This is a genomic window from Streptomyces sp. NPDC030893, from assembly GCF_055571535.1.
This window is the reverse complement of the sequence record NZ_JBVIFC010000011.1, coordinates 169,531-253,406: the sequence shown is the minus strand read 5'-3', so window position 1 is coordinate 253,406 and position 83,876 is coordinate 169,531. Positions and strand designations below refer to the sequence as shown.

The window sequence follows — 83,876 nt, the reverse complement described above, 5'->3', positions numbered from 1 at the left end:
GCGTTGACTTTTGGCACGCTGTTGAGTTCTCAAGGAACGGACGCTTCCTTCGTACTCACCCTCTCGGGCTTTCCTCCGGGCGCTTCCCTTCGGTGGTTCCGACTCTATCAGTGTTTTTCCGACTCTCTGACCACCGTCCTGCAGACATGCAGAAAGTGATCCAAAGATAGGATCTGACGAGTTGGATTGCTGCCGAGTGAGGACACTGATCGCGTCACTCATCCCCGAGCAGGAGTACGACTCTACACGGGGTCGCGGACCGCATGCAAATCGATTAGGGTGGGGTGGTCTAGACCTCTTGTCTGGACCACAGACCTGGAGCTGTCCCCCGGAACCGGTACGTCCTATGACATACGCTGCTGAACAGCACGCCGGAGACACGCAGTGACGGCCCTCGTACAGATCTCCACTCCTTGGGAGGCTTCCCACATGACCACCGTGACGTCCCCGCTCGCAGGGCGGGCCATCGGACTGGCGTCCGTGCCCGATCCGGTCTTCTCCGGGGCCATGGTCGGCCCGGGTACGGCGATCGACCCCGAACGGAAGCCCTCCGAGGCCGTCTCTCCCGTCGACGGTGTGATCATCTCGCTGCACCCGCACGCGTTCGTCGTCGTCGACGAGAGCGGACACGGTGTGCTCACCCACCTCGGTATCGACACCGTTCAGCTCAACGGCGAAGGCTTCGAGCTGCTCGTCAACAAGGGCGACACCGTGACGCGCGGTCAGAGCATCGTGCGCTGGGACCCTGCCGCCGTGGAGGCGGCCGGCAAGTCCCCGGTGTGTCCGGTCGTGGCGCTGGAGGCCACGGCGGACGCTCTCTCGGAGCTTCGTGACAGCGGCGATGTGGAGGCCGGTGACAGTCTCTTCCTCTGGAAGTGACCCGGCGCCGTCCTCCGACGGCCACCAGGACAACCAACGCGGCGGCTGTTCCCGCCGCACTAGCGGAGACGGGTGAGATGGAGACAACGCTGCGAGGCGTCGGTGTCAGTCACGGTGTGGCGATCGGCGAGGTCCGGCACATGGGTACGGCGGTGCTCGAGCCGCCGGCCAAGCAGATTCCCGCACAGGACGCGGAGCGCGAGCAGGGGCGCGCCCGCCAGGCCGTGGAGGCCGTGGCGGCCGATCTGACGGCGCGCGGAAACCTCGCGGGCGGTGAGGCACAGGCGGTGCTCGAGGCGCAGGCCATGATGGCCCAGGACCCCGAGCTGCTCGCCGATGTGGACCGGCGGATCGCCGTCGGCAGCACCGCCGAGCGCGCCGTGTACGACGCGTTCGCCTCGTACCGCGAGCTGCTGGCGAACGCCGGTGAGTACCTGGCGGGCCGGGTGGCCGACCTCGACGACGTGCGGAACCGTATCGTCGCCCGGCTGCTCGGGGTGCCGATGCCCGGCGTGCCGGACAGCGACGAGCCGTATGTCCTGGTGGCCCGTGATCTGGCGCCCGCGGACACGGCGCTGCTGGACCCGACGCTGGTGCTCGGCTTCGTCACCGAGGAGGGCGGGCCCACCAGCCACAGCGCGATCCTGGCCCGGGCCCTCGGTGTCCCGGCCGTCGTCGCGCTGCCCGGTGCCGGCGAACTCGCCGAAGGCACACTGATAGCGGTCGACGGCAGCACCGGCGAGATCTTCCTCGACCCGAGCGACGAGAAGAAGGCGCAGCTCCAGGCCGCGGCGGCCGAGCGCAAGGCGGCGCTTGCCGCGTCGACCGGGCCCGGTGCGACGGCCGACGGTCACAAGGTGCCGCTGCTGGCCAACATCGGCGGCCCGGCCGACGTGGCGGCAGCCGTCGAGGCCGGTGCGGAGGGCGTCGGGCTGTTCCGTACCGAGTTCCTCTTCCTGGACGACAGCAAGAACGCTCCCTCCGAGGAGAAGCAGGTCACGGCGTACCGTCAGGTGCTCGAGGCGTTTCCCGAGGGCCGGGTCGTGGTGCGCGTGCTGGACGCCGGCGCGGACAAGCCCCTGGACTTCCTCACTCCGGCGGACGAGCCGAACCCGGCGCTGGGCGTGCGCGGCCTGCGGACGCTGCTGGACCACCCCGCGGTACTGCGAACCCAGCTGACGGCGCTGGCCAAGGCCGCGGAGGGGCTGCCCGTCCACCTCGAGGTGATGGCCCCGATGGTGGCCGACCGGGCCGACGCCAGGGCTTTCGCGGACGCGTGCCGGGAGGCGGGACTGCGGGCGAAGTTCGGCGCGATGGTCGAGATCCCGTCTGCTGCGCTGCGGGCGCGCTCGGTCCTGCAGGAGGTGGAGTTCCTGTCGCTGGGCACGAACGACCTCGCGCAGTACACGTTCGCCGCCGACCGTCAGGTGGGTGCGGTCTCCCGGCTCCAGGACCCGTGGCAGCCCGCGCTGCTCGACCTGGTGGCGCTGTCCGCGGAGGCGGCGAAGGCCGAGGGCAAGAGCTGTGGTGTCTGTGGCGAGGCGGCCTCCGATCCGCTGCTCGCGTGTGTGCTGACCGGTCTGGGGGTCACCTCTCTCTCCATGGGTGCCGCGTCCATTCCCTATGTCCGCGCGTCGCTGGCGAAGTTCACGCTGGCCCAGTGCGAGCGGGCCGCGGCGGCGGCCCGGGCGGCTGACAGTGCCGAGGATGCCCGTAACGCCGCTCAGGCGGTGCTGTCGGGCGAATAGCCGACGCGACCGGCTTCCGGAGGGGCGCTCCACGCGAAGTGGAGCGCCCCTTAGCGTGTTGCCGGGCTCAGTGGCGGTGGGCCGGGCCGGGGCCGCCCTCCTCGCCGAGGTCGGGCGGCTCGCAGTAGTCGACATTGGACTCCGGGGCGATGAGGTCGCCGGATTCGGCGTCGGTGCAGTAGGCGTCGAAGACCTCCCCGGCGGTGAGGGGTACGAGGCCGTAGGCGCGCATGCGCCAGCCATGGACGCGGTCGGGTGTGCCGGGTTTGCTGATCCGCATGACCAGTCCGCCGGGGCCGGCGGTGGCGAGGCCGACGGCCAGGACGGTGGTGAATTCCAGGGCTTCGGACTCGTCCAGTTCCGCGCGGCCGGCGATGGAGTCGGCGTGCAGGACGGCGACGAGCGTTTCGGGCGGCCCGGAGACGCTGCACACGAGGTGCCGTTCCCCGGGCGGTGCCGTGTCGAGGATCCGCAGGAGGAGGTGCGAGGCGCGGGCGAAGGCCGCTCGGCCCAGGTCCTCGCCGCAGGAGACGCAGGGGCCGAGGCGGGCGAGGAGCGTGGTCGCGTACTCCCAGGTCGCCTGGCGGACGGCCTCGTCGACGAGGGTGGGCAGGAGGTCGGCCAGCGGCCGGCCGTCGTAGGGGACGGTGGGTCCGGTGGAGGCGAGTTCGGCGGTGAACCGGGAGCGGCTGGTGTGGCTGTCCGGGTCGAGGCCCGTGTTCACGCAGAACTCGGCGTAGTCCGCGGGGTCGAAGAGCGTCACGGTGGTGTGGCTGCCCTCCAGCGCGCGCGTCCTGAGGACGGCTTCCAGGTGTTTGAGGTAGGTGGTGTGGTCGTCGAAGGCGAAGCTGTCGTAGCGCCGCATGGCGCGGAAGTCGTGTTCGTCGGTCAGCACGCCGATGGTGCCGACGATTTCGCGGCGCAGGACGCGTCGCAGGGTCCGGTGGTCGGTGTACGCCATGTCTCCCCCTCTGCACGGTCGATCAATGCTCACTCAAAGTAACCGGTGGCACTGACAATGGGCTGGGGGGAGACGGATGGCGTACTCGGAGAGTGACCGGCTCGGGGCTCAGGCGCGCTTGCGGGCGAGTTCCTCGTAGAAGGCGAGCAGGTCGAGGTTGTCGATGGAACCGGGGTTGACGGCTTTCTCCAGGGGGGTGCCCTGGAGGAGGCGCTTGACGGGGACCTCGATGCGCTTGCCGGTGAGGGTGTGCGGGACTCCGGGCACCTCGATGATCTCGTCGGGGACGTGGCGGGGCGAGAGTTGCTCGCGGATGGTCCGCTTGATCCGGTTCAGGAGGTCGTCGTCCAGGGCGGCGCCGGGGGCGAGGTGGACGAAGAGGGGCATCCAGTAGCCGCCGTCGGGCTGTTCGAGGCCGATGACGAGGGATTCCCTGATCTCGGGGAGGCGTTCCACGGCTTCGTAGATGTCGGCGGATCCCATGCGGACGCCCTGGCGGTTGAGCGTGGAGTCGGAGCGGCCGTGGATGACGACCGATCCCCGCGAGGTGATGGTGATCCAGTCGCCGTGGCGCCAGACGCCGGGGTAGGTGTCGAAGTAGCTGTCGTGGTAGCGGCTGCCGTCGGGGTCGTTCCAGAAGTGGATCGGCATGGACGGCATCGGGTTGGTGACGACAAGTTCGCCGACCTCGTCGGTCAGGGGCTTGCCGGCGGCGTCCCAGGACTGCAGGTCGGTGCCCAGGCCGGGTGCCTGGAGCTCGCCGATGTGGACGGGGAGGGTGGGTACGCCGCCGGCGAAGCAGGAGCACACGTCGGTGCCGCCGCTGACGGAGGCGATCCACAGGCCGGCCCCCTGCTCGGCGAACTCGTCGTGCAGCCAGCGGAAGCCGTCGGGCGGCAGGGGGGAGCCGGTGGTGGCGACGCACTTGACCGCGGAGAGGTCGAAGTCGCGCGAGGGGTGCACGCCGGCCTTGCGGCAGGCCATGACGTAGGCGGCGGAGGTGCCGTAGAGGGTGGCGCCGGTGCGTTCGGCGATGCGCCACTGGGCGCCCGTGTCGGGGTAGCCGGGGCTGCCGTCGTACAGCACGATCGTCGTTCCGGTCAGGAGGCCGGAGACGAGGAAGTTCCACATCATCCAGCCGGTCGAGGTGAACCAGAAGAAGCGGTCCTCGGGGCCCAGGTCGCAGTGGAGTCCGAGTTGCTTGAGGTGTTCGACGAGGATGCCGCCCTGGGACTGGACGATCGCCTTGGGCAGTCCGGTGGTGCCGGAGGAGTAGAGCACCCACAGCGGGTGGTCGAAGGGCACTGGTTCGAAGACGGGTTCGGTGTCCGCGGAGGTGAGGGCGGACCAGTCGAGTGCCCCGTCGGGGGCGTCGGTGCCGAGCAGGGGGATGTGCACCACGGCACGGAGGGTCGGCAGTTCCCGGCGCAGTTCGGCGACGACGTCGCGGCGGTCGTGCTCCTTGCCGCCGTAGCGGTAGCCGTCGACCGTGAACAGGACGACGGGTTCGACCTGCTGGAAGCGGTCGAGGACGCTGCGGGCGCCGAAGTCGGGGGCGCAGGAGGTCCAGACGCCGCCCACGGCGGCCGTGGCGAGGAGGGCGACGACCGCCTGCGGAATGTTCGGCAGATAGCCGCTGACGCGGTCGCCGGGACGGACGCCCAGGGTGCGCAGCTCGGCGGCGAGGGAGCCGACCTGGCGGCGCAGCTCTGCCCAGGTGACGGGCGTCGGATCATGTGTCTCGTCGACGTACAGCAGGGCCGGTTCGTCCGCGCGTGACGCGGTCGCGCGCAGGGCGTGCTCGGCGTAGTTCAGCGTTGCCCCGGGGAACCACTGGGCGCCGGGCATGGAGCGGTCGCCCAGCACGCGCGTGTACGGCGTCGAGAAGCGGACGTCGAACCACTCCGTGACCGCTTTCCAGAAGGTGTCCAGTTCGTCCACGGACCACCGGTGGAGCGCCGCGTAGCCGCCTTCGGCGGGTGCGCCGTGGTGTTCGGCGGCCCATGCCTGGAAGGCGGTGATCCGGGCGCCGGCGATTCGTTCCGGATTCGGCTGCCAGAGCGGCTGGGGGTTCACGGTCGACATGGGGCGGCTCCCGGACTGTGCGCGTCGTGTGCGTCCTCCGCGCACGGGCTGGGGTGTGCGCGTGACGCGGCTGACAGGGACGATGCCACGTGATCGACTTCCGCACCAGGGTGTCCCCCACAGAGTCCGTGTCGTGAAGATGTGGTCGGATCACGGATGAACGGGAGTTGAACGACACCCTGGCCGGGCGTGATCGATGACAGGGTGAGCAGCATGGACGGTCGTGACCTGGTGCGTTCGGTGAAATCGGTCGGCTCGTCGGGGGCGGCTCAGGGGTTGCGTACCGTGCGGGCGGCGTGGCGCAGGCGGCGCGCGGACGCCGCCGGGCTGCCGCCGCGGGGGCCGGTGCGGGCGCGGGTGCCCGGGGCCGTGCGGGAGGTGGAGCCGGGGCCCGGTGGTGGGCTGATCAGGTTCAGCCGTTCGGAGCTGCGGATCTTCGTCGCGGTGAACGGGGCCGTCTTCTGGGGCTGGGACGGGGCGGCTCCCGAACCGTCGTACGCGCTGGCGGGCCGCTGCCCCGATCCCGATCCGCGGGCGGCGCTGGAGCCGCACAAGGACGGTGGCTGGCGTGTGGTGGCCGAGCGTGTGACGGTCGTGGTGTCCCGGCTCGGCGCGGTGGAGGTGCTCACCCCCGGAGGAGTGACGCTGCGGCGTGATCTGCCGCCGCGGTGGTGGGAGCCGGTCGGCGGTGGCACCGCGCGGTGGATGCAGCGGTCGGAGGTGCCGGCGGACGCCCGGTTCTTCGGTCTCGGGGGGCGTGTGGCGGGTCCCCGGTTGCGGGACGGCACGTACGGGTTGTGGAACACCGGCCGTGGTCGTGCGCCGGGGCACGGAGGCGGTCCGCGGTCCCTCACCATGCCGACGCAGATGGTGGTGGCCGACGCGGGCACCCATCTGGTGTTCCACGACAGTTCGTGGGACGGCGCGGTGACGTTGCGGGAGGGCGAGGAGGGGGGTGGTTCCGGGCACGACCGGACCGGGACGAGCGAGCTGTGGATGGACGGCGGACCGTTGCGCTGCTGGGTGATGGTGGGTACTCCCGCGCGGGTGCTGCTGGCCTGGGCGTCGCTCACCGGTGCGCCGGCGCTGCCGCCCGCGTGGGCGCTCGGTCACCATCACGCGCTGTGGGGCGGTGGCGGTGAGGAGGAGGTGCGGAGGGTGGTCCAGGGCCACCGGGAGCACGGGCTGCCGCTGGACGCCCTGCACCTCGGCGCCGGCCACTTCGGCTCCCGGCGGGTGTTCACCGTCGACGAGGAGCGCTTCCCGAAGCTGCCGGTCCTCGCGGACGAGCTGCGGCGCGAGGGGATCAGGCTGGTGTCGGTCGTCGCTCCCGCCGTCGGGGTGGCGCCCGGCAGCCGCGTGTACGGCGGCGGGGTGGAGCATGACGCCTATGTCCGGGACGCCTCCGGGGCGGTGGTCCGCGGGGTCTCGTGGTGCGGGGACGCGGTCTTTCCGGACTTCACGCGCGCGCGTGTGCGGGAGTGGTGGGGCGGGCTGTACGCGGAGCGGCTGGCACAGGGGTTCTCGGGTTTCCGGCACACCCTGGACGAGCCGACGTCGTTCGCGGCCTTCGGGGAGCCGACGCTGCCGCGGTCGGCCGGACACGCGCTGGACGGGCGGGGCGGTGATCATCGTGAGGGGCACAACGTGTACGGGCTGTGCATGGCGTGGGCCGCGTACGAGGGGCTGCGGAAGCTGCTGCCCGAGGAGCGGCCGTTCGTGCTGTCGCGCTCCGGGTGGGCCGGCACGCAGCGGTACGGAGGCACGTGGGCGGGCGAGGCGGGAGCGGGCTGGGCCGGGCTGCGCGCCGCGCTGGCGGTGGTGCTGGGGCTGGGGCTGTGCGGGATCCCGTACTCGGGTCCGGACGTGAGCGCCGTCGACGGGGTGCGCTCACCGGAGCTGTATCTGCGCCGGCTCCAGTTGGGGGCGTATCTGCCGTTGTTCCGCACGCGCGGCGGTCCGCGGGCGGGGGGCGGGGAGCCGTGGGAGCTCGGTGCCGGTGTTCTGCGGCACACGCGTGGGGTGCTCGTCGAGCGCCGGCGGCTGCTGCCGTACTTCGTGACGCTGGCGCACCTGGCCCGGCGTACGGGAGCGCCCTATGTGCGCCCGTTGTGGTGGGCGGCGCCGGAGGAGCGCACGTTGCGCGACTGTGAGGACGCGTTCCTGCTCGGTGACTGTCTGCTGGTGGCGCCGGTGCTCGGTCCCGGTGTGGAGCGGCGGGCGGTCCGGCTGCCGCGCGGGCGGTGGTACGACACGGCGACGGGACGGGCGTACGAGGGGCCGGGCCGGGTGGTGGTCGACGCGCCGCTGGAGCGGATCCCGGTGTTCGCGCGCGCGGGCGCGGTTCTTCCGGTGCGGGGTGCGGAGGGTGGTACGGAGCTCGAGGTGTGGGCGCCGGCCCGGGGACGGACCGGGGGCGGGCTGGTCGTGCCGGACGCCGGGGACGGGTGGGAGGAGCCGGAGGCCGAGCGGTACGCGGTGCGGTGGTCGGGCGGGCGGGTCGTCGTCGAGCGGGAGGGTGAGGCGGGTGTCGGCGAGCCTCGCCGGCCGGTGCGCGTTCGCGGGCTGGGACCGGCCGGGGGTCAGCTGTAGCGGCCTTCGAACCAGGCCCGCACGGCCAGTGTGTGCAAGGGGAAGGCGAGTTCCTCGGGGCGGCGCAGCAGGTGCCGGCCCTCGGTCTCGTCGGTGGGGGCGGAGGGCGGCAGGTCCTCCGCGGGGCGTTCGGGCAGGAGCCCGAAGAGCAGCAGGTGTCCGTCGGGTGAGCTCATGGCGTCGGCGAGGCGGACGTCGTGGCTCGCCACCTCGATGCCGGTCTCTTCCCGGAGTTCCCGGACGACGGCCCGGCGCCAGTCCTCCCGGTGGTCGACGTAGCCGCCGGGCAGGGCCGTGCGGCCCCGCGCGGGGGCGATCGCCCGGGTGATGACGACCAGGGCGGTGCCGTGGGTGTCGTGGACGGGCTGAAGGGCCACCGCCACCGGGAGGGGGTTGCGGTAGGTGACGGTGCCACAGGTGGTGCAGGTGCGGGGCCAGCCGGAGACGCCCTCCGGGTAGGGCGCGCCGCAGCTCGAACAGTGGGAGTGCGGCGCGGAGTCGGTCACCTTGGCGGGAGTTCGGGACACGCGCGGGACTGTAGCGGACCACGGCGGGGGTGCCCCCGGCAGGTGGGTCAGTACCGGCCGGTGAGCGATCTGCGGGACACCGGGAAGTCGAAGTAGGTGTCCGGGTGGGATTCGGGGGTGAAGGTGTAGTGCCACCACTCCTCGGCGAGGTTCACGAATCCGACGTCCTCCAGGGTGTTCTTGAGCAGCAGCCGGTTGGCGCGCTGTTCGCCCTTGATGCGCGGGTCGAGCGTGTGGCTCAGGGTGTCGAAGCAGTCGTAGCCGGTGCCCATGTCCACGGAACTGTCGGGGAATCGCTCGTCCTTGGGCGCGAAGCAGGGAACCAGGGGCTGTCCGGGGTGGTGGGGCGGGGCCGGCCGGGCGGGGAGCTTCACGAGGGTGAGGTCCACCGTCGAGCCGCGGCTGTGGCCGGATTTCTCCGCGATGTAGCCGTCGACGAACAGCCTGCTCTTGTCGACGTTCGGGTAGAACTCGGCCTTCGTTCTCTGGTCGTCCAGGTCCTTGGCCCAGCGCACGAAGTGGTCGACGGCGCGTTGCGGCCGGTAGCAGTCGTACACCTTGAGGGAGTATCCCTGGCGCAGCAGTGTGCGCTGTGCGGTGTGCAGTGCCCGGGCCGCGGGGCGGGTGAGGATGCACAGCGGCTGCCGGTAGCCGTCGACGGGCTCGCCGACGAAGTTGTGCGGGGTGACGTAGCGGATCTCCTGGATGATCGTCGGGTCCACGCTCTGCAGCGCCACGAAGTCCCGGGGTGCCTTGGGTTCGGGCTTCGCCTGGGCGGGGGCGGACGGGACGCTCGCGGCGAGCAGGGCGGCGACGGCGGTGGCCAGACCTCGTACCACGGTGGAGAGTCGTGTCATGTCCCCTGCATCTATCAGGACTGGGGGGCCTCCGGGAAGGGACGTGGCCGACAACCGTTGCCGTCGGCGACCTTGACGCTCCCTGAGTGCCGGTGAACACTTCCCGGTGTCGGTCGACATCGTCGTACATCTCGGCGTATTCCGGCACGCCGCTCCGGGGTCCTTCCACGTCGAGGCCCACTCCCCACGGGCGATGTCGACTGCGACGGCACGCTCGTCACGGACGCCGGGCGGGGCGCGGTTCTCCCTGCCTTCGGCCGAAGTCGCCATGGGAAACGCACCCTGCACGTGAGGTCCGGGGCGGATCGTCCCGGGCCGGGGCCTAGGAGCCGCCATGAGCAACGGAGACATATTCGTCGGGGAAGTCATCGGCACCGCGATCCTCATCCTGTTCGGCGCCGGTGTGGTCGCGGCCGTCGTACTGAACTATTCGAAGGCGAAGGACGCCGGCTGGGTCGTCATCGCGCTCGGCTGGGGTTTCGGCGTGATGGCCGGGGCGTACACGGCCGCCCCGCTGTCCGGCGGGCATCTCAACCCGGCGGTCACCCTCGGGATCGCCATCGACACCGGGGACTGGGACAAGGTCCACATCTACGTCGCAGGGCAGATGGTCGGCGCCATGCTGGGCGCCGTGCTGTGCTGGCTCGTCTACTACGCGCAGTTCCGGGCCAACGCCGAGGAGGAGATGGCCCAGCCGACGCTCGGGATCTTCTCCACGTCGCCGGCGATCCGTCATCCCGTCGCGAACCTGATCACGGAGATCATCGCGACCATGGGCCTGGTGCTGCCGATCCTGGCCTTCGGACTCACGAAGGGGCTCGGCGAGTCGGGCACCGCGATCCTCATCGTCTCGTTCCTGGTGGTCGGCATCGGCCTCTCGCTCGGCGGCCCGACCGGCTACGCCATCAACCCGGCCCGCGACCTCGGGCCGCGCATCGTGCACACGCTGCTCCCGATCCCCAACAAGGGCACCTCGGACTGGGGATACGCGTGGGTTCCCGTGGTGGGGCCGCTCATCGGCGCGGCGCTGTCCGGGCTCGTCTTCAAGGCAGCCTTCTGAACCACCCGTCTCCGTACGAACTTCCGCACGAACTTCCGCACGAACCGACGAAGGGGACGTCATGACGGACAAGTTCGTCGCCGCAATCGATCAGGGCACCACCTCCAGCCGCTGCATCGTCTTCGACCGGCACGGCGCGATCGTCGCCGTCGACCAGCGCGAGCACCGCCAGATCTTCCCGAAGCCCGGCTGGGTGGAGCACGACGCCACCGAGATCTGGTCGAAGGTGCAGGCCGTGGTCGCGGGGGCGACGGCCAAGGCCGGGCTCCGCGCGGACCAGCTGAGCGCGCTGGGCATCACCAACCAGCGGGAGACGACGGTCCTGTGGGACCGGGCCACGGGAAAGCCCGTGCACAACGCGATCGTGTGGCAGGACACGCGGACCGCCGCGCTCTGCGCCCGGTTGGGCGGGCCGGACGGGCAGGACCGTTTCCGCGAGCGGACCGGACTGCCGCTGGCCAGCTACTTCTCCGGGCCCAAGGCGGCCTGGCTGCTGGACAACGTACCGGGCCTCAGGACCCGGGCGGAGAACGGTGAGATCGCGTTCGGCACCATCGATTCCTGGCTGATCTGGAACCTCACGGGCGGCACCGACGGCGGTCGGCACGTCACCGACGTGACCAACGCCGGGCGGACCATGCTGATGAACCTGGAGACGCTCCAGTGGGACCCGTCCATCCTCTCCGCGATGAACGTGCCCGAGGCGATGCTGCCGGAGATCAGGTCCTCCTCCGAGGTCTACGGCACGGCCGTGGGCCAGCTCTCCGGCGTGCCCGTCGCCTCGGCGCTGGGCGACCAGCAGGCGGCCGTTTTCGGACAGGCCTGCTACGACACGGGCACGGCGAAGAACACCTACGGCACGGGCAGTTTCCTGCTCCTGAACACCGGCAACCGGCCGGTGCCGTCGAAGAACGGGCTGCTCACGACGATGGGCTACAAGATCGGCGACGAGGCACCCGTCTACTGTCTGGAGGGGTCGATCGCCATAACGGGCGCGCTGGTCCAGTGGTTCCGCGACCAGCTCGGCATCATCCGTACGGCCGACGAGATCGAGCCGCTGGCGGCGAGCGTGGAGGACAACGGCGGCGCCTACATCGTTCCCGCGTTCTCCGGCCTCTTCGCACCCTACTGGCGCTCCGACGCGCGGGGTGTGGTCACGGGACTCACCCGGTACGTGACGAAGGCGCATCTCGCGCGTGCGGTGCTCGAGGCGACGAGCTGGCAGACGCGCGAGGTCGTGGACGCCATGTACCAGGACTCCGGCGTCAAGATCACCACTCTGAAGGTCGACGGCGGCATGACGAGGAACAACCTGCTCATGCAGCATCAGGCGGATGTGCTCGGAGTACCCGTGATCCGGCCCCGCGTCTCGGAGACGACCTGCCTGGGGGCCGCCTACGCGGCGGGGCTCGCCACGGGCGTGTGGAACGGCCTGGAGGAACTGAAGTCGCACTGGCGGAAGGACGCCGAGTGGGCGCCGGCCATGGAGGTGGCCGCGCGGGACCGCGAGTACCGCAACTGGCGCAAGGCGGTGGAGAAGAGCTTCGGCTGGACGGAGGTGGACGACGACTGACCACACACGCGTGGTGCGCCGTCTGCCCGCGTGAGGGCCCGTACTCCGGTCGGCGGGGTACGGGCCGCGTGTCCGGCGTCTCCTCAGGTGGCGACCGCGCGTCGCCGCGAGGCCCGGGCCATGGCGTGCTGGACGACACCGATGAGGGTCTCCTTGACCGACTCCCGGTCCCGCGCGTCGCACATCAGCAGCGGAACGTGGTCGTCGAGGTCGAGCGCCCGGCGGATGTCCGCCTCCGGGTAACGGGCGGCGCCTTCGAAGCAGTTGACTCCGACGACGAACGGGATGGAGCGCCGCTCGAAGTAGTCGACGGCGGCGAAGCAGTCCTCCAGGCGCCGGGTGTCGGCGAGGACGACGGCTCCGAGGGCGCCCTCGGACAGCTCGTCCCACATGAACCAGAACCGCTCCTGGCCGGGTGTGCCGAAGAGGTACAGCACCAGGTCCTCGCGGAGCGTGATCCGCCCGAAGTCCATGGCCACGGTCGTGGTGTTCTTCGCCTCCACACCACTGGTGTCGTCGACCGGGCGGCCGGCCTCGGTGAGGAGTTCCTCGGTGCGCAACGGCCTGATCTCGCTGACCGCGCCGACGAGCGTGGTCTTGCCCACGCCGAAGCCGCCGGCCACCAGGATCTTGAGCGTGACGGGCTCGACCGGGGGCTTGCCGCGCTCAGAACGCCCGAAGATCATCGATCTCTTCTCCTGCTTGATGGGGTTCGGGCGGCGGGCCGTATCCCCCGCCGCCGGGGGTTTCGATGACGAGTACGTCGCCGGTGCCGACCTCCGCCGAGTCGCTGCCGGCCAGTCGGGTGACCGTGCCGTCCGCTCGTTCGACCCGGTTGGCGCCCAGTGCTCCGGGGGCACCGCCCGCCATGCCGTACGCGGGGACCCTGCGGTGCTGGGACAGCGTGGAGACGGTCATGGGCTCCAGGAAGCGGATACGGCGCACGGCTCCGTCCCCGCCGCGCCACCGTCCGGCGCCTCCGCTGCCACGGCGCACCGCGAACTCCTCGAGGCGGACGGGCAGTCGCCACTCCAGGATCTCGGGATCGGTGAGCCGTGAGTTGGTCATATGGGTCTGTACGACGGACGCGCCGGGGAAGCCGTCCCCGGCGCCCGAGCCGGAGGCGACGGTCTCGTAGTACTGGTGGTGCGCGTTGCCGAAGGTGACGTTGTTCATGGTGCCGGAGCCCTCCGCCTGGACGCCGAGCGCCGCGTAGAGGGCGCCGGTGACGGCCTGGGAGGTCTCCACGTTGCCCGCGACGACGGCGGCCGGTGGTTCGGGCGCGAGCATGCAGCCGGGCGGAACGATGATGTCCAGCGGGCGCAGACAGCCGTCGTTGAGCGGGATGTCGTCGGCGACCAGGGTGCGGAAGACGTACAGGACGGCCGCGTTGACGACCGAGAAGGGGGCGTTGAAATTGGTGGGCAGCTGGGCGGAGGTCCCGGTGAAGTCGAGGGTCGCGGTCCGGCGTTCGCGGTCCACGCGGACACGTACCCGGATGACCGAGCCCGCGTCGGTCTCGTAGGCGTACTCACCGTCGTCGAGGACGTCGATGACACGGCGGACGGCTTCTTCGGCGTTGTCCTGGACGTGCTTCATGTAGGCCTGGACGACGTCGAGTCCGAAGTTCTCGATCATGCGGCCCACCTCGTCGACGCCCTTGCGGTTGGCCGCGATCTGGGCGCGCAGGTCGGCGAGGTTGGTCTCGGGATTGCGGGAGGGGTGGGGCGCCTCGGTCAGGAGACGGCGGGTCTCCTCCTCGCGGAAACGGCCGTCCTCGGTGAGCAGCCAGTTGTCGAAGAGGACGCCCTCCTCGTCGATGGTGCGGCTGCCGGCCGGCATGGAGCCGGGTGCGATGCCGCCGATCTCGGCGTGATGGCCGCGTGAGGCGACGTGGAAGAGGACCTCCGGGTCACTCTCCGTGTCCGCTGTGGTCCCGGTGCCGAAGACCGGGGTGATCACGGTGACGTCGGGCAGATGGGTGCCGCCGTGGTACGGGTCGTTGACGGCGTAGGTGTCCCCGGGGCGCATGGACGGGCCGCGCCGCCGGATGACCTCTTTGACGCCGGTGCCCATCGAGCCCAGGTGGACGGGGATGTGCGGGGCGTTGGCCACCAGGTTTCCGTCGGGGTCGAAGAGGGCGCAGGAGAAGTCCAGGCGCTCCTTGATGTTGACGGACTGGGCGGTGGACTCGAGGCGCGCGCCCATCTGTTCGGCGATGGACATGAAGAGGTTGTTGAAGACCTCGAGCAGGACCGGATCGATTTCCGTGTCGATGTCGGAACTCTGCGTGACCGCGACGCGTTCCATGACCAGATGCCCGTCGTCCCGCGCCACGGCCCGCCAGCCGTCGTCGACGACGGTCGTCGCACCGGACTCGGTGATGAGCGCCGGGCCGGTGACGGTTTCGCCGGGAGGAAGGTCCTCGCGGCGGTGGAGGGGTACGTCGCTCCAGGTGCCGCCGGTGTGGAGGCGGACGGTCCGGGGGGCGGCGGTGCGGTGTCCGGGGGTGCCCTCGTAGGGAGCGAGGGCGGAGAGATCGGGAGGTTCTGTGATGCCGGTGGCTTCGACGGAGAGTGCTTCGACGACGATCGGGCGGTCGAGGGTGAAGGAGTACGTGGCGCGATGACGTTCTTCGAAGGTGCGCCGCATCCGCTCCGGCTCGGTCAGTTCGACGGTGAGGGTGGTGTCGGTGCCGTCGTAGCGGAGCTGGGCACGGCGGGTGACCTCGATGCGCTCCTCGGGGACGTCCTCGGCGAGGAGTTCGGCGCGGGCCGCGGTCTCCAGGTCGTCGGCCCGCTGGTGGACTCCGGGCATGGCGGCGGGTTCCAGGGGCGCTTCGACGGACTGTTCCCGCATGGCGGTGGTGTCGGCGAGGCCGATGCCGAGCGCCGACAGGACGCCCGCCATGGGCGGGACGAGGACGGTGCGGATACCGAGGGAGTCGGCGACCATGCACGCGTGCTGTCCGCCCGCCCCTCCGAAGGTGGTGAGGGCGTAGCGGGTGATGTCGTGGCCCTTTTGGACGGAGATCCGCTTCACCGCGCCCGCGATGTGGGCGACGGCGATCTGCAGGTAGCCCTCGGCGACTTGTTCGGCGGTGCGGTCGTCGCCGGTCCGTGCGTGGATCTCGCGGGCGAGGACGGTGAAGCGGTCGCGGACGAGCGCGGCGTCGAGGGGCAGGTTCCCGCCCGGGCCGAACACCGTGGGGAAGTGGTCGGGCTGGATCCGGCCGAGCATGACGTTGGCGTCGGTGACGGCGAGCGGACCGCCGCGCCGGTAGCAGGCGGGGCCCGGGTCCGCGCCCGCCGAGTCCGGTCCCACCCGGTAGCGGGAGCCGTCGAAGTGGAGGACCGAGCCGCCTCCGGCGGCGACGGTGTCGATGTCCAGCATGGGCGCGCGGAGCCGGACTCCGGCGATCTGTGTGGTGAGGACACGTTCGTACTCGCCCGCGAAGTGGGAGACGTCGGTGGAGGTGCCGCCCATGTCGAAGCCGATGACGCGGTCGAAGCCGGCCAGTTGCGACATGCGTGCCATGCCGACGATGCCACCGGCCGGCCCGGACAGGATCGCGTCCTTGCCGCGGAACTGCCCGGCCTCGGTGAGACCGCCGTTGGACTGCATGAACATCAGCCGTACGCCGTGGAGTTCGTCGGCGACATGGCGCACGTAGCGGCGCAGTACGGGCGAGAGGTAGGCGTCGACGACGGCGGTGTCCCCGCGTGGGACGAGCTTCATCAGGGGGCTGACCTCGCTGGACAGGGAGATCTGCGGGAAGCCGATACGGGCGGCGAGGTCACCGATGCGCTGTTCGTGGGCGGGATGGAGGTGGCTGTGCATGCAGACCACGGCGACGGCGCGGATACCGTCGGCGTGGGCCTGCCGCAGCGGACCGGTGAGGGCGTCCAGGTCGGGGGCGCGCAGCACCGTGCCGTCGGCGGCGATGCGTTCGTCGACCTCGACGACCCGTTCGTACAGCAGCTCGGGCAGGTCGATGCGGCGGGCGAAGATGCGGGGGCGGTTCTGGTAGGCGATGCGCAGGGCGTCGCGGAAGCCGCGGGTGACGACCAGCAGGGTTCGTTCGCCCTTGCGTTCGAGGAGGGCGTTGGTGGCGACGGTGGTGCCCATGCGCACGCTGTCGACGGGGTCGCCGGAACCGGCGAGCAGCGCGCGGACGCCTGCGACCGCCGCGTCCGTGCTGTCGGTCCCCCGGCTCGCCTCCGGACGGGAGTGGCTGGGTGCGGGGTTGTCGGACAGCACCTTGTGGGTGAGCAGCCGGCCGTCGGGGCGCCGCGCGACGATGTCGGTGAAGGTGCCGCCTCGGTCCACCCAGAACTGCCAGCCTGTCACGTCAGTACTCCGCTTCCGCGCCGGTCACAGCGCCCGGAGGCCGTTGATCACGTCGCGCAGAATACTCTCGTCCGGCAGCTCGGCCGGAGGTACGGGCCGGTTCACATGGACGAATTCGCAGTCCACGAGGTCTCCGACGAGGACCCGGACCACTCCGATCGGCAGGTCGAGTCCGGCGGCGAGTTCGGCGACCGTCTGCGAGGTGTCGCGACACAGCCGGACGATGTCGACGTGCTCCGGGGAGAGGGTGGGATCGTCCTCCGGATCGTCCGCGTGCGGTTCCGTGACGACCACCGCGATGAGGTCGAGGCGGTGCTGGGCCGCACTGGTGGTGCGGCCCCGCGTCATGGCGTACGGACGGACGACCGGTCCGGCCTCGTCGTCGAACCAGTGGCTTCTACCCTGACCGTCAGCGCTCATGTCATCCCACTACCCGCCCGAGGGCAGATCGGTGCGCGGTGCGGCGCCCAGATGCACACCGACCCGTTTCACGAGCAGCGTCATCTCGTAGGCGACCTGTCCGACGTCGGAGTCGGCGTCCGCGAGGACGGCGAGGCAGCTGCCGTCGCCGGCGGCGGTGACGAACAGGAACGCCTCGTCGAGTTCGACGACGGTCTGGCGCACGTCACCGGCCTCGAAGTGGCGGCCCACGCCCTTGGCGAGGCTGTGGAATCCGGAGGCGACGGCGGCCAGGTGCTCGCTGTCCTCCCGGGTCAGGTCCTTCGACGCGCCCGTGGGCAGGCCGTCGCCGGAGAGCACGATCGCCTTGCGGATGCTGGCGACGCGGTCGACCAGGTCGTCGAGGAGCCAGTTCAGCTCCCCCTTGTCGGTCTCGGTGTGGCCGGTGGCCCTCGGTGCGGTCATCGACCGTCCCCCTTAGTCGTTCGTCGTGGTGCGGTGCCGCTGTCGGCGTCGTCGCCCGCGGCGTTCTCCTCGCGGCCGCGTTGCCAGCCGCGCTGGAGCGAGGCCATGCGGCTGCGTACTTCGTCCGCGTCCCGTTCGGCGGGCCGGGTCCTGCCCTCGTTCCGCGGTTCGGCATCGCGCTTGAGCTGTGGTGCCAGGCTGGCCTGCCGTACCCGCCGGGGCAGCGATCCGCCGTCGGACTGTTCCGCGGTGGTCCCGTCGGGGGCAGGCGAGGAGTCGCCGGGCCCGCTCGTCGCGGTCGCGGGGCGGCGGGCGCGCCGCGGAAGACCGGCCGGCGGCCCGGCTTCCCCGGTGCCGCCGTGTGCCGCGTCGCCGGGCCCGGGGCCCGCGGGGCCGTCGGTCCGTCGGCGCGCGGGCAGCGCCGGCGGTGTCCCGGCGTCCGGTTCCTCGTGGTCGAGGCCGGCGGGAAGCTGTTCGGGGCGGCGGCGGGCGGGCAGCGGGGACAGGGTTTCCGGGTCCGGGCGGCCCGGCCCACGGCGCCCCGGGGTGCTCTGGCCACGGCGCCGGGAGGGCAGCGCGGGTGCCGCTTCCGGTCCGGGGCGGGCGGGCCGGCCGGCCGGCTTCTCCTCCCCGGCCCGCTCGGCGCGGGCGTCCTGGTCGCCGACCGGGCGGCCGTGGGAGCTCACCAGCTTGGGGATGGCCCTGCGGGTGAGCGGAACCGGGGTGCTCGTCCGGTCGTCGGTGTCCTCGGGGGTGCCCGGAGCCGCCCGGTGGGGCTCGTGGCCGTGGCCGGGCCGCTCGTCCTGGACGAGGGAGCGCCGGGGGCGGAAGAGCCCGCCGTGCTCGTCCTCCTCCTCGCCCAGGGCGCCGGGGAAGCCGTTGAGGGCGTCCAGGTCGACGGGGGCCTCGAGTTCGACCGGTCCGTCCAGCACCGAGGCGGGCAGTCCGGGCAGTTGCACGGGGACCTGGGAGAGGGCGGCGCGACGGTTCTCCTGGGGCTCCGGGTCCTTGGCGCGCCGGGGCCGGTCGAGACGGAAGCCGACGCCGTTGGTGTCCGGGATGTCGTCCGTCAGCAGGGCGTCGGGGATGAGGACGACCGCCGTGGTTCCGCCGTAGGGGGAAGGCTGCAGGGAGACCCGGACGTTCTGGCGCTGGGCGAGACGGCTGACGACGAACAGCCCGAGCCGGTCGGTGTCGGAGAGTTCGAACTCAGGGGTCTCGGCGAGCCGGAGATTGGCGTCCAGGAGAGCGTCGGCCGCCATGCCGAGCCCGCGGTCGTGGATCTCCAGCGTGAAGCCGTTGCCCACCCGCTCGCCCACGACCTGCACGGCGGTGTGCGGCGGGGAGAAGACCGTGGCGTTCTCCAGCAGTTCGGCCACGAGGTGGGTGAGGTCGGCGACGGCCGGGCCGGTGACGGCGACCCGCGGCAGCCGGCGGACCTCGATGCGCTCGTAGTCCTCGACCTCGGCGACGGCCGCCCGTACGACGTCCATGAGCTGGACGGGTTTGCGCCACTGTCGGGAGGGCGCGGCGCCGGAGAGGATCACCAGGCCCTCGGCGTGCCGGCGCATGCGGGTGGTCAGGTGGTCCAGGCGGAAGAGGTCGGCGAGCTCCTCGGTGTCCTCGGTCCGGCGCTCCATGGTGTCCAGCAGCGTGAGCTGCTTGTGCAGCAGGACCTGGCTGCGGCGGGCGAGGTTGACGAACACCTCGGAGACTCCGGCGCGCAGTTCGGCCTGTTTGACGGCGGCCTCCACGGCGGCGCGCTGGAGCGTGTTGAGGGCCTGGCCGACCTCCCCCATCTCGTTCTTGTCGTACTCCAGGCGGGGGACCTCGGTCTCGACGTCGACCTGCTCGCCGGCCGAGAGGCGGCGCATCACGCCGGGCAGCCGGACGCCGGACGCCTCGTGCGCCTCCAGGCGCAGCTGCCTGAGGTCGCGGACGAGGCCGCGGCCGACGCGTACGGAGAGGAAGAGGGAGACCAGGAGGGCGACGAGGCCGAGGACGCCGGCGACGACGGCCTGGGCGATGACGCCCATGGCGACGGGACGGACCCGGTCCTGGTAGCGGTCGGTGGCCTCGTCGTTGAGGGTGCCGAGCTCGGCGAGGACGTTGCCGGCGGCGGTGTCCCAGCTCTTGGCGGTGATCCCGCGGGGCGGCCCGGTGCCGGAGGAGACGGCGGCCTCCTCGCCCACGCGCAAGGGGGCGGAGGCGGCGTTCTTCCAGAACGTCTCGTAGCGGTCGCGTTCCGCCGCGGGCAGCTGCGGGAGGCCCGCGTCGTACATCAGCGTGCGCTGGGCGATGAGGTCGGAGATGTCCCGCACTTCGGTGCGGGAGAGCTTGCCGACGATCAGTGCGGAGCCGAGAAGGGCGTCCTCGCGGGAGAGCAGTTCGCGGGCGCGCGCGAGGCCGACCAGCGCGCGGTACTGCTTGTCGAGTTCGACGTCCTCGACCACGTGCAGATTGGCCAGCAGCACGTAGCAGGGGTCGACCAGCCGGTTGTAGAGGTCGAGGGCCTGGGAGCGGTTCACGGTGCCGTCCTCGACGCTGCGGCGGAGGGACTCGATGCCGTTGAACGATTCCAGTACCGCGCTCAGGTCGCCGGAGTCGTCGTGCATGGCCTCGCGCACGTCGGCGTCGGCCGCGCTGCTGCGAACGGCGGCGATGGCCTTGTCGGTGGCGGCGCGGCTGCGCCGCAGTGCGGCGAGTCCGTCGGAGGCGCGGGGGTCGGCGAGGTGGACGAGGGTCTGGCGGCGCTCCTGCTGGAGGACGCGCACCGTGTCCTCGACGGGGTAGCCGACCTCCTCCATCACCGAGGACACGTCGAACAGGTGGCTCGCCTCGCGGCCCGTGAGCACCGTGGTGAAGGCCCAGATCGTCGTCAGGGACACCAGCGGCACGAGAAGCAGCGCCACGATCTTCCGGCGGATGGACTTCCCGCGAAAGCGCATGGCCTCCCCCAGCTCGGCCCCCGGACGACCGGGGGTACACATGTGCGTCAACAAACGGCGCGAGCCTACTACCGCACCGGGGTCAACTCGAAGAGCCGTCCGGAAGCTGTAGTTCCGTACCGGTGGCGGGAGATGGGGAGTTGTCCGGCCATTGCGGGAGATTGTCTCCCGGCAAACGGGGCGTGCTCCGCCGGTCCGCCTCCCGGGCGGGCGGGCGGCGTTGGCCGATTTCTTTCCCGTTCGGGAATCTTCACGACGTGCCGTTCGTCCTTCTCTGTGGGAGATGGGGGCGGAATCGGCCACAGGAGCCGTGTCCCGTACCCGGGCGGCGTAAAACAGCGCAAGCCGGGCAGCCACTGAGGTGTCGGGTCTTCGGACACGGGCGAGCGGTCTGCTGGCGGTGGGGAGTGACACGTTGATGGGCACGGCGGAGCGGCGCGAGGCGCCCGGGGGCGACGCGGCGACACGGAAGGCGTCGCGGTCGGACGCCGGGATGCCGGGCCGCGGCAGTGAGGTGCGGGAGGCCGCGAGGGGCGCGGACGCGTCCGGCGGTGTCCGCGCGCAGGGCCACTACCGGCCGCTGTGGGTCGAGGAGCCGGCTCGCCGGCGCCGGTTGCCCGATCCGGTGCGGACGGCGGCCGTGCGGGCGGTGATCGTCATCTCGGTGACGCTGATTCAGGCCATGGTGGCCTTTCTGTGCACACTGGCCGGGTCCTGGCTGGCGTTCCCGATGGTCATCAGCAGTGTCGTCAGTACGATTCTGGCGACCTGGGCGGTGCTGGACGTGTGGGTGACCCGCCAGGTCTGGAACCAGCGCCACGGTGTGGTGTCCATGCCCAGCAGCACGGCGCGCGCCCTGCGGCGCGAGCGGCGGCGCGTCCGCCGCCAGGAGCGGTCCGCCCAGCGCGCACGGGCACGAATACGCCGGCGTGGCGGAGCCGGGCAGCTCTCCCACTCCTGACCCGGCCGCGGCGTCGCCGATACCGGCCGTACGCCGCCTCTCGGTACTCTGAGGTCTCGTACGGCGCGCTCGCGAGCGTCCTGCGCAACCGCACCCGACAGATGATGAGAGCCGAACCATGACCCGCGCGGGGAACGAGCCCGGGAGGAACGGGAGAGGCGCGACGAGTGCGGTGCAGTCCGTGGACCGCGCCGTGAGCGTGCTGGAGATCCTCGCCCGGAGCGGCGAGGCGGGTGTCACGGAGATCGCCGGCGAGCTGGGTGTGCACAAGTCCACGGCCTTCCGCCTGCTCGGTGTGCTGGAGAACCGTGGTCTGGTGGCCCAGGCCAAGGGGCGCGGCAAGTACCACCTGGGGGCGGGTGTGCTGCGTCTGGCGGGGGCGGCGGCGCTGCGCCTCGACATCTCCCAGGAGGGCGTCCCGGTGTGCCGGGAGCTCGCGGACGAGCTGGGCGAGACCGTGAACATAGCGGTGCCGGACGAGGACGCGGCCGTCAACATCATGCAGGCCCGCGGCACGGCATCGGTCACGGCGCAGAACTGGCTCGGCAGGCGTACCCCGCTGCACGCCACCTCCAGCGGCAAGGTGTTTCTGGCCCATATGCGGCCCGCCCTGCGTGAGGGCCGCCTCACCCGCCCGCTGCACCGGTACACGGACCGTACGATCACCGATCCGCCGGTGCTCCGCGAGGAGCTGGAGAAGGTCTGCGAGCGGGGGTACGCCGTGACGCTGGAGGAGCTGGAGCTGGGACTCGCCGCGGTCGCGGCGCCGGTCCGCTCGCACGACGGCTCGGTGATCGCGGCGATCAGTGTCTCGGGGCCGGTGTACCGGCTCACCGCGGAGCGGCTGCCCCGGTTGGGCAGCCGGACGGCGGCAGCGGCGGCCGAGCTGTCCCGGCGCATGGGCTACGGCTTCTGAGCGCCCGTCGGGGGGCGCGGCCGGTCAGCCGCTCGCCGGGGCGGGCCGCTTGAACATGCGGGTCGCGGTGATCTCGCTGTGCGCCTCCTCGGCCGGGTCCTGCTGGGGGAGCCCCGGCCGGAGGTGCTCCTCCACGCTGATGTACTTCAGCCCGGCCCGCAGGTCGGCGTCGTTGCGCAGCCGGATGACGAGGGGGAACTCGGCGAGCGCCGTCGTGTCGAAGAGGCCGGTGGTGTACAGCAGCTGGACGCCGAGCGCGTCGGCGACCGCCCGCTGGAGCTCCAGCAGGTAGGTGGCGTTGGCGCGGCCGATGGGGTTGTCCAGGAACAGCGTGCCGGCGTGCCGGTGCCTGTCCCGGCCCCGGTCGTTGGAGCGCAGGGCGGCCATCGTGCAGTACAGGGCGATGGCGGCGGTGAGCAGCTGGCCGCCGGAGAACACGTCGCCCATCTGCCCGACGGGGACCCGCTCGGCGCGCAGTACCGCGTCGGGCTTGAGGATCTCGACGGCGACGCCCTTCGGCCGGAGCGCGGCGGCCACCCCGCGCAGCAACAGGGACATGCCGTCGCGGCGCAGGTCGGAGTTCTTCTTGACGGCCGCCCGGGTCGCTTCGTCGATGACCTCGCCGAGGCGCTCGGTGAGCGTGGCCTGGTCGGGCTCCTCGAAGCGGATGCGCAGGAACTCCTGCCCGGACCACTCGCCGAGGCCCTCCGGCAGCCGGGACAGCCGCTGGGCCGAGCGCAGGGTGGCGAGGGCGGACTCCACCAGTCCCCTGAGCCGGTCCACGATCGAGTCGCGGTTGCGCTCCAGCTGCTCCAGTTCGTCGGTGAGGACCCGCAGCCGGGGGGCGAAGGCGTCGGCCCACTTCTGGGCGTGCTCGGGCAGCGCGGAGGCGGGCAGTTCACGGATCTGCTGGCGCGCGGGGGTGCGCACCTGCTCGTAGCGCGTGGAGTTGGCGTGCCGGACGAGGACGTCGCACGCCTCACGCACGGCGGACTCGGCGGCGGACAGGTCGGCGGCACAGCCCCGCAGGGAGCGGCGGGCCTCGGCGGCGGACTGCCGGGCCTCGTCCGGGCTGCCCGGATAGGGCTCGGGCTGCTCCTGCTCCTCCTCGGGAGGGTGCTCGCGCAGCAGGTCGCGGAGCATGGCGGCGATCTCGTCGAAGCCGCCGGCCGCGTCCTCGGCGGCCCGGTGGGCGTCGAGGAGTTCGGCGTGGGCCTCCCGGGCCTGACTCAACGCCTCGCTGCGACTGGCGAGTTCGGTGGTCGCGGTGCGCAGCAGTGCCTGTGCGTGCCCGGCGTCGCCGGGGACCAGTCCGTCCGCGAGGTCGGTGTGCGCCTCGCCGTCCTCGGGCGCGAGCCGCTCGGCGTCGCCGCGCAGCCGCCCGAGCTGCTCGCTCGCCGCGGACATCCGGGTCTCCAGAAGCTGCACCAGTTCCTCGGCGCGGGCCGCGGCGGCCTGCCGGCTGGGGCCGTCGGAGCCATCGGGCGACTGGAGCAGCAGTTCCGCGCGGCTGCGGACCCTGTTGCTGAGCCGGTCCAGCTCCGCGCGGGCGGCGCTCTCGTCGCTCTCCGCGCGGGCCTGTTCGGCGCGCAGATCGGCTCCGACGCCGACCTTCTCGTACACCTGGGACGCGGCCCGGTACGCCTCGCGCAGCGCCGGCAGGGACCCCTGCGGGGCCTGAGTGCCGTCCTCGGGTACGTCGTCGGGGGCGCCCGCGATCTCGGAGCGCTCGGCGCGCAGGGCACGGGCGGTGCGCCGGGCGTCGTCGGCGGCGCGCTGGGCGGCGCGCCGGTCCTCGTCGGCGGCGCGTGCCCGTTCCAGGCAGGTCTGGGCGCGCGCTTCCGCCTCGGTCGCGTCGTCGGCCAGTTCGCGCAGTCTGACCTGCCATCCGGCCCGTTCCCGCAGCCGGAAGGCGAGTCCCGCGAGGGCGTCGGCCGCGCGCCGGGCCTTCTGTGCGGCCTCCTGCCGCTCGTCACGGACCCGGGTGGCCTCGACGGCGGTCTCCTCGGCCTCCGCCCGTACGGTGCGCGCCTCGGCCAGTTCGGCCTCGGCCTCCTCGGCGAAGGCCCGCGCCTCGTGCGCCGCACCGGCGAGCTCCGTGAGCCGTCCGGCCGGGCAGCCGGTGCGCCAGGAGGCCAGGCGGGCGGCCAGTTCCCGGTCCTTGCCCAGCCGGGCGGCCAGAGCGCGGATCTCCTCGTCCCGCTCGGTCGCCCGGGCGCGCAGCGTCTGCCGCTCCTCGTCGGCGGCGTGCTCGTCGTGCATGGCCGGGTTCGGCGGTACGAGGAACACCTCGCCGGTGTCCGCGCCGGGTGCCGGCGTGGGGGCGAGCAGGGCGGCGGCCGTACCGACGGCGACGGCGGAGCGGGGCAGCAGGGCGGCTGCGCCGAGCGCCTCGCGGGCGCGGAGGTGGGAGTCGGGGTCGGTGATGACGACGCCGTCGACCAGTTCGGGGCGGGCGGCGAGGACGCGCGCGTGGTCGGCCGGGTCGACGGCCTGGGCGAGGTAGCGCCATCCCGGGAGGGCGGGGATGCCGTGCTCGCCGAGGAACTCGACCGTGGCCAGCACGTCCGGGCCGGGCGGCAGCAGCCCGCCGTCGCCGAGGGCACCGAGGATCCGGGCGTCGTCCGCGGCGGCGGTGCGCAGGTCGAACAGCTGCCGTTCGGCGGAGGAGACGGCGTCGTCGAGCAGTTCGCGCAACTCGTCGGCGAAGCGGTCTAGTTCCTCAGCGGTCAGGGCGCCGTCGGCGGGCGAAGGCCCGGCGCCGGAGGCGTCCTGGGCGTGGTCACCGTCCGTGCGCGGCCCCGGGACACCGGCCCGCCCCCTGCCGGGCCCTCCCGGCAGGCTCAGCAGTTCCGCCAGCCGTTGCTCGTCCGCCAGCGCTTCGGCCGTGCGGTGCTCGCTGCGGTGGGCGCGTTCGGCCGCCGTGGCCGCGTCGGCCGCGCGGGCGGCGGTGAGTTCCGCGCGGCTCTCGGCCGCGGCCGCCTCCCGCGCGTGCTCGGTGGCCCTGCCGGACGCCTCGCGGGCGGTGTCCCAGGCGGCGACCGCCGACTTCTCGGCGTCGCTGGCCGCGAGGGCGGCACGGGCGGGGTCGGCGTCGGGGGCGCTGTCGTCGAGCCAGCCGGCGCGGACGGCCTCGGCGGTCTCCTGCTCGACCTCGGTGAGCCGCTGCCGCAGATGTCCGATCTCGCTGCGGGCCCGCTGTGCCTCGGTGGCGGCGGCGGTGGAGTCGCGGTGGGCGCCGTCGCCGGCCTCCTGGAGGGCTGCGGAGCGCTCCTCCTCCTCGTTGGCGAGGTTCTCGGCGTCGCGCGCGGCCGCGTGCAGGGCGCGCACCAGGTCGACGGCGGCCTTGGCACGGGCCGCCAGTGCCGGGGCCGCGTCCCGTTCCGCCTCCTGGATCGCGGCGGACACCCTCGCCACGCGGTCGGCGGCGGCACGGTGGCGCAGTACGGCCTCGGCGGCCTGCCAGGCCGCGTACAGGGTGCGGGCGTCGGCGAGTTCGCGTTTCTGGGCGGCGGCGGACTTCTCGGCGGCCGCGAGCGCCAGGGAGGCGTGGCGGTAGGCGAGTTCGGCGGAGATCAGCGCGCTGTGCCCGCGCGCCGACTCCGCGTGGGTGACGGCGTGCGCGGCGGCGGTGACGCGCTCCGCCAGGTCTGCGGCGCGGACGCGTTCCCGGGCGCCGCGTGCGGAGAGCCGGCGGGCCAGGGTGCGGGTGCGGCGTTCGGCGGCGGTGTGGATCTCCCGGGCGCGGGCCCGGCCCGCGGCGGCCTCGACGATCCGGCCGAGCAGGTCGGCGGACCCGGCGGTGAAGTCGCGTTCGGCGATCAGCTCGGCCCGTCGGCCCAGCTTGTTGCCGAAGCCGCTGACCAGGTCGGCGAGTCCGTCGGTGTCGCGGGTGTCGGTGACGGCGCGCAGCAGCAGGTCGGTGAAGTCGGAGTCCTTCTTGACCGCGAAGAGACCGGCGGCCTCGCCCTCGTCGGCGTTCATCTCCCGCTGGTAGCGGAAGAGTTCCGGGTCGAGTCCGAGGTCGCCGAGGTGTTCGGTCCAGCGTTCGTGGATCTCTTCCCAGTGCACTTCGAGGTGCGGGTAGTTCTTGCCGGCCTCGGTGAGGGCGTCGCGGAAGCCCTTCATGGTGCGGCGCCGTCCGCGGGCGCCCGACTGGCCCTCGGCGGACGGCCGTACGGCCGTGGACTCGGCGACGGGGAGGTTGTCCAGGCCGAGTCCGGGGCCGGGGCGCAGCGAGTACCAGGCTTCGGCGAACTTCCGTGGGTCGCCCGAGACCTGGCGGCCGCGCCATTCGCTGACCTTGCCGACGACGACGCACTCGCCGGTCTGCACGTGCTGCCACTCCAGGGCCACATGGCCGCAGTCGTCGGCGAGCAGGAACTTGCGCAGCACGCCGGAGCTGGCGCCGCCGAGGGTGTTGCGGTGGCCCGGGAGCATCACGGAGAAGATCAGTTTCAGCAGGACGGACTTGCCGCCGCCGTTCTCCAGGAAGAGCACTCCGGCGGGGGCGGGCCGGCGGGGCGGGCCGACGGGTTCCTCCTCGAAGAACTCCGCCTGTGCCGGGGCGGGGTCCGGCACGGTCCCGCCGACACCGCGCAGGTCGAGAACGGTATCGGCGTAGCGCGCACCGGCAGGCCCGATGGAGTAGAGGCGGACCCGGGACAGCTCGTACATGGCGGACTCTCGTGAGGCTTCGTGAGTTGGGGGGTCAGGCGGAGTGGAACGGCAGGCCGGCGTCGGCGACCAGTTCCAGGTCGTCGGCGTCGTCGGGCGGCAGCAGGGTGGGCGTGCCGTCGGTGACCGGGACGACGCCCAGCTCCAGCAGTTCGGCCAGGGCGGCGCTGCCCGCCATGTCGCGGACCTGGAGCTGGTAGCGGGCCGTGGTGCGGTAGGTGCCGCCGTTGTCGTCGCCGGTGCGCTGGAGGAAGCCGGAGTCGGTGAGGAATGTGACGGCCTTGGCGACGATGCCGGTGGTGGAGCCCGCGAGCCGGCGCGCGTCCTTGGTGGCGCCGGTGGCGCTGCGTCTGGCCCAGATCCGCCAGGCGGCCTCCAGGCCGGGGGCGTCGCTGGCGGGGTCGGTGTTCTCGCCCTGTTCCGCGGCCCGCTCCTCCAGGCGGTGGCAGGCCTGGCGGACGAAGGCGTCGACGCCGTTGACCGTGACGCGGCCGATGTAGCCGTCGTCGGCGAGGTCCTCGGGCCGGGGGAAGGCCATGGCGGCGACGGCGAGGTGGGCGAGGCCGTGCAGGAAGCGGTCGCCGCCGTCGGCGGAGGTGCGGCGCGCGTAGTCGCCCATGCGGACGGCGAAGACGGAGTCCTCGGCGGCGGTGACGGCCATGCCGGCGCGCGGGGACACCTCCAGCACGATCAGTCCGAGGCCGGTGGCCACGGCGTCGGCGAGCCGCGCGAACGGCGGGTCCTCCCGGTAGCGGCGCAGCAGGTCGGCGTACTCCTGGTCGCGGGCGGGCTGGAGCTTGGGCTGGAGGCCGAAGGCGACGAGCCGGGCCGCGTCGGCGGCGTCGGCGGGCGTGACGGCGGTGCTCGCCGGTGCGGCCTCGGCCTCCGGTTCGCTCCACTCGACGTGCTCGGTCACGGTCGGGACTCCTTGCTCTGGGAAACCTGGGTGCGTACTGCCGTCCCGGTCATGCCGCCTCCGTCCGGTCCGCGGCCATGCCCGCCGCGTCCAGCAGTGCCGTGCCGACGATGAGGTCGGCGCCGCCGAACTCGGGGTCGTCGAGTTCGGTGCCGTCGTCCACGGCGAACAGCAGGGTGCGTTCGCCCTGGCGGTAGGCGGTGCCGACGGGCGGGCTGGCGGCGTGGACGGCCAGGAGGGCGACGAGGTAGGGCAGTTCGGGGTCCTGGCGGCGGGCCTCGGCGAGCAGGCCGGAGAGGCGGCGCGGCGCGTCGGCCGGCAGGTTCAGCAGTTCGGTGGCGGCCGTCAGCTGTTCCTCGCTGAAGCGGCTGTCGTCGGGGGTGGCGATCAGGTCGGGTTCGGGCATCTCGGCGCCGAGGTGCTCCCGCTCGACCGGCGGTGTCAGGAGGATCTCGACGAGATCGGCGACCCGGACGGACACCGGCGTGCGCAGTCCGGTGCCGTGGGCGAAGAAGGCGTCGGTGACCCGGGACGCCCGGTCCACGGGCAGCGGCAGCAGGGGGGCGAGGAGGTGGCCGTACAGGTCGGTGCCGGAGGCCGCCGCGGGCGTGGCGAAGGCCTGGCGGTCCTGTTCGGCGCGGAACAGCGGGCCGGCCTCCAGCAGCCGGGACTGCAGCTGGGTGTGGCGCCGGATGCAGTCCTTGACGATGTCCACCAGTTCGGCCGCGCGGCGCTTGTGCTCGGTGTCCTCGGACTCGTCACGGGCCTTGCGGATGTTGGTGAGGATCGCGTTCTCGTGGCGGTAGCGGTCCGCGACGTGGTCGAGGGCCTCGGTGATCATGTCGGGCACGGTGCTGAGCCAGTCGACCGCCCGGACGTTGCGGCGGGTGGCGTCCAGGGCCCGGCGCAGGGTCTCCGAGTACTGCACGGTGCGGTAGCGGGCCTGTTCGGCGGCGAGCTGGGCGTCGGCGAGGCGGCCCCGGCTGATCAGTACCTCCAGTTTGACCTCGGCGGCGATCTGCGCGCTGGTGACATCGGTGTCCAGGGCGCCGACCAGGACGTTGACGGCCTCGTCCGTGGTGCGCAGGTACACCGTGCCGCCGGGGCCGGGGACCTCTTCGATCAGCTTGAAGTCGTAGTCGCGGCGCACATAGGTGCCGTCCGCGCCGAACACGCCGTACACCGCGCGGAAGCCGCGGTCGACGCTGCCGACGTTGATCAGGTTCTCCAGGACCCAGCGGGCCACCCGCTCGTGCTCGGCGGCGGGGCGGCGCGGGGCCTGGGCGGCGATGCGCGGAATGAGCCGGGCCACTATCTGGTCGTGATCGGCGCCCGTGTCGAAGTCCATGTTCAGCGTGACCAGGTCGATGGCGGCGAGGGCGATCTCCGCCATGCCGTACACCGAGTACTCGCCGGCCAGGTTGGCCTTGCGCGCGTCGAGGTCGTGCAGCGGCGCGGTGCAGGCGAGGGCGCGCAGCCGCCGCGCCAGACCCTCGTCGGCGGCCGGGCCCGGCGCGGGCCGCGGCCCCGCGCTGAGCTGGGGCGGAACGCTGTCCGTCGATGCAGGCGAAGTCACGGTGCACAGACTAGGTCCTCGGTCTGACAACAACCCAAACGAGGCAGATGGGTCCCGGCGTCACGGTTGTCGCACCGCCGCCGGGCGCCCGGCCGGATGCCGGGTTCAGCCGCCCTGCGCGTCCTCCCCCACCCGGCGCCGGTACACCTCCACCACCCGTTCCAGGGAGACGTCGAGGTAGGCCGCGAGCAGTCGCTCGGCCCTCTCCCGGTCGCCGGCCTGCAGGGCTTCGAGAATGGCGACATTGCGCGCGATGTACGGTTCGTGCAGCTTCCGGGGCTCGTCCACCACGTGGAAGGCGAGGCGGAGTTCGGCGAAGACGCTGCGCATCAGCTCGTCCGTGCGCTCACTGGCGGCGAGCGCCACCAGCTCCCGGTGGAAGTGGATATTGGCCGTACCCACTCCTTTCCAGTCACCTTCGCGCGCCGCCCGGCGCCCCTGTTCCACCACCTCGGCGAGCCCGTCGAGCGCGTGGGGCGGGTCGCCCAGGCCGCGCACGACCGCGCACTCGACGAGCCGGCGGGTGCGGTAGATGTCCTCGACGTCCTCGACGGTCAGCACCCGGACGAACACGCCCCGGTTCAGCTCGTGGACGAGCAGCCGTTCGTGCGTGAGCAGCCGGAACGCCTCGCGGAGCGTGTTGCGCGAGACGCCGAGCGCGCCGCCGATGCTGTCCTCCGACAGCCTGGTCCCGGGCGGGAAGTAGCCCTCGGCGATCCGGCTCCTGAGGATGTCCGCGACCCGCTCGGCGGTGCTGGTACGTCCCAACAGGGCACGGTCGTCGGCCAGTCCGCTCAGCTGCTCCGTCATGCCCGGAATGTAATCGCACGCGGAAGAACGAGACAACATGGGTATTGAAGGATCGTTCAACGATCCTCTACCTTGCTGCGCACGGCTCACCTTCCAGCACCCTTCGTCCTCCCTCTGCGAGGTGCCCATGAGCGCGACCCCTCCACCGAAGGCACTGACCGACGCACCGCGTCCCGTACCGCCCGACCTCACGCACGACGACGGGCCGTTGGGCTGGCTGCGCGCGCTGGGGCCGCGCGGCCGGCGCGCGTTCGGCGGCGCTTTCGGCGGGTATGCCCTGGATTCCTACGACTACTTCACGCTGCCGCTGACGATGGTCGCGCTGTCGGCGTACTTCGGTCTCGACAGCGGTCAGACCGGGCTGCTGACCACCGTCACCCTGGTGGTCTCCGCGGTCGGCGGAGCCCTCGCCGGCGTGCTGGCGGACCGCATCGGCCGGGTGAAGGCACTGCTGCTGACCGTCATCACCTACGCGGTGTTCACCGTGGCCTGCGGCTTCGCGCCCAACTACGAGACGCTGCTGGTCTTCCGCGCGCTCCAGGGCCTCGGTTTCGGCGGCGAGTGGGCGGTCGGCGCGATCCTCGTCGCGGAGTACGCGAGCGCCAGGCACCGGGGTCGCACCCTCGGCGCGATCCAGAGTTCCTGGGCCGTGGGCTGGGCGCTGGCCGTGATCGTGTACACGATGATCTTCTCGCTCGTCGACGACGACCTGGCCTGGCGCGTGATGTTCTGGACCGGCGCGCTGCCGGCGCTGCTCGTCGTGTGGGTGCGGCGCAGCGTGCGGGACGCGCCCCGGGCCGCCGCCGCGCGGGAGGCAAGTTCCCGGAAGGGATCGTTCACGGCGATCTTCCGGCCGGCCCGGCCCGGCTCGACGGGACTGCTGCGCACCACGCTGTTCGCCGTGCTGCTCTCCACCGGCGTCCAGGGCGGCTACTACACCCTCGCCACCTGGGTGCCGACGTACCTGAAGACGGAGCGCGGTCTGTCCGTCGTCGGCACCGGCGGCTATCTGACCTTCCTCATCTCGGGCGCCTTCATCGGCTACCTGACCGGCGGTTACCTCACCGACCGGCTGGGCCGCCGGCGCAACATCTGGCTGTTCGCGCTGCTGTCGGCGGTCTGCATCCTGGCGTACACGAACATCCCGAGCGGGGCCGACACCCTGGTCCTGGTGCTCGGTTTCCCGCTCGGCTTCTGCATGTCGGCCATCTTCAGCGGCTTCGGCTCCTATCTGAGCGAGCTGTACCCGACGGCCGTGCGCGGCACGGGGCAGGGCTTCACCTACAACACCGGGCGCGCCGTGGGCGCCGTCTTCCCCACGACGGTCGGTTTCCTGGCCGACAGCTGGGGCGTGGGCGGGGCGCTGGTCTTCGGTGCGATCGGTTACGGCCTCGCGGCACTGGCACTGCTGGGGCTGCCGGAGACGCGCGGGAAGGAACTGGAGTGAAGCACACCGACGACCACACACGGGCCGTCGTGGCCGGCCGCCCCGTGACCCTCGTGGACGAGCACGCGCACGCGTGGAGCCCGCGCACGGCGCGCGCACGCTTCCGGGAGGGCCTGGCGGGCCCCACGGCCGGCGTGGCCGCGGGGTACACACAGGCCAACCTGATCGCGGTGCCCGCCGACTGGGCGTACGAGATGCTGCTGTTCTGCCAGCGCAACCCCAAGCCCTGCCCGGTGCTGGACGTCACCGACGCCGGGTCCGCGACGACCGTCCTCGCCCCGGACGCCGACCTGCGCACCGATCTGCCGCGCTACCGGGTGTGGGAGCACGGCGAGCCGGTGGACGAGCCGACGGACGTACGGGCGCACTGGCGCGGTGACCTGGTGTCGTTCCTGATCGGCTGCAGCTTCACGTTCGAGTGGGCGCTGTCGGCGGCCGGGGTTCCGGTCCGGCATCTCGAGCAGGGGCGCAACGTTCCCATGTACGTGACGAGTTGGCAGTGCCGTCCGGCGGGGCGGCTGCGCGGGCCGATGGTGGTGTCCATGCGGCCGGTGCCGCCCGGGCGGCTGTCCGCGGCGATCCGGGAGAGCAGCCTGCTCCCGGCGGTGCACGGCGGTCCCGTGCACTGCGGCGACCCCTCGGGGCTGGGCATCGACGACCTCGGCCGGCCGGACTTCGGCGACCCGGTGGACTTCGAGCCGGACGACATCCCGGTGTTCTGGGCCTGCGGTGTGACCCCGCAGGCCGCGGTCATGGCCTCCCGGCCGCCGTTCGCCATCACGCACGCACCGGGGCAGATGTTCCTCAGCGACGCCCGGGACGAGCAGTTCCGCGTGGGGTGAGAGACCCGCGCGGCCCGAACAGGAGATACGAAGAACCCATGATCTCGATCGATCTGAACGCCGACCTCGGCGAGGGCTTCGGCCGCTGGCGGCTCACCGACGACGAACGGTTGCTGTCCGTCGTCACCAGCGCCAACGTGGCCTGCGGATTCCACGCCGGGGACGCGGCCACCATGCGCCGGGTGTGCGAGCTCGCGGCCGGGCGCGGGGTGCGGATCGGCGCCCAGGTCTCCTACCGGGACCTTGCGGGCTTCGGGCGGCGGGCGATGGATGTGCCGCCGGCCGAGCTGGCGGCCGAAGTGGCCTACCAGATCGGCGCCCTGGAGGTGTTCGCCCGCGCGGCGGGCTCGCGCGTGTCCTACGTCAAACCGCACGGGGCGCTCTACAACCGGGTCGTGCACGACGAGGAACAGGCCCGCGCGGTGGTCGACGGGGTGGTCCTCGCGGACGCCGGACTGCCGGTCCTCTGCCTGCCCGGTTCCCGTCTGCTGGAACTGGCCGGGAAGGCGGGCCTGCCGGTGGTCACGGAGGCGTTCGCCGACCGGGCGTACACGGACGCGGGCGCGCTGGTGCCCCGCCGCGAGGAGGGCGCCGTGGTCACCGACCCGGAGTCCGTCGTGGCGCGCTCGGTGGACCTGGCCCGCCACGCGCGGGTCGGCGCACGGTCGGGGCGGCGCATCGAGGTGCGGGCACGCTCCCTGTGCCTGCACGGGGACACGCCCGGCGCGGTGGATCTGGCACGGCGGGTGCGGGCGGCGCTGGAGGCGTCCGGAGTCCGGGTGGAGGCGTTCGCATGAGGGTGCTGCCCGTCGGCGCGGACGCCCTGCTCGTCGAGGTGTCCTCCGGCGACGAGGCGCAGGCGCTCCACGCGGAGCTGCTGCGGCGCCGCACGGAGGGTTCGCTGACGGCGGGTGAGATCGTCCCCGCGGCCCGTACGGTGCTGCTCGACGGACTGTCCGAACCCGCCCGGGTGGCCGCCGAGCTGACCGCCCTCGAACTGCCGCCCGTGCCCCCGCGCGCGACGGGGACGGTGGAGATCCCGGTGTGCTACGACGGGCCGGACCTGGCCGATGTCGCCGCGCACTGGGGTGTTCCCGCGCGGGAGGTGGCCCGGGTCCACGCGGCCGCCGAGTTCCGTGTCGCCTTCTGCGGTTTCGCACCCGGTTTCGGCTATCTCACGGGTCTGCCGTCGCGCTACGACGTGCCCCGCAGGCCGACTCCGCGCACGGCCGTCCCCGCCGGTTCGGTGGCGCTGGCGGGGCCTTACACGGGCGTGTACCCGCGTTCCTCACCGGGCGGCTGGCAGCTGATCGGCACGACCGGCCTCGTGCTGTGGGACCACGCGCGGGTGCCGGCGGCGTTGCTCTCCCCCGGCACGCGCGTGCGCTTCGTCCCGGTGACGGCGACGGGGCGGGCGGCATGACGGACCGTGCGCTCGCCGTCGTACGGGCGGGGGCCCTGACCACGGTGCAGGACCGGGGCCGCCCCGGCCACGCGCACCTCGGCGTGCCCCGCTCCGGGGCGTTGGACGGGCCCGCCGCGGCACTCGCCAACCGGCTGGCGGGCAACGCGCCGGACGCCGCCGTGCTGGAGACGACCGTCGACGGCTGCTCCGTACGACCCCGTTCGGCGGTCACGGTGGCGGTCACCGGGGCTCCCTGTCCGGTGACCGTGGACGGCCGCCCGGCCGCGTGGGGCGCGCCCGTGGGCGTGCGGGCCGGTTCCGTGCTCGACGTCGGGGCGGCGGTCCGCGGAGTGCGCTCCTATGTGGCGGTCTCCGGCGGGATCGCCGTCGAAGCGGTGCTCGGCAGCCGCTCCACGGACCTGCTGTCGGGCCTCGGCCCGGCCCCCCTCACGGACGGCGCCGTGCTCCCCCTCGGGCCTTCGCGGGACGTCCACACGCGCGTGGACGTCGCCCCGCAGCCGGCGCCCCCGGCCGAACTCGTGCTGCGCGTCGCCCTCGGCCCGCGCGACGACTGGTTCACCCCCGAGGCGGTGGAGCTGTTCACGGCACGCACGTACCGGGTGTCACCGGCGGCCAACCGCATCGGACTGCGCACGACCGGGCCCGCGCTTCAGCGGGCGAGGGGGGAGGAGCTCCCCAGCGAGGGCATGGTGCTGGGCGCGGTCCAGGTGCCGCCCGACGGCAGGCCGGTGGTCTTCCTGGCCGACCACCCGACCACCGGGGGCTACCCGGTGATCGCGGTCGTCCACGGCGCCGACCTCCCGGCCGCCGCCCAGGCCCCGCCCGGCACCCCGGTCCGCTTCGTCGCCGTACGACACCGCTGAAGGCCTCACACCGTGCCGGGACGTCGTCCCCCCGGCGGGAGCGCGGCCAGTGCGGTCGGGACGGCGGCGGAGGCCCGCGGGTCGAGGCGGCTGCCGGTGCCCCGCGCGTGGTGACGCATGTCGTCGGCGGCGAGGGCGAGCAGGTGCGGGAGCAGGTCGGCGCACCGGCGGGCCACCCAGCCGGTGCCGGCCTTGGCCGGCCACTGGGCGTTCGCCCACCTGGTGGGAGCCGGGGAGCGGGGCTCGGGCGAAGGTTGGTGAACCGTACGGGTCCGGCCGCCGGCGACGGCGCGAGGACCGCGGCCCAGCCCTGCCATCCGTCGCCGGCCCGGTTCCCCGACGCCCTCGGTGAGCGAATCACCTGACGCGGGCCCGCCGTGCCCACCGGCCGGTCCAGCGCAGGGTCGTACGGTCGCAGACCTCGAGCCGGTCGGGGGCCAGGTCCGCGAGCAGGCCGGCGACGCGCCGCCGGTCGGTGAGCACCCCCGGTAGCCGCCGGTGCCGGGCAGCAGCAGGCCCGGCAGGGTGATCACCCTGCCCTGTTCGGTCTCCTGGTCGCTCTCCCGCTCACCGGGGACGACGAGTACGGGCCGGTGTCCTGCCGCCAGGTAGCCCCTGCCGAGCTCCCGCAGCGCGGTGCGCAGCCCTCCGGAGGCGGGGGGCACGAAGTTCGCCAGGCGCACGATCCGCAGTGCCCCGGTCGTGCCGCCACCGCCGTCCGGGGCCCGGCGAGCACGTCCGCGTGGTACCCGATCAGCTGGTCGCCGACGGCCGCCCACGTGCGTCCCTCGACGGCGGCGCGCCCGGCCGTCCCGTAGGCGGCCCGCCCTCCGCGGTCGGCGGCCAGGGCGCGCACCGCGTCGCGTACGGCGGCGGGGTCGCGGGGCGGGACCAGCAGTCCGGTGCGTCCGTGTGCGACGAGGGCCAGCGGGCCGCCCACCGCGGGCGCGACGACGGGTACTCCGCTCGCCATCGCCTCCTGCACGGTCTGGCAGAAGGTCTCGCAGGGGCCGGTGTGCGCGAAGACGTCCAGCGAGGCGAAGATCCGGGCGAGGTCCTCACCGGTGCGGCGGCCGAGGAAGGCCGCGCCGGGCAGGGCCCGCTCCAGCGCGGGCCTGCCCGGTCCGTCGCCGACGACCACGAGCCGCACTCCGGGCAGTCCGCAGACCCCGGAGAGCAGCTCGGCCGGCTTCTCGGGGGCGAGCCGGCCGACGTAGCCGACGAGGAGTTCGCCGTTCGGGGCGAGGTCGCGGCGCAGCGCGTCGTCGCGCAGGCCGGGCCGGAAACGGACGGTGTCCACACCGCGCGGCCACAGTCCGACCCGGGGCACGCAGGGCGCCTCCAGGGCACGCAGGGCGGCGCCGGACGGGGCGAGGGCGAGGTCGGCGCCGCCAGGCCGCCGCTTGGCCCGCGCCCCATATACGTACGGGCGTATCCGGCGAGGTCGGTCTGGTAGACGGCGACGGGGAACGCCGAGGCGGGCGGCGGCGGTCATGCCGCGTACGCCGAGGAGGAACGGGCCGGCCAGGTGGACGACGTCGGGCCGGTGCGCGGCGATGGTGGCTGGGGAGCGCGCCCCGGACCTGGGGGTAGCCGGGCAGCGGGAGGGAGGGGACGCGGACGACGGGGGCGTGGCCGCGGTCGACGAGGTGCCGGGCGGTCTGCAGGGCGCAGTGGGCCACGCCGTTCACATCGGGGGGAAAGGACTCGGTGACGATGACGACACGCATACCGGGTTGTCGCCGCGCCGGACGTGGCTACGTCCGGCGCCGCTCTTTCCGGGCGGGGAACGTGCCGTGAGCGTTGCGCGCCCCCGGCCGGGCGGGTCGGACGGTGTCCACGCCCGCCCGGCCCGCGGTTCGTCCGGCGTTCACGCCGTGCGTGCGCCGGCGGGTCACACGGCGGTCTCCTCGGGACCGATCCGGCTGCGTACGGCGGTCTGGACCTCGGCCTCCTCGGCCGGATCGGCGGCGAGGCGGCGCAGACGGTCCACGACCCGGGTGTCGCCGGTCTCGGCGTGCCGGGCGGCGACCTCGCGGGTGGTCTCCTCGCAGTCCCACAGGCACTCGACGGCGAAGCCGGTGCCGAAGGAGGGGTCGGTCGCGGCGAGGGCGCGGGCGGCCCTGCCCCGCAGGTGGGAGGAGGCGGTCTCGCGGTAGATATGCCGGAGCACCGGGGCGGCGCAGGCGATGCCGAGACGCCCGGCGCCGTCGACGAGGGTCCACAGGGTGGGGGCGTCGGGACCCTCGCCCCGTACCGCCTCCCGGAGCGCCGCGAGGACGGGGGCGCGGTCCTCGCGGCCGCCGCGGCAGGCGAGGACCCGGCCGGCGGCGGCGCCGAGCGGGTCGGGCCGGCGGGCCCAGCCGCGCGCCCGGTCGACGGCGGCCAGGCTGCGCATGCGTTCGAAGGCGTCGACGGCGGCCTCCACGACGGGCGCGGAGCCGGTGGCCACGGCGCGTTCGATCAGTGTGAGGGCGTCGGGATCATCGCTGTCGGCGAGGTACCTGAGCGCGGTGCACCGGGCTCCGTCGGTGCCGTCCTCGGCGGCCCGGAGGATCTCGGGCCGGTCCTCGGGGCCCGCGACGGCGGAGAGACAGCGGGCGGCCGGTACGTGGAGGGCGGCGCCGCGCTCCATGCCTTGCTGAGCCCATGCGAACACCGCTTGCACGCTCCAGCCGGGGCGTGGCCCGGTGGGGCGCATCTGTCGCTGCCAGCGGTCGAAGCAGCCGGTCTCCTGGGCGGCGCGCACACGGGTGGCGATGGACCGGCGCGGGTCGTCGGCCCACAGCCGCCAGGGCCGGGGTTCGAAGGCGTCGCGGACGGTGACGGCCAGCTCCGCCTCGCCCTCGGCGTCGGTGGCGAACCGGGCGAGGACCGGGGCGGCGAGAGCGCGCAGGCCGGCGTCGTCGTCCCGGAGGGCGAGTTCGTCCAGGGCCCAGGCCCAGTTGGTGCCGTGGGCGGCGTACCTGCGCAACAGTTCCAGGGCGTCCCGCCTGCCGTAGGAGGCGAGATGTCCGAGGACGGCCAGGGCGAGCCCGGTGCGTGACTCCTCGGGGTCGAGGACGTCCTCGGGGTCGAAGAGGTGGGCCTCGATCGCGTCCAGTTCGCCGTGCAGATCGAGGTAGAGGCGGGCGTAGTAGAGGGAGCGGTTCTCCACCTGCCAGTCGTGGCGCGGGTCGCGCAGCACACAGTGGTTCAGCGCCGCGAGCGCTTCGGATCGCGGGGCGGTGAGCGCGTGCAGCGTGCCGTCGCCGCGGCCCCGCTGGAGCAGGCCGAGCAGCGTACCGCTGGGCGCTATGACCGGATCGAACATGGGAAACAGCCTCACATCAAGCGTCGACGCAACCGGGGACGTGCATTACCTGGCCGCGTGACAACACGTCGGGGCGCCCGCCGTTTCCTGCTTGCTGTAGACCATCTCTCTCTGCCTCTCGTCGGTGGCCCATGCGGGCCGCATCACGGCCCGCGCGGTGCGGCAACACCTGCCCAGCCATCGCGTCCGTGAATCACGTCGTCATGATGACCCGGCGGTCACATCCACCGCGACCGAAATTTCGGCGGCCCTGTACCGCCTCCCCCGTTTTCCGTGTCGTCGCTGGTCGGAGCGGGTCGGTCAGTGTTCGCCGAACAGCTCGAGCACGTCCGTGCGGGCGAACATCCGGGCCGTGTCGACGGCCGAGGGGGTGCCGGCGGACGGGTCGGCGCCGCCCTTCAGCAGTGCCTCGACCACCTCGGTCTCGCCCTTGAAGACCGCCCCCGCGAGTGGTGTCTGACCGCGGTCGTTGACGCGGTCGGCGTCGGCGCCGCGCTCCAGCAGCGCGCGCACCGCCCCGGCGTGGCCGTGGTAGGCGGCGAGCATCACGAGCGAGTCGCCCCGGTCGTTGGTGAGGTCGGCCGGGACACCCGCGTCGACGTAGGCCACGAGCTCCTCGGTCCGGCCGCGCCGGGCCAGGTCGAAGATCTTGGTCGCCAGCTCCACGACTTCGGGGTCGGGGGCTTCAGTCATCGCCGGACCGCCTCTCACTGCACAGTTTCACGCATGGGGGAAGGGACGTAGGTCTGCGAGCGGTGCAGAGCCGTACGGGTGAATCGCCAGCGTACTGGCTCGCGCGGCACATGAGCGGATGTGCCCGCGGTAATGATCACGGCAGACCCGTCCGAGGGTAATCACCGGAAATCCACCCAGTTGCACCTTTTATCGTATAGATACATTCTGTGATCCTGGAAGTACTCATGGTGACTGTCCCCGCGAACCAGGAGAACCCACATGATCATCTCTATCTCGTGCGTGGTGCTGCTCGGCGTCGTCGTCTTCATCTTCTTCCGCAAGGACGGGCTGAAGGCGTCGCACGCCCTGGTGGCGATGCTGTTCGGCTTCTACCTGGCCAGCACGGCCATCGCTCCCAGCATCAAGGCGGGCGGCGAGAGCCTGGCCGGCCTCCTGGGCGGGTTCAAGTTCTGACCCGCCCCGACCACGCCCCGCCCGTACGCACCCTCTGGAGACAGCAGTGGCCCGGCGCCCCCTCCCCCGCATCCTCAGCAACGGCAGCGCGCAGCTCGCCCGGAGCCGGGAGCTGGCCCGGACGGCGGCCGACAGCGCCACCGATGTCCTCCACCCGCTGATCACCATCACGCGTGGTCTGCGCCGGCTGGCCTCCGCCGGACGGCGCAGGTGGGCCGGCACACCCAAGGACAGACGCGGCGCGCTGCTCTTCCTGGCGGCGTCGGTCGTACTGGTCGTGGCACTGGCGCCGTACGGTCCGCTGCTCGCCGTCATCACCCTGATGGCGGCGGCGGCCTGGCAGGGCCGGGACCGCGGCCCCGCCGTGCCGGAGGGACCGGGCGCCGAGCAGATCCAGCGCCTGAAGTGCCTCTACGAGGCTCTGGTGCCCTACTTCTCCACCGCCGACGACCCGGAACCGCTCTACGCCCACGGCGGCGACTGGCAGAAGACGTTCTCCGAGTACGAGTTCGACGGCACCGGCCGCGTCACGCACCTCGTCATCGCCTACCCCGCCTACTTCACCGACGGCGAACCGGAGTCCCGGGCGCGCATCGAGCATCTGCTCGGCGCCAAATCGGGGCGCGGCCGCGAGTACCACTTCGTGTGGGACGAGGAGGGCAACCAGCTCACGGTCCGCGTCCTCGCGCCCCTGCCCACGGACATCGCCGCGCAGCCCTTCGTCACGGCTCCCGGCGAGACGGTCCTCGGCTTCACCGACCCGATCCGGGTGCAGCGGACGCTGCCGCTCACCCACGGCGCGCACGGCGAGGAGCAGCGCGACGTGCCCCCCGTGGTGTGGCGCACCGGCATCCGCTCCACCGAGCCCCACCTGCTCGCCGCCGGCCAGCCGGGCAGCGGCACCTCGACCCTGCTGCGCTCCATCGCCCTGCAGGCCCTCCACCACGGTGACGTGGTGATCGTCGACGGAGGCGGCACCGGCGAGTACGCCTGTCTCACCGGCCGGGACGGAGTGCTCGCCGTGGAGTGCGGACTGACGGGGGCGCTGACCAGCCTGGAGTGGGCCGCGCACGAGACGGAGCGCCGGCTGATCGCCGCGAACCGTGCCCACCAGGCGGGCGATCCGCCGCCGGAGGACACCAGGCGCCCCCTGTGGCTGCTGCTGGACCGGCCGAGCGCGTTCACCCACCTGGCCGCGGCGGACGGCCGCACGGACCCCCAGTCCCTGCTCCAGACCCCGCTGCGGCACGGCCGCCCGGCGAACGTCACCGTGGTCGTGGCCGAACAGTTCGACAGCCTGGAGACCCTCATCGACCCCGTGCGGCAGCACACGCGCGCGCGTGTCGTCCTCGGCCCCGCGACGGCGGAGCAGCTGGAGGCCGTCCTCGGGGCACCCCCGCACACCACACCGGTCGACCAGGTCCCGCCGGGGCGCGGCTTCGCCCGCCTCGGTGCGGGGCCGGTGCACCGCCTCCAGGTGCCGGCGACACCGGACCCGTACGACGACGCGACCAGCGACGCCCACCGGCAGGCGGTCCTCGACCTGCTGCCGCCCCGGACGACCCCGGCGGACGAGGAGCCGGAGCGGCTGGAGGCCGGGGCGGCCGAGGCGGCCGTGGTGCTCACGGAGTCCGTGCGGCTGGAGAAGGTGACGGTGGACAAGGTGCCTGCGGGCGCGGTGTCCGCCGAGGCGGAGGGGCCGGCGGCCACGGTGCCCGCCGGCGCGGAACCGGCGCCCGAGGGGGCGGCGGTCGCCGAGTCGTCGTCCTGACGGGCCGCTGGGCGGGCGCGGCCGTGCGGCACACTGCTCCGGCCCTCCCCCGCCCCCGGAACCGGTGCCCGGCTACGCGACGAAGGTGCGCGGAGCGTCCGTGCCGGTCGTGCCGCCGGATTCGACGAGGCGGGCCGCCGCCGCGAGGCGTACCGCCGCCTCCTCGGCCACGGCACCGCCCACGGTGAACGGCAGCCGCACATAGCCCTCGAACGCGCCGTCCACCCCGAAGCGCGGTCCGGACGGCACCCGTACGCCGACCCGCTCCCCCGCCTCGGCCAGCCGTGAGCCGGAGAGGCCGCCGGTGCGGACCCACAGCGTGAGCCCGCCGCGCGGCACCTCGAACTCCCAGTCGGGCAGCTCCCGCCGCACCGCGCTCACCAGTTCGTCCCGGTTCTGCCGGGCCTGGGCGCGCCTCACCTCGACCGCCTGCTCCCAGCCGCCCGTCCCGAAGAGCCAGTTCACCCCCAGCTGTTCCAGCACGGGCGTGCCCAGATCGGCGTACGCGCGTGCGGCGACGAGACTGCGGATCACATCGGGGGCGGCGCGGACCCAGCCGATCCGCATCCCGGCCCAGAAGGCCTTGCTCGCCGAGCCGACCGTGATCACCGTGGACCCGGCCGGGTCGAACGCGCACACCGCGCGCGGCATCTCCACGTCCGCGTCGAGCCACAGCTCGCTCATGGTCTCGTCGGCGACCAGCACCGTCCCCGCGGAGCGTGCCGCGTCCACCAGCCGGCGCCGCTGGTCCTCGTCGGCGAGCGCGCCGGTCGGGTTGTGGAAGTCGGCGACGACGTACGCGATCCGGGGGGCTGCCTCCCGCAGCACCTGGCGCCAGCGGTCCATGTCCCAGCCGGTCAGTCCCTCGGCCATGGCGACGGGGACCAGACGGGCGCCGGCCTCCCGCATCAGCTGGAGGATGTTGGCGTACGAGGGCGACTCGACGGCGATGCGTTCGCCGCGTCCGCCGAAGAGGTGGCAGATGGCGTCGATGGCGCCCATGGCACCCGTGGTCACCATGATCTGCTCCGGCATGGTCGGGATGCCCCGCGCGGTGTAGCGGTCCGCGATCGTGGAGCGTAGGGCGGGGAGCCCGGCGGGGTAGTCGCCGTGGGTGTGCGCGTACGGCGGAAGTTCCTCCAGGGCGCCCTGGACGGCCCGGGTGAGCCATGGTTCGGGGGCGGGGAGCGCGGCGCAGCCGAGGTCGATCAGCGAGCCGAGGGCCTCGGGCGGCAGCGGTTCCAGTCCCCGCGCGGGGACCGGGTTGCCGGCCGGGACCGCGGTCCAGCTGCCCGCGCCACGCCGTGACTCCAGGAAGCCCTCGGCGCGCAGTGCCTCGTAGGCGGCGGCGACGGTGGTGCGGCTGACGGACAGCGAGAGGGCCAGTTCACGCTCGGCGGGCAGCCGCGCGGCGACGGGAACGCGCCCTTCCAGCACCAGCAGGCGGACGCCGTCGGCGAGCGCGCGGTAGGCGGGCGGGCGCCGGGCGCCGGGCGCGGCCGGGCGGTCCTGCTGGGACGTGAGCAGCCGGGAGAGTTGCGCCGCCCCCACCGCCGAGGTCCACTGCGCCATAGGAATCAGTCCACCTTCCCCGGATTGGCCATGGATGACATGGCCGGTCACGCCCCAGGGTGTCATGCGTCGGTCCACTTCCACCACAAGGGGGGCACGTCTTGGCCAGGTACTCGTCCCGGCGGGGGCATCTCGCACGCCGGCTGTTCCAGCTGTACGCCGGGCTCGCGCTGTACGGGGCGAGTTCGGCGCTGCTGGTGCGGTCGGGGCTCGGTCTGGAGCCGTGGAACGTGCTGCACCAGGGTCTGTCGGAGCGGACCGGGCTGTCGATGGGGGTGGTGCTGACGATCACGGGCGCGGTGGTGCTGCTGCTGTGGATCCCGTTGCGTCAGCGGCCCGGCCTCGGCACGGTCTCCAACGTGCTGGTGATCGGCGCGGCGATGGACGCGACGCTGGCCGTCGTCCCGGACGCGCACGCCATGGCCGTACGGGTACCGCTGATGGCGGCGGGGATCGTGCTGAACGGCGCGGCGACGGGGCTGTACATCGCGGCGCGCTTCGGCCCCGGGCCGCGTGACGGCCTGATGACGGGGCTGCACCGGCGCACCGGGGTGTCGGTCCGTCTGGTCCGTACGGCCATCGAGGTCGCGGTGGTGGTCACGGGCTTCCTCCTCGGCGGCACGGTGGGCGTGGGCACCCTGCTCTACGCGGTGACGATCGGCCCGCTCGCCCAGTTGTTCCTGCGGGCCTTCGCCATCCCCTCGGCATCCGACGGCAGCACGCCCGTTGCCGCCGGTCGACCGCCGCAGGCGATACTGCGTCCGTGACCCCGCGGATACGCCACCCCTATCTCGACCATCCCGGCCCGATCGCCTTCGCCCACCGGGGCGGCGCGGCGGACGGCCTGGAGAACACCGTCCGGCAGTTCCGGTGCGCCGTCGAGGCCGGCTACCGGTACATCGAGACCGACGTCCACGCCACGCGCGACGGCCGGCTCGTCGCCTTCCACGACGCCACCCTCGACCGGGTCACGGACGGCGGGGGCCGGATCGCCGACCTGCCGTGGCGCGACGTGGCGCGGGCGCGGGTGGCGGGGGAGGAACCGGTCCCGCTGTTCGAGGAGCTCCTGGAGACGTTCCCCGAGGTGCGCTGGAACATCGACGTGAAGGCCGAACCGGCCCTGCTGCCGCTGCTGGACCTGATCGAGCGCACCGACTCCTGGGACCGGGTGTGCCTCGGCTCGTTCTCCGAGGCCCGCGTGGTGCGCGCGCAGCGGCTGGCGGGCCCGCGGCTGGCCACCTCGTACGGGACCCGGGGCGTGCTGAATCTGCGGCTGCGGTCGTGGGGGCTGCCGGCCGCGGAGCGCCGGTCGGCCGTCGCCGCGCAGGTTCCCGAGGAACAGTCGGGCATCCGGGTGGTCGACCACCGCTTCGTACGGACCGCTCACGCGCGCGGGCTGAAGGTGCACGTGTGGACCGTCAACGAGCCGGAGCGGATGCACCGGCTCCTGGACCTGGGAGTCGATGGCATCATGACCGATCACATCGACACACTGCGCAAGGTCATGGAGGACCGCGGCATCTGGGTCTGAGACCCCGCGCCGTCGGCTCCGCGCGTTCACGGGGAAGCGAGGGCACGGGTGAACACCGACACCGTGCGGTCGGCGGCGGGGGACGATGCCGCCGACCTCAGGCGCGAGCAGCGCGGCTGGTATTTCTACGACTGGGCCTGTTCGGTGTACTCCACGAGCGTGGTCACCGTCTTCCTCGGCCCCTATCTGACCTCGGTCGCCGAGGCGGCGGCCGACGCGGACGGGTTCGTCCACCCGCTGGGCATACCGGTACGCGCGGGGTCCTTCTTCGCCTACGCGATCTCCCTGTCGGTGATCCTGGCGGTCCTGGTGATGCCGCTGGTGGGCGCCGCCGCCGACCGCACCGGCCGCAAGAAGCCACTGCTCGCGGCCGCCGCGTACACGGGGGCCGCGGCCACGGCGGCCATGTTCTTCCTGGACGGCGACCGCTATCTGCTCGGCGGTTTCCTGCTGATCGTCGCCAACGCGGCGCAGTCCGTGGCGATGATGCTCTACAACGCCTATCTGCCGCAGATCGCTCCGCCCGAGGAACGCGACGCGGTCTCCTCGCGCGGGTGGGCGTTCGGATACGCGGCCGGGGCCCTGGTCCTCGTCCTGAACCTCGTCCTCTACACCGGCCATGAGAGCTTCGGGATCTCCGAGGGCATGGCGGTGCGCATCTGTCTGGCCTCGGCCGGCCTGTGGTGGGGCGCCTTCGCGCTGGTGCCGCTGCGCCGGCTGCGCGACCGCCGTGCTCCCGCGCGGGAGGCGGGCAAGGGTGCCCTGCCGGGGTTCCGGCAGCTCGCGGCGACCGTCCGCGACATGCGCCGGCACCCCCTGACGCTCGCCTTCCTGCTGGCGTACCTGGTCTACAACGACGGCATCCAGACGGTGATCTCCCAGGCCTCGGTGTACGGCTCGAAGGAACTGGGGCTCGGCCAGTCGACGCTCATCGTGGCCGTGCTGCTCGTGCAGGTGCTGGCGGTGGCGGGCGCGCTGGCACTGGGCCGGCTGGCGCGGCGGTACGGGGCGAAGCGCACGATCCTCGGCTCCCTGGTCGCCTGGACGGTCACCCTGGCCGCCGGGTACTTCCTGCCGGCCGGAGCCCCCGCCTGGTTCTTCGTACTGGCCGCCGGCATCGGACTGGTCCTCGGCGGCAGCCAGGCGCTGTCCCGCTCGCTCTTCTCCCATCTGGTGCCGCCCGGCAAGGAGGCCGAGTACTTCTCGGCGTACGAGATCAGCGACCGCGGGATGAGCTGGCTCGGGCCGCTGCTGTTCGGACTGACCTACCAGCTCACGGGCAGCTACCGGGACGCGATCATCTCTCTGGTGGGCTTCTTCGTCCTGGGGTTCGTACTGCTCGCGCGGGTGCCCGTGCGGCGGGCGATAGCGGACGCCGGCAACCCGGTTCCCGAACGGATTTAGCACTCGGCACGAAAGGGCGGTAGTGTACGCGTTTGGCCTGCCAGGCGTACCGTTACTGCGCGTCAAAGATGCCGAAACGCTGTGTGACATCTGCTAGCAGATGTGACAAACCGGGCGTCGGTGGGTACGGCAATGGTTGACAAAGGCTGCGGCTACGACGGCGACGCAGGACCCGGGTCAGGACCTGGAACGGGAATCTTTACCGCCGACCGGACGTTGACCGGATGACGACGACAGCGACACCTGTCCTGTGGGCGACAAGCCCGGGAGGCACGATTCATGAGTGAGCGAGCTCTTCGCGGCACGCGCCTCGTGGTGACCAGCTACGAGACGGACCGCGGCATCGACTTGGCCCCGCGCCAGGCCGTGGAGTACGCATGCGAGAAGGGGCACCGCTTCGAGATGCCCTTCTCGGTCGAGGCGGAGATCCCGCCGGAGTGGGAGTGCAAGGTCTGCGGTGCCCAGGCACTCCTGGTGGACGGCGACGGCCCCGAGGAGAAGAAGGCCAAGCCCGCGCGTACGCATTGGGACATGCTGATGGAGCGGCGCACCCGAGAGGAGCTCGAAGAGGTCCTCGAGGAGCGTCTCGCCGTTCTGCGCTCCGGTGCGATGAACATCGCGGTTCATCCCCGGGACAGCCGAAAGTCGGCTTGATCCCGGCAGATCCGGGCGGAAGCACGATCGCACAGCGGTACAGGACCGTGGGCGCCGTAGAGATACGGCGCCCACGGTCCTGTGCGCGTTCGGACCGCCGGCGGGCGGGCCGTCCTACCGCGTCAGCGGCGGGGGCGGGCCCTGCGGGGTGTCGTCCTGCGCGCTTCCGGGTTCGTCGCGAATGACCTCGCCCTGCACCACCTTGCCGTCGGGCCGGTGGATCCGGGACCGCTGGAAGGCGCCGCCCAGGGAGCCGTGCGCGGCCTCACGGAGCTTGCGCTCGAAGGTGCGCTCCGCGTAGCGGCTGACGGCCTTCTGGACCGGCGGCACCAGCAGGAGCAGTCCCAGCGCGTCCGAGACGAGACCCGGGATGATCAGCAGCAGACCGCCGAGCATCATCAGGCCGTTGCCCTCGCTGTTCGGCCGGGGCTCGGGCGTGGCCATGCCGCTCTGCTGCTGTTGCAGCGTCTCGGTGAGGTTCTTGAACGCCCGCCGGCCGGCCCGCTTGATGACGACCGAGCCGGCGACGACACCGCCCACCAGGATCAGGAAGACCACCAGGCCGTTCGACGCCCCGGCGACCAGGGTGAGGAGCCAGATCTCCAGAACGAGCCACGCGGCGACGGCCAGCGGCAGGAAGCCGCGCAGCCGCGAGCGCCGGGGCCGGACGGGTCGGGGGGTCTGAGCGCCAGTCGTCATGTCCCCAGTGTGCCTGGGCGCGGCTCAGTGCGGGATAAGCGGGGTGAGGGGCGCCCAGCGGGTCTGCCCGGCCCCGCTAGGACTCCGGCTGCTTGGCGCCCGACGCGGGCTCGGCCTTCTCGGTCTCCGGACCGGCCTTCTCGGTCTCCGGACCGGCCTCCCCGGTCTCCGGACCGGCCTTCCCGGCTTCCGGAGCGGGCTGCCGCGCGCCGGGGGCGGGCTGCTTCTCGTCGCCGCGTCCCAGGACCTTGCCGACGCGCTCCCCCACGCCCCACGCGGTGACCCGCCACAGCGCCTCGACGAGGATGTCGCGGCTCATCTTGGAGTCGCCGAGTTCGCGTTCGACGAAGGTGATGGGCACCTCGACGACGTGGTAGCCGGCCTTGACCGCGCGGCGGGCCAGATCGACCTGGAAGCAGTAGCCCTGGGAGGCCACGTCCTGGAGGCCCAGGCCGGTCAGGGTCTCGGTGCGGAAGGCCCGGAACCCGCCGGTGATGTCACGCAGCGGCAGATCGAGCGCCACGCGCGAGTAGAGGCTGCCCCCGCGCGAGATGAACTCACGGGACTTCGGCCAGTTCACCACCCGGCCGCCCGGCACCCAGCGCGAACCGAGCACCAGGTCGGCGCCCTTGAGGGCGGTCAGCAGACGGGGCAGTTCCTCGGGCTGGTGGGAGCCGTCGGCGTCCATCTCGATCAGTACGCCGTAGCCGTGCTCCATGCCCCAGCGGAAGCCGGCGAGGTAGGCCGCGCCCAGGCCCTCCTTGCCCTTGCGGTGCAGCACCTGGACCTGGTCGTCCCCGGCGGCGAGTTCGTCGGCGAGTTTGCCGGTGCCGTCGGGGCTGTTGTCGTCGGCCACGAGCACGTGCGCCTCGGGGACGGCCTTGCGCACCCGGCCGACGATCCCCTTGATGTTCTCCGCCTCGTTGTAGGTCGGGATGATCACCAGAGCCGTGCCGAGCGGGCCGAAGTTCCGCCCCTGGGATCCCGCCGCGTGGGTCCCGTCGCCGTCGTTCACTGCTGCCCCTTCGTGTCCTGTCCGCAGGGTCCCACCATAGTCGTCGGGGCCTGCGTCGACGTGACAGGACGTTCGTATGGTGGTGTCGTTTTCCGAAGATCGGGTAGTGATCCGCTTCTGGGCTGTGCCGCGGGGCGGTGACGGCGGCGGATGGGGGCCCGGCGCCCTTCGGGCCGGCCTGGGATCCGCCGGCTGCGGATCGACCTGAAGCCGTTGTCTACTGAGCGCCCGGGCCCCACCCGGGGTCACACCTCCCCGACCGGCTGGAACATTCCCTCGGTACTGCGCCGGCGCTGAGCCTGGCTCCCAGTGGCGGTGCCCCGGTGCGGCACACCGTCCCTGACCCAGCGGCGCTGACACGAGTGGCCGGAAGTTCTCCGGGCGGGCGTCCGGTGGTGGACCCGGCAGAACCTACCGGCCCCCTGCGGCCGCCTGTCAACAGTCGTTTGACCTGCGTAATGGCGCTCAAATGCCTGGTCAGGGGCGAGGATGCGCAGGTCGCGAGACAGGGGCGCGGCGCATGATCGCCGCCGCGCCCGCGTCGTAGATCACTCGCCCGGCCGTACGAACACGGTGCGCCCGCCGACCACCGTGCGCAGGCAGACGGGCAGGTCACGGCCGGGAGTGAGGTCGGGCAGACCGGGGGTGCCGGAGCGGGGGTCGGTGGACCAGCGCGCCACCCGGTCGTCCGGCGCCTGGACGACGAGTTCGCCGGTGCGCCAGACCGCGTAGTCGGCGGGCGCTCCGGGTACCAGGACACCCGCGTCGTCGCGTCCGACGGCGCGCCAGCCGCCGCGCGTGTGAGCGGTGAACGCCGCGCGGACGGAGACGCGGTGCTCCGGGGTCCGGTGGAAGGCCGCGGCCCGGACGGTACCCCAGGGATCGAGGGGGGTGACGGGGCTGTCGGAACCGAAGGCGAGCGGGACCCCCGCGCGCAGCAGCGCCGCGAACGGGTTCAGGGAGCGGGCCCGCTCCCGGCCCAGGCGCCGGGCGTACATGCCCTCCTCGCCGCCCCACAGGGCGTCGAAGGCGGGCTGCACGGAGGCGGTCAGACCGAGTTCGGCGAAGGCGGCGATGGTGTCGGCGGTGAGCATCTCGGCGTGCTCGACGCGGTGCCGGGCGGCGCGGACGCGGGCGAGGCCGAGCTTCCCCGCGGCGGCGCGCACGCCGTCGACGACGGTGCTCACCGCGGCGTCGCCGATGGCGTGGAAGCCTGCCTGGAGACCGGCCTCGGTGCAGGCGACGACATGGGCCGCCACGGCGTCCGCGTCCAGGTGCGCGGTGCCGGTGTGGCCGGCGTCGGCGTACGGCTCGTGCAGACAGGCGGTGTGCGAGCCGAGGGCGCCGTCGGCGAACAGGTCTCCCGCGGCGCCGGTCGCGCCCAGCTCCCGGGCCTTGGTGACGTCCTGCTCGGCCCAGTAGCCGACGACGCGCGGGCCGCTCTCCTCGGCGGCGAGCCGCAGCAGTGCGGTGAAGTCGTCCTCGGAGGAGATCTCCGGGCCGCCGCACTCGTGGACCGTGCCGATGCCGAGGGCGGCGGCGTGGGCGAGGGCGGCGCGCTGGGCCTCGGTGCGCTGGGCCGGTGTGACGGCGGCCAGCGCGGCGGCGCGCACCGCGTGATGGGCGTCTCCGGTGAGCGGCCCGTCCTCGCGCGCGGCCTCGCCCCCCACGAGGTCGAGCAGCGCGGTGGTGACGACGGCGGAGTGGACGTCGATCCGGCTGAGGTAGAGGGGACGGCCGCCGGTGGCCTCGTCGAGTTCCGCGCGGGCCGGGGGCCGGCCGCCGGGCCAGCGGGCGGCGTCCCAGCCGTGCCCGAGCAGGACCCGGTCGTCCGGGCGGGCGGCGGCGAATTCGCGGACGCGGGTCAGGGCGGCCTCGAGCGAGGGGGCGGTGGACAGGTCGAGTCCGGTGAGGGCGAGACCGGTGGCCGTGGTGTGGACGTGCGCGTCGGTGAACGCGGGGGTGACCAGTGCGCCGTCGAGGTCGATCACCTCGTCGACCCCGTCCGCGAAGGCGTCGGCGGCGCCTTCGGAGCCGACCCAGGCGACCTGGCCGCGCTCGACGACCATCGCTGTCGCGAAGGGGTCGGCGGGGCTGTGGACCTCTCCTCGGCGGAGCAGGGTGGTGTGGGGCGGGGTGGGGCGTTCGCTCATGCGTCACAGTGTCGCGTGTCGCGGGGAAGTGGGAGGTGGCGGGGTGCGGGCCAGGGGGCGCGGCCGGTGTTGCGGGGTGCGACCGGGTTGGTGGGGGCCGGGGGTGGTGGCGCAGCCCGGCGCTTGCGGGGTGCCTCCCCCACTCTCGGCTTCGCTCGAGCGGGAGGTGCCCCCATGAGCGGGAGGTGCCCCCACCGCCCACCCGTGCCGCTGGGGGCACCTCCCAGGCCCTCGAGGCACTGGGGGAGGCACGACTGCCCGCGGGAATGGAAGGGGGTGGCGCGCGGAGGGCGGCGGCCTACCTGTCCGCGAGGGACGGGGGTCGTCAGATGCGTGGGGGGCGGGACTCGTAGGGGGTGGAGAGGACGACTGTGGTGCGGGTCGAGACGCCGGCGAGGGAGCGTACGCGGGCGAGGAGTTCCTCCAGTTCGTGCGGTGTGGACACGCGCACCTTGAGGATGTAGTTCTCGTCGCCCGCGACACTGTGGCAGGCCTCGATCTCGGGGACGCCGGCGAGGCGTTCCGCGATGTCGTCGGGGGCGCTGGGGTCGAAGGGTTTGACCGAGATGAAGGCGGTCATGGGCAGGCCGACGGCCTCCGGGTCGACGACCGCGGCATAGCCGCGGATGACACCACGCTGTTCCAGCCGGCGCACCCGCTGGTGCACGGCCGACGTGGACAGGCCCGTGGCCTTGCCCAGGTCTGTGTAGCTCATCCGCCCGTCCTCGACGAGCAGCTGCACGATCTGTCGGTCCAGCTCCTCCATGGCGCAAGAACCTACAGTGCACTTGATCGCCTCGGATACCTGAGCGAGGTGCCTGAGTTCGCCGCACCGGGCACCTGCGAGCGGCATGTGACGAACGACACAGCCTTTGGGCCGTCTCCGTGATGTTCTCGTGATTACGCCCGAGGGCCGACGGGAAGTGCTTGCTGTGGTCGAGGCCGCAGCGCCTTCACGGCCCAGCCCGAGGGGGAGAACCCAATGCAGAGTCTTAAGCGCCTTGGTCGTACCACGTCCAAGCGGCAGCAGCCGGTCGTCATGCCCGAGCCGGAACACCTCGAGTCCGACACCCTGGACGACGAGCCCGACGCGTACGACACCTTCGAGATGTACCGGGTGATCTGCCCGGACTGCGCGCAGCCCATCGCCCTGCTGGCGGACGAGGACATCCTGCCGGAGCACGCGCTGTGCGCCTCGCCGTGGAACCCCTTCGGGCTCACGGTCTGCGCCGGTACCGGCCGCCGGGCCTCCGAGGCCCGGCCGGCGGACGAGTCCGGCACGCCGCAGGAGCAGGACACCGCCCTGCTGTTGACGCTCCCTCAGGGGCTCGACTGGCGCACCCAGCCCTTCTCGCACGTCGGCGGCCCGGGCTCGCGTCCCATCAGGGTCCCGTCGATGCGGCGCCACGCCGCCTGAGCACACGCCGGTGCGAGGGTGGCGCGGCCCGCCGCCCTCGCCCGTGGTACGGGACGGAAGCCGGCCGGGCGACACGGCCCGGAACTCGCCGGGCCGCCGCGCCCCGGCCAGGTCGGCTCAGCGCGTTTCCGGGCCCGCGAGATGGCGGGCGATGACCATGCGCTGGATCTGGTTGGTGCCTTCGACGATCTGCAGGACCTTGGCCTCGCGCATATAGCGCTCGGCCGGGAAGTCCGCGGTGTAGCCGTAGCCGCCGAGGATCTGCACGGCGTCGGTGGTGACCCGCATCGCGGTGTCGGTGCAGTGCAGCTTCGCCATGGCGGCCTGCTTGGCGAACGGCCGCCCCGCGTCACGCAGCCGGGCCGCCGCCAGATACAGCGCGCGTCCCGCCTCGACCTGTGTGGCCATGTCGGCGAGCATGAAGCGCAGCCCCTGGAAGTCGGCGATCGGCCGGCCGAACTGCCGCCGCTCCGCCGCGTAACCGACCGCCTCGTCCAGCGCGGCCTGGGCCAGGCCGATGGCGCAGGCGGCGATGCCGAGCCGGCCGCCGTCCAGCGCGGACAGGGCGATCGCGAAGCCCTGCCCCTCCTCGCCGAGGCGGCGCGCGTCGGGGACCCGGACCCCGTCGAAGTGGACCTGGGCGGTGGGCGAGCCCTTCATGCCCATCTTCTTCTCCGGCACGGCCGCGCTCAGCCCCTCGGCGTCACCGGGCACGAGGAACGCGGTGATGCCGCGCGGGCCCTCCTCCCCGGTGCGCGCCATGACGGTGCAGAAGTCGGCGACACCGCCGTGGGTGATCCATGCCTTGGTGCCGGTGATCACCCAGGTGTCGCCGTCGCGCACCGCCTTGGTGCGCAACGAGGCCGCGTCCGAGCCCGAGGCGGGTTCCGATAGGCAGTAGGCGCCGAGCAGACCGCCGCCCAGCATCGCGGGCAGGTGCTCGGCCTGCTGCTCCTTGGAACCGAAGGCGGCGAGCGCGTAAGAGGCCAGGGTGTGCACGCTGACGCCGAGGCCGACGGTGAGGCGGGCCATGGCGAGTTCTTCGAGGACCTGGAGGTAGACCTCGTACGGCTGCTCGCCGCCGCCGTACTCGGCGTCGTAGGGCAGGCCGAGCAGGCCGGACTCGGACAGGAGGGTGAAGAGCTCGCGCGGGAAGCGGCCCGCGTCCTCCTCCTCGGCCGCCCGGGGGGCGATCTCGCGCTGGGCGATGTCGCGGACGAGCGAGATGAGATCCCGGGCCTCGTCCGTGGGCAGTTGCCGGTCCACCGGCTGCGGGGCGCGGTCGGGCATGGCGACGCTCTCCTCCCTGTTCGGGCACATCGGCGTGCGCCTTGGGTGAGGGCGGCTCCGCCGGGTCGTTGCGGGTACCTGGTCGATGCGCGCACTCCCGGGTCTCGGAAGCCGCTGACCAGCGGCTGTGCGCTGTGAGTATGCCCGATCGACCGGAGCAAGTCACCGGTTAACGACCGCTTACTTCAGGATAACTTCACCACACCTTTCCCGACCCCGTTGGTCCGCACCATTGACCCAACTGGTCTAGTCCTCCTAGGGTCTTGCTTCATCACGTCTTCGCGTTCATGCCAAGAAGATGCCTGGGCTCGGCGCCGGACCGCTCGCCGGCGCGGGCACCCGGCCGCCACGGTAGCGACCTCGGCTCAGGAGGCCGCCGCCGGTTCCGGGGTCATCGTCCGCTTCGCCGCATGGGGCACCGCCGCCCGGACGCCGGGCTCAGGCGTCGCGTCGGGCGGGCGCCGGGGCCGGGTGGGCGGGATCCAGCTCCTCGATGGCGCGCATGGCCCCACCGAGGGTCTTCACCAGCAGCTCGCACATGGTCGCGCGGGGCAGTTCACCGCGGTCGATCCAGGCCAGCGCGGCACCTTCCACGCTGCACACCCAGGCCAGCAGCCCCATGCGCGCCACCGGGGCGATGTCGGTCCGGCCGTAGGCACCCTCGGCGATGGTCGCGACGATCGCCTCCCGCACCCCGTCCCGGACGGCGTGCACCTCGGTGTCGAAACCGACGCCGCCGCTGACGATCGCCCGATAGGCGGCCTGGTTGTTCTCGGCGTACCGCAGATAGCTGTCGATGGTGCGCTGCACCCGCTCCACGGGCGGCAGTTCGGCTCCGCTCGCCGCGTAGGTGATCAGGCCGGCCACCGAGTCCTCGATGATCGCCAGGTAGTAGCCCCGCTTGGAGTGGAAGTAGTAGTAGATCAGCCCCTTGGCGACCTGCGCCTGGCGTGCGATGTCGTCCATCGAGAGCGCGTCGTACGACGTGTCGGCGAACAGGCTCCGCCCGATGGCGATGAGTTCGGCCCGGCGGGCCGAGGAACGCTGGGTGCCGCGCGCTCCGGGGCGCACGGCGGGCTGCCGGCTGGTGTTCAATTCGACCCAGGTCTCCTGCGGGGCGGCGGGACAATCCCGCCGCAGTATGACAGGTCGGCCACCGGGCCGGGCCGGGCGGCCCGGGGCCCGCGGGTTACAGCAGTCCCAGCTGGGTCACGAGCATCGCGAGGACCACGACGAGGGTCCATCCCATGGCGTGCTCGAGGATCTTCGGTCCGTCCTCGCGCGGGCCGCCGGTGCGGGCGCGGGTGACGGTGGCTGCGTTCGCGGTCATGGCTTCTCGCTGGTCTCGGTGGTGCGTGGACTCCCCCTGCGGCTCTGTCCACCTTGCCACCGCGAGCCGTTTCCGCGGCCGAGACATCGGTCACACGAGGGCGGGGCCCCGGTCGCCGGGGCCCCGCGCTCAGGACCGGCTCAGCGCACCCCCACCGCCGCGAGCGCCTTGCGCTGCCGCGGGCTCGGACGGGCCGGGAAGTACAGGTAGCAGACCCCTCCGGTACCGGAGACGACCTTGCCCGAGGCGTTGTACCGCTTGGTCCTCAGCCAGATGTTCTCCCACTCGCGCCGCCGGTAGACACGGCGCACGGCCTCGTTGTCGTCCGAGGCGGGGTCGTTGGCGATCACATCGCCGTCGGCGGTGAAGCCGATCACGGTCATCAGGTGCCCGGCCGTGCCGTACCCCGCCCCGGTCAGCTCCTCCTCCAGGAACGACTGGGACGTGATGGCCGGGATGCCCGCGGCGATCAGCGTCTCCAGGTCGGTGAGGGACCGCAGACGCGTGACCACTCCCCGGAGGTCGTCGAAGGTGGCCGCGTAGGCGGCGTTGAACGGCCAGTTGCCGCAGCCGGCGTACTGGTGGTCGTACGTGTACCGGGCCGCGTGGCAGACCTGCGGGTCGGTGTAGGACGGGTCGACCCAGGACAGCTGTTCCTCGGTGAGCCGGCCGCCCCAGTACTCGATGATCATCTGCGAGGAGGTCGGGCTGCACCAGGCCTCGCCGCCGTTGTCGTACTCCGGGTACCGGCCCTTGTGGATCTCCTGCGAGTAGCGCGGGACGGGCAGTTCCCCGGCGAGACCGGGCGTGGAGGCGGGAACGGTGAACCGGTCGGGGACGTCGGAGCCCATCGCGCCGGCCCGCCACACGGTCGGGGTCAGGCGGGTGCCGGGGCGGCGGTGGAGGGTCAGGCGCAGCCGGTAGGAGACCATGCGCAGCCCCGAGGCCGCGTCGTCGATGGCGAAGGTGTCCGTCCAGACGCTGCTCCTGCCGTCGCCCTGGTCGTCCACCGAGGTGCGCCGGATGTCCTGGTCCCCGGCCGCCCAGCGGCCCATGACGTACCAGGGGGTGTCCGTGCCGTCGGAGTACGTGCCCCTCAGTTCGATCTGGAGCCAGGTGCCCTCGGGGGTGTGCGCGTTCCAGGAGGCGATGACCTCCGTGGCCGGCACCTTCAGGCGGTGGACGGGTGAGGTCCACCGCGCGTACTCCCAGGCGGATGTGCGACCGGTGTGCGGGTCGGTGTAGTCGGTGGTGCCGGCGGCCCGCGCGATCACCAGGCCGGGGCGGGCACCGGCGACGGCGCGGGTCCCGTCGGCGGCGCCGCCGCGCCAGTCGGTGTACGAGGTCCAGGCCCGGTTGTCGACGGTGCGGGCGGCAGCCCGTCCGGCGTCCGCGGTGTCGGTGGCGCCGCCGGTCCGGGTGCCGGCGGACGCCGGGCCCGCGCTCCCTGCGACGGCGGTGACGACCGCCGCGGCCAGGAGGGCTCTGCGGGACGGCAGTTCGGCTCTGCTCATGGGTGGAGGACCCCCAGGGTGTCGGAGTCGGGACAGGACCAGTGCGCGGCCGGACGGACGGTGTGTGTCCGCCGGAGGAGCGTGCGTGGGCCAACTATGAACGCAGCCGCACGGATCCTGCCAGCACCCCGGCCGTGCCGTGTCCGACCAACATGGGACTCGACCAATGACGGGACGTGCGGCGTCCCTCGCCGGACCGGGGGCCTAGAGTGCTGCCGTGAGCGCTCCGTCCGGCTCCGGGGAACCGGCCATCCACGATCTCGCCTCCCGCATCCGCCGGCTCGCCCCCTCCTGCGGCCCGGTCCGGCTCGTCGGTGTCGACGGGCACGCCGGCTCGGGAAAGTCCACCTTCGCCGGGCGGTTGGCGACGGCGCTGGACGGCGCCCCGGTGCTGAGGCTCGACGACGTCGCCACCCACGAGGAGCTGTTCGGCTGGACCGGGCGGCTGCTGAGCCAGGTGATCCGGCCGCTCGGCCGCGGTGAGACCGCGTACTGCTCCCCCTACGACTGGCGCGCCCGCCGGTTCGGACCGCCCCGTCCGCTGCCGCCCGCCCCGGTGGTCCTCGTGGAGGGCGTGGGCGCGGGGCGGCGGGCGCTGCGGCCGTATCTGGCGCTGCTGTTGTGGATGGAGCTGCCCCGCGAGGAGTCCTGGTCGCGGGGCCGGGCACGGGACGGGGAGGAGCAGCGGCAGTTCTGGGACGGCTGGGTGCGCGCGGAACGCGAGCACTTCGCGGGCGACCCCACGCGCCCCTTCGCGGACCTGCTGGTGCGGCAGCGCGGAAAGGGGTACGAGGTGCTTCCCGGGCCTTCCGGGACGAGTGAATCTCCCCCTCCGGTCACCCGCAGTGACGGGTCGTAGGCGATGTGGTGATCCCGTGAAGAGCGCCCGCGGACAAGTTGCCGGAGTCCCCCAACTCCGCTTGACCGGGGGGCCGTACAGGTCTTACGTTCTCAATGTGCGGCTCTTCGGGGCCGCCCGCGGACACGAAGCCCCCGGTTGTTCCCCCGTGATCGGGGGCTTCGTTCTGCCCTCTTCGCGTCGTCCGACCGCTCAGCGGCATATGACGATCACTCAGGGTCACCGATCGGCCCGGCGCCCGACCCGCTCCCCCGCCGCACGGCACCCCTGCGGACGTGCCGCCGCCGCAGGTACGATGCCCTCGGTGCGGCCTACGGACGATGCTTCGCGCACCTTGCAACTCCGGTCCGCGGTACAGCGGTTCGACCACAGGGAGCCGACGGGCGAGGGCCGGCCGGCACACCGACGGGGGCACGGTTTGTGGGGGACGTGATGGACTTCGGCACGCAGGGCCCGCAGGCCCCGGCCGACCTCGCCTGGCTGCGAGGCGTGGACGCCTACACCATGGGCGCCTATCCGCAGGCGGAGGAGGAGTTCCGCACCGCGGTGCGGATCGACCCCGGGATGGCCGACGGCTGGCTCGGACTGCACGCGCTGCGCGTCGACACCACGACCGCACTGCTCAGGATGTTCCGGCACCGCGAACGCTTCGGCGAGCAGCGCGCCCGGCACCGACGCACCCTCAACTCCTGGTACTGGCTGGGCTGGTGGGTGCAGCCCGTGCTGGAGAGCCCCCGGGACCTCCTGCTGGCGCACGCCTCCCACTGGCTGGACGGCCGCCATGTCCCGGAACTGGACCGGGCGTTGGCCGGGCTGCCCCCGGTGGACACCGATCCGCAGGTCCGCTTCCTCCAGGCCTGCCGGGCCTATCTGGTCAAGGACTGGGAGCAGTTGGTCCGGCACACGGACTCACTGGTCGAGGACCCGCTGCTGGGCATCGAGGCGGGGTTGTTCGGCGGCATGGCCCGGGTGCGTCTGGAGATGTACGGGCAGGCCGAGCCGCTGCTGTCTGCGGCGCTGATGCGGTGCCGCAGCGAACAGCCGCAACGCAAGGAGCTGCGCTACTGGCTGGCCCGCGCCCACGAGGGCACCGGCCGCAGCGCCGCGGCGCTCCCGCTGTACCGGGCCGTGCACCGGGTCGATCCCGCCTTCATGGACACCTCCGCCCGGCTCGCCGCGATCGCCGAGGGCGACGGCTACGACGACGCCGCGGACCTCGCCGCGATCACCCTCACGGGGGCCGGGCAGGACATGGTGGACGGCCCCGACACGCTCGACCCGCTCTTCGGCACCGAGGGGCGTGACCTCAGGTTCCCCGAGCCCGAGCCGCCGGCGGCACCGCTGCCGCCGGTCGCCGGGCCCGGGGTGCGCGACCGGGCGGGCAGCGCCGGGCCGCCGCTGCCGACGGGCCCCACCGATCCCGCGTTACTGGAGGAGGCGCTCGCGGAACTGGAGCGCATGGTCGGTCTGGAGCCGGTGAAACGCCAGGTCAAGGCGTTGTCGGCGCAGCTGAACATGGCGCGGCTGCGGGCCGGGCAGGGGCTGCCGGTACAGCCGCCGAAGCGGCACTTCGTCTTCTCCGGGCCGTCCGGGACGGGGAAGACCACGGTGGCCCGGATCCTGGGCCGTGTCTTCTACGCACTCGGACTGCTCGGCGGTGACCACCTGGTGGAGGCCCAGCGGGCGGATCTGGTGGGCGAGTATCTCGGGCAGACCGCGGTGAAGGCCAACGAGCTGATCGACTCCGCGCTCGGCGGGGTGCTGTTCGTGGACGAGGCGTACTCGCTGTCCAACTCGGGGTACGGCAAGGGGGACGCGTACGGGGACGAGGCACTTCAGGTGCTGCTGAAGCGGGCCGAGGACAACCGCGATCACCTGGTGGTGATCCTCGCCGGGTACCCGGAGGGCATGGACCGGCTGCTGGCCGCGAACCCCGGGCTGTCGTCGCGTTTCACCACGCGGGTGGACTTTCCCTCGTACCGGCCGCTGGAACTCACCAACATCGGTGAGGTGCTGGCCGGGGAGAACGGGGACGTGTGGGACGAGGAGGCGCTGGACGAGCTGCGGTCGATCGCCGGGCACGTGGTGGATCAGGGGTGGATCGACGAGCTGGGCAACGGGCGGTTCCTTCGGACGCTGTACGAGAAGAGCTGCGCGTACCGGGATCTGCGGCTGTCCGTGTATCCGGGGGTGCTGACCCGGGACGATCTGGCGACGTTGCGGCTGCCGGACTTGATGCAGGCGTACGGGGAGGTGCTGTCGGGGCGGGGGCCGGCGGACCCACCGGGGTTGTGAGGCCCGGTGGGGCGAGCCGGCGGCAGGTGGCCCGCCGGAGGGGTGCCTCCCCCGGAGGGGGCGCCCCCAGCGCCCACCCGTGCCGCCCTGGGGGTACCTCCCAGGCCCTTGAGGCACTGGGGGAGGAACGCCTGCCCGCAGCTAGGTGGCCAGGGCCTCCTCCGGGGTTTCGGTTGCTCTCTGGGAGGTGAGGGTGACTTCTCTGTGGGCCGGGTCGCGTACCTCCCCCACCAGGAGTTCCAGGACGTCCTCCAGGGCCGCCAGGCCCAGCACCCGGCCGGAGGCGTCGGAGACCTGGGCCAGGTGGGTCGCGGCACGGCGCATCACCGTCAGGGCGTCGTCCAGGGGCAGTTCGGGACGCAGCGCCGGCATCGGGCGCCAGAGCTGACGCGGGACGGGGCGGTCGGAGTCCTCCACGTCCAGTACGTCCTTGACGTGGAGGTAGCCCAGGAAGGCTCCGCCGTCCGCGGCGACCGGGAAGCGTGAGTACCCGGTGCGGGCGGTGAGCCGCACGATCTGTGCCGGGGTGACCGCGGGCGTGACGGTGACCAGCGACGCGCCCTCCAGCAGGACGTCCGTCACCGGGCGGGAGCCCAGTTCCAGGGCGTCCTCCAGGCGCTCGGCCTCCTCGGGGTCGAGGAGACCCGCCTGGCCGGCGTCCTCCACCAGCCGGTTGAGCTGCTCACTGGTGAAGACGGCCTCGACCTCGTCCTTCGGCTCGACGCGGAACAGCCTCAGGACGGCCTGGGCGCAGGCGCCGAGGGCGACGGTGACCGGCTTGCACAGCCGTGCGAACCAGACCAGTCCGGGGCTCAGCCACAGCGCGGCCGTCTCCGGGGCGGCCATCGCCAGGTTCTTCGGGACCATCTCGCCGATGACGAGGTGGAAGAAGACGACGACGGCGAGCGCGATGACGTAGCCGAGCGGATGGATCATGCCGTGCGGCAGGTGCATCCAGGCGAAGACCGGCTCCAGCAGATGGGCGACCGTCGGTTCCGCGACCGCGCCCAGCGTCAGCGAGCAGACGGTGATGCCGAACTGGGCCGCCGCCATCATCTGCGGGAGATGCTCCAGGCCGTACAGCACCTGGCGGGCGCGGGCGGTGCCGAGCGGTTCGATCTGGCTGCGGCGGACCGAGACCAGGGCGAACTCGGCCCCTACGAAGAAGCCGTTGGCGAGCACGAGCAGCGCGGCGAACAGGAGTTGCAGCACGCTCATCCGGCCACCTCCACGAGGGGCAGCGGGGCCGTCCGGACCAGACGGACCCGTTCGGCGCGGTAGTGGCCGACCCTGCGCACCGACAGCCGCCAGCCGGTCAGTTCGGCGCGGTCGCCGACGGCCGGGATGCGCCCGAGCACGTCGGCGACCAGGCCGGCCACCGTCTCGTAGGGCCCCTCCGGCACGTCCAGGCCCATGCGCCGCAGAATGTCGACGCGGACACCGCCGTCGACGTCCCAGGCCGGGTTGCCGTCCTCCGGCGGGGCGGCGGCGAGTTCGGGGACGTCCTGTCCGTCGTGCTCGTCGCGCACCTCGCCGACGATCTCCTCGACGATGTCCTCCAGCGTGACCACTCCGGCGGTGCCTCCGTACTCGTCAACGACGACGGCGATGGGCTGTTCGCTGCGCAGCCGGGTGAGCAGCGGCCGTACGGGCAGGCTCTCGGGGACCAGCAGGGCCGGGCGGGCGATGCGGCCCGCGGGGGTGCGCAGCCGGTCCGGCGCGGACACCGCGAGGGCGTCCTTGAGATGGACCATGCCGACGATCTCGTCGATGCGGTCCCGGTACACGGGGAACCGGGACAGACCGGTGGCCCGGGTCAGGTTGACGACGTCCTCGGCGGTCGCCGACGCGTGCAGGGCGCTGACCCGCACCCTCGGGGTCATGACGTGCTGCGCGGTCAGCTCGCCCAGGGACAGGGTGCGTACGAAGAGGTCCGCCGTGTCCTGCTCCAGGGCGCCGGCCCGTGCGGAGTGGCGGGCCAGGGAGACGAGTTCGCCGGGCGTACGGGCGGAGGCCAGTTCCTCGGCGGGCTCGAAACCGAGGGCCCGTACGAGCCGGTTGGCCACGGCGTTCAGCCCGGCGATGACCGGGCGGAACAGGCGGGCGAACGCGTGCTGCGGACCGGCGACGAAGCGGGCGACCTGCAGGGGGCGGGACACCGCCCAGTTCTTGGGTACGAGTTCGCCGATCACCATCTGCACGGCCGACGCCAGCAGCATGCCGACGACGACGGACACCCCGGGGACCGCGCCCTCGGGGACGCCGATGCCGGTGAAGGGCCCGTGCAGCAGGGCGGCGAGCGCCGGCTGGGCCAGCATGCCGACGACGAGGGAGGTGAGGGTGATGCCGAGCTGGGTGCCGGAGAGCTGGAAGGACAGCTCCCGCAGCGATTCCACGACCCGGCGGGCGCGCCGGTCGCCGCCCGCGGCGGCCCGTTCGGCGTCCGGTCGCTCCACGGTGACCAGGCCGAACTCGGCGGCCACGAAGAATCCGTTGGCCAGGATCAGCAGGAACGCGGCTGCGAGGAGCAGCAGAGGGGTGGTCATGGTGCCGCCTCCTCCCCATGGGCGCGAACCCGGGGACACGGGTCCGCGCTATGTCGGCAGGGGGCGGCGCGGGTACTGCAGGACGATCCGTCCATCGCCGGAGAGGGTCACTCCTCGGATAGCTGGAGCCCCCTGGGCCACCGGGCGGGGCGGCAGGGGCGAAGGCGCGGTCGTCGCGCCTTCGCCCACCAGATTAATCAAGACATGGGCGGCGGCGGCAGGTGAACGTCCCCCGTGCTTCCCCGAGCCGTCCCCCTTACGGGCCCGGCCGGGCCGTTCCGCCGGGGGCCCGCCCGGGTGTCAGTCCCGGGCCGTTCCGGGACCGGCCGTGGAGCGGTCCTCGGTGAGTGCCCGCAGGGCGCGGGCGTCGGCGACGGCGCGTGCCTTGGCGATGCCGGGCTGGATGCCGAGTGCGGGCATGCTGGTGCCGTCGCTGAGGTCGAGGAAGACCCAGGGATCACCCGGGCGGAGGTTCACCCGAAGGATCTGCGCCCATTCCAGGCGGCGGCGGCCCACGATGTTGACGACGGTGACGCCCTCCTCGTCCGCGACCACTTTCGGCCGGGCCAGCAGGAAGAGCACACCGGCCAGCAGCGCCGCGGTGAAGATGAAGCTGATCCGCTCCCCCGGGCTGAGCTGCTTCAGCAGCAGCGCGATGAGGGTGATGACCGCGAACAGCGCGGTGCCGGCCGTCAGCAGCACCACTCGGGTGCGGGCCGGGCGGAAGGTGACGGGCAGGGCGGGCAGCCGGCCCGGCGTGGAATCCGACATGGGGAGTGCTCCGGGACCGGTCAGAGGCGGCAGGCGTGGATGGCCGTGGTGAGGATGGCGCGGGCGCCGATGTCGTAGAGGTCGTCCATGATCCGCTGGGCGTCCTTGGAGGGGACCATCGCGCGGACGGCGACCCAGCCCTCGTTGTGCAGCGGGGAGACGGTCGGGGACTCCAGGCCCGGGGTGAGCGCGACGGCCTTCTCCAGCTGTTCGACCCGGCAGTCGTAGTCCATCATCACGTACGTGCGGGCCACCAGGACGCCCTGGAGGCGGCGCAGGAACTGCTGGACCTTGGTCTCGACGGTCTCGTCGGCGTCGGCGGAGGCGCCGGTGCGGCGGACGACGACCGCCTCGGACCTCATGATCGGCTCGCCGAAGACCTCCAGGCCCGCGTTGCGCAGCGAGGTGCCGGTCTCGACGACGTCGGCGATGACCTCGGCGACGCCCAGTTCGATGGCGGTCTCGACGGCGCCGTCGAGGTGGACGACGGAGGCGTCGATGTCGTGGCCGGCGAGGTACTGGCCGACGATGCCCTCGTAGGAGGTGGCGACGGTCCTGCCGGCGAGGTCGGCGATGCCGGTCGCCGTGCCGGGCTTGGCGGCGAAGCGGAAGGTGGAGCGGGCGAAGCCGAGCGGGAGGATCTCCTCGGCCCGGGCGCCGGAGTCGACGAGCAGGTCACGGCCGGTGATGCCGATGTCGAGCTTGCCGGAGGAGACGTAGATCGCGATGTCGCGCGGGCGGAGGTAGAAGAACTCGACCTCGTTCGTCGGGTCGACGATCCGCAGTTCCTTGGACTCGCGGCGCTGCTGGTAGCCGGCCTCATGCAGCATCTCCCCCGCGGGACCTGACAGGGAACCCTTGTTGGGGACGGCGATGCGCAGCATGAGGTCGGCTTCCTTTGTGTGAAGGGGTGTGTCGCGGACGCGGGGTGCTTACAGGTGGGCGTAGACGTCGTCGAGGGAGATGCCGCGGGCGACCATCATCACCTGGACGTGGTACAGCAGCTGGGAGATCTCCTCGGCGGCCGCTTCCTTGCCCTCGTACTCGGCGGCCATCCAGACCTCGGCGGCCTCCTCGACGACCTTCTTGCCGATGGCATGGACGCCCTTGTCGACCAGTTCGGCGGTGCGGGACGTGGCGGGGTCGCCGTGGGCTGCCTTGTGCTGGAGCTCGGTGAAGAGCTCCTCGAACGTCTTCTTGGACATGGTGGTCCTTACCCTACGCGCTGACGGCGACTGCTCACCGCCAGGGTTCGGATACCGACCGCAGGCAGGCGGCGGTCGCCACGGCCGCGGTGACCGCCTCGTGGCCCTTGTCCTCGCTGGAGCCGTCCAGTCCGGCGCGGTCCAGGGCCTGCTCCTCGGTGTCACAGGTGAGCACGCCGAAGCCGACGGGCACGCCGGTGTCGACCGAGACCTGGGTGAGGCCCTGGGTGACGCCCTGGCACACGTAGTCGAAGTGGGGTGTGCCGCCCCGGATCACGACGCCGAGGGCGACGACCGCGTCGTAGCCGCGGCCGGCCAGGACCTTGGCGACGACGGGAAGTTCCCAGCTGCCGGGGACCCTGAGCAGGGTCGGCTCGTCGATGCCGAGGTCGTGCAGGGCGCGCAGGGCGCCGTCGACCAGTCCGTCCATCACCTTCTCGTGCCACTGGGCCGCGATGACGGCGACCCGCAGGTCCCCCACATTGCGTACGGACAGCTCCGGTGCACCCTTGCCGCTCACGTCTCTCCTCGCGTTCGTCTTACTGGTTGCCGCAGGCGGGCACGGTCGGTGTGTCCAGCCAGGGCAGGTCGTGGCCCATCCGGTCCCGCTTGGTGCGCAGGTAGCGGAGGTTGTGCTCGCTCGCGGTGACGGGCATCGGCTCGCGCCGGACGACCTCGATGCCGTGGCGGGCGAGCGCGTCGGACTTGTCGGGGTTGTTGGTCATCAGGCGGACGCCGCGCACCCCGAGGTCGGTGAGGATCTGCGCGCCGGCGCCGTAGTCGCGGGCGTCGGCGGGCAGGCCGAGTTCCAGGTTGGCGTCGAGGGTGTCCCGGCCGCGCTCCTGGAGTTCGTAGGCGCGCAGTTTGGACATCAGGCCGATGCCGCGGCCCTCGTGTCCGCGCAGGTAGACGACGACGCCCCGGCCCTCAGCCTGGATCCGGTCGAGGGAGGCGTCCAGCTGGGGGCCGCAGTCGCAGCGCCGGGAGCCGAAGACGTCGCCGGTGAGGCATTCGGAGTGGACGCGGACCAGGACGTCCCGGCCGTCGCCGATCTCGCCCTGGACGAGGGCGACGTGCTCGACGCCGTCGACGGTGGAGCGGTAGCCGTACGCCGTGAAGGTGCCGTGGGAGGTGGGGAGCCGCACCTCGGCCTCGCGGCGGACGGTGGGTTCGGCGGAGCGGCGGTAGGCGATCAGATCCTCGATGGAGATGATCGTCAGACCGTGCTTGCGGGCGAACGGGATCAGCTCGGGCAGCCGCAGCATGCGGCCGTCCTCTCCGGCGATCTCGACGATGGCGCCGGCCGGGCGCAGTCCCGCGAGCCGGGCGAGGTCGACGGCGGCCTCGGTGTGGCCGTTGCGCACGAGGACACCGCCGGGGCGGGCGCGCAGCGGGAAGATGTGGCCGGGGCGGACGAGGTCGGCGGGTTCTGCGGTGCCGCCCGCCAGCAGGCGGAGGGTGGTGGCGCGGTCGGCGGCGGAGATGCCGGTGCTCACTCCGTGGGCGGCCGAGGCGTCGACGGAGACGGTGAACGCGGTCTTCATCGACTCGGTGTTGTCGTCCACCATCTGGGGCAGGCGCAGCCGGTCCAGTTCGCCGCCCTCCATGGGGGCGCAGATCAGGCCGCGGCACTCGCTCATCATGAAGGCGACGATCTCCTCGGTCGCCATCTCGGCGGCGATGACGAGGTCGCCCTCGTTCTCGCGGTCCTCGTCGTCGACGACCACGACGGGGCGGCCGGCCGCGATGTCGGCGACGGCCTGCTCGACGGGGTCGAGCCGGAGGTCGAAGTCGTCGGTGTCGTAGCGGACCGGCGGGACGGAGCGGGCGGCGCGGTGGGGGCCGGCCCAGGCCGTGGGCTCCGCGGGAGCCTCGTCGGTAGTGGTGGCGGGAGACGGGTGGGCGCTCATGCCGGCGCTCCTTCCAGGGCGGGCCGCGCGTCGCGGGAGCGCAGCCACCAGTCGCGCAGGCCCCACAGGACCAGTGCGCCGTAGATGACGTAGACGAATCCGGAGAAGGCGAAGCCGTTGGCGAAGTTCAGCGGGACGCCGACCAGGTCGACCAGCAGCCAGGCGAACCAGAACTCGACCATGCCGCGGGCCTGGGCGTACATGGCGACGATCGTGCCGACGAAGATGTAGGCGTCCGGCCAGGGGTCCCAGGACAGGGACGGGTAGAGCGTGAACAGCCCGCCGACGGCGAGGGTGCCGAGGGCGGCCCCGGCGAGCAGTCCGCCGCGCTCGCGCCAGGTCGCGAACCGTACGGCGATGGACCCGTCCTGTGCCTGCCGCCGGCCGCGGTTCCACTGCCAGAAGCCCCAGGAGGCGACCAGCATGACGACGATCTGCTTGCCCGCGCTGCCGGAGAGGTGGGCGGTGGCGAAGGCGGCGAAGAGGATGAGTCCGGAGACGAACTGGGCGGGCCAGGTCCACAGGGAGCGGCGCCAGCCGAGGGCGAGGGCGATCAGGCCGATCACGTTGCCGATCATGTCCGACCATTTGATGTGCTGGTCGAAGAGGATGAACGCCTCGGAGTTGAGCCAGTTCACCGGGCCGCCCCCTCACCGGTGGCGCGGTCGCCGAGCATCCGCTCGACGTACTTGGCGATGACGTCCACCTCGAGGTTGACCGGGTCACCGGGCTGTTTGATGCCCAGAGTGGTCAGGGCGAGCGTGGTGGGGATGAGGCTGACGGTGAAGTGGTCGGGGCCGGCGTCGACGACGGTGAGGCTGATGCCGTCGACGGTGATGGAACCCTTCTCCACGACGTAGCGGGAGAGGTCCGCGGGGAGCGAGATCCTCACGAGCTCCCAGTGCTGCGACGGCTCGCGCTCGAGGATCTCGCCGGTGCCGTCGACGTGTCCCTGCACGATGTGGCCGCCGAGGCGGGCGCCCACGGCCGTGGGCCGTTCGAGGTTGACGCGGGAGCCCACGGCGAGGACGCCGAGGCTGGAACGCTTGAGGGTCTCCGCCATCACGTCGGCGGTGAACTCGTCGCCCTCGTGCTCGACCACCGTGAGGCAGACGCCGTTGACGGCGATGGAGTCGCCGTGCCGGGCGCCCTCGGTGACGACGGGGCCGCGCAGCCGGAAGCGACAGGCGTCGTCGAGGGTCTCGACTGCGGTGATCTCGCCCAGCTCTTCGACGATTCCGGTGAACACTTCCCGGGTCCTCCTGCCTCTTCGGGCACGGACTCCGGGGCTGTCGATGACGACAGTGAGTACGAGCGAGGACACCGGGAACGACGCCGGACAGGGCCCGCCCCGACGGCGGACCGGTACGGCGGCGCGCATGGATGCCCGCCCGCCGCGCACTGCCTCCCATCCGGACTTTAACCGTCGGTCCAGGAATTTCACCTGGTCAACCGGTCGCTGGAGGCGACCGGGTCGCGGACTGTAACCGCCGGTTCGGACTTTCACCGACCCCGGAGTGCGCTGCTACTGGTACAGGGCCAGTGTGCCACGACCGGGCGTCGGCCATGCGGGCGAGGGGTGTGGGGTGGCTCACAGGCGGTGACGCGGGGGCTGCCGAGCGTCGCACGGCGGGCAACTCCCCGAGTGCCGCGCCCTCTTGAGGCGCCCCGAGATTGGTCCATACCTATTGACGCTGTGGTCTAGTCCTCTTAGGGTCCGAGCCAACTTCCGTGGAGAGGAACCCACTGTGCCGTCCCCCTCACGCTCCGGGGCGAGACCCGCGCTGCTCGCCTCCGCCGCAGCCGTCGCGGGTCTGCTGCTCACCGCCCTGCCCGCCACCGTCTCGCACGCCGCCGACCAGGAGTCCTGCCGCCCCGACGGTCTGTACGCGACACCGGGCGTCGATGTCCCGTACTGCTCGGTCTACGACTCGGCCGGCCGGGAGAAGATGGGCCCCGACCACCAGCGCCGGGTGATCGGCTACTTCACCGGCTGGCGCACCGGCAAGGACGGGAAGCCCGCCTACCTCGCCTCCGACATCCCGTGGGAGAAGATCACCCACATCAACTACGCGTTCGCGCACGTCGACAAGGACAACAAGCTCTCCGTCGGCGCGGACGGCGCCACCAACCCGGCGACGGGCATGACGTGGCCCGGCGTGGCCGGCGCGGAGATGGACCCGCAGCTCCCCTACCAGGGCCACTTCAACCTGCTCAACAAGTTCAAGAAGCAGCACCCCGACGTCAAGACGCTGATCTCGGTGGGCGGTTGGGCCGAGACCGGCGGCTACTTCGACGCCGAGGGGAACCGCGTGGACTCCGGCGGCTTCTACTCGATGGCCACCAACGCCGACGGCTCGGTCAACCAGGCCGGCATCGACACGTTCGCCGACTCGGCGGTCGACTTCATCCGGACGTACGGCTTCAACGGCGTCGACATCGACTACGAGTACCCGACGACGATGAAGGACGCCGGCAACCCGCTCGACTGGTCCTTCGCCAACGCCCGCCGGGCCGGGCTGGTCGAGGGCTACGCGGCGCTGATGAAGACGCTGCGCGAGAAGCTGGACCGCGCGGGCGCGGCGGACGGCAGGCACTACATGCTCACCGTGGCCGCACCCTCGTCCGGCTATCTGCTGCGCGGCATGGAGACCTTCCAGGTCCAGAAGTACCTGGACTACGTCAACATCATGTCGTACGACCTGCACGGTGCCTGGAACGAGTACGTCGGCCCGAACGCCTCGCTCTTCGACGACGGCAAGGACGCCGAGCTGGCCGCCGCGAACGTCTACGGCAGCGCCCAGTACGGCGGCATCGGCTACCTCAACACCGACTGGGCCTACCACTACTTCCGCGGCTCGATGCCGGCCGGCCGGATCAACATCGGCCTGCCGTACTACACGCGCGGCCACAAGAACGTCCAGGGCGGCACCGACGGCCTGTGGGGCAAGGCCTCCGCGTCCTCCTGCCCGGCGGGCTCCGGTCTGACCAAGTGCGGTGACGGCGCCGTCGGCATCGACAACCTCTGGCACGACCTCGACACCAACGGCAAGGAGTCCCCGGCGGGCTCCAACCCGATGTGGCACGCCAAGAACCTCGAGAAGGGGATCGTCGGCGACTACGTCACCGACTACGGCTTCCCCGCGGACACGAAGCTGACGGGGACCTACGCCCGCAAGTACGACTCGACGCTGGTCGCCCCCTGGCTGTGGAACGCCGAGAAGAAGGTCTTCCTCTCCACCGAGGACGAGCAGTCGGTCGCGGCCAAGGCCGACTACGTCGTGGACCGGGGCATCGGCGGCACGATGATCTGGGAGCTGGCCGGCGACTACGAATGGAACGCCGCCGCGGGACAGTACGAGACGGGCGACACGCTCACCTCGCTGATGTACGACAAGTTCAAGGCGGCCACCCCGTACGGCGCGAAGAAGTCCGGCGCGGACCTGCCGTCGGAGGCCGTGGACGTGGACGTGGAGTTCACGGAGTTCAAGCTGGGCGACTCCAACTACCCGATCACGCCCAAGCTGCGGATCACGAACAACACGAAGACCGCGCTGCCGGGCGGTACGGAGTTCCAGTTCGACTACGCCACCTCGGCACCGGCGAACGCCTCCGACCAGTCCGGCTTCGGCACCAAGGTCATCAGCAGCGGCCACACGGGCGACAACGTGGGCGGTCTGGACGGTGACTTCCACCGGGTGTCGCTGAAGCTGCCGGCGTGGCAGTCGCTGGCGCCGGGCGCAACCGTCGACCTGTCGTTCAACTACTACCTGCCGGTGTCGACGCCGTCGAACTGGACGGTGACGATCGCCGGCAAGGCGTACGCCCTCGCCGGGGACCTGGCACGCGGGACGACCGTGGTCGAGCCGGGCGGCGGCACGACGCCGACGGACCCGCCCACCACGCCGCCCGGTGAGCCCGGCGACTGCGCGGACCCGGCGTGGAACGCCTCGGCCTCGTACGGCGGGGGCAGCGTGGTGTCCCACGAGGGACGCGTCTGGAAGGCGCAGTGGTGGACGAAGGGCGAGGAGCCCGGAACCACCGGCGAATGGGGAGTGTGGCGGGACCAGGGAGCCTGCTGACCTTCTCCGCAGAACCGGCCCGGCGGTGGTGACGACGGCCCTTGCCCACCGCCGGGCCTCACCATGCGTGGATACCTGCGGTGGCGGGCCGGGCCAGGTTGGAGGGCGTACGGCGTCGGTGTGGGCCGGGGCGGGTTGCGCAATCCGTTGCTCGGGGGTTCCGTGCGTCGGTGTGGGCCGGGGGTGGCTGCGCAGCCCGGCGCGAGCGGGGCGCCGTCGCGCCCACCCGTGCCGCCCCGGCGGCACGACTGCCCGCGGGAGCGCGGCAGCGTGCGGAGAGCGGGTGGGTGCGGAGGCTGGCTAGTGGCCGGGGGTGCCGAAGAGGTCGTTCTGGGCCTGGGCGCGGGCTGTCAGGAGTGCTCCGCGCAGGACCGCGCCGCCGCCCAGCGTGCTGGGGCTGACCTCGGCGGGCAAGGGCGAGAGGGCGGCCAGCCGCTCCCGCACCCGCGCGGCCAGCGCCTCGCCGCCCGCCTGTCCGACCTCTCCGCCCAGGACCACGTGCCCGGGGTCCAGCAGCGCGACCACGGAGGCGACCCCCACAGCGATCCGGTCGGCCAGGGTGTCGAGGAAGCGCGCCCCGGCGGAGCCGGGGGCCGAACCGGTCGCGACGGCCGTCCGCACCGCCCCCGCCGCCACCGGCTCGGCCCCCGGCTCCGCTTCGATGCCGTACTCGGCCGCCAGTTCCGCGACCGCCGCCGCGCCCACCAGGGAGTGGAAGCCGCCCTCGCAGCCGGTGGCCGAGGGCAGGCCACGGGTGCCCGGGACCGGGAGGAAGCCGATCTCGCCCGTGCCGCCGGAGGCCCCCCTGCGCAGGGTGCCGTCGAGGATCACCGCCGCCCCGGTGCCGTGGCCCAGCCAGAGCAGGACGAAGGTGTCCCGGTCGCGGGCCGCGCCGTCGCGCTGCTCGGCGAGCGCGGCGAGGTTGGTCTCGTTCTCCACGCTCACGCGGGCCTCAGGGAGGCGTTCCTGGAGGGCGGCGACCAGTCGGCGGTGCCAGGCGGGCAGGCCGGTGGAGTCGCGCAGTTCACCGCTGGCCGGGTCGATCAGCCCGGGTGCCCCGATCCCGACGGTGTGCAGCCGGCCGGCGCCCGCCTTCTTCGCCGTCCGCTCGACCAGGGCGACCGCCCGGTCCACCGCCGGGCCGGTGCCGGCGTCGCCGGTGATGGGCAGCGAGGCCTCGGCCAGGACCTCGCCGACGAGGTCGGACACGGCCACGGCGACGCCCTCGGTGCGGACGTCCAGCGCGGCCAGGTGCGCCCGGTCCGCGACGATGCCGTACAGCCTGGCGTTGGGTCCGCGCCGCTGCTGCTTCGCCTCGCCGGCCGCCGCGATGAGTCCGGCCGCGGTGAGACGCTCGACGAGGTCGGCGACGGTGGGCCGGGACAGACCGGTCAGCTGCTTCAACTGCCCTGCGGTCAGCGGTCCTTGCTGCTGAAGCAGGCGCAGGGCGAGCCGGTCGTTGATGGCTCTGGCGGTGCTCGGGGATGCGGCCATGCCGGGATCCTTCCAGATCGGCGGGACCGGCCGGCGCGAGGACCGGCGGTGCGGGAACGAGCGCGGAACCCCTTATCTTTCAGGCAGGGTTCCTGATAGTTTACGGCGGCGCCTGAGACAGCGGACCACCGGGAGGGGCGGGGCGATGAGTGCAGGGGTGTACGCACAACGCGAGGTGAGGCGGGCGCGGTACGCGGTGGGGGCCGTGTTCGCGGTGCACGGCGCGGTCACCGGCTCGTTCGCCACCCGCGTCCCCTGGATCCAGGACCACGCGGGCGTGAGCGCCGGGCAGTTGGGCCTCGCGCTCGCCTTCCCCGCGCTCGGCGCCTCCCTCGCGATGCCGCTGGCGGGGAGCATCAGCCACCGCTTCGGCGCCCGCACCGCGCTGCGCGGACTGATCGCCCTGTGGACGCTCGCGCTGATCCTGCCGTCGCTCGCCCCCAGCATGCTCACCCTCTGTGCGGCCCTGTTCGTCTACGGCGCGACGGCGGGCATGTCGGACGTGGCGATGAACGCGCTGGGTGTGGAGGTGGAGAACCGCCTCGACAAGTCGATCATGTCCGGGCTGCACGGCATGTGGAGCGCCGGCGCCCTGATCGGCTCGGCGGCCGGCACGCTCGCCGCCCACCTCGGCACGGACGCCCGGCTGCACCACGCCCTCGCGGCGGCCGTGCTGACGGTGGTGGGGGTCGCCGCCTGCGCCTGGGTGCTCGATCTGCAGCCCACCGAGGACGAGGAGCCGCCGCCGCGGTTCGCGCTGCCGCCCCGTTCCGCGCTGCTGATCGGCGCGATCGGCTTCTGCGCGGTGTTCGCGGAGGGCGCGAGCCTGGACTGGTCGGCGGTCTATCTTCGCGACCAGCTGGGAACCTCGGCCGGTCTCGCGGCGGCCTGCACCACCGGTTTCACGCTGACCATGGCGATCGCCCGGATCGCCGGGGACCGTGTGGTGGACCGTTACGGCGCCGTGCGCACGGTCCGTACCAGCGGTGTCGTCGCGGTGCTCGGCGGGCTGCTGATCGTCCTGGCCGAGCATCCCGCGATGGCGATGGGCGGGTTCGCTCTGATGGGGCTCGGCATCGCGGTCGTGGTGCCGCTGTGCTTCGCCGCCGCCGGCCGCAGCGGCACCAACCCGAGCCTCGCGATCGCGGGCGTCGCCACCATCACCTACACCTCGGGGCTGATCGCCCCGAGCGCCATCGGTCTGCTGGCCCAGGCGACCAGCCTGCTGGTGTCGTTCGTGCTGGTGACGGTGCTCTCGTGCGGCATCGCGGGGTTCGCCGGCGTCCTGCGCGCGGGAGACCGCGCGAAGATCACGCGTCCGGACGCGCCGGTTCCCGAGCCCCGTCCCTGAACCACCCCGTCCGCCGAGCGGGAAGCTCGTCGTGCCACGGCCCGGCCACCTGTACGAAGCACTGGTGATCAGCCCGCACAATGGTCCGGACACGCTGGCCTGACGACGAAAGCGACCGCTCATGAATCTCGGCGTCCGGTGGACTCTGCACGGCGACGGACGCACCCCCGCGCCCGGCGCGGTGGTCCGCCCCGACGAACGGCTCTCCTGGCCCCGCACCGCGGGCCTGGGCGCCCAGCACGTAGTGGCGATGTTCGGCGCGTCCTTCGTCGCTCCGGTGCTCATGGGGCTCGACCCCAACCTCGCGATCATGATGTCGGGCGTCGCGACGATCGTCTTCCTGCTGGCGACCCGCGGCCGGGTCCCCAGCTACCTGGGCTGTTCGCTCTCCTTCGTCGGTGTCGCCGCGGTCATCCGGGCCGACGGCGGCTCCAGCGCCACGGTGACGGGCGCGGTGTTCGTGGTCGGGGCCGCGCTGTTCCTGGCGGGTCTCGCGGTGCGGCGCTTCGGCGCGCGAATCATCCACGCCGCGATGCCGCCGATCGTGACCGGCGCGGTGGTGATGCTGATCGGCTTCAACCTGGCGCCGGTGACCGCCTCCACGTACTGGCCGCAGGACCAGTGGACCGCCCTGTCCGTGATGCTGTTCACCGGTCTGGCCGTGGTCTGTCTGCGCGGCTTCTGGTCCCGCGTCGCGATCTTCCTCGGGCTGGTCTTCGGATACGTCCTGTCCTGGGCGCTCGACCGGATCTTCGGCAAGATCCACTCCGCGGACGCGAGCGGCCAGGTCACCGACCACTGGCGCCTGGACCTGTCCGGCGTGGGCCAGGCGGACTGGATCGGCCTGCCGACCCTGCACGGGCCGTCCTTCGAGTGGTCGGCGATCCTGGTGGCCCTGCCGGTGGTCATCGCGCTGATCGCCGAGAACGCCGGGCATGTGAAGGCGGTCGGCGAGATGACCGGTGACAACCTCGACGACAAGCTCGGCACGGCCATCTCCGCCGACGGTGTCGGCTCCATGCTGTCCACCGCCGTCGGCGGCCCCCCGAACACCACCTACTCCGAGAACATCGGCGTGATGGCCGCGACCCGCGTGTACTCCACCGCCGCCTACTGGGCCGCCGCCGGTTTCGCCCTGCTGTTCGGTCTCTGCCCCAAGTTCGGCGCGGTCGTGGCCGCCATCCCGGGCGGGGTGCTCGGCGGCATCACCGTCATCCTGTACGGCATGATCGGCCTGCTCGGCGCCCAGATCTGGATCAACGCCAAGGTGGATCTGCGCAATCCGCTGAACCTCGTACCGGCCGCGGCGGGCATCATCATCGGCGTCGGCAACGTCTCGATGGAGATCACCGACACCTTCTCGCTGAGCGGGATCGCGCTCGGCACGCTGGTGACCATCACCGGCTACCACGCGCTGCGCGCCTTCGCGCCCGCCCACCTCAAGACGCAGGAGCCGCTGCTCGACGAGGGGACCTCCTCGTACGACACGGGCGACGCCGAGGGTGATCAGCGCGCCAAGTCGTAGGCGTACGACGGGGTGAAGGTGCCGGGGGCTCCCTTGCAGCCGTCGGACTCGCCGGGGAGCTTCACCCACAGATAGCCGTGGATCCGGGCCTCGCCGGTGCTGAGCGTCGGGGCCCGGCCCAGTTTGCGGCCGGCCGGGTCGCACCACTCGCCGTCCGCCGGGGCGCCGTTGCCGTTGCGGCTGGTGTCGATGACCGCGCCGAGGCTCGACGGGCCGCCGAGGGCGCCGAGCACGGCACGGCCGTAGGCGACCTCGTCGGCCGTGCCGTGGAAGTTGGAGACGTTGCTGAAGATCCCGTCGGAGGAGGCGGCCGAGGCGGCCCCGGCCTGCCGCAGCCAACCGGCCTGCTTGGCGGGCGCGTTCCAGCCGGAGTGCCCGGCGTCGAAGTAGACGCGGGCCCGCGGGTTGGCCTCCTTGAGCACCCGTCCGGCGCGGGCCAGCGAGGCGAAGCGGTCGGCGCGCTGTCCGTCGGAGAGGCATTCGGCCTGGGCGACCGAGTCGGGCTCCAGGATCACGATGACGTCACCGCTGCCCAGCCCGGCGGCGAAGCGGTCGATCCAGGCGTCGTAGGCGCCCAGGTCGGGGGCTCCGCCCTCGGAGTGCCCGCCGCAGTCGCGGTCGGGAATCGCGTACGGCACGAGGACCGGCGTCCGGCCCTGCGCCGCACCGCCGGACGCCACCGCGCGCACCCGGGAGGTGATCGAGTCCGGGGAGTAGTCGGCGAACCACACGGCCGCCGGCTGGTCGGCTATCCGCGACTGTATGACGGCGCGGCGCGGATCGTCGGGGTTGGCCCGCACCCAGTCCAGGACCCGGCTCTCGGGGTGACGGTAGAGGCGGGTGGACACGGGGGTGGTCCGCCGCTTCTTGGCGGTCCGGGACGCGGAGGGCGTCGGGCTCGCCTTCTTCTCGGGACCGGCGGTGGCCGAAGGGGACGTCGAGACCGACGGGGAGGGCGAGGGCGGCACGGCGGGCAGCGGTTCCAGGCGCGGGGAGGCGGACACCTCGGGCCGGGCCTCGTCCGTACCGCGTCCGTCACCGACCGCCGAGATCATCCCGGTGGCGGTGCCGACCGCGACCACGACGGAGGCCGCCGCGACCATCGTGCCGCGCCGGGCGGCCCGCCGGCGCTCGGTTCTCCGCGCGGACAGGCGCTGGGCACGCGAGCCTGGCACAGTACAGCTCCCCCTCCCCCACGGCGGGTGCGTTCCCCCGTTCCGGGGAAGCGTCGGGCCCGCCGCCACTGGTGCCACCCTAGAGGTGCCACTCTGCGCTCATGGCGCAATGCGAACAAGTCCTCACGCCGGTGGACGGGGTGGTCTCCCGTCTGCGCGCCCTGGACACGGCCCTGCACGTGCGGGACGGGGTCGCGGTCTTCAACCGTGTCTACCTCGCCGCGACCGAGGCCGTCGACCGGCGCGCCGCCGCCGGCCCGTTCCCGGACGCCCGGGCGGCGATCGCCCTGGACGTGCGGTTCGCGGAGCGCTATCTGGCCGCGGTGGACGCGGTGTCCGGGGGCCGGCGTCCACCGGCCTGCTGGCGCCCGCTGTTCGCGTTCCGCCACCATCCGGGGGTACGTCCGCTGCAGTTCGCCCTCGCGGGCATCAACGCGCACATCGGTCACGATCTCGCGCTGGCCGTCGTGGACACCTGCCGTACGCTCGCCTGCGAACCCGTCGACATCGAGGACGAGTTCGACCGGGTGGGCGAGTTCCTCGCCGCGCTGGAGGAACGCGTCCGCGAGGAGCTGACGCCGGACCCGGACCTGCTGCGGGTCGCCGATCCGCTGACCCATCTGCTCGGCGCCTGGAACCTGGAACGTGCCCGGGACGCCGCCTGGGCGGCGGCCCGCGCCCTGTGGGCGCTGCGCCGACTGCCCGATGTCGCCGGGGAGTTCACCGAGCGGCTGGACACGGCGGTGGGTTTCGCCGGACGCATGCTCCTCACGCCGCTGCCCGGCTGACCGCCCCGTCCCGGCAGCGGGCTCAGGCGTCCTGGCGGGCTCAGTCCTCGGGGAGTTCGACCGGTGCGATCTCGTCGTAGACGTCGCCGGGGCCCGGGTTGGTCGGGTCGGTCTCGCCGCCGAAGTGGTGCATGACGCCCCAGACCGCGTTCAGCGCGGTCTGCACCGCGCCCTCGGCCCAGCCGGCCGTCCAGGAGATGTCGTCGCCGGCGAGGAAGATGCCCCGCTTGTCCGCGGGCAGGTGCTCCTGCACGAAGTGCGTGAACAGGCGCCGCTGGTAACGGTAGTGACCCGGCAGGTTGGCCTTGAACGCGCCCATGAAGTAGGGCTCGTTCTCCCAGGAGACGGTCACCGGGTTGCCGATGACGTGCTTCCTGATGTCGACCTTGGGGTAGATCTCGCCGAGCGACTTCAGCATGACCTCCATCCGCTCGTTCGCGGACAGCGGCAGCCACTTCAGGCTGTCGTCGCACCAGGTGTAGGAGAGGCAGATGACGGCGGGCCTGTCCGGGCCGTCGTCCAGGAGGTAGGTGCCGCGGGTCATGCGGTCGGTGAGCGTCATCGACATGACGTCCCGGCCGGTGGGGTTCCCCCCGTCGTCGACGGCCTTGTCCAGCCAGAACGGCCGGTCGACGGGCACGAAGAGCTTGCTGGACTCCATGTAGTGGGTGCGCTCGATCGCGGTCCAGTGGTCGATCGGGAACAGCGCGTCGTCGCAGGCGACCTTGGACAGCAGCATCCAGGACTGGGCGGTGAAGACCGCCGCCCGGTAGGTGCGGATGTCGCCGTTCGCGTCCGTCACCGTGATGTGGTTGCCGGCGGTGCGGCCCAGCCGGGTCACGGCCGGGCGCGGCTCGCCGTCCAGGTGGAGGGAGCTCAGCGAGGTGCCGTACGGCCAGTGGACGATCTTCTCCGGCTCGCGCTCCCACAGGCGCAGGGGCAGTTGCTGGGAGCCGCCGACGATACCGCGGTGGTGGTCGTCGGCCTCGGTGTAGACGACCCGCAGGATCTCCAGGATGGAGTTGGGGAAGTCGGTGTCCCAGCCGCCGGTGCCGAAGCCGACCTGGCCGAAGATCTCGCGGTGCCGGAAGGACTTGAACGCCTCGGAGTCGCAGAGGAAGCCGTAGAAGGTCTGGTTGTCGAGCTTCTCGACGAGCCTCGACCAGATCTCGCGGATGCGGGGGACGTCCCGCTCGCGCAGGGCGCGGTTCATGTCGGTGAAGTCGGCGCCCTCCTCGAGGCACCTGGCCCAGGCGTCGGCGACGTCACGGTAGACCTGGGGCAGGTCGTCGAGGGTCTCGGCGTAGTGCGACTCGCCCTTGAGGTCGACCACGGTCGAGGGTGTCGCCTCGGAGAGGGGGTTGGGGAAGGGACGGGTCTCGAGCCCCACCAGGTCGATGTAGTGCTGCAGCGCCGTGGAGGACGGCGGGAAACGCATCGCGCCCATCTCGGCGGTCAGGGACGGGTCACAGCCCTCGAACCCCACGGTCCGCAGCCGCCCGCCGATCCGGTCGGCCTCGTAGACGACCGGCTTGAGCCCCATCTTCATCAGCTCGTACGCGGCGACGATGCCGGACAGACCGCCGCCGATGACGGCGACCTCGGTGCCGTGCTCGGTCGCCGGTATCTGACCGAGGCCCGCCGGGTGGGCGAGGAAGTCGTCGTACGCGTAGGGGAAGTCCGGGCCGAACATGGTGATCGGCGGCTGCTGCTCGTCGGTGTGCTCGACGGCGTTGGGCACCGTGGACGTCATCGGGTACGGACTCCTTGCGGGGGTGGAACGGGGGCGGAGCGGGGGGAGGTTCAGGCGAGGGACCCGTAGAGGCCGGGGCGGCGGTCCCGCAGGTACGGGTTGTCCTCCCGGGACGCGGCGAGGAGGACGGGGTCGGCGTCGGCGACGACGAGTTCCTCGCTGTGGCCGGCGCGGGCGCGGGCGACTCCGTCGGGGCCGGCGAGCGTGGACCGGCCCACGAACTCGAACTCGCCCTCCTGGCCGACCCGGTTGACGTACGCGATGTACATCTGGTTCTCGAACGCCCGGACCGGTACGACGGACTCGGCGACGAACTGGAACGGGTGCGCCAGTGCCGTGGGCACCAGGAGGAGGTCGGTGCCGGCCAGTGCGTGGGCGCGCACGTTCTCCGGGAACTCGACGTCGTAGCAGATGACCAGGCCGACGGTGAGGCCGTCGAGCCCGGCCTGTACGACGCTCCGGTCTCCCGGGGTGAAGTGGTCCCGCTCGAAGCCGCCGTAGAGGTGGGTCTTGCGGTAGTTCGCGAGGCGGGTGCCGTCGGCGGCGACGAGCTGGAGGGAGTTGTAGACGGTGTCGCCGTCGCGTTCGGGGTAGCCGTAGGCGAGGGCGAGGCCGTGCCGGCCGGCGGTGTCCGCGATCGCGTCGGCCGCGTCGCCGTCGGCGGTCTCGGCGAGCCGGCCGAGGTCGTCGCCGATCGCGTACCCGGTCAGGAACAGCTCCGAGGTGACGAGCAGCCCGGCGCCCGCGGCGGCGGCACGGCCGGCGGCCTCGTCGAGGACCTTGAGGTTCTCGGCGACGGATCCGGGCCGTCCGGAGCTCTGGAGCAGGGCGGTGCGCATGCGTGTTCCTCACCGGTACGCGGGGGTTTCGGGGGCCAGATAGACGGTACGGTCGGGCGGCTCGGGGGGACAAGGAGGAGCCGTTGCGCGCCGGTGAGCGGTTTGTTGCGTGCGGGTGGGGGTGGGCGGCGATTCGTTGCACGAGGCTGTGGGCGGGGGTCGCGGTGGGGCTTCCCCACGGGCACCCGGCGTGGGTGCGGGCCGGGGGGTGTTCGCGCAGCCCGGCGCTTGCGGGGTGCCTCCCCCACTCTCGGCTTCGCTCGAGCGGGAGGTGCCCCCACCGCCCACCCGTGCCGCCCTGGGGGTACCCCCTCTGGGGGGGCGCGACTGCCCGCGGAGGGCGGAGGGCATCAGGCGCTACGCGCACCCCCGCCGGCACGTCACCGCCGTGACCTCACCGTTCCAGCCAGCAGGAGCGCCGCCGTCGCCAGGTACGGCACCGCGAGCACCGCGAAGACCGTGCTGTGGGCGTGGCCCGAGGCGATCAGCGCGTAGGCGCCGAAGGTCGCGACCGTCGCCAGTTCCGTACCCAGCCCCGCGACCGAGGTGAGCGTGGCCCGCCCGGAGTCCCGGATGCGCCGCTGGAGCCGGGCGTCGGCCAGCACGGTCGCCGCCTGGAAGCCGCCGAAGGCGACGGCGACGAGGAACAGCCCCCAGGGGCTGCCGTCGATCGCGCCGGCCGCCAGCGCGAGTCCGGCGCCGGCCAGCAGGGCGGCGAGACCCCGCGTCCCGGGCCCCAGCCGCTCCCCCTCCCCCGCCAGCAGGCTTCCGACGGTGGCCCCCGCCCAGATCAGCAGCAGCAGAGAGGGCACCGTCCCGTCGGCGACACCGGTCCCCCGCACCAGCAGCGGCGTGTACTCGTCCAACGCGCCCCACACGGCGCTCACCGCCGGAACCAGCAGCAGCGCCCCTCGGACGGACCGGTCGGCGCGCGCCTCGGCGAGACCGGCTCGCAGGGCGCCGGTCCAGCCGTCGTGACCGGCCGCCGGGGAACGGTGCTCGGGGAACCGGAGCGCCACGGCGGCCGTCAGCAGGCACGCCAGCACGCTGGCCGCGCCGACGGCGGTGTGGCCGCCGCGGGCGAACACCGGACCGGCCAGTCCCATCGCCGCCATCACGGCGACCAGTCCGGCCGCACGGGCCCGGCCCATGATCCGGGCGTAGGAACCGGCCGCGTCGAGCCGCTCCAGCTCGTCGTAGACCAGCGCCTCCAGCGCACCGGAGCCGAGGGCGCCGCCGATGCCCCACAGCACGAAGCCGACCGCGAAGGCGCCGTACGACGGCATCAGCACCCACAGGGCGAAGCCGGCGGCGGTGAGCAGCGGGCCGAGCCACAGCAGCAGCCTGCGGGAGACGGCGTCGGCCCAGGCACCGGAGGGCACTTCGAGGACCACGGCGGTGATGGACCAGAGGGCGAACAGGGAGGAGATCTGCCAGACGGACAGTCCGGTGTCGCTGAACAGCAGCGCGTACACCGGGTACAGCAGGATGAAGTCTTCGAGGAACGAGTAGCCGTACAGCGTGGTCGTCAGCCGTCGCACGCGGACGTCTGCGGCACGCGTGGGCGTGAGAGTCATGAGGCCTTCCCGAAAGGGCGGTTCGGACACCGGACGTGGTGGACGTACGGCGCCCGAGGCGGCCCTCGGGAGGCGCGGCTGGTGGATCAATGTCGCCAGGTCATGACACCGATACTACGGCGCCCGCGGCCTCTCGGTCAGGCGATCCGGACCTCTCAGGCAGGCGATCCCGACGAGAACCGCCGCAGCAGCGGGGACAGCACCAGCACGGACTTGGTCCGCTCGACGAACGGCTCGCCCGCGATGCGTTCCAGGACCCGCTCGAAGTGGCGCATGTCCGAGGCGAAGACCTGGGCGACCGCGTCCGCGTCACCGGTGACGGTGGAGGCGGACACGACCTCCTGGTAGCGCTCCAGGCCCCGCTGGATGGTCTCCGGGGAGGTGTTGCTGCGGCAGTAGATCTCGACGAACCCCTCCGTCTCCCAGCCGAGGGCCGCGGGGTCCACCCGTACCGTGAATCCGGTGATGGCCCCGGTGGCGCGCAGCCGGTCCACCCGCCGTTTCACGGCGGGGGCGGACAGGCCGACGAGCTGGCCGATGTCCGCGTAGGAGCGGCGGGCGTCCTCGGCGAGGGCGTGCACGATGCGTTCGTCGAGATCGTTCAGCACTGCGGGTGGTTCACTTCGCTTCTGATGCTTCTGCTGCTTCTTATGCTTCTGACGCTTCTTATGCTTCTGACGGGGCCGGTGCGGCGAGCCGGGAGCGGCGGTGGCCGTACAGGAAGTAGAACACGAGCCCGGCGGCCATCCAGACACCGAAGACCACCCAGGTGACGGTGGACAGGCTGCCCATCATCCACAGGCAGAAGGCGAAGCCGACGGCGGGCAGCACCGGGGACAGCGGTACCCGGAAGGTGCGGGGCATGTCGGGGCGGGTCCGGCGCAGCACCACGACGGCCACGTTGACCAGCGCGAAGGCGAACAGGGTGCCGATGCTGGTGGCGTCGGCGAGCTGGCCGAGCGGGACGGCGGCGGCCAGGACACCGCAGAAGAGCGAGACGATCAGGGTGTTGACGCGGGGCGTGCCGGTCTTCGGGCTGACCTTGCCGAACGCCTTGGGCACGAGCCCGTCGCGGGACATGGCGAAGAGGATGCGGGTCTGGCCGTAGAGCACGGTGAGCACGACGCTCGCGATGGCGATGACGGCGCAGAACGCGAGCAGGGTGCCCCAGAAGGTCTGGCCGGTGACGTCGCTCATGATCTGGGCGAGCGAGGCCTCGGAGTCGGTGAACTGCTGCCAGGGCTTGGCGCCCACGGCGACGGCGGCGACCAGGACGTACAGCGCGGTGATGATGGCGAGTGACAGCAGGATCGCGCGGGGGAGGTCGCGCTGGGCGTTCTTCGCCTCCTCGCCGGCGGTGGAGGCGGCGTCGAAGCCGATGTACGAGAAGAAGAGCGTGGCCCCGGCGGCGCTGACGCCGGCCATGCCGAGCGGCATGAAGTTCTCGTAGTTGCCGGAGCGGAAGCCCTGGACGCCGATGGCGCAGAACAGCACCAGGGCGCCGACCTTCACGATGACCATGACCGTGTTGGCGCGCGCGGACTCGCGGGCGCCGCCCATCAGGAACGCCATGGCGAGCAGGACGACGATCAGCGCGGGCAGGTTGAAGACGCCGCCGTCGCCGGGCGGGGCGGACAGCGCGGCCGGGATGGTGACGCCGATGGTGCCGTCGAGCAGTTCGTTGAGGTATTCGCCCCAGCCGACGGCGACGGCGGCGACCGAGACGCCGTACTCCAGCATCAGGCACCAGCCGCAGACCCAGGCGATCAGTTCGCCCATCGTTGCGTACGCATACGAGTAGGAGGAGCCGGAGACCGGGATGGTGCCGGCCAGCTCGGCGTAGGAGAGGGCGGAGAAGAGGGCCGTCAGACCGGCGATGACGAAGGACAGCGTGACGGCCGGGCCGGCCTTGGGGACGGCCTCGCCGAGGACGACGAAGATACCGGTGCCGAGGGTGGCGCCGATGCTGATCATGGTCAGCTGCCACAGTCCGAGGGACCGGCGCAGGGAGCCGCCCTCGCCCTGGCCACCCTCGGCGACCAGGCGTTCCACGGGCTTGCGGCGCATGAGGCGGGCACCGATGCCCGGGGGCTGCGGGGCGGCGGGACCGCCGTCGTGCGGGGGTGCGCCTTGGTCGAGCACGCGCTGACTCCTTCGTCGCTGCCGGTCTCGCGCGGCAGGGGACCGACGGCGTCCCGCGACAGCCGGGACCCGTCGAGCGGGGGTCCCGCCGCACCACGTACAGCGCGTAACCCTACGAGGTTCTCCGTTGCTGCTGAAATGCAGCAACCTTGCGCACCCCCGCAAGATCATTGCGTTCCCCGAGGTGAGGCGGGTGTTCGTTGCGCCGGCGCTGTGGCCCGTCGCACACCCGCCCCGTCCCGGAGGGGGCCGTCAGTTCCAGCTGGCGTGCAGCGGCTTGCCCTCGGCGTAGCCGGCGGCGCTCTGGATGCCGACGACGGCCTTCTCGGCGAACTCCTCCAGCGAGGCGGCACCGGCGTAGGTGCAGGAGGAGCGGACGCCCGCGATGATCGAGTCGATCAGGTCCTCGACCCCGGGGGAGGCCGGGTCGAGGAACATGCGGGAGGTGGAGATGCCCTCCTCGAACAGCGCCTTGCGGGCACGGTCGTAGGCGGACTCCTCGGCGGTGCGGTTGCGCACGGCACGCGCGGAGGCCATGCCGAAGGACTCCTTGTAGGGGCGGCCGTTCGCATCGTGCTGGAGGTCGCCCGGGGACTCGTAGGTTCCGGCGAACCAGGAGCCGATCATCACGTTGGACGCGCCGGCCGCGAGCGCCATCGCGACGTCGCGCGGGTGGCGGACGCCGCCGTCGGCCCACACGTGCTTGCCGTACTTCTTCGCCTCGGCGGCGCATTCCAGGACGGCGGAGAACTGGGGCCGGCCGACGCCGGTCATCATGCGGGTGGTGCACATGGCGCCGGGGCCCACGCCGACCTTGATGATGTCGGCGCCCGCGTCGATCAGGTCGCGCACGCCCTCGGCGGAGACGATGTTGCCCGCGACGACCGGCACCTGCGGGTCGAGGCCGCGCACCAGCTTCACCGCGTTGATCATCGACTCCTGGTGACCGTGGGCGGTGTCGATGACGAGCGTGTCCACGCCCGCCTCCAGGAGCTGCTTGGCCTTGCCGGCCACATCGCCGTTGATGCCGACGGCGGCGGCTATGCGGAGCCTGCCCCGCGCGTCGGTGGCCGGGGTGTAGAGGGTGGCGCGCAGGGCGCCCTTGCGGGTGAGGATGCCGGCCAGGCGGCCGTCCCGGTCCACGGCGGGCGCGTAGCGGCGGTTGGCGCCGTCGAGGGTGTTGAAGGCCTCGCGCGGGTCCATGTCGGCGTCGATGAGGATGAGGTCCTTGGACATGACCTCCTCGAGCTGGGTGAAGCGGTCCACTCCGGACAGGTCGGTGTCGGTGACCACGCCGACCGGCCGGTGCCCGTCGTCGACGACGACGCCCGCGTTGTGCGCGCGCTTGGGCAACAGGGCGAGCGCGTCGGCGACGGTCTGGTGCGGCGCCAGCACGATGGGGGTGTCCAGGACCAGGTGGCGGCCCTTCACCCAGGAGACCACCTCGGCGACGACCTCGATCGGGATGTCCTGCGGGATGACCACCAGTCCGCCGCGCCGGGCCACGGTCTCGGCCATGCGGCGTCCGGCGATGGCCGTCATGTTGGCGACGACGAGCGGGATGGTGGTGCCCGTGCCGTCCGGGGAGCTGAGGTCCACGCCCTGCCGCGAGCCGACCGCGGAGCGGCGCGGCACCATGAAGACGTCGTCGTACGTCAGGTCGTAGGCGGGCTGGATGTCGTTGAGGAAACGCACGTGCTGCACATCCCAGTCGATCAGAGGTGGCCCCCGGACAGGTCAGCCAGGGGGAAGAGCACGTACTTCATTCTCCCATGACGACCCTGACAGCCTCCCCGGTCGCATCGTCCAAGCCGGTCGGAGCCCTGCTCGGAGGATCCTCCAAGGATGTGGGCGGGCGGGGGGCGGGGCCCGCC

The 83,876-nt window shown here is 72.7% G+C and carries 67 protein-coding genes, 2 pseudogenes and 1 riboswitch; of the genes and pseudogenes, 25 read left to right on the top strand and 44 right to left on the bottom strand.

Annotated elements, in window-relative coordinates; all coding sequences use genetic code 11:
* Positions 1–429: 429 nt before the first annotated feature.
* Both ACZ434_RS21870 and ptsP read left to right on the top strand, forming a co-directional pair.
* Entirely contained in the window at positions 430–879 is a 450-nt protein-coding gene (locus ACZ434_RS21870; protein ID WP_468458262.1) for a PTS sugar transporter subunit IIA, read from the top strand.
* A 77-nt stretch (positions 880–956) separates the two neighbouring features.
* Positions 957–2,627, top strand: a complete 1,671-nt coding sequence (gene ptsP / locus ACZ434_RS21865) for a phosphoenolpyruvate--protein phosphotransferase (protein ID WP_468458260.1) — start codon at positions 957–959, stop codon at positions 2,625–2,627.
* A 67-nt stretch (positions 2,628–2,694) separates the two neighbouring features.
* Here the strand turns inward: ptsP and ACZ434_RS21860 are convergent, their stop codons facing one another.
* Both ACZ434_RS21860 and ACZ434_RS21855 read right to left on the bottom strand, forming a co-directional pair.
* The gene (locus ACZ434_RS21860; protein WP_468458258.1) at positions 2,695–3,588 is read right to left on the bottom strand and encodes a hypothetical protein; all 894 of its coding nucleotides are present in this window, start codon (positions 3,586–3,588) and stop codon (positions 2,695–2,697) included.
* Positions 3,589–3,696: 108 nt separating this feature from the next.
* Positions 3,697–5,673: an acetoacetate--CoA ligase gene (locus ACZ434_RS21855; RefSeq protein WP_468458256.1), complete on the bottom strand. Its 1,977-nt coding sequence runs from the start codon at positions 5,671–5,673 to the stop codon at positions 3,697–3,699.
* 213 nt (positions 5,674–5,886) lie between these two features.
* On the opposite strand from ACZ434_RS21855, the gene ACZ434_RS21850 reads away from it, so the two are divergent.
* Positions 5,887–8,265, top strand: coding sequence for a glycoside hydrolase family 31 protein (locus tag ACZ434_RS21850; RefSeq protein WP_468458254.1), 2,379 nt, complete (start codon positions 5,887–5,889; stop codon positions 8,263–8,265).
* Here the strand turns inward: ACZ434_RS21850 and ACZ434_RS21845 are convergent.
* Together ACZ434_RS21845 and ACZ434_RS21840 are read right to left on the bottom strand one after the other, a co-directional pair.
* Positions 8,256–8,792, bottom strand: a complete 537-nt coding sequence (locus ACZ434_RS21845) for an NUDIX domain-containing protein (protein ID WP_468458252.1) — start codon at positions 8,790–8,792, stop codon at positions 8,256–8,258. The two genes, ACZ434_RS21850 and ACZ434_RS21845, sit on opposite strands and share 10 nt — an antisense overlap.
* A gap of 47 nt (positions 8,793–8,839) precedes the next feature.
* Positions 8,840–9,649, bottom strand: coding sequence for a M15 family metallopeptidase (locus ACZ434_RS21840; RefSeq protein ID WP_468458250.1), 810 nt, complete (start codon positions 9,647–9,649; stop codon positions 8,840–8,842).
* Between the two features lie 334 nt (positions 9,650–9,983).
* On the opposite strand from ACZ434_RS21840, the gene ACZ434_RS21835 reads away from it, so the two are divergent.
* Positions 9,984–10,709, top strand: a complete 726-nt coding sequence (locus tag ACZ434_RS21835) for an MIP/aquaporin family protein (protein WP_468458248.1) — start codon at positions 9,984–9,986, stop codon at positions 10,707–10,709.
* Positions 10,710–10,770: 61 nt separating this feature from the next.
* Positions 10,771–12,282, top strand: coding sequence for a glycerol kinase GlpK (gene glpK, locus ACZ434_RS21830; protein WP_468458246.1), 1,512 nt, complete (start codon positions 10,771–10,773; stop codon positions 12,280–12,282).
* An 83-nt stretch (positions 12,283–12,365) separates the two neighbouring features.
* Here the strand turns inward: glpK and ACZ434_RS21825 are convergent, their stop codons facing one another.
* From ACZ434_RS21825 to ACZ434_RS21805, 5 genes are read right to left on the bottom strand one after another with little or no spacing between them, the layout of a single operon-like run.
* Entirely contained in the window at positions 12,366–12,968 is a 603-nt protein-coding gene (locus ACZ434_RS21825; RefSeq protein WP_468458244.1) for a GTP-binding protein, read from the bottom strand.
* Entirely contained in the window at positions 12,949–16,632 is a 3,684-nt protein-coding gene (locus ACZ434_RS21820; RefSeq protein ID WP_468458242.1) for a hydantoinase B/oxoprolinase family protein, read from the bottom strand. Before ACZ434_RS21820 ends, ACZ434_RS21825 begins: the two co-directional genes overlap by 20 nt.
* Before the next feature lie 24 nt (positions 16,633–16,656).
* On the bottom strand, positions 16,657–17,052 hold the full coding sequence (locus ACZ434_RS21815) for a DUF742 domain-containing protein (protein WP_468458240.1): 396 nt from the start codon (positions 17,050–17,052) through the stop codon (positions 16,657–16,659).
* Between the two features lie 9 nt (positions 17,053–17,061).
* Positions 17,062–17,496, bottom strand: coding sequence for a roadblock/LC7 domain-containing protein (locus tag ACZ434_RS21810; protein ID WP_189560163.1), 435 nt, complete (start codon positions 17,494–17,496; stop codon positions 17,062–17,064).
* Entirely contained in the window at positions 17,493–20,444 is a 2,952-nt protein-coding gene (locus ACZ434_RS21805; RefSeq protein WP_468458237.1) for a nitrate- and nitrite sensing domain-containing protein, read from the bottom strand. The genes ACZ434_RS21810 and ACZ434_RS21805 overlap by 4 nt, the downstream gene beginning before the upstream one ends.
* Positions 20,445–20,862: 418 nt before the next feature.
* Between ACZ434_RS21805 and ACZ434_RS21800 the strand changes: the two genes are divergently transcribed.
* Positions 20,863–21,405 carry a hypothetical protein gene (locus ACZ434_RS21800; protein WP_468458235.1) on the top strand — a complete coding sequence of 181 codons (543 nt, stop codon included), beginning with the start codon at positions 20,863–20,865 and terminating at the stop codon, positions 21,403–21,405.
* A gap of 118 nt (positions 21,406–21,523) precedes the next feature.
* Positions 21,524–22,321 carry an IclR family transcriptional regulator gene (locus tag ACZ434_RS21795; RefSeq protein ID WP_468458233.1) on the top strand — a complete coding sequence of 266 codons (798 nt, stop codon included), beginning with the start codon at positions 21,524–21,526 and terminating at the stop codon, positions 22,319–22,321.
* A gap of 24 nt (positions 22,322–22,345) precedes the next feature.
* Here the strand turns inward: ACZ434_RS21795 and ACZ434_RS21790 are convergent, their stop codons facing one another.
* The 4 genes from ACZ434_RS21790 to ACZ434_RS21775 form a co-directional block, all read right to left on the bottom strand.
* On the bottom strand, positions 22,346–26,998 hold the full coding sequence (locus ACZ434_RS21790; RefSeq protein ID WP_468458231.1) for a hypothetical protein: 4,653 nt from the start codon (positions 26,996–26,998) through the stop codon (positions 22,346–22,348).
* 34 nt (positions 26,999–27,032) lie between these two features.
* On the bottom strand, positions 27,033–27,914 hold the full coding sequence (locus ACZ434_RS21785; protein ID WP_468458229.1) for a hypothetical protein: 882 nt from the start codon (positions 27,912–27,914) through the stop codon (positions 27,033–27,035).
* A gap of 49 nt (positions 27,915–27,963) precedes the next feature.
* Positions 27,964–29,490, bottom strand: a complete 1,527-nt coding sequence (locus ACZ434_RS21780) for a hypothetical protein (RefSeq protein ID WP_468458227.1) — start codon at positions 29,488–29,490, stop codon at positions 27,964–27,966.
* A 105-nt stretch (positions 29,491–29,595) separates the two neighbouring features.
* Entirely contained in the window at positions 29,596–30,300 is a 705-nt protein-coding gene (locus tag ACZ434_RS21775; RefSeq protein WP_468458225.1) for a GntR family transcriptional regulator, read from the bottom strand.
* Positions 30,301–30,427: 127 nt separating this feature from the next.
* Here ACZ434_RS21775 and ACZ434_RS21770 point away from each other — a divergent pair, with 127 nt between their 5' ends.
* From ACZ434_RS21770 to ACZ434_RS21750, 5 genes are read left to right on the top strand one after another with little or no spacing between them, the layout of a single operon-like run.
* Positions 30,428–31,747, top strand: coding sequence for an MFS transporter (locus tag ACZ434_RS21770; protein ID WP_468458223.1), 1,320 nt, complete (start codon positions 30,428–30,430; stop codon positions 31,745–31,747).
* The gene (locus ACZ434_RS21765) at positions 31,744–32,589 is read left to right on the top strand and encodes a putative hydro-lyase (RefSeq protein ID WP_468458221.1); all 846 of its coding nucleotides are present in this window, start codon (positions 31,744–31,746) and stop codon (positions 32,587–32,589) included. Before ACZ434_RS21770 ends, ACZ434_RS21765 begins: the two co-directional genes overlap by 4 nt.
* A gap of 38 nt (positions 32,590–32,627) precedes the next feature.
* A complete protein-coding gene (locus tag ACZ434_RS21760) occupies positions 32,628–33,386 on the top strand; it encodes a LamB/YcsF family protein (RefSeq protein WP_468458219.1) in 759 nt (252 codons plus the stop codon).
* A complete protein-coding gene (locus tag ACZ434_RS21755; protein ID WP_468458217.1) occupies positions 33,383–34,012 on the top strand; it encodes a 5-oxoprolinase subunit B family protein in 630 nt (209 codons plus the stop codon). The genes ACZ434_RS21760 and ACZ434_RS21755 overlap by 4 nt, the downstream gene beginning before the upstream one ends.
* A complete protein-coding gene (locus ACZ434_RS21750; protein WP_468458215.1) occupies positions 34,009–34,878 on the top strand; it encodes a 5-oxoprolinase subunit C family protein in 870 nt (289 codons plus the stop codon). The genes ACZ434_RS21755 and ACZ434_RS21750 overlap by 4 nt, the downstream gene beginning before the upstream one ends.
* Positions 34,879–34,883: 5 nt before the next feature.
* On the opposite strand, the gene ACZ434_RS21745 is transcribed toward ACZ434_RS21750, so the two are convergent.
* The 5 genes and pseudogenes from ACZ434_RS21745 to ACZ434_RS21725 all read right to left on the bottom strand — a co-directional run bounded on the left by ACZ434_RS21745 (position 34,884) and on the right by ACZ434_RS21725 (position 38,884).
* Positions 34,884–35,195, bottom strand: coding sequence for a hypothetical protein (locus tag ACZ434_RS21745; RefSeq protein ID WP_468458213.1), 312 nt, complete (start codon positions 35,193–35,195; stop codon positions 34,884–34,886).
* A gap of 46 nt (positions 35,196–35,241) precedes the next feature.
* Positions 35,242–35,570: pseudogene (locus ACZ434_RS21740) on the bottom strand (glycosyltransferase); the annotation flags it as partial.
* A gap of 11 nt (positions 35,571–35,581) precedes the next feature.
* Positions 35,582–36,608 (bottom strand): annotated as a pseudogene (locus tag ACZ434_RS21735) (glycosyltransferase family 4 protein); the annotation flags it as partial.
* A 164-nt stretch (positions 36,609–36,772) separates the two neighbouring features.
* Positions 36,773–38,191 (bottom strand): HEAT repeat domain-containing protein, encoded by a 1,419-nt coding sequence (locus tag ACZ434_RS21730; protein WP_468458211.1) that lies wholly within the window; start codon positions 38,189–38,191, stop codon positions 36,773–36,775.
* A 300-nt stretch (positions 38,192–38,491) separates the two neighbouring features.
* Positions 38,492–38,884 (bottom strand): ankyrin repeat domain-containing protein, encoded by a 393-nt coding sequence (locus ACZ434_RS21725; protein WP_468458209.1) that lies wholly within the window; start codon positions 38,882–38,884, stop codon positions 38,492–38,494.
* 261 nt (positions 38,885–39,145) lie between these two features.
* On the opposite strand from ACZ434_RS21725, the gene ACZ434_RS21720 reads away from it, so the two are divergent.
* Together ACZ434_RS21720 and ACZ434_RS21715 are read left to right on the top strand one after the other, a co-directional pair.
* On the top strand, positions 39,146–39,340 hold the full coding sequence (locus ACZ434_RS21720; RefSeq protein ID WP_030832645.1) for a hypothetical protein: 195 nt from the start codon (positions 39,146–39,148) through the stop codon (positions 39,338–39,340).
* 46 nt (positions 39,341–39,386) lie between these two features.
* A complete protein-coding gene (locus ACZ434_RS21715; RefSeq protein WP_468458206.1) occupies positions 39,387–41,111 on the top strand; it encodes a P-loop NTPase family protein in 1,725 nt (574 codons plus the stop codon).
* A gap of 72 nt (positions 41,112–41,183) precedes the next feature.
* Here the strand turns inward: ACZ434_RS21715 and ACZ434_RS21710 are convergent, their stop codons facing one another.
* Positions 41,184–42,683, bottom strand: coding sequence for an SCO1417 family PLP biosynthesis transcription factor (locus tag ACZ434_RS21710; protein ID WP_468458204.1), 1,500 nt, complete (start codon positions 42,681–42,683; stop codon positions 41,184–41,186).
* A gap of 101 nt (positions 42,684–42,784) precedes the next feature.
* On the opposite strand from ACZ434_RS21710, the gene yczE reads away from it, so the two are divergent.
* The 4 genes from yczE to ACZ434_RS21690 all read left to right on the top strand — a co-directional run bounded on the left by yczE (position 42,785) and on the right by ACZ434_RS21690 (position 46,272).
* Positions 42,785–43,450, top strand: coding sequence for a membrane protein YczE (gene yczE / locus ACZ434_RS21705; protein WP_468458202.1), 666 nt, complete (start codon positions 42,785–42,787; stop codon positions 43,448–43,450).
* Positions 43,447–44,214: a glycerophosphodiester phosphodiesterase gene (locus tag ACZ434_RS21700; RefSeq protein WP_468458200.1), complete on the top strand. Its 768-nt coding sequence runs from the start codon at positions 43,447–43,449 to the stop codon at positions 44,212–44,214. Before yczE ends, ACZ434_RS21700 begins: the two co-directional genes overlap by 4 nt.
* A gap of 48 nt (positions 44,215–44,262) precedes the next feature.
* A complete protein-coding gene (locus ACZ434_RS21695) occupies positions 44,263–45,618 on the top strand; it encodes an MFS transporter (RefSeq protein WP_468458198.1) in 1,356 nt (451 codons plus the stop codon).
* 279 nt (positions 45,619–45,897) lie between these two features.
* The gene (locus ACZ434_RS21690) at positions 45,898–46,272 is read left to right on the top strand and encodes an RNA polymerase-binding protein RbpA (protein WP_003977404.1); all 375 of its coding nucleotides are present in this window, start codon (positions 45,898–45,900) and stop codon (positions 46,270–46,272) included.
* 114 nt (positions 46,273–46,386) lie between these two features.
* On the opposite strand, the gene fxsA is transcribed toward ACZ434_RS21690, so the two are convergent.
* The 4 genes from fxsA to ACZ434_RS21670 form a co-directional block, all read right to left on the bottom strand.
* Entirely contained in the window at positions 46,387–46,971 is a 585-nt protein-coding gene (gene fxsA / locus ACZ434_RS21685; RefSeq protein ID WP_468458196.1) for an FxsA family membrane protein, read from the bottom strand.
* A 76-nt stretch (positions 46,972–47,047) separates the two neighbouring features.
* Positions 47,048–47,986, bottom strand: a complete 939-nt coding sequence (locus ACZ434_RS21680; RefSeq protein WP_468458194.1) for a polyprenol monophosphomannose synthase — start codon at positions 47,984–47,986, stop codon at positions 47,048–47,050.
* Positions 47,987–48,534: 548 nt separating this feature from the next.
* Complete coding sequence (locus tag ACZ434_RS21675) at positions 48,535–50,139, bottom strand: amidohydrolase (RefSeq protein WP_468458192.1); 1,605 nt, start codon at positions 50,137–50,139, stop codon at positions 48,535–48,537.
* Positions 50,140–50,464: 325 nt separating this feature from the next.
* A complete protein-coding gene (locus ACZ434_RS21670; protein WP_468458190.1) occupies positions 50,465–50,905 on the bottom strand; it encodes an Lrp/AsnC family transcriptional regulator in 441 nt (146 codons plus the stop codon).
* Positions 50,906–51,121: 216 nt separating this feature from the next.
* On the opposite strand from ACZ434_RS21670, the gene ACZ434_RS21665 reads away from it, so the two are divergent.
* The gene (locus tag ACZ434_RS21665; protein WP_468458188.1) at positions 51,122–51,556 is read left to right on the top strand and encodes a hypothetical protein; all 435 of its coding nucleotides are present in this window, start codon (positions 51,122–51,124) and stop codon (positions 51,554–51,556) included.
* A 117-nt stretch (positions 51,557–51,673) separates the two neighbouring features.
* On the opposite strand, the gene ACZ434_RS21660 is transcribed toward ACZ434_RS21665, so the two are convergent.
* From ACZ434_RS21660 to ACZ434_RS21645, 4 genes are all read right to left on the bottom strand, one after another.
* Complete coding sequence (locus ACZ434_RS21660) at positions 51,674–52,846, bottom strand: acyl-CoA dehydrogenase family protein (RefSeq protein WP_468458186.1); 1,173 nt, start codon at positions 52,844–52,846, stop codon at positions 51,674–51,676.
* A 438-nt stretch (positions 52,847–53,284) separates the two neighbouring features.
* A complete protein-coding gene (locus ACZ434_RS21655) occupies positions 53,285–53,941 on the bottom strand; it encodes a TetR/AcrR family transcriptional regulator (RefSeq protein WP_468458184.1) in 657 nt (218 codons plus the stop codon).
* A 94-nt stretch (positions 53,942–54,035) separates the two neighbouring features.
* Positions 54,036–54,176 (bottom strand): SCO1431 family membrane protein, encoded by a 141-nt coding sequence (locus ACZ434_RS21650; RefSeq protein ID WP_468458182.1) that lies wholly within the window; start codon positions 54,174–54,176, stop codon positions 54,036–54,038.
* Between the two features lie 140 nt (positions 54,177–54,316).
* A complete protein-coding gene (locus tag ACZ434_RS21645; protein WP_468458180.1) occupies positions 54,317–55,690 on the bottom strand; it encodes a peptidase C39 family protein in 1,374 nt (457 codons plus the stop codon).
* A gap of 217 nt (positions 55,691–55,907) precedes the next feature.
* On the opposite strand from ACZ434_RS21645, the gene ACZ434_RS21640 reads away from it, so the two are divergent.
* Both ACZ434_RS21640 and ACZ434_RS21635 read left to right on the top strand, forming a co-directional pair.
* Entirely contained in the window at positions 55,908–56,549 is a 642-nt protein-coding gene (locus ACZ434_RS21640; RefSeq protein ID WP_468458178.1) for a uridine kinase family protein, read from the top strand.
* A 432-nt stretch (positions 56,550–56,981) separates the two neighbouring features.
* Positions 56,982–58,844: an AAA family ATPase gene (locus ACZ434_RS21635; protein ID WP_468458176.1), complete on the top strand. Its 1,863-nt coding sequence runs from the start codon at positions 56,982–56,984 to the stop codon at positions 58,842–58,844.
* A 141-nt stretch (positions 58,845–58,985) separates the two neighbouring features.
* Here the strand turns inward: ACZ434_RS21635 and ACZ434_RS21630 are convergent, their stop codons facing one another.
* From ACZ434_RS21630 to ACZ434_RS21590, 9 genes are all read right to left on the bottom strand, one after another.
* Positions 58,986–60,062: a hemolysin family protein gene (locus ACZ434_RS21630; protein WP_468458174.1), complete on the bottom strand. Its 1,077-nt coding sequence runs from the start codon at positions 60,060–60,062 to the stop codon at positions 58,986–58,988.
* Positions 60,059–61,390 carry a hemolysin family protein gene (locus tag ACZ434_RS21625; protein ID WP_468458172.1) on the bottom strand — a complete coding sequence of 444 codons (1,332 nt, stop codon included), beginning with the start codon at positions 61,388–61,390 and terminating at the stop codon, positions 60,059–60,061. Before ACZ434_RS21625 ends, ACZ434_RS21630 begins: the two co-directional genes overlap by 4 nt.
* Before the next feature lie 300 nt (positions 61,391–61,690).
* Positions 61,691–62,161 carry a PH domain-containing protein gene (locus ACZ434_RS21620; RefSeq protein ID WP_468458170.1) on the bottom strand — a complete coding sequence of 157 codons (471 nt, stop codon included), beginning with the start codon at positions 62,159–62,161 and terminating at the stop codon, positions 61,691–61,693.
* 20 nt (positions 62,162–62,181) lie between these two features.
* Positions 62,182–63,045, bottom strand: coding sequence for an ATP phosphoribosyltransferase (gene hisG / locus ACZ434_RS21615; RefSeq protein WP_468458168.1), 864 nt, complete (start codon positions 63,043–63,045; stop codon positions 62,182–62,184).
* Positions 63,046–63,093: 48 nt separating this feature from the next.
* Positions 63,094–63,366 carry a phosphoribosyl-ATP diphosphatase gene (locus ACZ434_RS21610; RefSeq protein WP_004990764.1) on the bottom strand — a complete coding sequence of 91 codons (273 nt, stop codon included), beginning with the start codon at positions 63,364–63,366 and terminating at the stop codon, positions 63,094–63,096.
* A 34-nt stretch (positions 63,367–63,400) separates the two neighbouring features.
* Positions 63,401–63,886 carry a 6,7-dimethyl-8-ribityllumazine synthase gene (ribH, locus tag ACZ434_RS21605; protein WP_190100040.1) on the bottom strand — a complete coding sequence of 162 codons (486 nt, stop codon included), beginning with the start codon at positions 63,884–63,886 and terminating at the stop codon, positions 63,401–63,403.
* 19 nt (positions 63,887–63,905) lie between these two features.
* On the bottom strand, positions 63,906–65,276 hold the full coding sequence (locus ACZ434_RS21600; protein ID WP_468458165.1) for a bifunctional 3,4-dihydroxy-2-butanone-4-phosphate synthase/GTP cyclohydrolase II: 1,371 nt from the start codon (positions 65,274–65,276) through the stop codon (positions 63,906–63,908).
* Entirely contained in the window at positions 65,273–65,914 is a 642-nt protein-coding gene (locus ACZ434_RS21595) for a nicotinamide mononucleotide transporter family protein (RefSeq protein ID WP_468458163.1), read from the bottom strand. Before ACZ434_RS21595 ends, ACZ434_RS21600 begins: the two co-directional genes overlap by 4 nt.
* The gene (locus ACZ434_RS21590) at positions 65,911–66,525 is read right to left on the bottom strand and encodes a riboflavin synthase (RefSeq protein WP_468458161.1); all 615 of its coding nucleotides are present in this window, start codon (positions 66,523–66,525) and stop codon (positions 65,911–65,913) included. The genes ACZ434_RS21595 and ACZ434_RS21590 overlap by 4 nt, the downstream gene beginning before the upstream one ends.
* 145 nt (positions 66,526–66,670) lie before the next feature.
* Positions 66,671–66,801, bottom strand: a riboswitch (FMN riboswitch).
* A gap of 223 nt (positions 66,802–67,024) precedes the next feature.
* Between ACZ434_RS21590 and ACZ434_RS21585 the strand changes: the two genes are divergently transcribed.
* The gene (locus ACZ434_RS21585; RefSeq protein WP_468458159.1) at positions 67,025–69,358 is read left to right on the top strand and encodes a chitinase C-terminal domain-containing protein; all 2,334 of its coding nucleotides are present in this window, start codon (positions 67,025–67,027) and stop codon (positions 69,356–69,358) included.
* 300 nt (positions 69,359–69,658) lie between these two features.
* Here ACZ434_RS21585 and ACZ434_RS21580 read toward each other — a convergent pair whose 3' ends face one another.
* The gene (locus ACZ434_RS21580) at positions 69,659–70,852 is read right to left on the bottom strand and encodes an ROK family transcriptional regulator (protein WP_468458157.1); all 1,194 of its coding nucleotides are present in this window, start codon (positions 70,850–70,852) and stop codon (positions 69,659–69,661) included.
* Between the two features lie 145 nt (positions 70,853–70,997).
* Between ACZ434_RS21580 and ACZ434_RS21575 the strand changes: the two genes are divergently transcribed.
* Positions 70,998–72,203 (top strand): MFS transporter, encoded by a 1,206-nt coding sequence (locus tag ACZ434_RS21575; protein WP_468458154.1) that lies wholly within the window; start codon positions 70,998–71,000, stop codon positions 72,201–72,203.
* 121 nt (positions 72,204–72,324) lie between these two features.
* Positions 72,325–73,728: a uracil-xanthine permease family protein gene (locus tag ACZ434_RS21570; protein WP_468458152.1), complete on the top strand. Its 1,404-nt coding sequence runs from the start codon at positions 72,325–72,327 to the stop codon at positions 73,726–73,728.
* On the opposite strand, the gene ACZ434_RS21565 is transcribed toward ACZ434_RS21570, so the two are convergent.
* Entirely contained in the window at positions 73,710–74,831 is a 1,122-nt protein-coding gene (locus ACZ434_RS21565) for a glycoside hydrolase family 6 protein (protein WP_468458286.1), read from the bottom strand. The genes ACZ434_RS21570 and ACZ434_RS21565 overlap by 19 nt on opposite strands.
* Positions 74,832–75,004: 173 nt before the next feature.
* Here ACZ434_RS21565 and ACZ434_RS21560 point away from each other — a divergent pair, with 173 nt between their 5' ends.
* Positions 75,005–75,691 carry a DUF5995 family protein gene (locus ACZ434_RS21560; protein ID WP_468458150.1) on the top strand — a complete coding sequence of 229 codons (687 nt, stop codon included), beginning with the start codon at positions 75,005–75,007 and terminating at the stop codon, positions 75,689–75,691.
* A 40-nt stretch (positions 75,692–75,731) separates the two neighbouring features.
* Here the strand turns inward: ACZ434_RS21560 and ACZ434_RS21555 are convergent, their stop codons facing one another.
* The 6 genes from ACZ434_RS21555 to ACZ434_RS21530 all read right to left on the bottom strand — a co-directional run bounded on the left by ACZ434_RS21555 (position 75,732) and on the right by ACZ434_RS21530 (position 83,697).
* Positions 75,732–77,444, bottom strand: a complete 1,713-nt coding sequence (locus tag ACZ434_RS21555) for a flavin monoamine oxidase family protein (RefSeq protein ID WP_468458148.1) — start codon at positions 77,442–77,444, stop codon at positions 75,732–75,734.
* 50 nt (positions 77,445–77,494) lie between these two features.
* On the bottom strand, positions 77,495–78,283 hold the full coding sequence (locus ACZ434_RS21550) for a carbon-nitrogen hydrolase family protein (protein ID WP_468458146.1): 789 nt from the start codon (positions 78,281–78,283) through the stop codon (positions 77,495–77,497).
* A 380-nt stretch (positions 78,284–78,663) separates the two neighbouring features.
* Entirely contained in the window at positions 78,664–79,860 is a 1,197-nt protein-coding gene (locus ACZ434_RS21545) for an MFS transporter (protein WP_468458144.1), read from the bottom strand.
* A 155-nt stretch (positions 79,861–80,015) separates the two neighbouring features.
* Positions 80,016–80,468, bottom strand: coding sequence for an Lrp/AsnC family transcriptional regulator (locus ACZ434_RS21540; RefSeq protein WP_468458142.1), 453 nt, complete (start codon positions 80,466–80,468; stop codon positions 80,016–80,018).
* A gap of 58 nt (positions 80,469–80,526) precedes the next feature.
* Complete coding sequence (locus ACZ434_RS21535) at positions 80,527–82,002, bottom strand: amino acid permease (RefSeq protein WP_468458140.1); 1,476 nt, start codon at positions 82,000–82,002, stop codon at positions 80,527–80,529.
* A gap of 252 nt (positions 82,003–82,254) precedes the next feature.
* A complete protein-coding gene (locus tag ACZ434_RS21530) occupies positions 82,255–83,697 on the bottom strand; it encodes a GuaB1 family IMP dehydrogenase-related protein (RefSeq protein WP_468458284.1) in 1,443 nt (480 codons plus the stop codon).
* Positions 83,698–83,876 lie beyond the last annotated feature (179 nt).

Excerpts from the sequence above, each read along its gene's own strand:
- ACZ434_RS21870 (WP_468458262.1), top strand. The coding sequence starts at position 430 with ATGACCACCGTGACGTCCCCGCTCGCAGGGCGGGCCATCGGACTGGCG.
- ptsP (WP_468458260.1), top strand. The coding sequence starts at position 957 with ATGGAGACAACGCTGCGAGGCGTCGGTGTCAGTCACGGTGTGGCGATC.
- ACZ434_RS21860 (WP_468458258.1), bottom strand. The coding sequence starts at position 3,588 with ATGGCGTACACCGACCACCGGACCCTGCGACGCGTCCTGCGCCGCGAA.
- ACZ434_RS21855 (WP_468458256.1), bottom strand. The coding sequence starts at position 5,673 with ATGTCGACCGTGAACCCCCAGCCGCTCTGGCAGCCGAATCCGGAACGA.
- ACZ434_RS21850 (WP_468458254.1), top strand. The coding sequence starts at position 5,887 with ATGGACGGTCGTGACCTGGTGCGTTCGGTGAAATCGGTCGGCTCGTCG.
- ACZ434_RS21840 (WP_468458250.1), bottom strand. The coding sequence starts at position 9,649 with ATGACACGACTCTCCACCGTGGTACGAGGTCTGGCCACCGCCGTCGCC.
- ACZ434_RS21835 (WP_468458248.1), top strand. The coding sequence starts at position 9,984 with ATGAGCAACGGAGACATATTCGTCGGGGAAGTCATCGGCACCGCGATC.
- glpK (WP_468458246.1), top strand. The coding sequence starts at position 10,771 with ATGACGGACAAGTTCGTCGCCGCAATCGATCAGGGCACCACCTCCAGC.
- ACZ434_RS21825 (WP_468458244.1), bottom strand. The coding sequence starts at position 12,968 with ATGATCTTCGGGCGTTCTGAGCGCGGCAAGCCCCCGGTCGAGCCCGTC.
- ACZ434_RS21815 (WP_468458240.1), bottom strand. The coding sequence starts at position 17,052 with ATGAGCGCTGACGGTCAGGGTAGAAGCCACTGGTTCGACGACGAGGCC.
- ACZ434_RS21810 (WP_189560163.1), bottom strand. The coding sequence starts at position 17,496 with ATGACCGCACCGAGGGCCACCGGCCACACCGAGACCGACAAGGGGGAG.
- ACZ434_RS21805 (WP_468458237.1), bottom strand. The coding sequence starts at position 20,444 with ATGCGCTTTCGCGGGAAGTCCATCCGCCGGAAGATCGTGGCGCTGCTT.
- ACZ434_RS21800 (WP_468458235.1), top strand. The coding sequence starts at position 20,863 with ATGGGCACGGCGGAGCGGCGCGAGGCGCCCGGGGGCGACGCGGCGACA.
- ACZ434_RS21795 (WP_468458233.1), top strand. The coding sequence starts at position 21,524 with ATGACCCGCGCGGGGAACGAGCCCGGGAGGAACGGGAGAGGCGCGACG.
- ACZ434_RS21790 (WP_468458231.1), bottom strand. The coding sequence starts at position 26,998 with ATGTACGAGCTGTCCCGGGTCCGCCTCTACTCCATCGGGCCTGCCGGT.
- ACZ434_RS21775 (WP_468458225.1), bottom strand. The coding sequence starts at position 30,300 with ATGACGGAGCAGCTGAGCGGACTGGCCGACGACCGTGCCCTGTTGGGA.
- ACZ434_RS21770 (WP_468458223.1), top strand. The coding sequence starts at position 30,428 with ATGAGCGCGACCCCTCCACCGAAGGCACTGACCGACGCACCGCGTCCC.
- ACZ434_RS21760 (WP_468458219.1), top strand. The coding sequence starts at position 32,628 with ATGATCTCGATCGATCTGAACGCCGACCTCGGCGAGGGCTTCGGCCGC.
- ACZ434_RS21755 (WP_468458217.1), top strand. The coding sequence starts at position 33,383 with ATGAGGGTGCTGCCCGTCGGCGCGGACGCCCTGCTCGTCGAGGTGTCC.
- ACZ434_RS21750 (WP_468458215.1), top strand. The coding sequence starts at position 34,009 with ATGACGGACCGTGCGCTCGCCGTCGTACGGGCGGGGGCCCTGACCACG.
- ACZ434_RS21745 (WP_468458213.1), bottom strand. The coding sequence starts at position 35,195 with ATGGCAGGGCTGGGCCGCGGTCCTCGCGCCGTCGCCGGCGGCCGGACC.
- ACZ434_RS21730 (WP_468458211.1), bottom strand. The coding sequence starts at position 38,191 with ATGTTCGATCCGGTCATAGCGCCCAGCGGTACGCTGCTCGGCCTGCTC.
- ACZ434_RS21725 (WP_468458209.1), bottom strand. The coding sequence starts at position 38,884 with ATGACTGAAGCCCCCGACCCCGAAGTCGTGGAGCTGGCGACCAAGATC.
- ACZ434_RS21720 (WP_030832645.1), top strand. The coding sequence starts at position 39,146 with ATGATCATCTCTATCTCGTGCGTGGTGCTGCTCGGCGTCGTCGTCTTC.
- ACZ434_RS21710 (WP_468458204.1), bottom strand. The coding sequence starts at position 42,683 with ATGGCGCAGTGGACCTCGGCGGTGGGGGCGGCGCAACTCTCCCGGCTG.
- ACZ434_RS21690 (WP_003977404.1), top strand. The coding sequence starts at position 45,898 with ATGAGTGAGCGAGCTCTTCGCGGCACGCGCCTCGTGGTGACCAGCTAC.
- fxsA (WP_468458196.1), bottom strand. The coding sequence starts at position 46,971 with ATGACGACTGGCGCTCAGACCCCCCGACCCGTCCGGCCCCGGCGCTCG.
- ACZ434_RS21675 (WP_468458192.1), bottom strand. The coding sequence starts at position 50,139 with ATGAGCGAACGCCCCACCCCGCCCCACACCACCCTGCTCCGCCGAGGA.
- ACZ434_RS21670 (WP_468458190.1), bottom strand. The coding sequence starts at position 50,905 with ATGGAGGAGCTGGACCGACAGATCGTGCAGCTGCTCGTCGAGGACGGG.
- ACZ434_RS21665 (WP_468458188.1), top strand. The coding sequence starts at position 51,122 with ATGCAGAGTCTTAAGCGCCTTGGTCGTACCACGTCCAAGCGGCAGCAG.
- ACZ434_RS21660 (WP_468458186.1), bottom strand. The coding sequence starts at position 52,846 with ATGCCCGACCGCGCCCCGCAGCCGGTGGACCGGCAACTGCCCACGGAC.
- ACZ434_RS21650 (WP_468458182.1), bottom strand. The coding sequence starts at position 54,176 with ATGACCGCGAACGCAGCCACCGTCACCCGCGCCCGCACCGGCGGCCCG.
- ACZ434_RS21645 (WP_468458180.1), bottom strand. The coding sequence starts at position 55,690 with ATGAGCAGAGCCGAACTGCCGTCCCGCAGAGCCCTCCTGGCCGCGGCG.
- ACZ434_RS21635 (WP_468458176.1), top strand. The coding sequence starts at position 56,982 with ATGGACTTCGGCACGCAGGGCCCGCAGGCCCCGGCCGACCTCGCCTGG.
- ACZ434_RS21630 (WP_468458174.1), bottom strand. The coding sequence starts at position 60,062 with ATGAGCGTGCTGCAACTCCTGTTCGCCGCGCTGCTCGTGCTCGCCAAC.
- ACZ434_RS21625 (WP_468458172.1), bottom strand. The coding sequence starts at position 61,390 with ATGACCACCCCTCTGCTGCTCCTCGCAGCCGCGTTCCTGCTGATCCTG.
- ACZ434_RS21620 (WP_468458170.1), bottom strand. The coding sequence starts at position 62,161 with ATGTCGGATTCCACGCCGGGCCGGCTGCCCGCCCTGCCCGTCACCTTC.
- hisG (WP_468458168.1), bottom strand. The coding sequence starts at position 63,045 with ATGCTGCGCATCGCCGTCCCCAACAAGGGTTCCCTGTCAGGTCCCGCG.
- ACZ434_RS21610 (WP_004990764.1), bottom strand. The coding sequence starts at position 63,366 with ATGTCCAAGAAGACGTTCGAGGAGCTCTTCACCGAGCTCCAGCACAAG.
- ACZ434_RS21600 (WP_468458165.1), bottom strand. The coding sequence starts at position 65,276 with ATGAGCGCCCACCCGTCTCCCGCCACCACTACCGACGAGGCTCCCGCG.
- ACZ434_RS21580 (WP_468458157.1), bottom strand. The coding sequence starts at position 70,852 with ATGGCCGCATCCCCGAGCACCGCCAGAGCCATCAACGACCGGCTCGCC.
- ACZ434_RS21575 (WP_468458154.1), top strand. The coding sequence starts at position 70,998 with ATGAGTGCAGGGGTGTACGCACAACGCGAGGTGAGGCGGGCGCGGTAC.
- ACZ434_RS21570 (WP_468458152.1), top strand. The coding sequence starts at position 72,325 with ATGAATCTCGGCGTCCGGTGGACTCTGCACGGCGACGGACGCACCCCC.
- ACZ434_RS21565 (WP_468458286.1), bottom strand. The coding sequence starts at position 74,831 with ATGGTCGCGGCGGCCTCCGTCGTGGTCGCGGTCGGCACCGCCACCGGG.
- ACZ434_RS21560 (WP_468458150.1), top strand. The coding sequence starts at position 75,005 with ATGGCGCAATGCGAACAAGTCCTCACGCCGGTGGACGGGGTGGTCTCC.
- ACZ434_RS21555 (WP_468458148.1), bottom strand. The coding sequence starts at position 77,444 with ATGACGTCCACGGTGCCCAACGCCGTCGAGCACACCGACGAGCAGCAG.
- ACZ434_RS21550 (WP_468458146.1), bottom strand. The coding sequence starts at position 78,283 with ATGCGCACCGCCCTGCTCCAGAGCTCCGGACGGCCCGGATCCGTCGCC.
- ACZ434_RS21545 (WP_468458144.1), bottom strand. The coding sequence starts at position 79,860 with ATGACTCTCACGCCCACGCGTGCCGCAGACGTCCGCGTGCGACGGCTG.